At 58.1% G+C, this 115,343-nt stretch carries 93 protein-coding genes, 1 tRNA gene and 5 pseudogenes (2 of these 99 only partly in view); 23 read left to right on the top strand and 76 right to left on the bottom strand.

Going from position 1 to position 115,343, the window contains the following annotated elements; translation table 11 throughout:
- The 5 genes from dapB to IPM89_01800 form a co-directional block, all read left to right on the top strand.
- Positions 1-411, top strand: the 3' portion of a protein-coding gene (gene dapB, locus IPM89_01820) for a 4-hydroxy-tetrahydrodipicolinate reductase (GenBank protein QQS54622.1). 393 nt of this gene lie to the left of the window's left edge; the window shows 411 of its 804 coding nt (coding positions 394-804); the start codon falls outside the window, past its left edge; it ends in the stop codon at positions 409-411.
- A 147-nt stretch (positions 412-558) separates the two neighbouring features.
- Positions 559-1,698: a glutamine-hydrolyzing carbamoyl-phosphate synthase small subunit gene (gene carA / locus IPM89_01815; GenBank protein QQS54621.1), complete on the top strand. Its 1,140-nt coding sequence runs from the start codon at positions 559-561 to the stop codon at positions 1,696-1,698.
- 100 nt (positions 1,699-1,798) lie between these two features.
- A complete protein-coding gene (gene carB, locus IPM89_01810; protein ID QQS54620.1) occupies positions 1,799-5,023 on the top strand; it encodes a carbamoyl-phosphate synthase large subunit in 3,225 nt (1,074 codons plus the stop codon).
- On the top strand, positions 5,020-5,499 hold the full coding sequence (gene greA / locus IPM89_01805) for a transcription elongation factor GreA (GenBank protein ID QQS54619.1): 480 nt from the start codon (positions 5,020-5,022) through the stop codon (positions 5,497-5,499). Before carB ends, greA begins: the two co-directional genes overlap by 4 nt.
- A 163-nt stretch (positions 5,500-5,662) precedes the next feature.
- Positions 5,663-5,737 (top strand) — tRNA-Val (locus IPM89_01800).
- Between the two features lie 64 nt (positions 5,738-5,801).
- On the opposite strand, the gene IPM89_01795 is transcribed toward IPM89_01800, so the two are convergent.
- The 9 genes from IPM89_01795 to IPM89_01755 form a co-directional block, all read right to left on the bottom strand.
- The gene (locus IPM89_01795) at positions 5,802-6,632 is read right to left on the bottom strand and encodes a GTP cyclohydrolase I FolE2 (protein ID QQS55739.1); all 831 of its coding nucleotides are present in this window, start codon (positions 6,630-6,632) and stop codon (positions 5,802-5,804) included.
- Between the two features lie 157 nt (positions 6,633-6,789).
- Positions 6,790-8,676 (bottom strand): 1-deoxy-D-xylulose-5-phosphate synthase, encoded by a 1,887-nt coding sequence (dxs, locus tag IPM89_01790; GenBank protein ID QQS54618.1) that lies wholly within the window; start codon positions 8,674-8,676, stop codon positions 6,790-6,792.
- A gap of 80 nt (positions 8,677-8,756) precedes the next feature.
- Positions 8,757-9,653 carry a (2E,6E)-farnesyl diphosphate synthase gene (gene ispA, locus IPM89_01785; protein ID QQS55738.1) on the bottom strand — a complete coding sequence of 299 codons (897 nt, stop codon included), beginning with the start codon at positions 9,651-9,653 and terminating at the stop codon, positions 8,757-8,759.
- A complete protein-coding gene (locus IPM89_01780; protein ID QQS54617.1) occupies positions 9,653-9,895 on the bottom strand; it encodes an exodeoxyribonuclease VII small subunit in 243 nt (80 codons plus the stop codon). Before IPM89_01780 ends, ispA begins: the two co-directional genes overlap by 1 nt.
- A 355-nt stretch (positions 9,896-10,250) precedes the next feature.
- Positions 10,251-10,664, bottom strand: a complete 414-nt coding sequence (locus tag IPM89_01775; protein ID QQS54616.1) for an RNA-binding protein — start codon at positions 10,662-10,664, stop codon at positions 10,251-10,253.
- A gap of 28 nt (positions 10,665-10,692) precedes the next feature.
- Positions 10,693-10,968 (bottom strand): cell division topological specificity factor MinE, encoded by a 276-nt coding sequence (gene minE, locus IPM89_01770; protein ID QQS54615.1) that lies wholly within the window; start codon positions 10,966-10,968, stop codon positions 10,693-10,695.
- Positions 10,969-10,971: 3 nt separating this feature from the next.
- Entirely contained in the window at positions 10,972-11,784 is an 813-nt protein-coding gene (minD, locus tag IPM89_01765; GenBank protein QQS54614.1) for a septum site-determining protein MinD, read from the bottom strand.
- Positions 11,785-11,841: 57 nt separating this feature from the next.
- Entirely contained in the window at positions 11,842-12,564 is a 723-nt protein-coding gene (minC, locus tag IPM89_01760; protein QQS54613.1) for a septum site-determining protein MinC, read from the bottom strand.
- 104 nt (positions 12,565-12,668) lie between these two features.
- A complete protein-coding gene (locus IPM89_01755) occupies positions 12,669-13,148 on the bottom strand; it encodes a peptidylprolyl isomerase (protein QQS54612.1) in 480 nt (159 codons plus the stop codon).
- A gap of 179 nt (positions 13,149-13,327) precedes the next feature.
- Between IPM89_01755 and IPM89_01750 the strand changes: the two genes are divergently transcribed.
- Positions 13,328-13,864 (top strand): C40 family peptidase, encoded by a 537-nt coding sequence (locus tag IPM89_01750; protein ID QQS55737.1) that lies wholly within the window; start codon positions 13,328-13,330, stop codon positions 13,862-13,864.
- Here the strand turns inward: IPM89_01750 and IPM89_01745 are convergent.
- The 13 genes from IPM89_01745 to ffh form a co-directional block, all read right to left on the bottom strand.
- On the bottom strand, positions 13,861-14,640 hold the full coding sequence (locus IPM89_01745) for a class II glutamine amidotransferase (GenBank protein QQS54611.1): 780 nt from the start codon (positions 14,638-14,640) through the stop codon (positions 13,861-13,863). The two genes, IPM89_01750 and IPM89_01745, sit on opposite strands and share 4 nt — an antisense overlap.
- 15 nt (positions 14,641-14,655) lie before the next feature.
- The gene (locus IPM89_01740; GenBank protein ID QQS54610.1) at positions 14,656-15,360 is read right to left on the bottom strand and encodes an MBL fold metallo-hydrolase; all 705 of its coding nucleotides are present in this window, start codon (positions 15,358-15,360) and stop codon (positions 14,656-14,658) included.
- Positions 15,357-15,797, bottom strand: a complete 441-nt coding sequence (locus IPM89_01735) for a YcgN family cysteine cluster protein (protein QQS54609.1) — start codon at positions 15,795-15,797, stop codon at positions 15,357-15,359. The genes IPM89_01740 and IPM89_01735 overlap by 4 nt, the downstream gene beginning before the upstream one ends.
- A gap of 55 nt (positions 15,798-15,852) precedes the next feature.
- Positions 15,853-16,284 (bottom strand): CBS domain-containing protein, encoded by a 432-nt coding sequence (locus IPM89_01730; GenBank protein ID QQS54608.1) that lies wholly within the window; start codon positions 16,282-16,284, stop codon positions 15,853-15,855.
- 168 nt (positions 16,285-16,452) lie between these two features.
- Complete coding sequence (gene htpG, locus IPM89_01725) at positions 16,453-18,357, bottom strand: molecular chaperone HtpG (protein ID QQS54607.1); 1,905 nt, start codon at positions 18,355-18,357, stop codon at positions 16,453-16,455.
- A 130-nt stretch (positions 18,358-18,487) separates the two neighbouring features.
- Positions 18,488-21,472: a hypothetical protein gene (locus tag IPM89_01720; GenBank protein QQS54606.1), complete on the bottom strand. Its 2,985-nt coding sequence runs from the start codon at positions 21,470-21,472 to the stop codon at positions 18,488-18,490.
- Positions 21,473-21,537: 65 nt separating this feature from the next.
- Positions 21,538-22,059: a methylated-DNA--[protein]-cysteine S-methyltransferase gene (locus IPM89_01715; GenBank protein QQS54605.1), complete on the bottom strand. Its 522-nt coding sequence runs from the start codon at positions 22,057-22,059 to the stop codon at positions 21,538-21,540.
- Positions 22,060-22,061: 2 nt separating this feature from the next.
- A complete protein-coding gene (gene cysQ, locus IPM89_01710; GenBank protein QQS54604.1) occupies positions 22,062-22,877 on the bottom strand; it encodes a 3'(2'),5'-bisphosphate nucleotidase CysQ in 816 nt (271 codons plus the stop codon).
- Positions 22,878-22,983: 106 nt separating this feature from the next.
- Complete coding sequence (gene rplS / locus IPM89_01705; GenBank protein QQS54603.1) at positions 22,984-23,331, bottom strand: 50S ribosomal protein L19; 348 nt, start codon at positions 23,329-23,331, stop codon at positions 22,984-22,986.
- A gap of 4 nt (positions 23,332-23,335) precedes the next feature.
- Positions 23,336-24,127: a tRNA (guanosine(37)-N1)-methyltransferase TrmD gene (gene trmD, locus IPM89_01700; GenBank protein ID QQS54602.1), complete on the bottom strand. Its 792-nt coding sequence runs from the start codon at positions 24,125-24,127 to the stop codon at positions 23,336-23,338.
- 58 nt (positions 24,128-24,185) lie between these two features.
- Positions 24,186-24,686, bottom strand: a complete 501-nt coding sequence (gene rimM, locus IPM89_01695) for a ribosome maturation factor RimM (protein ID QQS54601.1) — start codon at positions 24,684-24,686, stop codon at positions 24,186-24,188.
- A gap of 35 nt (positions 24,687-24,721) precedes the next feature.
- Entirely contained in the window at positions 24,722-24,979 is a 258-nt protein-coding gene (gene rpsP / locus IPM89_01690; GenBank protein QQS54600.1) for a 30S ribosomal protein S16, read from the bottom strand.
- 163 nt (positions 24,980-25,142) lie between these two features.
- Positions 25,143-26,513, bottom strand: coding sequence for a signal recognition particle protein (ffh, locus tag IPM89_01685; GenBank protein ID QQS54599.1), 1,371 nt, complete (start codon positions 26,511-26,513; stop codon positions 25,143-25,145).
- A gap of 136 nt (positions 26,514-26,649) precedes the next feature.
- On the opposite strand from ffh, the gene ccsA reads away from it, so the two are divergent.
- A complete protein-coding gene (gene ccsA, locus IPM89_01680; protein ID QQS54598.1) occupies positions 26,650-27,459 on the top strand; it encodes a cytochrome c biogenesis protein CcsA in 810 nt (269 codons plus the stop codon).
- Between the two features lie 116 nt (positions 27,460-27,575).
- On the top strand, positions 27,576-28,865 hold the full coding sequence (locus IPM89_01675) for an HlyC/CorC family transporter (protein QQS54597.1): 1,290 nt from the start codon (positions 27,576-27,578) through the stop codon (positions 28,863-28,865).
- Here the strand turns inward: IPM89_01675 and IPM89_01670 are convergent.
- Both IPM89_01670 and IPM89_01665 read right to left on the bottom strand, forming a co-directional pair.
- Positions 28,819-30,864, bottom strand: coding sequence for a polysaccharide biosynthesis protein (locus IPM89_01670; protein QQS55736.1), 2,046 nt, complete (start codon positions 30,862-30,864; stop codon positions 28,819-28,821). The genes IPM89_01675 and IPM89_01670 overlap by 47 nt on opposite strands.
- Complete coding sequence (locus tag IPM89_01665) at positions 30,864-31,913, bottom strand: glycosyltransferase family 4 protein (protein QQS54596.1); 1,050 nt, start codon at positions 31,911-31,913, stop codon at positions 30,864-30,866. The genes IPM89_01670 and IPM89_01665 overlap by 1 nt, the downstream gene beginning before the upstream one ends.
- 151 nt (positions 31,914-32,064) lie before the next feature.
- On the opposite strand from IPM89_01665, the gene IPM89_01660 reads away from it, so the two are divergent.
- From IPM89_01660 to IPM89_01635, 6 genes are read left to right on the top strand one after another with little or no spacing between them, the layout of a single operon-like run.
- Positions 32,065-32,835 (top strand): ABC transporter permease, encoded by a 771-nt coding sequence (locus tag IPM89_01660; protein QQS54595.1) that lies wholly within the window; start codon positions 32,065-32,067, stop codon positions 32,833-32,835.
- 6 nt (positions 32,836-32,841) lie between these two features.
- Positions 32,842-33,546 carry an ABC transporter ATP-binding protein gene (locus IPM89_01655; protein QQS54594.1) on the top strand — a complete coding sequence of 235 codons (705 nt, stop codon included), beginning with the start codon at positions 32,842-32,844 and terminating at the stop codon, positions 33,544-33,546.
- Between the two features lie 11 nt (positions 33,547-33,557).
- Positions 33,558-40,715: a glycosyltransferase gene (locus tag IPM89_01650; protein QQS54593.1), complete on the top strand. Its 7,158-nt coding sequence runs from the start codon at positions 33,558-33,560 to the stop codon at positions 40,713-40,715.
- Positions 40,716-40,764: 49 nt separating this feature from the next.
- Entirely contained in the window at positions 40,765-42,762 is a 1,998-nt protein-coding gene (locus IPM89_01645) for a glycosyltransferase (protein ID QQS54592.1), read from the top strand.
- Positions 42,759-43,826 carry a glycosyltransferase family 2 protein gene (locus IPM89_01640; protein QQS54591.1) on the top strand — a complete coding sequence of 356 codons (1,068 nt, stop codon included), beginning with the start codon at positions 42,759-42,761 and terminating at the stop codon, positions 43,824-43,826. Before IPM89_01645 ends, IPM89_01640 begins: the two co-directional genes overlap by 4 nt.
- Before the next feature lie 44 nt (positions 43,827-43,870).
- A complete protein-coding gene (locus tag IPM89_01635) occupies positions 43,871-44,617 on the top strand; it encodes a sulfotransferase domain-containing protein (protein QQS54590.1) in 747 nt (248 codons plus the stop codon).
- A 74-nt stretch (positions 44,618-44,691) separates the two neighbouring features.
- Here IPM89_01635 and IPM89_01630 read toward each other — a convergent pair whose 3' ends face one another.
- From IPM89_01630 to IPM89_01605, 6 genes and pseudogenes are all read right to left on the bottom strand, one after another.
- The gene (locus tag IPM89_01630; protein ID QQS54589.1) at positions 44,692-45,777 is read right to left on the bottom strand and encodes a peptidylprolyl isomerase; all 1,086 of its coding nucleotides are present in this window, start codon (positions 45,775-45,777) and stop codon (positions 44,692-44,694) included.
- A gap of 38 nt (positions 45,778-45,815) precedes the next feature.
- Positions 45,816-47,621 carry a hypothetical protein gene (locus IPM89_01625; protein QQS54588.1) on the bottom strand — a complete coding sequence of 602 codons (1,806 nt, stop codon included), beginning with the start codon at positions 47,619-47,621 and terminating at the stop codon, positions 45,816-45,818.
- 235 nt (positions 47,622-47,856) lie between these two features.
- The gene (locus IPM89_01620) at positions 47,857-49,695 is read right to left on the bottom strand and encodes a hypothetical protein (protein ID QQS54587.1); all 1,839 of its coding nucleotides are present in this window, start codon (positions 49,693-49,695) and stop codon (positions 47,857-47,859) included.
- Between the two features lie 109 nt (positions 49,696-49,804).
- Positions 49,805-50,386 carry a hypothetical protein gene (locus IPM89_01615; protein ID QQS54586.1) on the bottom strand — a complete coding sequence of 194 codons (582 nt, stop codon included), beginning with the start codon at positions 50,384-50,386 and terminating at the stop codon, positions 49,805-49,807.
- 105 nt (positions 50,387-50,491) lie between these two features.
- Positions 50,492-52,059, bottom strand: a pseudogene (locus tag IPM89_01610) (transposase).
- Between the two features lie 329 nt (positions 52,060-52,388).
- Positions 52,389-53,201, bottom strand: coding sequence for an IS630 family transposase (locus tag IPM89_01605; protein ID QQS54585.1), 813 nt, complete (start codon positions 53,199-53,201; stop codon positions 52,389-52,391).
- A 152-nt stretch (positions 53,202-53,353) separates the two neighbouring features.
- On the opposite strand from IPM89_01605, the gene IPM89_01600 reads away from it, so the two are divergent.
- Positions 53,354-53,848 carry an IS5 family transposase gene (locus IPM89_01600; protein ID QQS54584.1) on the top strand — a complete coding sequence of 165 codons (495 nt, stop codon included), beginning with the start codon at positions 53,354-53,356 and terminating at the stop codon, positions 53,846-53,848.
- Positions 53,849-53,875: 27 nt separating this feature from the next.
- On the opposite strand, the pseudogene IPM89_01595 reads toward IPM89_01600, so the two are convergent.
- Positions 53,876-54,376, bottom strand: a pseudogene (locus IPM89_01595) (IS1595 family transposase).
- Positions 54,377-54,548: 172 nt separating this feature from the next.
- Here IPM89_01595 and IPM89_01590 point away from each other — a divergent pair.
- The 4 genes and pseudogenes from IPM89_01590 to IPM89_01575 all read left to right on the top strand — a co-directional run bounded on the left by IPM89_01590 (position 54,549) and on the right by IPM89_01575 (position 57,709).
- Positions 54,549-55,277 (top strand): annotated as a pseudogene (locus tag IPM89_01590) (DUF3782 domain-containing protein).
- 42 nt (positions 55,278-55,319) lie between these two features.
- Positions 55,320-56,027: a glycosyltransferase family 2 protein gene (locus tag IPM89_01585; protein QQS54583.1), complete on the top strand. Its 708-nt coding sequence runs from the start codon at positions 55,320-55,322 to the stop codon at positions 56,025-56,027.
- An 8-nt stretch (positions 56,028-56,035) separates the two neighbouring features.
- The gene (locus IPM89_01580) at positions 56,036-56,488 is read left to right on the top strand and encodes a DUF2304 domain-containing protein (GenBank protein QQS54582.1); all 453 of its coding nucleotides are present in this window, start codon (positions 56,036-56,038) and stop codon (positions 56,486-56,488) included.
- 6 nt (positions 56,489-56,494) lie between these two features.
- Entirely contained in the window at positions 56,495-57,709 is a 1,215-nt protein-coding gene (locus tag IPM89_01575) for a glycosyltransferase (GenBank protein QQS54581.1), read from the top strand.
- Here the strand turns inward: IPM89_01575 and IPM89_01570 are convergent.
- The 7 genes and pseudogenes from IPM89_01570 to IPM89_01540 form a co-directional block, all read right to left on the bottom strand.
- A complete protein-coding gene (locus IPM89_01570; protein ID QQS54580.1) occupies positions 57,656-59,140 on the bottom strand; it encodes a hypothetical protein in 1,485 nt (494 codons plus the stop codon). The genes IPM89_01575 and IPM89_01570 overlap by 54 nt on opposite strands.
- 6 nt (positions 59,141-59,146) lie before the next feature.
- Positions 59,147-60,343 (bottom strand): hypothetical protein, encoded by a 1,197-nt coding sequence (locus tag IPM89_01565; GenBank protein QQS54579.1) that lies wholly within the window; start codon positions 60,341-60,343, stop codon positions 59,147-59,149.
- Positions 60,340-61,317: an NAD-dependent epimerase/dehydratase family protein gene (locus IPM89_01560; GenBank protein ID QQS54578.1), complete on the bottom strand. Its 978-nt coding sequence runs from the start codon at positions 61,315-61,317 to the stop codon at positions 60,340-60,342. Before IPM89_01560 ends, IPM89_01565 begins: the two co-directional genes overlap by 4 nt.
- A 32-nt stretch (positions 61,318-61,349) precedes the next feature.
- The gene (locus IPM89_01555) at positions 61,350-62,975 is read right to left on the bottom strand and encodes a methyltransferase domain-containing protein (GenBank protein QQS54577.1); all 1,626 of its coding nucleotides are present in this window, start codon (positions 62,973-62,975) and stop codon (positions 61,350-61,352) included.
- 16 nt (positions 62,976-62,991) lie between these two features.
- Positions 62,992-63,972, bottom strand: a complete 981-nt coding sequence (locus IPM89_01550; protein ID QQS54576.1) for a glycosyltransferase family 2 protein — start codon at positions 63,970-63,972, stop codon at positions 62,992-62,994.
- A 139-nt stretch (positions 63,973-64,111) separates the two neighbouring features.
- On the bottom strand, positions 64,112-64,999 hold the full coding sequence (locus tag IPM89_01545; protein ID QQS54575.1) for an IS982 family transposase: 888 nt from the start codon (positions 64,997-64,999) through the stop codon (positions 64,112-64,114).
- 111 nt (positions 65,000-65,110) lie between these two features.
- Positions 65,111-66,171, bottom strand: a pseudogene (locus IPM89_01540) (helix-turn-helix domain-containing protein).
- A gap of 181 nt (positions 66,172-66,352) precedes the next feature.
- Here IPM89_01540 and IPM89_01535 point away from each other — a divergent pair.
- Positions 66,353-66,679: pseudogene (locus IPM89_01535) on the top strand (transposase).
- A 392-nt stretch (positions 66,680-67,071) separates the two neighbouring features.
- On the top strand, positions 67,072-68,403 hold the full coding sequence (locus tag IPM89_01530) for a glycoside hydrolase family 99-like domain-containing protein (GenBank protein QQS54574.1): 1,332 nt from the start codon (positions 67,072-67,074) through the stop codon (positions 68,401-68,403).
- Here the strand turns inward: IPM89_01530 and IPM89_01525 are convergent, their stop codons facing one another.
- Positions 68,404-70,587, bottom strand: a complete 2,184-nt coding sequence (locus tag IPM89_01525; GenBank protein ID QQS54573.1) for a glycosyltransferase — start codon at positions 70,585-70,587, stop codon at positions 68,404-68,406.
- Positions 70,588-70,695: 108 nt separating this feature from the next.
- On the bottom strand, positions 70,696-72,969 hold the full coding sequence (locus IPM89_01520; protein ID QQS54572.1) for a glycosyltransferase: 2,274 nt from the start codon (positions 72,967-72,969) through the stop codon (positions 70,696-70,698).
- Positions 72,970-73,348: 379 nt separating this feature from the next.
- Between IPM89_01520 and IPM89_01515 the strand changes: the two genes are divergently transcribed.
- On the top strand, positions 73,349-74,245 hold the full coding sequence (locus tag IPM89_01515) for a glycosyltransferase family 2 protein (protein QQS54571.1): 897 nt from the start codon (positions 73,349-73,351) through the stop codon (positions 74,243-74,245).
- A 42-nt stretch (positions 74,246-74,287) separates the two neighbouring features.
- Here IPM89_01515 and IPM89_01510 read toward each other — a convergent pair whose 3' ends face one another.
- The 35 genes from IPM89_01510 to ttcA all read right to left on the bottom strand — a co-directional run bounded on the left by IPM89_01510 (position 74,288) and on the right by ttcA (position 114,792).
- Complete coding sequence (locus tag IPM89_01510) at positions 74,288-76,747, bottom strand: glycosyltransferase (protein ID QQS54570.1); 2,460 nt, start codon at positions 76,745-76,747, stop codon at positions 74,288-74,290.
- The gene (locus tag IPM89_01505) at positions 76,744-78,153 is read right to left on the bottom strand and encodes an ABC transporter ATP-binding protein (GenBank protein ID QQS54569.1); all 1,410 of its coding nucleotides are present in this window, start codon (positions 78,151-78,153) and stop codon (positions 76,744-76,746) included. The genes IPM89_01510 and IPM89_01505 overlap by 4 nt, the downstream gene beginning before the upstream one ends.
- Entirely contained in the window at positions 78,143-78,892 is a 750-nt protein-coding gene (locus tag IPM89_01500; GenBank protein QQS55735.1) for an ABC transporter permease, read from the bottom strand. The genes IPM89_01505 and IPM89_01500 overlap by 11 nt, the downstream gene beginning before the upstream one ends.
- A gap of 154 nt (positions 78,893-79,046) precedes the next feature.
- The gene (locus IPM89_01495) at positions 79,047-81,986 is read right to left on the bottom strand and encodes a tetratricopeptide repeat protein (GenBank protein QQS54568.1); all 2,940 of its coding nucleotides are present in this window, start codon (positions 81,984-81,986) and stop codon (positions 79,047-79,049) included.
- Positions 81,987-82,007: 21 nt separating this feature from the next.
- Entirely contained in the window at positions 82,008-84,404 is a 2,397-nt protein-coding gene (locus IPM89_01490) for a VCBS repeat-containing protein (GenBank protein ID QQS54567.1), read from the bottom strand.
- Positions 84,405-84,457: 53 nt separating this feature from the next.
- On the bottom strand, positions 84,458-85,171 hold the full coding sequence (locus IPM89_01485; GenBank protein ID QQS54566.1) for an IS630 family transposase: 714 nt from the start codon (positions 85,169-85,171) through the stop codon (positions 84,458-84,460).
- A gap of 80 nt (positions 85,172-85,251) precedes the next feature.
- Positions 85,252-85,584: a helix-turn-helix domain containing protein gene (locus tag IPM89_01480; protein QQS54565.1), complete on the bottom strand. Its 333-nt coding sequence runs from the start codon at positions 85,582-85,584 to the stop codon at positions 85,252-85,254.
- A 339-nt stretch (positions 85,585-85,923) separates the two neighbouring features.
- The gene (locus IPM89_01475) at positions 85,924-87,120 is read right to left on the bottom strand and encodes a hypothetical protein (GenBank protein ID QQS54564.1); all 1,197 of its coding nucleotides are present in this window, start codon (positions 87,118-87,120) and stop codon (positions 85,924-85,926) included.
- A gap of 413 nt (positions 87,121-87,533) precedes the next feature.
- A complete protein-coding gene (gene gspD, locus IPM89_01470; protein QQS54563.1) occupies positions 87,534-89,846 on the bottom strand; it encodes a type II secretion system secretin GspD in 2,313 nt (770 codons plus the stop codon).
- Between the two features lie 13 nt (positions 89,847-89,859).
- Complete coding sequence (locus IPM89_01465) at positions 89,860-90,492, bottom strand: hypothetical protein (GenBank protein QQS54562.1); 633 nt, start codon at positions 90,490-90,492, stop codon at positions 89,860-89,862.
- Positions 90,493-91,092 (bottom strand): type II secretion system protein M, encoded by a 600-nt coding sequence (locus tag IPM89_01460; protein ID QQS54561.1) that lies wholly within the window; start codon positions 91,090-91,092, stop codon positions 90,493-90,495.
- Positions 91,089-92,147, bottom strand: coding sequence for a PilN domain-containing protein (locus IPM89_01455; GenBank protein ID QQS54560.1), 1,059 nt, complete (start codon positions 92,145-92,147; stop codon positions 91,089-91,091). The genes IPM89_01460 and IPM89_01455 overlap by 4 nt, the downstream gene beginning before the upstream one ends.
- Before the next feature lie 151 nt (positions 92,148-92,298).
- Positions 92,299-93,210, bottom strand: coding sequence for a general secretion pathway protein GspK (locus IPM89_01450; GenBank protein QQS54559.1), 912 nt, complete (start codon positions 93,208-93,210; stop codon positions 92,299-92,301).
- Positions 93,210-93,821: a prepilin-type N-terminal cleavage/methylation domain-containing protein gene (locus IPM89_01445; GenBank protein QQS54558.1), complete on the bottom strand. Its 612-nt coding sequence runs from the start codon at positions 93,819-93,821 to the stop codon at positions 93,210-93,212. The genes IPM89_01450 and IPM89_01445 overlap by 1 nt, the downstream gene beginning before the upstream one ends.
- 8 nt (positions 93,822-93,829) lie before the next feature.
- Positions 93,830-94,261: a type II secretion system protein gene (locus IPM89_01440; GenBank protein QQS54557.1), complete on the bottom strand. Its 432-nt coding sequence runs from the start codon at positions 94,259-94,261 to the stop codon at positions 93,830-93,832.
- On the bottom strand, positions 94,258-94,722 hold the full coding sequence (locus IPM89_01435) for a GspH/FimT family pseudopilin (GenBank protein ID QQS54556.1): 465 nt from the start codon (positions 94,720-94,722) through the stop codon (positions 94,258-94,260). The genes IPM89_01440 and IPM89_01435 overlap by 4 nt, the downstream gene beginning before the upstream one ends.
- Positions 94,723-94,744: 22 nt before the next feature.
- Positions 94,745-95,176 carry a type II secretion system major pseudopilin GspG gene (gene gspG, locus IPM89_01430; GenBank protein ID QQS54555.1) on the bottom strand — a complete coding sequence of 144 codons (432 nt, stop codon included), beginning with the start codon at positions 95,174-95,176 and terminating at the stop codon, positions 94,745-94,747.
- A 97-nt stretch (positions 95,177-95,273) separates the two neighbouring features.
- A complete protein-coding gene (locus IPM89_01425; protein QQS54554.1) occupies positions 95,274-96,494 on the bottom strand; it encodes a type II secretion system F family protein in 1,221 nt (406 codons plus the stop codon).
- Between the two features lie 2 nt (positions 96,495-96,496).
- Positions 96,497-98,194, bottom strand: a complete 1,698-nt coding sequence (gene gspE, locus IPM89_01420; GenBank protein QQS54553.1) for a type II secretion system ATPase GspE — start codon at positions 98,192-98,194, stop codon at positions 96,497-96,499.
- Positions 98,184-99,086, bottom strand: coding sequence for a dTDP-4-dehydrorhamnose reductase (gene rfbD / locus IPM89_01415; protein ID QQS54552.1), 903 nt, complete (start codon positions 99,084-99,086; stop codon positions 98,184-98,186). The genes gspE and rfbD overlap by 11 nt, the downstream gene beginning before the upstream one ends.
- 3 nt (positions 99,087-99,089) lie before the next feature.
- The gene (gene rfbC, locus IPM89_01410) at positions 99,090-99,650 is read right to left on the bottom strand and encodes a dTDP-4-dehydrorhamnose 3,5-epimerase (protein ID QQS54551.1); all 561 of its coding nucleotides are present in this window, start codon (positions 99,648-99,650) and stop codon (positions 99,090-99,092) included.
- Entirely contained in the window at positions 99,647-100,531 is an 885-nt protein-coding gene (gene rfbA / locus IPM89_01405) for a glucose-1-phosphate thymidylyltransferase RfbA (GenBank protein ID QQS54550.1), read from the bottom strand. Before rfbA ends, rfbC begins: the two co-directional genes overlap by 4 nt.
- A gap of 46 nt (positions 100,532-100,577) precedes the next feature.
- Entirely contained in the window at positions 100,578-102,413 is a 1,836-nt protein-coding gene (gene glmS / locus IPM89_01400; GenBank protein QQS54549.1) for a glutamine--fructose-6-phosphate transaminase (isomerizing), read from the bottom strand.
- An 82-nt stretch (positions 102,414-102,495) separates the two neighbouring features.
- Positions 102,496-103,764 carry an acetate/propionate family kinase gene (locus IPM89_01395; GenBank protein QQS54548.1) on the bottom strand — a complete coding sequence of 423 codons (1,269 nt, stop codon included), beginning with the start codon at positions 103,762-103,764 and terminating at the stop codon, positions 102,496-102,498.
- 35 nt (positions 103,765-103,799) lie between these two features.
- Positions 103,800-104,711 carry a UTP--glucose-1-phosphate uridylyltransferase GalU gene (galU, locus tag IPM89_01390; protein ID QQS54547.1) on the bottom strand — a complete coding sequence of 304 codons (912 nt, stop codon included), beginning with the start codon at positions 104,709-104,711 and terminating at the stop codon, positions 103,800-103,802.
- 148 nt (positions 104,712-104,859) lie between these two features.
- Positions 104,860-106,038 (bottom strand): cupin domain-containing protein, encoded by a 1,179-nt coding sequence (locus tag IPM89_01385; protein ID QQS54546.1) that lies wholly within the window; start codon positions 106,036-106,038, stop codon positions 104,860-104,862.
- A gap of 7 nt (positions 106,039-106,045) precedes the next feature.
- On the bottom strand, positions 106,046-107,416 hold the full coding sequence (gene purB / locus IPM89_01380; protein QQS54545.1) for an adenylosuccinate lyase: 1,371 nt from the start codon (positions 107,414-107,416) through the stop codon (positions 106,046-106,048).
- Positions 107,417-107,482: 66 nt separating this feature from the next.
- Positions 107,483-108,271, bottom strand: a complete 789-nt coding sequence (locus tag IPM89_01375) for a DMT family transporter (protein ID QQS55734.1) — start codon at positions 108,269-108,271, stop codon at positions 107,483-107,485.
- A gap of 163 nt (positions 108,272-108,434) precedes the next feature.
- On the bottom strand, positions 108,435-109,157 hold the full coding sequence (locus IPM89_01370; protein ID QQS54544.1) for an ABC transporter ATP-binding protein: 723 nt from the start codon (positions 109,155-109,157) through the stop codon (positions 108,435-108,437).
- Positions 109,158-109,184: 27 nt separating this feature from the next.
- Positions 109,185-109,745 carry a Uma2 family endonuclease gene (locus IPM89_01365; protein QQS54543.1) on the bottom strand — a complete coding sequence of 187 codons (561 nt, stop codon included), beginning with the start codon at positions 109,743-109,745 and terminating at the stop codon, positions 109,185-109,187.
- Positions 109,746-109,772: 27 nt separating this feature from the next.
- The gene (locus tag IPM89_01360) at positions 109,773-110,585 is read right to left on the bottom strand and encodes an ABC transporter ATP-binding protein (GenBank protein QQS55733.1); all 813 of its coding nucleotides are present in this window, start codon (positions 110,583-110,585) and stop codon (positions 109,773-109,775) included.
- Positions 110,585-111,538 (bottom strand): branched-chain amino acid ABC transporter permease, encoded by a 954-nt coding sequence (locus tag IPM89_01355; GenBank protein QQS54542.1) that lies wholly within the window; start codon positions 111,536-111,538, stop codon positions 110,585-110,587. The genes IPM89_01360 and IPM89_01355 overlap by 1 nt, the downstream gene beginning before the upstream one ends.
- Positions 111,539-111,584: 46 nt before the next feature.
- Entirely contained in the window at positions 111,585-112,490 is a 906-nt protein-coding gene (locus tag IPM89_01350) for a branched-chain amino acid ABC transporter permease (GenBank protein QQS54541.1), read from the bottom strand.
- Between the two features lie 107 nt (positions 112,491-112,597).
- Positions 112,598-113,731, bottom strand: coding sequence for a branched-chain amino acid ABC transporter substrate-binding protein (locus IPM89_01345; protein ID QQS54540.1), 1,134 nt, complete (start codon positions 113,729-113,731; stop codon positions 112,598-112,600).
- 113 nt (positions 113,732-113,844) lie between these two features.
- Positions 113,845-114,792: a tRNA 2-thiocytidine(32) synthetase TtcA gene (gene ttcA, locus IPM89_01340; protein ID QQS54539.1), complete on the bottom strand. Its 948-nt coding sequence runs from the start codon at positions 114,790-114,792 to the stop codon at positions 113,845-113,847.
- A gap of 207 nt (positions 114,793-114,999) precedes the next feature.
- Between ttcA and IPM89_01335 the strand changes: the two genes are divergently transcribed.
- Positions 115,000-115,206 carry a YdcH family protein gene (locus tag IPM89_01335; GenBank protein QQS54538.1) on the top strand — a complete coding sequence of 69 codons (207 nt, stop codon included), beginning with the start codon at positions 115,000-115,002 and terminating at the stop codon, positions 115,204-115,206.
- 124 nt (positions 115,207-115,330) lie between these two features.
- Here IPM89_01335 and IPM89_01330 read toward each other — a convergent pair whose 3' ends face one another.
- A protein-coding gene (locus IPM89_01330) for a hypothetical protein (GenBank protein ID QQS54537.1) crosses the window boundary here: on the bottom strand, positions 115,331-115,343 show its final stretch. It continues 194 nt past the right edge of the window; 13 of the gene's 207 nt are visible here — the last part of the coding sequence; the start codon falls outside the window, past its right edge — the gene reads right to left on this strand; it ends in the stop codon at positions 115,331-115,333.

Genomic DNA, 115,343 nt, shown 5'->3' with positions numbered 1-115,343 from the left:
TGTTTTAAGCTGCTGGAGCTGGCGGCGCGGACCTTGGGCGACAGCGTCGACATCGAGATTCTCGAAGCCCACCACCGCCATAAGGCGGACGCCCCCTCCGGCACGGCGCTGGCGATGGGACAGACGATTGCTGGAGTGCTCGGCCGAGACTTGGCGCAATGTGCGGTGTACGGCCGGGAAGGCGTCACCGGCGAGCGCGACCGCAATACCATCGGCTTCGCCACCCTCCGCGCTGGCGACATCGTCGGCGACCATACCGTCCTGTTCGCCGACGATGGCGAACGCATCGAAATCACCCACCGCGCCTCCAGTCGGATGACCTTCGCCAAGGGCGCCGCGCGCGCGGCCGCCTGGCTGGCAAACCGTCCCCCCGGCCTGTATGACATGCGAGACGTGCTCGACCTGCACTGAGAGCACTACCCACTGGCAATTCCGCTCTCTAGAGCCACACGGCATGATTTGCTAAACTCCTCGCCAGTTCAGCCATGTCTTTTGCATCGCATCCTGGGAGCAGCCCGTGCGCTGCTCCCTTTCCGTGTGCCCATTCTGGAGGCTCCCTTGAGGAAACCCGCGCTTCTGGCCCTGGAAGACGGTAGCCTGTTCCAGGGCGAATCCATCGGCGCCGATGGATTCGCCCAAGGCGAAGTTGTTTTCAATACCTCGATCACCGGCTATCAAGAAATTTTGACCGATCCTTCCTACTGCCAGCAGATCGTGACCCTGACTTATCCTCATATCGGCAATGTCGGCACCAACGACGGCGATGAGGAAGCGGGCACAATCCACGCCAGCGGCCTGGTAGTGCGGGATTGTCCGCGCCGTGCCAGCAACTGGCGCAACCGGCAATCGCTGGACAGCTACTTGCGCGAACGCGGCGTGGTCGCCATCGCCGGCATCGATACCCGGCGACTGACCCGCCTGCTGCGGGAAAAGGGCGCACAGGGCGGCTGCCTGATCGCGGGCGACGCTCCCGACGTGGATCGGGCGCTACACCTGGCTCGTGGATTTCCTGGCTTGAAGGGCATGGATTTGGCCCAAGTCGTCAGCGTCACCGAACCCTACGAGTGGCAAGAGGGCAACTGGTGCTTGGCCGACAATGGCTTTCCAAGCGTGCGCGCCACCCGCCACCACGTTGTCGCCTACGACTATGGCGTCAAGCGCAACATCCTGCGGATGCTGGTTGCCCGCGACTGTCGAGTCACGGTCGTGCCGGCGCGGACGCCGGCCAGCGCGGTCATCGGCCTGAATCCCTCCGGTGTATTCCTGTCCAACGGACCCGGTGACCCTGAGCCGTGCGACTATGCCATCGTCGCCATCCGCGAGTTGCTGGACACCGGGATTCCGCTGTTCGGAATCTGCCTCGGCCACCAGTTGCTGGGGTTGGCCAGCGGCGCGCGTACCGTCAAGATGAAATTCGGCCACCACGGCGGCAACCATCCGGTGCTGGATCTCGACAGCGGCCGAGTAATGATCAGCAGCCAAAATCACGGCTTTGCGGTGGACGAAGCCACATTGCCGACCAACTTGCGCGCGACTCACCGCTCGCTGTTCGACGGCTCGCTGCAAGGTCTCGCCCGCACCGACCGACCGGCTTTCAGTTTCCAGGGTCACCCGGAAGCCAGCCCCGGCCCGCACGACGTGGCACCGCTGTTCGACCGGTTCATCGATCTGATGGCGGCAAACCGACCTGGCACATGAGCCGAGCAAACATGCCCCCTCTGCCGCCCGTATCTCGTTGTCCTTGTCCGATACCCGACCCCGATACCCGACCCCGACACCCGACCCCGACCCCTGAGCCATGCCCAAGCGCACCGATTTGCACAGCATCCTGATCATCGGCGCCGGTCCCATCGTGATCGGTCAAGCCTGCGAGTTCGACTACTCGGGCGCCCAAGCCTGCAAGGCGCTGCGGGAGGAAGGTTACCGGGTGATCCTGGTCAACTCCAACCCCGCCACCATCATGACTGACCCCAACATGGCCGACGCCGTGTACATCGAGCCGATTCATTGGCGAACGGTCAGCCACATTATCGCCCGCGAACGCCCGGACGCCCTGCTGCCGACCATGGGCGGCCAAACCGCGCTGAACTGTGCGTTGGACCTGGCCCGCCACGGCGTATTGGCACAATATGGCGTGGAAATGATTGGCGCCTCTCCCGATGCCATCGACATGGCTGAGGACCGCGAGCGCTTCCGCCAGGCGATGCACGAGATCGGGCTGGCCACCCCGCGCTCGGTGGTCGCTCACACGCTGGAGGAGGCACTGGCCCAGCATCACGAGATTGGCTTTCCGACCATCCTCCGTCCCTCTTTCACCCTGGGCGGCAGTGGCGGCGGTATCGCTTATAACCGTGAAGAACTGGTCGAGATTCTCGAACGCGGCCTGGATCTGTCGCCGACCAGCGAAGTGTTGCTGGAAGAATCGGTGCTGGGCTGGAAGGAATATGAGATGGAAGTGGTCCGCGATCGGGCCGACAACTGCATCATCGTTTGCTCGATTGAGAATCTCGACCCGATGGGGGTACATACCGGCGACTCCATCACCGTCGCCCCAGCCCAGACCCTGACCGACAAGGAATACCAGATCATGCGTAACGCCTCGCTGGCGGTGCTGCGCAAGATCGGCGTCGATACCGGTGGCTCCAATGTCCAGTTCGCTATCAATCCCGATGATGGACGCATGGTGATCATCGAGATGAACCCCAGGGTCTCGCGTTCCTCGGCGCTGGCCTCCAAGGCCACCGGTTTTCCCATCGCCAAGGTCGCGGCCAAGCTGGCGGTCGGCTATACCCTGGACGAACTCAAGAACGAGATCACCGGCGGCCGCACCCCGGCGTCGTTCGAACCGAGCATTGATTACGTCGTTACCAAGGTGCCGCGCTTCAACTTCGAAAAATTTCCGCAAGCCAACCAGCGCTTGACCACCCAGATGAAATCGGTCGGCGAGGTGATGGCCATCGGCCGGACCTTCCAGGAATCGCTCCATAAGGCCTTGCGCGGACTGGAGATCGGCGTCGACGGTTTCAACGAAATCCTCGACCACCAGCATCCTGACCCGCACATCGAGCTTAAGCACGAATTGGGTATGCCTGGCCCGCAGCGGCTGTGGTTTGTCGCCGAAGCCTTCCGGCTGGGATATTCGGTGGAAGCGCTGTACGAACTCACCTGGATCGATCCCTGGTTCCTGACCCAGATTGAAGAACTGGTCCAGATCGCCGGCGAGGTGCGCGCCCTGGGCGCGGCGGCCTTGCAGGATCGGGAACGCCTGTATTTTCTCAAACGCAAGGGCTTCTCCGACAGCCGGCTGGCGACCTTGGCCGGCGTCACCGAAACCCTGGTCCGCCAGCGGCGCAATGAATTCGATATCCACCCGGTCTACAAGCGGGTCGATTCCTGCGCCGCCGAATTCGCCACCAGCACCGCCTATCTGTATTCCACTTATGAGGAAGAGTGCGAGGCCGAACCGACCGACCGCGCCAAAATCATGGTGTTGGGCGGCGGCCCCAACCGTATCGGTCAGGGTATCGAGTTCGACTACTGCTGTGTCCACGCCGCCCTCGCCCTGCGCGAGGATGGCTACGAAACCATCATGGTCAACTGCAATCCGGAGACGGTATCCACCGACTTCGATACATCCGATCGGCTGTATTTCGAACCGCTGACCCTGGAAGACGTGCTCGAAATCGTCCGCAAGGAGCGGCCCAAGGGGGTGATCGTCCAGTACGGTGGCCAGACGCCGCTCAAGCTGGCCCGGCCGCTGGAAGCCAACGGCGTGCCGATCATCGGCACCACGCCGGACGCTATCGACCGTGCCGAGGATCGCCAGCGCTTCCAACAGATGATCGCCCAGCTCGGTTTGCTGCAACCGCCCAACCGCACCGCCCGCGAACCCGAGGAAGCGGTGCGGTTGGCCCAGGAAATCGGCTACCCGTTGGTGGTACGCCCTTCCTACGTGCTGGGCGGCCGGGCCATGGAAATCGTCCATCAGGAAGAGGACCTGCGCCGCTACATGACCAATGCCGTACAAGTCTCCAACGATTCGCCGGTGCTGTTGGACTGCTTTCTCAACAATGCCGTCGAGGTGGATGTGGACGCGCTCAGCGACGGGCGCGAAGTCATCATCGGCGGCATCATGGAGCATATCGAGGAAGCCGGCGTGCATTCCGGCGATTCCGCCTGCTCGCTGCCGCCCTTTTCCCTCAGTCCGGCGATGCAGGATCGGCTGCGCGAACAGGTGCGGGCGATGGCGCTGGCGCTGGGCGTGGTCGGGCTGATGAACACCCAGTTCGCCATTCAGGGCGACGATATCTACGTGCTGGAAGTCAACCCGCGCGCTTCCCGCACCGTGCCTTACGTTTCCAAAGCCACCGGCCGACCGCTGGCCAAAATCGCCGCTCGTTGCATGGTCGGACGCGGACTGGCTGAGCAGGGGGTATCCGGCGAAGTGATTCCCGCCTATTATTGCGTGAAGGAAGCCGTGTTCCCCTTCGTCAAATTCCCCGGCGTCGATCCCCTGCTAGGGCCGGAAATGAAATCCACCGGCGAAGTCATGGGCGTTGGGCGCACCTTCGGCGAAGCCTTCGCCAAGGCCCAACTCGGCGCGGGCGACCAGTTGCCGCGCGGCGGGCAAGCCTTCATCAGTGTACGCGATGCCGACAAGCCCAAGGCGGTTGAAGTCGCCCGCGAACTGCAAAGGCTCGGCTTCGGGCTGGTCGCCACCAAGGGAACCGCAGCGGCCTTGCGCGCCCTCGGCCTCGCCTGCGATACCGTCCATAAGGTAGGGGAAGGCCGGCCACACGTCGTGGACATGATCAAGAACGATCAGATCAATCTCATCATCAACACGACGGAAGGCAAACAGGCGATCGCCGATTCTTACTCCATCCGTCGCGAGGCTCTGATGCACAAAATCAGCTACACCACCACCATCGCCGCCGCGCGAGCCACCTGCCAGGCCTTGCGCGAACTCGACAACGGAAGCGTGAACTGCCTCCAGGATTTGCACCGGGAACTGCTCGCATGACTCAGAAGGTACCGATGACCACCACCGGCGCTGAAAAACTGCGCGAGGAGCTGCTCCAACTGAAAACGGTGGCGCGGCCGCAGATTATCGCCGCCATCGCCGAGGCCCGCGCTCACGGCGATCTGAAGGAAAATGCCGAATACCATGCCGCCCGCGAGCAGCAAAGCTTCACCGAGGGCCGCATCGCCGAAATCGAAGCGAAGCTGGCCTATGCCCAGATTATCGACGTCACCATGCTACCGCCCTCCGACAAGGTGGTGTTTGCCTCCACCGTGCTACTGACCGAGGAGGACAGCGAGGAAGAAAAACGCTACCAGATCGTTGGCGAGGACGAAGCGGATATCAAAGCAGGCAAGATTTCATTCAGCTCACCCATCGCCCGAGCATTGATCGGCAAGTTCGTTGGCGACATCGTCGATGTCCAAACACCCGGCGGTCTGAGAACCTACGAAATCGTCGACGTCCAATACATCTAAGTGAAAACCGCGAGGCATGCGTCATCCTGGCCGTATTCCCGTTACCGGAAATCGGGGGTTCGTCGGTCTATGTTTGGGTTGTCCGCCGGAAACCCGAGGCACGAATGAAACAAACGCTTGTCAGAAAGGAGGTCGGCTGCTTATAATCTCGACCCCGTTTGACGGGCGATTAGCTCAGTGGTAGAGCACTACCTTCACACGGTAGGGGTCGCTGGTTCGAACCCAGCATCGCCCACCACTTCAAGATAAAAAAGCCGTTCACTGGAGCGGCTTTTTTCATCCCGCCGGACAGCGCACTCGACTTAAACCGGCTCCAGATCGGCCACTCCTTCCTTGTCATGCTCGATCATGGCATAAGCCGAGTGGTTGTGGATGGATTCGAAATTCTCCGACTCCACCGCATATGCCGCAACGCGATCATCCTGATTCAACTTGGCGGCAATATCGCGCACCATATCCTCGACAAACTTGGGATTGTCGTAGGCTCGCTCGGTGACATACTTCTCGTCCGGACGCTTGAGCAATCCGTACAATTCGCAGGACGCTTCCTTTTCCACCAAGTCGATGATGTCCTCGATCCAGATAAAATCCTGGGCGCGCACATTGACTGTCACATGTGAGCGCTGATTATGCGCGCCGTATTTGGAAATTTTCTTCGAACAGGGGCATAGGCTGGTCACCGGCACCACGACTTTGACGTTCATGGTCGGCCGGTTGTCACGAATCTCGCCAATGAAGGTCACCTCGTAATCCATCAGGCTCTGGACTGCGGATACCGGCGCCACCTTGGTGACGAAATACATGAAGGTCATCTCGATATGACCGGCTTCCGCTTCCAGTCGCCCGGTCATCTCGGTCAGCATGTCCTTGAAGGAATCCACCGAAATCTCGCGGCCCGGCACGTTCAGAATCTCCACGAAACGCGACATGTGCGTGCCCTTGAAATTATGAGGCAGATTCACATACATATTGAATGTGGCAATGGTGTGCTGTTCGCCCCCGCTGCGATCACGGACTTTGACCGGATGGCGGATATCCTTGATTCCCACCTTGTTGATCGCCAATCGGCGGGTATCGGCGCTGTTCTGCACGTCGGGAATATGGATTACCGCCGGCATGGCCGCGGGACTCATCATTGATGGCTTCATGCAATCCTCTCAACCGCGCGCCTTCGCGCGCTTCATTCAAGATCCAACGCCTCGCACCGTTCCAACCGGTCGCGGAAGTGTTTCGACGCCACTGGTTGGATGATCAAATCGACGGTTAATTCCCGAGCATATCGCTCAGTCATCACACCGAGGGCGGGACGGAGCGCTTTATCCCCCAATCCGTCAGTTGCCGGAGCACGCCTTCCACATCCAAACCGCATTCGGCCAACAGTTCATCGCGCTCGCCCTGGCTCACGAAGCGATCCGGTAATCCGATATTGTAAACCGGGACTTGAATACTCCGTGCCGCCAGACACTCGTTCACCGCGCTGCCCGCGCCACCGGCCACCGTATTCTCTTCCAAGGTCACCAGCCAGCGGTGTTCGGCGGCCAACCGTACCACAACCGCTTCATCCAGTGGTTTGATAAAGCGCATGTTCACCACGGTGGCATCCATCTGTCGAGCCACAATCTCGGCCACCTCCACCATGCTGCCGAAGGCCAGCAATGCCAGATCCCGGCCGCGACGGCGGACGACGGCTTCCCCGAGTGGCAACGCCCGCATCTCCCCTCGCCGCACTTCCACTCCAGCACCCTTGCCGCGCGGATAGCGCACCGCCGCCGGCTGGTTCAACTGGAACCCGGTGTAGAGCATCCGCCGGCATTCGTCCTCATCGGCCGGGGCCATCACCACCAGATTGGGAATGCAGCGCAGGTAGCTGTAGTCGAAGTTGCCGGCGTGGGTCGGCCCGTCGGGTCCCACCAACCCGGCACGATCAATGGCGAACAGCACCGGCAAATTTTGCAGGGCGACATCATGAATCAATTGATCGTAAGCGCGTTGCAGGAACGTGGAATAAATCGCCACCACCGGCTTGAACCCCTCGCAGGCCAGACCGGCGGCCAGCGTGACCGCATGCTGTTCGGCGATCGCCACATCGAAATAGCGATCCGGAAAGCGCTCCGCAAACTCCACCAGACCGGATCCTTCCCGCATGGCCGGGGTAATGCCGATCAAACGCTCGTCCCGCTCGGCCATATCGCACAGCCATTCCCCGAACACCTGGGTATAGCTCGGTCCCCCGCCCGGCCTGGCTGGCTTGAGCCCGCACGCCGGGTCGAAAATACCGACTCCGTGATAGCCAACCGGTTCATCCTCCGCCGGCGGATAACCCTTGCCCTTGCGGGTGACCACATGCAACAGTCGTGGTCCCTCAAGCGCCCGCAGGTTGTGCAGGGTCTGAACCAGCGTCGGTAGGTCATGCCCGTCCACTGGTCCGAAATAATTGAAACCCAGCTCCTCGAAGAGGGTGCCGGGAGCAAACATGCCTTTGACGTGTTCCTCGGCGCGTCGTGCCACTTCCAGCATGGGCGGCACCCGACTGAGCATGCGTTTACCGCCTTCCCGGACACTGGAGAAGAATCGACCCGACAGCAGCTTGGTTAGATGGGCCGATAAGGCGCCGACGTTTGGCGAAATCGACATTTCGTTATCGTTCAGCACCACCAACAGGTCGGGCTTTAGATGGCCGGCATGATTGAGTGCTTCGAATGCCATGCCGGCGGTCATGGCGCCATCGCCGATCACCGCCACCACCTTGCGGTCGCTGCTTGCCTGCTCGGCGGCGATGGCCATGCCCAGCGCCGCGCTGAGCGAGGTGCTGGAATGACCGACACCAAAGGTATCGTAGGGGCTTTCGTCCCGCTTGGGGAACCCGGCGATACCGCCTTTGCGCCGCAGGGTTTCCATCTGGGTTCGACGGCCAGTCAGAATCTTGTGCGGATAGGTTTGATGGCCCACATCCCAGACCAAGCGATCCTCGGGCGTGTCAAACACATAATGCAGGGCGATGGTCAATTCCACGGTGCCCAGATTGGCAGCGAAATGCCCCCCGGTCCTGGCGACGGTTTGGATGAGAAACTCACGCAGTTCGCAGGCCAATTCCGGCAAGCGCGCTTCGGGCAACTGCCGCAGGTCGAGCGGCGTATCGATCTGTTCCAGCAACGGAAAAGCGGATCCGGTGGTCATCGTGACAAAGTCCATGCCCATTCGTGGTTTTACGTGAGGGATGCGTCGAGTGGCTATGGCCACCCAACACTTCAAGCTGGCTAGTAGGCGCGCTCGACGATGTAAGTGGCAAGCCAACGCAGCGGATCGGCTTCGGCCCCCAAGGGCTCAAGGCTGGCCAGCGCTTCCTGGTGCAGCGCGCGCGCGTGCTCGCGGGCACCGTCCAAACCCAGCAGCGCGGGGTAAGTAGGCTTGTTGAGCACCCGGTCGGCCCCCTGGGTCTTACCGAGAGTGGCGGTATCGCCGACCACATCGAGAATGTCATCGCGAATTTGGAAGGCCAGACCGATGCATTTGGCATAGCGATCCAAGCGCTCCAACACCGCGGGCTCGACTTCCGGCCGACTGAGCGCTCCAAGCAGCACACTGGCACGAATCAATGCGCCAGTTTTGTGGATATGCATATTTTCCAATTCCGCCAGAGTCAGATCATCCCGACCGACCGCCGCCAGATCAATGGCCTGACCACCCACCAACCCACGTGAACCGGCGGCTTGCGCCAATAGGCCGAGCATCCGCATGCGAATGGCGGAATCGGGGATCATGGCGGGATCCTGAGCCAACACCTGGAATGCCAGCGCCTGCAAGGCGTCGCCGGCCAGGATCGCCAGCGCCTCGCCGAACACCCTGTGGCAGGTTGGCCGACCGTGGCGCAATTCGTCGTTATCCATCGCCGGCAAGTCGTCGTGGATCAGGGAATAGGCATGGATGAATTCCACCGCGCAAGCCGGACCGTCCAAGGATTCAAGCACCGCGCCGACCGCCGCGCCAGCCGAGTAAACCAGCACTGGCCGGATGCGTTTGCCACCTCCCAGTACCGCGTAGCGCATGGCCTGATGCAGATCGCCGGGGTGGAGATCCGCGGCTGGTAACCGTTGGTCGAGTGCTTGGTTGGCGTGGCTTTGATAGTGACTACTCCATTCCAAAACCATGGTCATCACACCGCTGTCTCGTCGAACGGCAGAATTTCCAGGCCACCTTTTTGCTCAAGCAATTGTTCCACTTTTTGCTCGGCCAGTTGCAGGGCGATTTGGCAGGTTCGTGTCAAGGCAACCCCCTGCTCGAACCGTTGCAAGGTTTCTTCGAGACTCAGTTCGCCCTGTTCGAGCTGCGCGACCACGCTTTCCAGTTCGGTCAGAGCCGCCTCGAAAGAAAGAGGGGAGTGTTTCTTAGCCGTCATACCTGCCCATCCGTTTTCGGTAGGCGCTTACGTTACCTTGCGGTTGGCGAACGGTCAATTTCGTGCGCAAATCCGCAGTGAGGTCCGAAAATGTGGAAAGGGTCGCGCCCTGACCCCGCTTTTCTCCCTGACGCCCGCCCGTGATTCCTTCGGTTGCCCACGGCTGGGCGGCGGTGCTCACACCGGGTCGGCAATCTTGGAGAACACCACCGGATCGGCGTCCTTGCCGGCATGCATTTTCCTGGTCTTGGCCTCCGGTCGCGAGCCATCTCGATCATCTTGTATTGGGGAAGTTGGCAAACTAACCGGGTACTCGCGAGGGGGATCATCGAACGAGGTCGGCGATGGCCCCGCTCTACTCGCCCCGCTGGGTAAAGCGGACGATGCGGCGGCGGTCCTGCTTGGTGGGGCGACCATTGGGAGGGGGAGAACCGAACTGTAGCAGGCGTCGCTGCTCGCCGAGCGCTTCGCGAGACTGGCGACTCTCGACACTCTCTTCGTACAGCAGAGCCGCTTCCTTGGCGGGGCCACGCCGCTCGCTGAGCGCCTTGACCGTAACGATGTACCGATCGGGACCGCGCTGGATAGACAGGACTTCCCCCACGCGCACGGCGTGGGCGGGTTTGACGCGCTGGCCACCGGCATGAACCTTACCGCCGGCAACCGCTTCGACCGCCAAGGCGCGTGTCTTGAAGAACCGCGCGGCCCACAACCACTTGTCGAGCCGAATCCGGTTTTCGTTATCGCCCGCGACCACCGCCGACCCCATCTTGATCCAATAGCAATTAGACCCCGCGCTAGCGCTGGCTGAGGCGCTGTTCTTCATCGGGCAAGGTGATATTCAATTCCAGAATTTCGCAGTCTCCTTCACGATCCAGATGCACCTTGATCTGACTCTGATCGATCGGCACATATTTACGCACCACCTCCAACAGCTCTTTTTTGAGCACAGGCAGGTAGTCGGGGCTGCCACGGCGATTACCCCGCTCATGCGCGACGATGATCTGCAATCTTTCCTTGGCCAGCGCCGCCGATTTGCTAGGCGGCGCGCGAAAGTAATCAAAAATGCCCATGGCTTAGTTCCCGCCAAATAGACGCTTCAGAAACCCCTTTTTCTGGGTCATGAGAAACCGATGCGGCAGATTCTTACCCAGGAAGCGGTCAACCAGATCGCTATAGGCGGCGCCCGCATCGCTACCCTCCTCCAAAATCACGGGAACACCGGCATTTGAGGATTGCAAAACAGTCGGCGATTCCGGAATCACGCCCAACAACGAAATGCCCAGTATCTCCAACACATCATCCACGCCCAGCATATCGCCCCGATCCGCGCGCTCCGGCGCGTAGCGCGCCAGCACCAAATGCTCCTTGACTGGCTCGTCGCCTTGTTCGGCTCGACGCGAACGACTGGCCAGAATGCCGAGGATGCGATCGGAATCGCGCACCGATGAAACTTCCGGGTTGGTAACCACCAATGCTTCATCAGCAAAATACAGCGACATCAGCGCCCCCCGCTCGATGCCGGCGGGCGAGTCGCAGACGATGTAATCAAAACTCTGCTTAAGTTCGTGCAGGATTCTCTCCACGCCTTCCTTGGTGAGCGCGTCCTTGTCGCGGGTCTGCGAGGCCGGTAGGATGTAGAGGTTTTCCACACGCTTGTCGCGAATCAGGGCCTGATTGAGATTGGCCTCGTTGTTGATGACGTTGATGAAGTCATACACAACCCGGCGTTCGCAACCCATGATCAGGTCCAAATTGCGCAATCCAACATCGAAATCGATGACGGCGGTCCGGTAGCCACGCTGGGCCAGACCGGTAGCGAAACTGGCGCTGGTCGTGGTCTTGCCCACACCCCCCTTGCCGGAAGTCACAACGATCACGGTTGCCAAGCTGCTGTTCCTACAAGTTGTGTTTTAAAAATTCATGAACTGCGCCGGACCCATCGGTCAACGGGTCAGATGCTCGATAATCAATCGATCATCCGCCAAATGGATCTGAGCGGCCTTACCCCAATCGCCCGAGCCGATCTGCTCGCTGACCCGGTAGCGACCGGCGATCGAGACCAATTCCGCTTCCAGTCCCTGACAGAAGATTCGCGCTTCCAGGTCACCCTTCATTCCCGCCTGAGCGCGCCCCCGCAGCAATCCATAGACATGGACATGGCCGTCCGCCATGATTTCGGCGCCGGCGCTGACTGTACCCAGAATGATCAAATCGCCATTCGGAGCATAGATTTGCTGGCCCGAACGCACCGGATGGCTAACGATCAGGCCGCGCGCCGACACCGGCTCGGCCCGTTGCTCGGGTTTCCTGGCGGGGCTGGCGGAGCGGCTTTCGGGCAACAACGGCAACCCCGCCAATCGGGCAACCGCCTGTAGTTTGGGATTGCCGTTACGAATCCCCACCGGCACCATGCCGCATCCTCTCAGCAGCTCGTACAGTGCGATGAAATCCACGCCTTCCCTGGATTCATGCAGTCCTTCCAGATCGATCACCACCGGCGTGTTATTGAAAAAACTGGGAGCCTGTTTGATTTTCTCCGTCAGATGCCGCTCGATGGCGACCCGATCCAACTTAAACAGATACAGGACAGTCAGCGTAAACAGGCTAGCCTTGAGTTCGAAGGGCGGTGGCTCTTCGCTGGTGAGAGGAGAGGATTTCAGCAGCATGGCGATTGAGGCACCTTGAGCTAAACGCAAGTGTAGAACATCATTCTACACATCAACCGTTACCGATGAACACGCATCCGGCCCGGCCGGCCGCCGTTGGTGGCTCAATGATCATGACCGTGTGGATGAACATGTCCGTGGGATAACTCTTGTGCGCTCGCGTCTCGCACGTCCAGTACCTCCACCTCGAAATTCAGGTTCTTGCCGGCCATCGGGTGGTTGGCGTCCAAGACCACACCTTTCTCGTTCACCGCCACCACCGTGAAATTCATTACGCCATCGGGGCTTTCGCCTTGGACCTGCATGCCGGCTTGAATAGTCTCGTTCGGAGGAAACTGTTCGCGCGGCACTTCGAACACGGCTTGCGGGTTGTATTCGCCATAGCCATCGGCGGGCGCCACCAGGACGGAGGAACTGAAACCGGCTTCATTGCCCTCCAGCGCCGCCTCCAAACCCCGGATGATATTGCCGTGACCATGCAAGTAAGTCAGTGGCTCGCGCCCGCGGCTGGAGTCGAGAGTCATGCCACCATCATCAGTCAAAGTGTAATGCAGGGATACGATTTTATCTTTTTCCGCCTTCATGAGCCCATCCGTCAGGTTGAAACAAAATTGTACTATAGATCATGGACGATGTTTTCGCCGCACTAAACCCGACCATCCGCTTATCTGATTAGCCGGCATGCCGCCGCCTCCCACTCTCCCGCCAAACACAGTCTAGCCTATATACTTTAACCATCCTTAGCTTAAAGGGAACTGTCGTGATGCTCATTCCGTCGTGCATCTACCGAGCTTTTCTTGCGCTGCTGCTATCCGGATTATTTTGGCTGGGAGGTTGCGCGGCACCGTCGGCGCCGGCCCGCGGTGACTCGTACACCGCCGCGCGCCAGCGCATTCTCGGCACCGCCGAACAACTGATCGGCACACCATACGTGCTGGGCGGCGAATCGCCCGGCGGAGTGGATTGCAGCGGTCTGGTGCAGTACGCTTATTTGCAGGCCGGTATCCGGCTGCCGCGCACGGCGATGGAGCAGTTCCGGTCGGCACGACCGCAGCGCAAGGTCCTGCCCGGCGATCTGCTGTTCTTCCGTACCGGCAACAACGGCAGGGTTTCACATGTCGGCATCTACGCCGGCAAGGGACAAATGATCCACGCCTCCTCCGGCAGTGGCCGAGTCCGCAAAGTCAGCTTGAATCGGCGCTACTGGCGACAGCGCCTAGTCGGAGGCGCAACGTTTCTCGGTGGCACGACATCGCTGGTCCAATATGCGGCACCGACCAACGGTGGCCCTTCCAGCTAACGATCGAGCATGGCCACTGGCTCGCCAGCGTCAAAGATCGCCAGGGTTCCGGCATTCATGATCGTCCACGGCTCGTTGTCGGTTAGCGGCCGGGTCGCCACCACGGTCACGACATCGTCAGGCGTGGTTTCCGCCTGGAAATCCACCATCATGTCAGCGTCCATCAAGCAGGCCTTGCCGAATGGCGCTCGCCGGGTCAGCCATGACAGTTGCGTGCTGCAATGCGCGTACAGATAATCGGCGTCGCTCAGCAGGAAATTGCACACCCCTCGCAGGTTCAATTCCCCAGCCAAGGCGCGGACATAGTGCCATAGCGCCGCTGGTCGCCGCGGCGGTTGGGGAAATCGGGTGCGGATGCGATCCAGTAGCCAGCAGAAAGCGTGTTCGCTGTCGGTGCTGCCGATGGGGCGGTAAAAATGCAGCGGTAATCGCTTGACTCCCCGCAATTGACCATTATGGGCAAACACCCAATGCCGACCCCACAGCTCACGGCCGAACGGATGGGTGTTTTCCAGGCAGACCCGGCCACGATTGGCGCGGCGGATGTGGCTGACCACGATCCGGCTCTTGATGGCGTAGCGCTGTACCAAACGGGCGATTTCCGACTCGGCGCTGGGATGGGGATCGTGAAAGGCGCGACAACCACGTCCCTCGTAAAAGGCGATGCCCCATCCGTCTCGATGGGGTCCGGTCCTGCCACCGCGCTGCATCAGGCCGGTAAAGCTAAAACAGATATCGGTGGGCACATTGGCGCTCATCCCGAGCAATTCGCACATCTCCCACCCCTCTCGCTAACCCCAGTTGGCCCCCAGCGGCGACCGCCAGCCGGATGGTTCCGCCAGACCCCGCTCGCGACGCAGATAATCCAGGAACGGGTTGCTCTTCAGCTCCTGCTCCAAGGTCGTTACCGGCCCGTGACCACTGCATACGATCAGATGCCCCGGCAGTTCCAGCAACCGACGCAAGCTGGCTTGCACTAGATCGGGATCGCTCATGGGAAAATCGGTCCGGCCGACACTGCCGGCGAACAGCGTATCGCCGACGAAGATATGGGTATCGTCGTAATAGCAGCCCTGTCCCGGCGTATGCCCCGGGGTGGACAGAAAGCGAAAGCGCAACTCGCCGCCCAGTTCAAGCGTATCGTCGTCCCGCACTTCCCGGTCGACCCGGCCGCTCGGCCGGTCAAAATCGGCCATGCCGAACAGCAGGGAACCCTGCTGGGGCAATAGCTCGAACATCGGTCGCTCCAAAGCCGGCAGGTAGGTGACCGCCTCGGGGAATTCCCGCTGCAGGTCGGTCAAACCGCCGGCATGGTCGAAATGCGCGTGGGTCAGCAGAATAGCTCGCAGGTCCGGGCGCGGCCGCAGGTCGGCCAAGGCATTCGCCAGTTGCGAGTCGTCGCCGGTATCGACCACGGCACAGGCCCCTGAGACTGGATCTTCCAGTAAATAGGCATTGACTTGGAACGCGCCTAGGGTAAAACAGCAGACTTTCATGATGGCCACTCAACAATATGGTCTTCCAGTCGCCGGTTTCGTCGTTCCGACACGACCCAACCGCATACGCTCATGCCCGCCTGGCGGGTCGAATCGGAATCGTGGGTCCGTAATGGATGCCAGCTCGGCAACGGCTTGCGCTCCGCTTGCAGCCGGTACGCACAGGTGGGCGGCAGCCAGTTGACCCGCTCCACCTCGGCCGGCGTCAACTGCACGCAATCGGGCACCCAGCGAAACCGGTCGGCGTAGCGGGTGCAGCGTCCGGTCTTGAGATTCAGCAACCGGCAAGCGACGTTGGTGTGGAATAGTTCACCCGTGTCTTCATCTTCCAGCTTGTGCAGGCAGCATTTGCCGCAACCGTCGCAGAGCGCCTCCCATTCCGCCAAGGTCAGATCAGCAAGGGATTTTTCTTCCCAGAAGCGAGAGATGGTATTCATGGCGACCGACCAGTCAGTGGAAAAACAGGGACGCCGCCCCGGCGTCCCCATTGAGTCAGGAATTGATGTACTCGCGCAGGGCCCGCGCTTCGACGGCGGTTTCCTCGAGTTTGGCTTTCACCAAGTCGCCGATGGAAACCACTCCCACCATTCTACCGTCCTCCACCACCGGAATATGGCGGAATCGTTTGGTGGTCATCACGGCCAGCGCCTCGCCGACGGTGTCACCCGGTTTGCAGACATAAATGCTGGTGGTCATCCAGTCCTTAACCAGCATGGTTTCGAAATCGCTTTCGCCCTCGGCATACAGCCGCAACACATCGCGCTCCGTCAGGATACCCATCGGCTCGCCGCCAGGACCTTGCACCATCACCGACCCAACGCGTTTGGCATTCATGGTGCGAATGGCGGACGCCACCGTGCTGGCTTCCGGCACGATCACCGGTTCGCCACCTTTGTTCTTCAGCACTTCCTTCAGTTGCATCATGGATAGATACCTCCCTCATCATTAACTTCAACTTCATTGAGTCGAGCAACATGGCTCGTCAATAATAATTTATCAGAATCGTCGGTTTTAGCGACAGAAACCACAGGGCGGGGGCTAACCCTGCCGCAACAGGTCACGCAACCCCTCGCCGTGTAGTGTAGGCGCTTTTTAGCGACCCAGCGTCAGCAACAGACCGTTCAACCGTTTCACAAAGCTGGCTGGATCTTCCAGTTGCCCCCCCTCGGCCAGCATCGCCTGCTCGAACAATAAATGGGTCCAGTCGCCGAAGCGGTCGGCGTCCGCTTCGTCCTTCAACCGGGCGACCAGCGGGTGCTGGGGATTCAACTCCAGATGCGGCTTACTCGACGGCACGTTCTGACCCGCCTCGCGCAGCAGGCGCTCCAGGTGAGAACTAAGCGCGTAATCGTCCACCACCAGACAGGCCGGAGAATCGGTCAGCCGTGAGGAAACCCGCACTTCGTTGACCTTGTCGCCCAACACCTCCTTGACTCGGGTTAGCAAATCCTTGAACTGATCCTCGGCCTGCTTCTGCTCCTGCTTTTCCTCCTCCGAAGCGATCTTGTCCAGATCCAGCGCTCCCTTGGCAACCGACTGGAGATGCTTGCCTTCGAACTCGGTCAGGTGCGACATCAACCACTCGTCCACCCGATCGGTCAGTAACAAAACCTCCAAGCCTTTCTTGCGGAACACTTCCAGGTGCGGGCTGTTTTTAGCGGCGGCGAAGCTGTCGGCGCTAATGTAGTAAATCTTGTCCTGTCCTTCCTTCATCCGGCCGACGTAGTCCGCCAACGCGACGGTCTGCTCGGCGCTGTCGTTGTGAGTCGAGGCAAAACGCAGCAGTTTGGCGATTTGCTCGCGATTACCATGATCCTCCGCCGGCCCTTCCTTAAGGACCCGCCCAAAATCCTTCCAGAATTTGCCGTATTTCTCGGCATTGTTGGCCGCCATGTCCTCCAGCAACCCCAGCACTTTCTTGACCGATCCGCCACGAATGCTGTCCACGATCTTGCTGCCTTGCAGGATTTCGCGGGAGATGTTGAGCGGCAGGTCGTTGGAATCGATCACGCCGCGCACGAAGCGCAGGTAACGCGGCATCAGATGCTCGGCATCGTCCATGATGAACACCCGCTGTACGTACAGCTTCACCCCGTGACGCTGTTCACGATCCCAGAGATCGAACGGCGCGCGAGCCGGGATAAACAGCAGCGAGGTGTATTCCAGCTTGCCCTCGACCCGGTTGTGGGTCCAGGTCAGCGGGTCTTCGAAATCGTGACCGACATGCTTGTAAAACTCCTTGTATTCCTCTTCCTTGATTTCCTGTTTGGGCCGTGCCCACAGCGCCGCCGCCTGATTGATACGTTCCTCTTCGACGGTCGGCGGTGCATCCTTGTCTTCGCTGAATTTTTCTACCTGCATCATCACCGGCAGCGTGATGTGGTCGGAATACTTGGTGATGATGGAGCGCAACTGCCACTCGTTCAGCAGATCGCTCTCTTCCTCGCGCAGATGGAGAATCACCTCGGTACCACGCGTCGGTTTTTCAATGGTTTCCAGTGCGTACTCGCCCTCGCCGGTGGATTCCCAAAGCACGCCATGCTCCGGCCCCATGCCAGCGCGGCGGGTGTGCAGCGTAACCTTGTCGGCGACGACGAAGCTGGAGTAGAAACCAACACCAAACTGGCCGATCAGGTTGGCATCGCGGGCCTGATCGCCACTCAGCTTCTGCATGAACTGGCGGGTGCCGGAACGGGCGATCGTGCCGATATTGTCGATGACTTCCTGCCGATCCATGCCGATGCCGTTATCGGACACGGTGATAGTGCGGGCATCCTTGTCGAAACTTACCCGGATTCTCAATTCGGGATCGCTCTCGTACAAAGCGCCGTCGGTAAGTGCCTCGAAGCGCAATTTGTCGCAGGCGTCGGAGGCGTTGGAGATCAACTCGCGGAGGAAGACCTCCTTGTTGGAATACAGCGAATGCGCGACCAGGCGCAGTAACTGCTGCACCTCGGCCTGAAAACCAAGGGTTTCCTTATGGGCTTCAACGGTCATGGGGAACGGGTCTCCTGGGTGGTGTGCGTATGCCAGGAGCGAATATGCGGGCGGCTGGCGGGATTTCAAGGTAATGCTTCCGTACAAGCCCGGATGCATGTAGCAGGTTACATCCGGGCTACGGAAAACCCTATGGATTAGGTCCGTTCCAATACCCCACCAGCGGAATCCAACCGGCGTTGGCCGGACCGAAGCGAAACACGACATCGGCCGCGCCGCCCGCGTGGCTGTTCTTCAGATAGAAGGTGCTGGTGCCGGGGTTGAACAGGCCGACGGTGGTGTCGCCGTCGCCGTCCCAGTCGCCCGCGAGGGGAATCCAACCGGCATTGGCCGGACCGAAGCGAAACACGACATCGGCCACGCCGCCCGCGTGGCTGTTCTTGAGGTAGAAGGCGCTGGTGGCGGGGTTGAACAGGCCGACGGTGGTGTCACCGTCGCTGTCCCAGTCGCCCGCAATCGGCGTCCAGCCGGCGTTGGCTGGGCCGTAGCGGTAGCTGAGATCGGCCGCGCCGCCCGCGTGGCTGTTCTTGAGGTAGAAGGCGCTGGTGGCGGGGTTGAACAGGCCGACGGTGGTGTCGCCGTCGCCGTCCCAGTCGCCCGCAATCGGCGTCCAGCCGGCGTTGGCTGGGCCGTAGCGGTAGCTGAGATCGGCCGCGCCGCCCGCGTGGCTGTTCTTGAGGTAGAAGGCGCTGGTGGCGGGGTTGAACAGGCCGACGGTGGTGTCGCCGTCGCCGTCCCAGTCGCCCGCAATCGGCGTCCAGCCGGCGTTGGCTGGGCCGTAGCGGTAGCTGAGATCGGCCGCGCCGCCCGCGTGGCTGTTCTTGAGGTAGAAGGCACTGGTGGCGGGGTTGAACAGGCCGACGGTGTACTGTGCTGCGGTTTGATTGCTGGGGTTGAAGGTGGCGGTGCAACTGAGGTTGCTGGCCGGCATGGCGAAGCTGGCCGCGCAGGGGCTGGGATTCCAGCCGGCAAAGACGCTACCGGTGGCCGGCGTGGCCGTTAGGGCAACCGTGGCGCCCGCCGCATACGATCCGCCGCCGCCCACCGTGCCCGATCCCGTGCCCGCCTTGGCGACCGTCAGGGTGTAGGTGCTCGGCGGTGCCAGGTTGAAGGTGGCGGTGCAACTGAGGTTGCTGGCCGGCATGGCGAAGCTGGCCGCGCAGGGGCTGGGATTCCAGCCGGCAAAGACGCTACCGGTGGCCGGCGTGGCCGTTAGGGCAACCGTGGCGCCCGCCGCATACGATCCGCCGCCGCCCACCGTGCCCGATCCCGTGCCCGCCTTGGCGACCGTCAGGGTGTAGGTGCTCGGCGGTGCCAGGTTGAAGGTGGCGGTGCAACTGAAGTTGCTGGCCGGCATGGCGAAGCTGGCCGCGCAGGGGCTGGGATTCCAGCCGGCAAAGACGCTACCGGTGGCCGGCGTGGCCGTTAGGGCAACCGTGGCGCCCGCCGCATACGATCCGCCGCCGCCCACCGTGCCCGATCCCGTGCCCGCCTTGGCGACCGTCAGGGTGTAGGTGCTCGGCGGTGCCAGGTTGAAGGTGGCGGTGCAACTGAGGTTGCTGGCCGGCATGGCGAAGCTGGCCGCGCAGGGGCTGGGATTCCAGCCAGCAAAGACGCTGCCGGTGGCCGGCGTGGCCGTTAGAGCAACCGTGGCGCCCGCCGCATACGATCCGCCGCCGCCCACCGTGCCGTTACCGATGCCGATCTTGGCAACGGTCAGAGTGTATACCGTCGAGGTTGTACAACTTGCCGGCGAACCCGCTACAAAAGCCGACATCAGATTTGGAACCCGGTAAGCCGCAATACCGTAGGAATGATTCTGTCCAAAGGTCAGGCTGAGGCTACTCATACCACCCAGCAGATGGCAGTAACTCATGATGGTGCCCCCACCATCACCGGCCACGCCGCCGGTCAGACTGTTAATAGCGGGCAGGGTTTCCACACCCGAATAACAGCCGCTTTCTTGTCCGTAACAGTGATCCACATCATTATTGTTTCCGCCAATTCCCGCATAGCAGTGCGTATGCTCGGAACCAAAATTATGTCCTATTTCATGACTAACAGCGACAATATCCCACACGATGCTTGGATTATTAATATTAAAGTCCCCGAAACGGCGAATACTTGTTGTAACGCCATATCCATATTGCGTGTTGCAAAGCACTCCTACATAAGCAATCCCACTATTATAGGGTCTACCGCTCAGCATATGCACGGTTGCGCGATTAACGCTGGAATTGTTTGTATTCCAATAATTCATTAATTGCCCCAAGAGCGCGCTCGTACTGGCTGCAGTCCAAGGGTCGCTATTTGGACCATCCACCCACAACTTGGTATAACTGATTTGTAAGCGCGTCCCGACCTCCCGTTCATACATTACAGAGGCGTAAGCAATCAAATCACTCAAGTAGTTCAACGCCGCTGTTTGATTATTAAAAAGAGCGTAATATTCATAATCAGTCTCCACGGCGACATTGATGGTGTATCCCGCCGGGCTGACTTTCTCGAACTGATCAGGGGACTCCTGGTTCAATCTAGGATCTCCCAATATCTTTTTTAATATTGGGTTTTCTGGACTATGAGCCTTTCCCACATCACACTTGAATTCCTGCGACAATGGCTCCAGTTCCGTCTGAATATCCACCTCCCGGGTATCGAAACCAGCAACTGCTCCAGACACGCGGCCTTCCAACATTATGATACGATTGCTGATAAAAATCAGCCCACGCGGCTGACCCTGTTCTGGAACTGTCATTAGCACCATAGAGTCTGGAAGCCCATCAACTTGTCCTCGATAATAAGCATTGTTGGGCACTGCCAAACGCTCACCTCTACTGTTAACGAGTATCGCATTCGGGGCAAAAGTGGAGAATCGCTCCAATAGCAGGCGCTGCTGACCACGCATTCCAGAGATGGGCAGCTCTTCCAATACCATTTGCCCACCCACCGATAGATTTCTCGCTAATAAGGAAAAATCAGCTCGCGTGGAGGCTACCGATACTATCTCCAGTTTTTGTTCTATGGCTTGCGCCCAAACAGAACTAATGAGCAGGAGATTAAGTATCCAGACCAATAAAAAACCGCCATTTAAAATTTTAAATTTTAGGCTCTTCATGACATATCCTCCATCTAAAATAATGCAACAAACAGATAAATCACTCAATCGTGCCAAAACGTGGATCAATCGATTCCATCCCTCACATCTGGCTTCATGACTCCATGCGCGATCTCCACCCCCTCATACCGCAGCAGCCAGCGCTTGATCTCCAGGGGATCACCGGAAACTTCGCCCGCGTAACCACCAAGCCCCTGTCGGGACACCACGCGATGGCAGGGAATAAGAATCGGGATCGGATTGTTTCGGCAGGCGCCACCAATGGCGCGGGCAGCGGTACCGAGCCGAACCGCCAGTTCGCCGTAGGTCAGCACCGCCCCCGCTGGAATGGCCCGAAGCGCTTTCCACACTCGTTGCTGAAACGCGGTGCCTTCAGGAACCAACGCAACCGTGACCGGGGTGCGAGGATCGTGGAAATACGCTTGCAACTGGGCCACGACGGCTTGGGTGGCGATATCCGCCGACGGCAGCTCCGGCACATCAGCCGGCAGGTAATCGAGTTCACTCACCGCCGCGCCAGCCATGCGGACACCGATCATGCCGATTGGCGCGGCAATAACCGCCTGATACGCATCAGGCGCGATCATATTCAATCCTCGCGCGGAACGTAGCGCAGCCAATCGTGGCTAGTGTCGCCGTAAACGATGAAGTACGGGTTCAGCAGCGAGTCGCGCGTGTTGTAGCGCAACGGCTCGCCCGTTTCCGCCGATACCACCCGGCCACCGGCCGCTTCGACGATGACTTGCGCGGCGGCGGTGTCCCACTCCGAGGTCAGGCCAAGCCGGGGATAGACATCCGCCACACCCTCCGCGACTCGGCAGAACTTGAGCGAACTGCCGATGCTCACCAGATGGTGCGCGCCCAAAGCGGCAACGAAGGCCCGCAATCCCGCCCCTCCATGAGTTTTGCTGCCGGCGACTCGCACCGGTTCGCCCGCCCGCAACGGTCTGACCGAGATCGGTTGCGGCGACTGGCCCGGCTCCATGCGGAACGCGCCGTAGTGGCGCGCGGCGAAATAGCACACGCCGGTCACCGGCACCCGCACCACCCCGAGCACCGGTTCGTGGTCTTCGATCAGGGCGATGTTAACGGTAAACTCGCCGTTGCGCTTCACAAATTCCTTGGTGCCGTCCAGCGGGTCCACCAGCCAATAGCGCCGCCATTGTGACCGTTCGGCGAACGGTACAGCGGCCGACTCCTCGGACAGGATGGGAAGGTCGGGCGTTAAGCGCCGCAGGCCGGCGGTAATAGCATCATGGGCGGCCAAATCGGCGGCGGTCAGCGGGCTATCGTCGTCCTTGGCGGTCACCCCAAACGCCGTGGCGTAGACCTCCAGGATGCGCTCGCTGGCTTCCGCCGCCAGCATTTTGACCGGCTCCAGCCAATTCAACCATGGGTCGTGCATGTCACCCCCTTGTTTCCGGCCTCTCTCCCTTTGAGAAAAGGGCAATACAAATAAAAAGGGCGACCCTGGAATGATCGCCCCACCACCGGTTGTGCTGCTTATGAGTTTAACGCAACTTCTCCTTGATGCGAGCCGCCTTACCTTCCAAACCGCGCAGGTAGTACAGCTTGGCTCGACGCACGTCGCCACGGCGCTTGACGGTGATGTCGGCGATCACCGGGCTGTAGGCTTGGAATACCCGTTCCACGCCCTCGCCATGGGAAATCTTGCGCACGGTAAACGCCGAGTTCAGGCCGCGGTTGCGTTTGGCGATGACAACCCCCTCGAAGGCCTGCAAGCGTTCGCGGTTGCCCTCCTTCACCTTGACCCGCACCACCACGGTATCGCCAGGATTGAAAGCCGTGATCTCGCGGTTCATCTGTTCGCGTTCGAATTCTTCCACCAGTTTACTCATGACACTACGCTCCACGTTGCTCCAGGAGGTTGTCCGGCGGCGCCGGCGCTCCCCGTTTCTCTTGGTATTCGCGAATAAATTCATCCAGTAGCGCCTGGTCTTCAGTCACCAACCGCCGTCGGGCCAGCAAGTCAGGCCGTCGCAGCCAAGTCCGCCCCAAGGCCTCGCGCCGTCGCCAGCGGGCGATAGCGGCATGATCGCCGCTCAGCAGCACCGCCGGTACCCGCCGCCTCTCGATCTCTTCGGGCCGGGTGTAGTGCGGGCAATCCAGCAACCCGTCCATGAACGAATCCTGCTCGGCCGATTCGCTGTCGTTCAGCGCTCCCGGCAACAACCGGGCCATGGCGTCGATCAATACCAACGCCGCCAGTTCGCCGCCACTAAGCACGTAATCGCCGATAGACCATTCCTCGTCCACCTCGGTCGCGATCAGCCGCTCGTCGATGCCCTCATAGCGGCCAGCCAGCAGGATCAGTCTCGTTTCCAGCGCCAGTTCCCGCACGCCATCCTGGGTCAACGGCCGACCCTGCGGGCTGAGATAAATCGTTTTTCCTGGCGGTTGCGCCGCCGCCCTGGCCCGTTGCAGGGTATCGCGCAGCGGTTGTACCTTCATCACCATGCCCGGACCGCCGCCGTAGGGCCGGTCATCGACGGTGCGATGGCGATCATGGGCATCGTCGCGTGGATCCCAGGCATCCACCCGCAACAACCCGCGCTCGACTGCCCGCCCGGTCACCCCAAAGCGGAGCAAAGTCTTGACCATCTCGGGAAACAGGGTGACCACATCCACGCGCATGGCCGTGTTCCCTAGCGCCCCTCTCCCACGCGGGGAGAGCGCTTGCGAGTCAGGAGACTCAAAAATCCGGCTCCCAATCCACCCGCAACAGGCGCTGTTCAAGGTCGATTTCGACCACGACCTGGCCTCGCACGAATGGCAGCAACCGTTCCCGTTCCCCTTTGACTATCAGCACATCGTTGGCGCCCGTGGCGAACACGGAGGCGACCGTGCCCAAATCGACCCCGCCCAGCGTCACCACCCGCAGCCCTTCCAAGTCCGCCCAGTAATACTCGCCCGGTTCGGGTGGCGGCAATTGCGAACGACGCACCGCAATTTCGCTTTGCAACAGCGTCGCGGCCTGATCACGGTCGTCGTAACCGACGAACTTCAGCACCACACCCGCTCCATGGGCACGGCCGGCTTCGATTTCAAAAGGCCGCCACTCGCCGCCGCGATGCAAAAACACCGGCGCATAGCGAGCGATTCCCGCGCGCGGCTCGGTGTGGGAGAACACTCTCACCCAGCCCTGCACGCCAAACAGGCCGGACACCCGGCCCAGCACCACCCAATCCGACATCGCGGCAGCGCCGGTTTCGCGGCGGGTTTCGGCCGTTACTGAACCGGCTGCTGGCGGGATTGTTCCCTGATCAGACTGACCACTCGCTCGGACGGTTGCGCGCCGTTACCCAACCAGTACTGCAAGCGCTCCTGATTCAGGTTCAAACGCGCTTCGCCACCACTGGCGATCGGGTTGAAAAAACCGATGCGTTCGATACAGCGGCCGTCACGCCGGTTACGGCTGTCGGTCACGACCACGGTGTAGAAGGGGCGCTTCTTGGCGCCGCCGCGGGACAGGCGGATAGTAACCATGCGCTGCGAATACCTCTTGCGAATTCCGATTTTCCGGTAGATGAAGGAGCTGCCCATGCGGGGCGGCCGGATGAAGCGGGGAATAGTATCCGAAATTTCCAGTGTTTGAAACCGTTAGGAACATAGTTGGCCATTGGCTTCGTTTCCGAAGGGCTCCCCCGTTCTACCGCTTCAGCGGCGGCAACCCACCCATCGGCAGCTTACCCTGTAAGCCGCGCATCATCTTCATCAAGCCGCCACCCTTCATTTTCTTCATCATTTTTTGTGCCTGATCGAACTGCTTGAGCAGCCGGTTCACGTCCTGGATCAGGGTACCGGAACCGGCGGCGATGCGGCGCTTACGCGAACCCTTGATCATGTCCGGGAAGCGGCGTTCCCCCGGGGTCATCGAATTAATGATGGCCACCAAGCGCCTGACCTCCTTGTCCGCCGCCTGCTCCTTGAGCGCCGCCGGCGCGGCGTTGAAACCCGGCATCTTTTCCAACAGGCTGGCGATACCGCCCATCTTCGTCATCTGCTCCATCTGCTCGCGGAAGTCTTCCAGGTCGAAACCGCGCCCCTTCTGGACCTTCTGGGCCAGCTTGAGCGCCTTGTCCTTGTCGACCTTCTGCTCCATCTCCTCGACCAAACTCAGCACGTCGCCCTTACCCAGAATGCGCGAGGCTACCCGGTCGGGAAAGAACGGTTCCAGGGCGGCGGTCTTCTCGCCGACACCGAGAAACTTGATCGGTCGGCCGGTGATTTGGCGGATCGACAGCGCCGCGCCGCCACGAGCATCGCCATCGGTCTTGGTCAGCACCACGCCGGTCAGCGGCAGGGCGGCATTGAATGCCTGCGCGGTGTTGGCGGCGTCCTGCCCGGTCATGCTGTCCACCACGAACAGGGTTTCGATAGGGTTCAACGCCGCGTGCAGCCGCTGAATCTCGGTCATCATCTCGGCATCGACATGCAAGCGGCCGGCGGTATCGACAATCAGCACCTCGACGCCGTGCAGGCGGGCATGCTCCAGTGCCTGGCGGGCGATGGCTTCCGGAACCTGCCCGGGGTCGCTGGGGAAAAACGCCGCGCCGACCTCATCGGCCAGCTTGCGCAACTGCTCGATGGCGGCTGGCCGGTACACGTCGCAACTCACCACCATCACTTTCTTGCGCTGGCGCTCCTTCAGCCAACGGGCCAGCTTGGCAACGCTGGTGGTTTTACCGGAGCCCTGCAAACCCGCCATCAGCACCACCGCCGGTGGCTGGACCCTCAGGTTCAGTTCGGCATTGGCCTCGCCCATGGTTCGGATCAGTTCTTCGTGGACGATCTTGATCAGCACTTGGCCGGGGGTCAGGCTGAGTAGCACTTCCTCGCCGATCGCCCGCTCGCGCACCCGGTTGATGAACTCGCGCACCACCGGCAGCGCTACGTCCGCTTCCAGCAGGGCCATGCGCACCTCGCGCAGGGCATCCTTGATATTGTCCTCGGTGAGGCGGCCTTGGCCACGCAGATTCTTGACGGTGAGCAACAAGCGTTCGCTGAGATTTTCGAACATGCGGGAAACCTTGATTCAAAATCGGAAAAGAGTGGAGGATTATAGGGAGAATCGCCCGATTTGGCGCGGCGCGCTTCAAGTCGCCACCGTTCCATGCCATCATGGTTGCGGATAATTGGACTTGCACGGAATCTCAATGAACGCGGTCACCGGCGGCTTGGCCGCCCTGCTCTACCTGCTTGCCGGCGGGCTGCTGGCCGGGCGGCTGGCGCGCGCCGGCGGCGCGGCGATAGGTTCATCGAAGGGCGGTCCGCTGGCCCTGGGCTGGGGGGCGGTCATCCTGCACGCCATGATCCTGGCCCAAACCGTGTTCCAACCCGCTGGCCTCAATCTCGGCTTCTTCAACGCGCTATCGTTCACCGGCTGGCTGATCAACGTGGTTCTGCTGGCGGCGGCGATGGTGCGGCCGGTCGAAAACCTCGGCATCATTGCATTACCGTTCGGCGCGCTCACGCTGGTCCTCGGCCTGTCGTTCGCCACCGAGCGCATCGTCGCCGACCCCGGACAATGGCCGCTGGAACTGCACATTCTCATCGCCATCCTGGCCTATTCGCTGCTGACCTTGGCGGCGGCGCAGGCAACGCTGCTGGCCATCCAGGACCGGCGCTTGCGGCGGCGCCAGCCCGGTGGCTTCCTGCGCGGCATCCCGCCGCTCACCGCAATGGAATCCCTGCTGTTCCAAATGATCGGCGCCGGCTTCATCTTGCTGAGCATCACCCTATTTAGTGGCCTACTCTTTCTCAAGGATATCTTCGCTCAGCACTTGGTTCACAAGACCGTGCTGTCCTTTATTGCCTGGGGAGTGTTCGGGGTGCTGTTGTGGGGTCGCTGGCGCTTCGGCTGGCGCGGCCGCACCGCCATTCGCTGGACGCTGAGCGGTTTTACTTTCCTGGTACTCGCCTATTTCGGCAGCAAGCTGGTGTTGGAATTAATCCTGAGACGTTGATCGAACCCGCGCCGCCCGCCCTTGGCCGAAGCTCTTCTTGGCCGATTGAGGCTTGACAGCGCGCGCCAGCAATTCGTAAATACGGCTCATTCACTCAAAATCAGGGTTTTCACGAGTTGGACAATATTCATATTGGCGTATTGTGCGCCGTCCTGGTCCTGTTAATCGGCTGCTCCGCCTTTTTCTCCAGTTCCGAAACCGGACTGATGACCCTCAATCGCTACCGCCTGCGCCACCGCGTTCGGGAAGGCAACAAGGCCGCGATACGCACCAGCCGGCTGCTGGAACGGCCAGATCGCTTGATCGGCATCATTCTACTCGGCAACAACTTCGTCAACATTCTAGCGTCCTCGCTGGCCACCATTATCGCTATCCACTTCTTGGGCGATGCCGGTATTTTGGTCTCCACGGTTCTCTTGACGCTGGTTCTGCTGGTGTTCAGCGAAGTCGCGCCCAAGACGCTGGCGGCCCTGCATCCCGAGCGCATTGCCTTCCCCGCTTCCGCGGTGCTGGCACCGTTGCTCAAGATCTTCTACCCCCTGGTGTGGTTGACCAATGCGATGGCGAACGGCCTATTACGACTGTTCCGGGTGGCGATTCAGACCTCCAGCCAATATTCGCTCAGCGCCGAGGAACTGCGCACGGTGGTCCTCGAAGCCGGGGTGATGATTCCCAAACGGCATCAAACCATGTTGCTGGGCATCCTGGAGCTGGAGGAAATCACCGTCAATGACATCATGGTGCCACGCAACGAGGTGGAGGGCATCGACCTGGAAGGCGACTGGGCGGAGATCGTCGCCAAACTGACCCGCAGCCCCTACACCCGCATGCTGGTCTACCGCGACACCTTCGACCAGGTCGTGGGCTTCCTGCACCTGCGCAAGGTGCTCAACACGATGATGCAGAAGCCGGATTTCAATCGGGCTGATCTGGAGAGCCTGATCCGGGAGCCCTATTTCATCCCCGAAGGCACCTCGCTAACCCGGCAGTTGCTCAACTTTCAGCAGCTGCGCCGACGCGTCGGGCTGGTGGTGGACGAGTACGGCGAAGTGCTGGGGCTGGTAACGCTGGAGGACATCCTGGAAGAGATCGTGGGTGAATTCACCACCGATCCCGCCGCCATCGGCAAACGCAATCTGGTCCCGCGCGCCGACGGTGGCTACGTGGTGGACGGTCGCACTTCGATTCGCAGCCTGAACCGGGCATTGGACTGGAAATTGCCCACCGACGGCCCCCGCACCCTCAATGGCCTGATCATGGAGCACCTCGAAACCATCCCCGAACCGGGTACCCGACTGTCGCTGATGGGTCACCTGACCGAGATCGTGGAAATCTCCGGCAACCGGGTTAAGACGGTGGTCATCTGGCCGACCGAGCCGGCGGAACTAGCGGAACCGACGGACTGACCGCCGCGCCCACCGGTTCCGCCGGCTCGTCCCGTCGATCCGCCAACCAGATCCAGTCCTCGATGTCGTTTTCCGGCTGGTACTCGGCCACCGCTTCCCGCAGGATCGCCCGCACGGTCGGATAGTCGAAACTGCGTGAAGCGGCGGCGAGCCGCTCCAGGCAGTCTCGCACCACCAGCCACGGCAAACTGAGTTCGCAGGCCCGGCGGATCATCGGGTGCTCGGTGGCCAGATCGCCGCTGCCGATCAGTAACTCCTCGCGTAATTTCTCGCCGCTGCGCAGGCCGGTAAAACGGATTTCGATATCGCCATCAGGCTGGTCCGCGTCCCGCACTTCCAGACCGAACAACCGGATCATGCGCCGCGCCAGGTCGAGAATCCGTACCGGCTCGCCCATATCGAGCAGGAACACATCGCCGCCCTGAGCCATGGCGCTGGCCTGAATCACCAATTGCGCCGCCTCGGGGATGGTCATGAAATAGCGCTCCACCTCGGGATGGGTCACCGTCACCGGCCCGCCCTTGCGGACCTGCTCGCGAAACAGCGGCGCCACCGAACCGGAAGAATCCAGTACATTGCCGAAGCGGACCATGCACAGTCGGGTGGGGCCGTCCTCCCCCGCCAGCCCTTGCAGGATCAGTTCCGCCAGCCGTTTGGTGGCACCCATCACATTGGTCGGACGCACCGCCTTGTCGCTGGAGATCAGCACGAAGGTCCCAACCCCGGCGGCGATGGCGGCCTCGGCGGCGCGCCAAGTGCCGAATACATTATTTTGCACCCCCTCGATGGGGTTGCGTTCGACGATCGGCACATGCTTGTAGGCCGCCGCGTGATAAACGGTCTCGACCTGAAAACGCTCCATGGCCACTTGCAACCGGCGCTGGTGAATGACCGACCCCAACAACGGGATCAGTTCGATGGAAGAAGTACCAGCTTGTACGTCCGCGCTCCCTTCCAGACTTGAAGTCACGGGGTTCAGGGCGAGTGGACGGGGATGCGCCATATTGGCCAACATGGTGCGCAGTTCCTGCTCGATGGCGTAGAGGGCGTACTCGGAACGCTCGAACAGGACCAAGCGGCGTGGCCGCAATAGCAGGATTTGCCGGCACAGCTCGGCTCCGATCGAGCCGCCCGCGCCGGTCACCATCACGCTCCTGCCGCTCACCCGCCCCTGCAATAACACCTCGTTGGGTTGGACCGAATCGCGGCCAAGGATGTCCTCGACATCGACCTCGCGAAATTCGTCGATGCGCCGGGCACCGCTGGTCAACTCCGCCAGCGTGGGCAAAGCCAGCACCCGCACTGGCAACCCGGCCAGCGCTTCCAGAACTTCCCGGCGGCGGCGGTGCGACGCCGACGGCAGCGCCAGCAGGATCAGGCTACCTTCGTGCTGGGCCACCAATCGCGACAGTTTGAACGGCGCCCGTACCTTGAGACCCAGCACCACACTGCCCCACAGTTGCGGGTTGTCGTCGACGAACGCGACGGGCGCGAATTCGGCGCTGTAGCGCAGGGCGTTGGCCAATTGCGCACCGGCCTCGCCCGCCCCATAGATGATGACGGGCGCGCGCGCCGCGCTGGTCCGAAACCGCCGGCGTAGGACGCGGCGAATCGCCAGCCGGCCACCACCGATCAGGGCGACCAGCACCAGCCAGCCGATCAGCCAGGACGACCGCGGCACCAGCCCCTGGCGCAGGAATACCCAGACCGCCATCATCAGCAGAATTCCGGCGCTGACGCCGAGCACGATGGTGTACAGCAGGCTTTCGTCGGCGTAGCGCAGGATCGGACGATACAGACCGACCGCCGCGAAGGTTAGGATGAGGATAAGCACCGCCAGCGGAAACAGCCAGACCACATCCTGCAGCATCGATGGCCACCAGTCGCCGAGGCGGATGGCGAACGCCGCCCAGACCGCGACCAGCACGGCAAGCGCGTCGCCGGTGACCAGTAGCGCGCGGCGGGCAGCGGGGGGGAGATTGAGGAAGCGTTCGAGCATCACGGGGCCGATACTGTAGCATGCCGCCGTTCCAGTCGCCCCACTCCCCACATCAGGACGCTGTAAATCAGAATCCAGATCGCCGCCAAGGTTATCTGTCCGACGGGCGGCAACCGAACCGCCAGCAAGGCGGAACCGGCACAGGCCAGCATCAGCGCGTATTCGGCCAGCACGGTGCGACGGTGCCCCCAGCCGAGCAACACCAATCGCTGGTAATAATGGCTTCGGTGCGCCTCCCAGACCTTCTCGCCTCGCAGCAGGCGACGCAACAGGGTCACGGTGGCATCAGCAATGAAGGGGGAAAACACCAACAGCGCCACCCAAAATGGGAACAGGCCGGCTTTGGCGCCCCACAGGCTGCACGACGCTGCCAGAAAACCCAGTGCCGTGGAGCCGGTATCGCCGAGGAAGATCTTGGCGGGCGGAAAATTGTGCACCAGAAAACCGGCGCTGGCCGCCGCCACGATCAGACAGAAAGTCGCAAACCCGGCGTCGGCCCAACCCAGCCCAGCCAGCGCCGAAAAACCGATTACCGCCATCCCGCTGGCGAAACCGTCCATGCCATCCATGAAGTTATAAAGGTTGATCATCCAAACGACGAATAGCAGGACAAGAGGGATGGCAAGCCAAGCGGGAAGAACCAAGGCGAGACCGGGTAGCACCAATGAGCCGGGCACTAGATCCGCCACTAACAAGCTGACAGCCGCAAGCAAATGAACTAAGATGCGCCACCGGGCAGGGATACCCACGCGATCATCCTGGAACGACACCAGCGCCAGCGGAATCAGGCCGATGAAAATGAACCCAAGAGTATGGACCGGCAAACCAGCGGTTTTGAACATTATGAGCAACATGCCGATCATAATCCCCGCCAGCACTGCCAATCCTCCTGTTCTCGGAGTGGGCTGCTCGTGCAGGGAGCGGGCATTGGGATGATCGATGGGACCACGGGATAAAGCAGTGCGCCCGAGCCAAACGAAGCTTGAACCCCATGCGCCTATGAAAGCCAGCAAGCTGCCTGTAATCAATGATTGAAGTAAAACAGGCATTATCTAATTTCCGTTGGACAAGGCACAACCTCCATGAGTTTAGGCTAAGTCTGGCTTTCATTCTTTGTTTTGGCTTAGATGATTTTACCTCAATGGGTACTGACGCGCCAAACAAGCAGCCGGTTTTGGCTGGTAGTAGTTTGAGTAAATTATGATGTTAAGCGCGCGTTATCGCGATCTCATTTTATACAAAGCTCTTGCGGACTTAAGAGCCGAGGCGGCGAGAACCTATATCGGTTTTTTATGGTGGGTACTCGATCCACTGATTTTTATGATGATATTTTATGTAGTTTTTGGGCTTCTACTGAAGCGTGGTACCCCAGACTTTGTATCCTTCCTGCTGGTTGGACTGGTATCTTGGCGTTGGCTTCAGAATACGATCATTCACAGCGCGACCTCTATTCTCGGCGGACGAGGGTTGATGCAGCAGGTATACGTGCCTAAAATTGTATTCCCGTTGGTGGTCATTTTGACGGACTTGGTCAAATTTGGGGTGGTGCTGGGGTTATTATTGATTTACCTATGGCTGGCAGGTTTCAATATCGGGTGGACTTATTTGGCGTTGCCGGTTTTGTTACTAACCCAATTTCTGTTGATTGTAGGATTAACTCTTTTCGTGGCGGCGCTCGTTCCATTCGCGCCTGATTTAAAGTATTTGGTCGAGCATTCTCTGCAAATCCTATTTTATTTTTCAGGTATTTTCTTTTCCAGTTCCACGATTTCTGAGAACTATAAAACTTATTTTTATCTTAACCCAATGGCTAGTATTATCGAGGCTTATCGCGATATTTTGATGCATCAAAAGTGGCCAAACTGGTTGGCATTAGCCTTAGTTGCGGCATCGGGTTTAATAATTAGCTTGTTGATGTATCGATGGATCATGCGTAACGACCATTTGTACCCGAAACTGGTGCAGAGATAGCTGCTCATGTCGAAGCAACTTGCCTTATCTCTGAATAATGTGGGAACTTTTTACTGGCGGCAGGCGGGATATTTGCGTAAGGAACGGTTTTGGGCGCTTAAAGACGTCTCTTTCGATCTGCATTATGGCGAATCATTGGGTGTCATCGGCCGTAATGGTGCCGGTAAAAGCACTCTTTTACAGGTTCTTGCAGGAATTCTGCGCCCTGATCGGGGAAAAATGATCAACCATGGCGTGCAAGCAGCTCTGCTGTCACTACAAATCGGTTTTGTACCGTATTTAACCGGACGGCAGAATGCCTTGCTGAGTGGGATGCTGATCGGTCTACATCGAAAGAATGTTATCGAAAAAATGGAGGACATACAGGATTTTTCTGAATTAGGAGATTTTTTTGACCAGCCGATAAGTACCTACTCCAGTGGTATGAAAGCACGACTGGGGTTTTCAGTGGCATTTCAGTTGGATCCCGATGTATTGTTAATTGATGAAGTGCTGGGAGTTGGGGATTCGGATTTTCAGCGCAAATCGTCAGCAGTAATGCATGAAAAAATCCGCTCGGATAAAACTATCGTGCTCGTATCCCACAGCGTGGAAACTATCCGGCAATTATGTGACCGGGCAGTCTGGATTGAAGAAGGAGTGAGCTGTGCTTATGGTGATACTACTGACGTATTAAGCCTCTACGAACAGCAAATAAAGACCAAATCATAGAGTGTGGAAAAATGCAAATTTTTGTAATCGGAATGCATCGCTCTGGAACATCAATAACTACTCGTCTGCTCAATTTGATGGGTGCTTATTTTGGACCAGAGGGTATCAGTACAGGCGCGAATGAAGAAAATCCAAAAGGTTTCTGGGAGCGTAGAGATGTCCGTACCTTAAACGACATGATTCTACACTCCACCCAAGCAGAATGGTATCGGATCAACAATTTTTCATTGGATAAAATTCCTGAAAATACAGGTGCTGAGTTCCACAAAAAAGCAAGCCGTCTCATTTTGGAGCTGGATGCTCATCGTCCATGGGTTCTTAAGGAGCCACGGTTTTGTTTGACTTTCCCTTTGTGGCGCGAACACTTGGAGTTTCCGGTTTGTATTTATGTACACCGCTCGCCTATTCAAATTGCACAATCATTAAAAACTCGCAACGGATTCCCTTTGCAATTTGGCGTATCTTTGTGGGAAAAATATACTATAGAAGCACTAAAGATTACAAAAAATTGCCCTAAAATATTCATTTTGCATTCGACTTTTTTAGCGCAACCCATTCAGGCGGTAGCTAATTTGTATGAGCAATTGACCGCTCTGGGTTGTCAAGGCCTAAGAATTCCCCATGATAAAGAAATTCTTGCTTTCGTTGAGCCGGATTTGCATCGACAGAAAGGATCGAGTGATTTCGAAGCGGGTTTTATCAATAAACAGCAAGCCACTTTGATTGATGCTTTTGAGTCAGGTCAAATTCTGGATATAGCGGATACGACTGATTTTGAGCTTTCTCCAGGGGCACAGGAGATCCTGGGGTTTTACGAAGAGGATTTTGCACTTAAAAACGAGCACCAATGTCTTGAAGGTGCTATGGAAAATTTGCAGGCTAGCGAGGCCGCTCTCCAGCAGGAACGCGCGCAGCTCAAAACCTCCGTTCAATCCCTCGAAGGTTCTCTGCGCGCCAAGGAAGCTAGCGAGGCCGCTCTCCAGCAGGAACGCGCGCAGCTCAAAACCTCCGTTCAATCCCTCGAAGGTTCTCTGCGCGCCAAGGAAGTTAGCGAGGCCGCTCTCCAGCAGGAACGCGCGCAGCTCAAAACCTCCGTTCAATCCCTCGAAGGTTCTCTGCGCGCCAAGGAAGTTAGCGAGGCCGCTCTCCAGCAGGAACGCGCGCAGCTCAAAACCTCCGTTCAATCCCTTGAAGAAATCCTGCGCGCCAAGGAGACCAGCGAGGCCGCACTACGCCGTGAAAACGAGCAAAACAAGATACTATTACAAAATCGTGAAAAATCTCTTACACAAGAGCTTGATCAATTAAAGGGTACTGCTGAAGCTCAACAAAAAGCGTTGCGCCAAGAATTGAAGCAATCAGCGGAGCAAAAAGACGCGCTATTAAGAAACACTGAACAACGATATGAGGCTTGGCTCCGGCAATTAGAGCAGGACGCCGAAGCATTGTTCGCATCGTGGCGTTGGCGGGTTGGATGCTTTATTGTCCGAATTGCCGAGCTTGCCTTGCTGCGCTGGAATGTCTGCCTAACTGCGGATCATATGCGCAAGGTATTCAATGATATTCGCCTGTACGAGGCAAAAAAAAAACAAAATAGAAATGAAAATTTAGCATTTAAGTACAATCCTGGCGATTTCAACACGCTGATTGAATGGATACAGCTATTAAAAAAAGACTTTGAGGCGCTACTATGTTCCAAAAGATGGCAGGTGGGAAATGCACTTATATGCTTTCCGAAAATTATTTTTTCGCGGGAGATAAGAGCTTCTTATACGGATAACCTGAATACAATCTTTACAGAATTCGAAAGTTGGCTTCCGAGACAAAAAAATGACGAAAAAAATATTCATATCTTGATAAATTGGCTCAACCAAATAGATAGCAATTTTAACAAACTATTTGCTTCAAAACCCTGGCGACTGGGTCATTTTGTTATATCCATAATCGAGCAAGTTATCGGGCGTGGCCATCCCTATTTGGCTGCTGATGACATTAAAAAAATAATCCTGAATTATCATGGTCTAAAACAAAATCTCTCTTTCACTAAAACGCCTCTGCTAATAAGCGAGCAGTCATCAAAAAGCTCAAAGGAATTCACTCAAAGAAAAAACAAGGATTATAGAAAATCCTCTTCGGTTAATATTATTGTTTACACTAAAGGAAAGCGCTCTTATCTACGAAAGAATTTATTAAGTATCAGTAAAAACTCGGATAGAAATCACAACAGTTTTTATCTTATCGATGACTCTCAACATCCCATTCCGATTGAAAATATAGCCGAGTGGTCCAATCACTTACCTATCAAAATCATTCGACCTCAAACACGCGACTGCTTTCTGCTCTCATTATGTGAGGTCATTCAAGAAATTGGTCTTGGTGATTTTTGCATTATTCAAGACCATGTAATTCTAACGCCAGATTGGTTGCCCGGACTGAATGAGGCTGCTTACTCATCCAAGAGTGTTGGCATTGTCAGTCCCATCACGCCGACGCATCCTACATACTCATTTAAAATGAAATCCGGCGATAATGCCATGACTTGCGCTAAAAAATTGCGTTTGGTTACCCAGTCGGAATTTCCGCAAATACTCATGGCAGACCCTGCCATTTTTTACATTAAATACTCGGCAACCAGAGATTTTATTTCTATCGCCAAGTCGATGAAAAATCACCCGCTAATCGTTTTGCTAACATCCATCAGTCTTGCACTTCTGAAGAAAAATCTCATAACCGTCTTGGCTGATAATACTTATATACATGTAGGCAAAAGTCTAGAAGAAGATGATTCCATAATCCTAGAGCAGCTTTCCAATTATTTTCATGGGAAAGACTTGGACTTAATGAGGGATATACTACATTTCACTAATATGCAAGGCATGGTCAGTCAAAATGATTATTATACGTCGGACATTAAATTAGTGAACCAAAAAACCTTGGTAATATTTTTTTCAACCATACAAATCGCGGGTGGAATTATAATATTGGTTGAATTGGCAAACGATCTGATCCTATCTGGCGTCGATGTAATCAGTATCTTGATGCATCCCCATTGGAAATACACACCAGAAATGTTCGAACTGCTCCTCTTTGAACCAATAAAAAACCTGGATATCAATCAACTCGCGTATACCTTGCCTGAATACAGTATGCTATTGGCGACCATGTGGATCACTGCTCGACCAGTTGCCGATCTAGCAAAACTTAATCAAACTTTTAAGCCCTATTATTTTATACAAGATTATGAACCGCTCTTTTACAATCCCGAGCATCCAGCTCAAAAAGCCTATTATCAGGAAGCTCTAGAAAGCTATCATCTCAACCTTTCACTTTTATCCACATCGGATTGGATAATAAAACGGGTCCGTAATCAATTACAATCCCTTGAGTACGATATAAAAAAAGTAGCCATTGGAATAGACCAGGAAGTATTTTACGATCACTCAAAATCACAATCCAAAAAAGAACCATTACGCTTGATTGCCATGACTCGCTTCCACACACCAAGGCGCGGGTTTGAAAACCTGATTAAAACCTTGTCCATCGTTCACGAGGCCAATCCAAGTATACAATTTGTTTTCTTCGGCGACGATGACTTGAGCATTCACAAAATCCCTTTCCCATATAAAAACTTGGGCATCATTAAACAGAGTCGATTAAGGGAAGAATACTTGGTTTCCCATATTTTCGTTGATCTCTCTCTTTTTCAGGGATTTGGGTTACCGGCATTGGAAGCCATGATCTGTGGGTGCGCTTGTGTGCTGACCGATAGCGGCGGGATCTCTGAATATGCTCGCCATGACGTCAATTCCGTTTTGGTGCCGGTCGGCGATAACGATGCAGCCGCCCGCGCTATCCTGATGTTGGCGTCCAATAACGAACTCCGACAATGGATTGCAGATCAAGGTCAACAAACCGCAAACCAATTTTCGCTGCATAACACTGCTCGCGATATTGGCGGCATACTTGAGGAGATACATGCCCAACGTTCCCAAGAAGTGGAAATTCGCTGTTCCGATTCAACACGCAACATTATCGTACCTATTTATAATGAAATACATGTTGTAAAACTATGCTTGGAAAGTATTGTTAAATACACGGAATTACCTTACCGCGTTTTTTTGGTGGATGACTGTTCCGATCAATACACCGCGCAATATTTAAAAAATTTCGCTCATGAATATGAGCATTTTAATTATCTTCGCAACGAACAAAACCTTGGATTCGTCGGAAGCGTTAATGTCGGTATGCGCGCCACACCGAGCGGCGATATTATCTTGCTTAATAGTGATACTATCGTTACGCCCGGCTGGCTGAATAAGCTTACACGCTGCGCCCAAAGCGATGATAAAATCGGGATTATTTCTCCTCTCAGCACTCGTTCCTCGCACTTATGGGTGAAAATAAATCCTGGTGATTCCATCTTTGATACGGCCTCCGCCATCGAAAAAATCTCTAACCGTGATTATCCAGATATCGTCACACCAGAAGGCTGGTGTTTTTATATCAAGCGCAATGTTTATGAGCATCTTGGAGGTTTTGATCCTGTTTTTGGTAGAGGATATTGCGAAGAATCTGATTACTGTATGCGCGCTTTCGCTAACGGATATAGAACAGTTTGTTGCGATGATACCTTCATTTTTCACGAAGGAATGGTGACCTTCAAGGAAGAGCGTGGTCCTCGATATGAGAAAAATAGAGCGATCTTTGACCAAAGATGGAAACCTTTATATCAAAAGATCTATCCAGAATTTTTAGCTGATAATCCCCTAGGATATCTCAGAAATAAGTATGGATTGTTAAAGCGAAGCTCTTACAGAAATGTTCATGAAGTCAAACAAGCTAAAAACTTTAATGCCATGAAGATTCTCGATGATCCTACCACACTTGATATAGTTGATCATTATATTAGCAACTTGGAAACCTTCAAGAGTGATGCCAAGTTAAAGTCAGTCGTATTTTTAATCCATGAACTTTGTGGATTTGGTGGGGTTATTTCAATTATACAGCTTGCCAATGACATGATCTTTTCGGGTATCAATGTTAAAATCGTTGTGATGAGCACTAAAGGATATAAGGATGATATGGGTTCCTTGACGAAACCTATTTTTTACTCCGACCTTGACACATTGATTAAACACTTCCCAAAAGCTGATGTTTTGGTGGGAACATTATGGATCACCATGTACTATCTGGTAAAGATTATAGACGAAAACCCAAATTCAAAGCTAGCTTACTTTGTCCAAGACTATGAGCCTGACTTTTACAAAGAAACGGAAATTCGAATTAGAGACATGATTAAAAAGACTTATAAAATAACCCCATATAATTTCGCTAAAACCCATTGGATTTGTGAAAAAGTTAAGCAGGATGGAGGAAAAATTGCTCTGGTTTCTCCGGCTTTGGAACTGGATTTATTTTATCCACGAGATATTGATCAAAAAAGTCTTAACCAGACCAAATCAAAAAAGCTTATTGTCACCATTCTCCGCCCATCAACTCCACAACGCGGCTTTGATACGGCGCTAAAGACCTTAAATTTGCTTTCTAAAAAACGGAATGACTTTGAAGTACACAGTTTTGGGTGTACGAACGAGGAATTGAAAAAACATTCAATTGCTTTCTCCTTGGTTAATCATGGAATTCTTCCTAATAATAAACTTCCTTCTTTATATTCAAAAGCTTATATTTTTGCTGAGTTTTCCGACTTTCATGGCTTTGGACGAACCATTGCTGAAGCCATGGCCTGCAAGACTGCCTGTGTCATAACGGATAGCGGTGGTATTTCGCTCTTTGCTCGTCATGGCATTAATGCGTTAGTGGCGCCTCCTAAAAATGCTGAGGAACTAGCCCATCACATTTCCGTGCTGTTGGATGACGAAGAATTCCGGAACACACTTGCTAATAATGCCCGCAACTCGGTTGTTTGCTTCGACCGTATGGAATCGTGCAAGCAAACCATTAAATTCCTTAATAAGACTAGCGCAACCGTTTACGCCCCTCATCCGCTTGCAGAAGAGGGGTTGGAGGTGAGGGTCATGGCTTCAAAGACTGACCCTCTCAACCTCACCTCCTTGGCAGAGGGAAAGGGGACTGAGCGATTACAGACTAACGAGGTCGTCCAAATAAATAACCCTATCAACTTGGGCAGAAGAAATTTAACGAAGCCAGAAATTTATATTGACGATGATATGCGATATAAGCGTTTATTATCATATGGGCTGGTGAGTCGCAGTCTGATGCTTACAATGCGGCGAATAGGATACAACGTTACCCGACAGAAGTATATTGGGCTTGAATGGGCGAATATCGCGGAACAGGAAGAGATCGAGGCAACGATTCCATACCGCCATAATCCGGAATACGTGATCCGAATAGGGACACCATCATCATCATGTTTCACGAATACCTTCGCAGAAGGTATAGTAGATATCGGTATAACAGGTTTGGGGCGTCCATGGGCAGAATTTGAAGTGGATTGGGCGACCAACCTGCGAAATGTAGGGTGGGCGATATGCGTACAGAATAAGTATGATGCAGACATGTTGCGCGAGCATAGCTATCCGAGGGTCGAAATTGTAGCGCATGGTATTGACCACAAGATATTTAACACTCGATCTAGAAAACCGCACCTACCATTCACGCTCTGCTATGTGGGAAGCTTACATAAGGGCGGCGAGGTGCTGATGCAAGCATTCGACAAATTCTCAGAGTTGCACGCAGCACACGAAACAGCATTGATAATCGCAGGATATGTGAGCGGTGCGAATCAAGAGGATATTAAGAAGCAGTATAAAACAAATAATCAGCGGGTTGAGTTGCATTATGAGCTTTTATCATTGGCACAAATTGCTGCTATTTACGAACGAAGCGATGTATTTGTAACAGCTAGCCAAGCGGAGACATGGTGTCTGCCCATAGTAGAGGCAGCAGCATGCGGACTTCCGTCCATCACACTGGTCAATGTGGGGCGGAGCGAATATCTCACGCCGGGACAAGATTGTTTTGAACTTGAACACATAACAGTGGAAGCAATTGCAGAGATGATGGAGTATTGTTATCAGCACCGAGAAATCGTGGCGGAGTGCGGAAAAGCAGCAATTCAGATGGCACAGCGGTTCACATGGGATCGAGCAGCGAGAGAATACCTCAGGATATTGGGGATCGATTGATGGAATTAAGCAAACTACAAGAATATTGTGACTCTCCCTGGAAAATTCATTGAATTCTCTCTTTTTATATGACCTCATCGTCCCCGTCTACAATGGTCTCAGCTATGTCCAGGAATGCCTGTACTCCATTCTAGACTACACCGAATCCGGCGCGTACCGACTCATTATCGTGGACGACGCCAGTGATTCCCGCACCCAAGAGTATTTACGCCGCATCGCCGCCGACCATCCCCAGCAGATCACGCTCCACCGCAATCCGGAAAATCTCGGCTTTGTAAAATCCTGTAATCTCGGCATCGCGCTCGGCAACGCGCCCTTCGTCGTGCTAGTCAACAGTGATGTCATCGTGACGCCAGGCTGGCTGGAGCGCTTGGTCGCCTGTGCCGAACGCGATCCATCCATTGCCGCCGTCAACCCCTTCACCAACCATGCCTCCCAAATCAACTTGCCACTGGCTCCCGGCGCCAACTTTTTCGGCATGGATGAGTACCTCCAGCGTCACGGACCCACCGCCGCCGCTGATGTGGTGACCGGCGTCGGGTTCTGCCTGTTGTTGCGGCGTTCGGCGCTGGAGCAGGTCGGCGTTTTCGACGAGATTTACGGGCGCGGCTACTGCGAGGAATCCGATCTGTGCATGCGGTTGACCACCTGCGGTTACCGTACCGTGGTCGCGGGTGACGTGTACGTCTATCACAAAGGTCGAGGCACCTTCACCGACCGGGGCGAGCGATACCGGCACAATCGCGCTCTATTCGATAGCCGCTGGCTCGGGGAATATCAGCGGCAGTTTCGCGCCTTTCGTCGCGCCGATCCCCTGGGTCCGACACGCGCCCTGTTCGCCAGCCGCCAGCGCTGGAATCCGATGCCGGTCATCTGGGAAACAGCGCGGGCGATGCTAGCCGCCTGGCGACGGCGCGCTGGGCTGGATGTGCTTCGTTGCGCCTTGCGCGGCGTCCTGCGTTTGCCGGGCGCCCGCCGACCGCTGGCCACTCCGGAATACGTGCGGCAGTTCACCCGCCCCGGACGGCTGCGGGTGACGTATCTACTGCATAATCTGGTCGTCGCCGGCGGGGTGTTGTCGGTGATTCAACTGGTCAACGAGTTGATCCTGCTCGGCGTGGAAGCGCGCATCGTGGCCTTGTTCGAAGATCCGGCCATTTACGACTGGACCCCGCTTTATAGCCAACCGCTCGTGTTTCGCAACGAACGCGAGTTACTGCGAAACTTCCCCGACAGCGATATCACGGTGGCCACCCTGTGGAGCACCGCTCCTTGGGTCGCCGAACTGGTCCGGCGCGGTCGCACCCGCACCGCCGCCTATTTCCTGCAAGATTACGAACCCTGGTTTTTTCCCGAAGCAAAAACAACAGCCCGCCAGCGGGTTCGGGCCACCTACGCCCTGATCCCTCATCGGATCGTCAAATCCGACTGGCTGCAAGAGATGCTGGCCAGCGATGGCTACCCTACCCAAAAAATTCTGCTGGGCATGAATCTGGCGCGGTTCTATCCCCGCGATGCCGTCCGCAACCGTCCCATCGTCCTGGCCATGGCCCGCCCGCACACGCCCCGACGCGGCTTCGAACCGACAGTCGCTGCCCTGGCTCAGGTCAAAGCCGCCCGCCCCGAAGTCGAAATCGTGCTGTTTGGCGACCGGTTTTTGCGTAAGCAACCCATTCCCTTTCCCTTCCGCGACGAAGGTGTGGTGGCCGACCAGAACCGGCTGGCGGAACTGTATTCGGAAGCCACGGTGTTTATCGACGGCTCCGATTTTCAGGGTTTCGGGCGCTGCGGGCTGGAAGCGATGGCCTGTGGCGCGGCCTGCGTGCTCACCCATGTCGGCGGGGTCGGCGAGTACGCCCAAGATCAGAGCAATGCTCTGCTCGTCGCCCCGCAGCGGCCAGATCAGTTCGCCGAGGCGATGCTGCGACTGCTCGACGACGTTGAATTGCGGGAACGGTTGATCGAGGCCGGACTGGAGACCGCGCAACGGTTTTGCCACAAGCGCGAGGGCCGGGAAACGCTGGAGTATTTCAGGAGCCTGCTTTGAGCCTGGAACACTCGGAAAACCCTGGAAGGAATCGCGGCCCGACTCCACCCGCCCCTCAACCGGAAGCAGCGACGGCGATCCTGATCGTCAACTATCGCCGCGCCGCCGATACCCTGGAATGTCTGAACTCTCTGACGCAGGTAAACGATCCTCCTTTTCAGGTCTTCCTGGCCGACAACGGCTCTGGATCGGAGGAAGTGGCGACACTGGCCGAATATGCGGCCCAATATCCTGATTGGCTCCATTTCATCGCTTATTCGAACAATACCGGCTTTACCGGCGCCCACAACCGACTGTTGGCGGACATCATCCAAGACGACCAGTATCCCTATATCTTGTTACTCAACAACGATACCGTGGTCGAGCCGGACTTTCTGGCTCGAATGTTGGTTCGGCTAGACCCTGAGCGACGGATCGGGATGGTGGCGGCGCGGGTGATGCGATATGCCGACCGCACACAGGTGGACAATCTGGGAATTACTTTTTACCGATGCGGACTGGCCTCCAACCGCAAATCGGCGGACGATCCCCTGCTCGGTCCCAGTGGCAATTGCGCGCTGTACGCCGCCGAGATGTTACGGCAGGTTCATCAAGCGACCGGCGAATACTTCGACGAGCGCTTTTTCTGCTATGCCGAGGACACGGACCTCGCCTGGCGAGCCGTGCTGCTGGGCTACCGGGCGGCCTATGCCGAAGACGCCCGCGTGTACCACAAGGGATCGGTGGCCAGCGGCGGTCCCAACAGCGATTTCGTGCTATACCACGGCATCCGCAACTCGCTGTTCGTCTTGGTCAAGAATGTGCCCGCCCGCCTGTTGGGGCGCAATCTGTTCTGGATGCTGGTCCTGCACGCGGCCATTCTGTTGCGCTATACGGTGAAAGGTAAATTGAGAATCGTCTACCGTTTGTACCGCGATTTTCTGCGCGGTCTGCCGGCGATGCGCCACAAGCGCCGCTTGATCCAGCGGCAACGGCGGATTTTACCCGGCGAGATCGCGGCCATGGTCAGCCGGCAATTTTACGAGCGGGGTTATGTGCTGGGCGCGTTACGGGATTTGTTCTAAATCCCCCATGGCTACAACCAAACAGCTTCCCTAAAGTGAGTTAAATGCGCCAAGTGGATTTTCTGATCGCGGGCACCCAGAAAGGCGGCACGACGGCGCTAGATCTGTATTTGAGAACCCATCCCGAGCTGTGCATGGCAACATGCAAGGAAGTGCATTTTTTTGACCAGGATAAATATTTTCAAGGAGATGCAGTGGATTATTCAACTTACCACTCATTCTTCAGCCCCAGCACATCCCAACGTTTGCTGGGAGAAGCCACGCCGATTTACCTGTACTGGCATAGTGCATTACGACGGATCTGGGAATACAACCCCCGAATGAAGATCATCGTGATTTTACGCAATCCCATCGAGCGCGCCTATTCTCACTGGAATATGGAGCGGGACCGAGATGCGGATTCCCTATCCTTTTGGGAAGCCATCCAGCAGGAGCGGGAACGTTGCCGAGAGGCGTTACCTTGGCAGCACCGGGTCTACTCCTATATTGATCGTGGTTTTTACACCGAGCAGTTGAGAAGGCTATGGTGTTATTTTCCACCGGAACAAACGCTGATTCTCCGGCATGAAGCCTTGAGGGAAACGCCACAACTGGTTCTGGACCAGATTTGCGATTTTCTCGGCGTGGCTTGCGTGTCGGTCATAACGACCATCAATGCCCATTCGCGCTCCTATGTGACAACCATGGCCGAACGAGAAACAGCTTATCTACAGTGGATATTTGAATACGATATCAGAGCACTTGAACGGATGTTGGGATGGGATTGCAGCGCGTGGCTGACGGGCTGTTGAGTTTAAGTGCCTGCAAAAAACTCCCCTCCCCCGCTTATGGAAGAGGGAATTGAACGCCGATAGAAAATATCTATCTATCGAGCGGGTGGAGGGGGCGGGGGTGCATTGTCGAGCACACTAGGTGCACCGGCAGCTCCTCCAGTTAGGGCATTGATCATCCCCAGATTGAAAGCTTCCGGCTTTGGGTAGAAGCGCGCGACATACTCTTTATGGTTGGTATCTTGGAAATCCTTAGCTAGTTTCTCGATGATCCGGACCTTAACTTGTTCGAAAGGAGGTACGGTTTCAGGCTGGCGAGAAATCAGCTTAATGATGTGATAGCCGTATTGGGTTTCGACCACACCGCTTAGTTCACCGGGTTGCAAGGCGAATGCGGCATCTTCAAACGGTTTGACCAGTGAGCCTCGCGTTAGCAGTTTCGGAAGTATGCCGCCTTGTCGGGCTGATGTTTTGTCATCCGAATTCTTCCGCGCCAATTCGCCAAAGTCGGCGCCGCCACGCAGCTCTGTTAATAGCGCCTCAGCCCGTTTGCGCTTTTCACCGTTGGGATCCTCGCAGTCGCATAGGGGCGCATTAATGAGGATATGCGCCACCTCAAGTTGTTCAGGCCGAGTAAATTCCTTGTGGTGGGTCTGGTAGTACTCTTGGGCTAGCTCGGTGAAGTCGGGCTGTTTGAGACCAGCCTTGAACTGATCGACGACGGCGTTCACCAATACCTTACGCTGAACCATCTGCAATCGAGCTTGGATATCGGGTTGGTCGGGCATTTTCAGACGTTCCGCCTCCCGAACCAACCGCTTCTCGATGTACAGCTCCAGTAGAAACTCCTGCAGGGTGGTAAGGTCATGTTCGATGCCAGCACGCTGCTTGGGCGGTAACCCCAACAGCGCCTTTTGGTAATCCACAACGGTAATGGTTAGTTCAGAATCCTTGATCAAGGGAGTTTCGGGCGGAAGCAACCCGCCAAGCATCGTTTGCTCGGCCCGGACGGTCATTGCGACAATAACCAGAATAGCAGCGCTGATAAACCGAATCAGTACATTCATCATAAAAAATGACACCGGTAACGATTTTACGGATATAGCGAAATCGCTTGCGCGCTTCGCGGCTTTTACTAAGAAGAACGCCGATGCTGAGTCAAGATTGGCATCGGCGTCCAATGGAGAAACGCTCCCTCACGGGAGCGTTTGGGCGGCAATTAAGGCAACTGGCAGGTGCTGTCCCCGGCTGCCTTGCTGCAGGGAATACCACGCCCTAAGTAGGCATGATCAACCAAGTAAGCGTAGTTCTTGAGCGTGCTGAAGCCGATATCCAAGGCACGCTGTTTAATCATGAATCCGATCGCCGGCAAGCCATTACCCGGTAACACATTGAGATTCGGATCCTTCACAGTGCCTGCGTTGTAGCCGGACTTCGCTTGTATCGGCTTGGCCAAATCCATATCCAGCCAACCAAATTGCTGGGGTAAGGTCATAATCTGAGCACTCAGATCCAGCCCCAACCGAGACTCGAAGATGTGATCATTGCTGGAAAACCGAATAATGTTGGTCTCAAAGCACAGTGACAACGCATCGGTGCGCGGCACGGGCGATTCGACCACGCCGACATCATTGAGGACCAGTTCAGTTTCGCTACGATCATAGGCGGTGGCACCCACTTGATTGCAGGATTGGCCATCGGTCACACCCGAGAACGCTTCTTGGAACGGCGGAATCGGAACCTGCGACATGCGCTGTTGCCAATCGGGGTCGAAACCGGAAGGGAATCGCCGCGAATTGTTCGCTGCCAGCGGGCTTGGCCCCTTGTCCACGAAGAAGTTCTTGGTGGGATGGGTGATCACCCACTCGGTGGTGACGCCCAGAGCGGTGTTATAGCTCCACTCGTTAACCACCCGCGCTGCCCGCAGGACTTCGCTCACCGCCAGATAGCCATATCCATACGGCCCAAGCTCCGTAGTCGTCCCCAAGCCCAAGTCGTCGTTGACGGTATATGAAGCATTGGGATACGCATCGGCCAAGGTCGGCTCAAGGCTGTCAAATCCAGGCTGGTTGGATTGCGCCGTAATCAAGTTGGGACAGTCTGAATTATTTCCTGGATCCCAAGCTGGATTCCGGGCTCCCGAGATCGGGTTAAAGAACATATTGGTGGTGGACGGCAGGCCCACACCAGCCGGCGGAGTGGCATAGCAAGCCCTTGGCCCAACGACTTTGCCGAGTTCTGGATGATAATGGCCGATCCGAACGAAGTTAGCCAGATGGGTCGCCTGGCCACCCGCCGCAATACCCCGCTCAACATTAAGGTAGTTGTAATTAGCTTTCAGCGCATTGATCGGTTCGCCGTATTTGCTGGCGGTTGCAGCAATGTTGGCTTGCTGGAATTCGCTGACGCAATCACCCGGCTCACCATCCTTATAGCCCATGACGATGGCAACAATGTAGCCTTCATAACCGCGGTCGTTCGTGGAGAGGCCACCGGCCAGATAGGGACTGGCTCCGACATAGGGTACCGGATAAAAGCCATCGTTCTGCGCGGAATGATCGCTGTTGGTCGCCGAATAACCGAAATTACTGAACGAAAACTCGGTCTTATTCGGCACGGTGCAGGTGGTTTCACCGGACGACTTAACGAATTTGGCCGGAACGTCACCGGCGGGCGGAGCACCGTAGATCGGCGGGACATAGCCATCGCCCTGCGTGACATACCCTGCAAACACGTCTTTCGGCGACAGCACGACCGTGAGGTCCAGGACTTCGCGGGAGTTGTAGCCTTCGAAGAAGCGGAGCTTGACGGCCAAGCTCTTGTCGCTGGTGTTGGTCAGATTGAGCAACGTCTGCCAACAATCGTCGGTGCTACAACGGGCGGTGTAGTACGGAATGATGACCGCATCACCCACCCCCTGAGCCGAGATATTGACGGCGCCCGCAGACGGCGCAAACGCGCCTCCGACCAGACCGCCCATTGCGGTCGCCAGCGTTAGCGCCATGGAGAGCTTGCTGCGTTTCATGCCTTTCTCCTTACATTTCAAATCGTTAACCCTGAACAGGGCTGAAGTCTATAGCTAGGAACCCTTAAACTGCGAGAGGGATCACTCTGCGGAAGCAATTAGGTCAATTTCTCGCCGCCACCAGCGCCATCCTTGGCGCGAACTGACTCCTTGATGCGACAGTGAACCTCTCGTTCAGATTTTCGCTGCCATCCCTGCCCTGTGTTTTCGCTCGATCTCACAGGCCAGGCGCTGTCTAGTCTTCTTGAGACTCGTAGGGAATCTTGCGGGAATGATCGATCAAGTAGGCGAAGTTCTTGAAGTAATCCCCCGTCAAGGCGCGCTGTTTGATCATGAAGCCAATCGCTGGCAAACCTGAGCCTAGCAGCGGACCTTCGGCAAAAAACCCGCCGAATACACCTGGTTTTATCACACCCCACTGCGCGGCTTGCGATGTAGTCAAGTCCAGATCCAACCAACCAGCGGGGATGGACTCACCACCAAAGGCCTGGGCCATTCCGTCGGTCAGATTCAGCGTCAACTTCGAATCCAGGACGGGACGTCCGGCGGAGAACTGGATCACATTGGTCTCGAAGCACAGCGACATGTCATCGCTACGCGGCAGTGGTGACTGAATGACACCCCCTTCGGTAAGAACGGCACGTACTTCGCTACGATTGTAAACTACAGGCGTAACCTGATTGCAGGATTGACCATCGGTCACGCCCGAAAACGCCTCGGCAAATGGCGGCAGCGGAATAGGATAGATGAAAAACGGGAAACGCCGATCGTTGTACGCCGACATCGGTCCCCAGTACTTCCAGCTATCCACAAAGAAGTTCTTGGTCGGATGCGTGACCACCCATTCGGTACTCACACCCAGCCCAGGATTGAAACTCCATTCGTTGATCAGCTCAGCCGCCCGCAATACTTCGCTCACCGCCGCGAAGCCCGCACCGTTGGGCCACGTACCCTCCACAACGGTGGAAGTGGGATCGACGAGGGCGATCGAACTAGGCGAAGTGACAGCGGAATCGTAGGCATCCGCCAAGCTCGGTTCGAGGTGGTCATAACCGGGCTGGTTCGATTGCGCCGTAATCAGGTTGGGGCACCACGCGTTATTGGCTATAGTGTTATCCAAATTGGCTATAGTGTTATCCAACGCCGGTGCCCAAGCCAGGTTCCGCAAGCTAGTAGCCGAATCGAAGCGCATATTGCCCGCAACGCAGCCACCGCTCAAACCGGGTTGTGGAACATCGTCATCCGGGCTAATCCGAATGAAATTCGCCAAAGTCGTGGCTGAACCACCCGCCGCGACGCCGCGCTTGACATTCAGAAGGTTGTAGTTGCCCTTCAGCGCATTGATCGGCTCGCCGAACTCGTTGGCGGTCGTGACGATATTCGCCTTGGTGAAGGAGGTTCGGACAGCGTCGCAATTCACCCCCCCCGCTGTCTCGCCATCATCAGCAACATTCGTGACATGAGCGCTGACCCAACTATCAGGATATGAGCCAGGCGTGCCGGGCAGCGGAACAGCGGGAGCGTGCCCCTCGACAATGGCGACGACATACCCCTCGTAGGTGCGGTCGTTCGAAGACATCTTCTCGTCAACCGCAGCGTCGTGATCCCGGTTACCTGCCGAATAGGCAAACTTGCTGAACGACAAGCCCGTTGTCTGCGAGATGAAAGGCACGGTACAGGTGGTTTCACCGTGCGCCTTGACGAAGCGTGCCGGGGTGTCCTGAGCGGGATAGTTAGCGCCCTTGTCAACGTAACCGGCAAACACGTCGTGCGCTGACAGCACCACCGTGAAGTCCAGGGCGTCGCGGGAGTTGTAACCCTCCAGGAACTTGAGCTTGACAACCAAGGTCTGATCGCTGGTGTTGGTGATATTGAACAGCGTCTGCCAGCAATCCTCAACAATGCCCAGTTCGTTCTTGTGGCACCGGGCCGTGTAATACGGGAAAATCAACACATCACCCAGATTCTGGGCCGCGATGCTTATAGCACCCGCGGATGGTGCATACGCAGCCCCGGCCAGACCGCCCATCGCGGTCGCCAGCGCCAGCGCCGTGGAAAGCTTGTTACGTTTCATGCCTATCTCCTTAAGTGAGTAACCCCTGCAATGGGTTAGGTAGTAGTCAAGGACGCAAACCTAGAGATGTAAAGTGGCGATTGCCACACCGAAAAGTATAGAGAACGCATCAACTTTGCTGATGCCACCATTGGCCGTCTTTACGCAACCAAATTTCCCTAACCGTCTGTTTCATATCGAAAGATTGGCCTCCAGCCCCCGGGTCGGCATAACGATATACAACCTCTAGCTGGATTCTCGCCACATCAGGGTCATCATAGTCAATTTTCTTTACAGTTACCATACGCCACTCGAGTTGGCCACTGTTTTGAGACCGAACCTGACTTGGCGTATAGATCGCCCGATAGGCAGGAGTTTCAAACTGATAGATCGCATCAAACTTGCGGTCGATGAGCGCCTGCCAGCGTGCCAGAACCCGCTCCTTCAATAAGGCTTCGTCAGCGGTGGACCTTACGATCTTTGGCGATGGAGCTTGACTGGATGCGGCGGGCACGGGTATCTGGTTAGCCGCCCAAACACCATGTCCGGCCAAGGCCAGCACTACCCCCCAAATCACCCTGTGCGTTATAGCCATCGCCCCCCCCCTGATTTGGCTTTTCGAAACTCTATCACCCGTCAGAGCATCAGTTGTTTTGTTGTATTGTTGCACCGAAGCAACCAAAAGTTGCTTTATTGCTGTCAATCCTAACAAGCAACCAGTCGGGTGTCAACGACTTCGGGGGGTTTGTTGTAAATCAGCCCGCTTTTGTATCAGCCTGATGCTTTTTAAGTCGCCTTTCAGTAACTTCTCAATAACTCACGGCACGGCCTCTGCCGCCGCCGCCCGTTCTCGAACGATCTCTGGCAAAGGGGGGATCGCACCAACCTGCCCGATCCGGTCGTTCAGGTAGTCCCAGAACGAGATCCCGAGTTTCCGGCAGGTCTTTTTCAAGCTGGCAAAGGTGTCGCGGCAGCGTCGCCCCAAGTCACTGCGCGTTCCGCCGCTGACCTTGCGCCATTTCACAAACCCCCGGATGTCGTTCTCGCTGCCTTGGTGCGGGGACGTCGGGGCGCAAGAGCACCAGGAGCAACTCGGACTGATGGGTATACAGACGCTTGGCGTGTTATTGAGGGTCGCAAAGGAGGTCTTCTGAGTGAAGAGGGCCTCGAAGGCGCGCGCAGGGCGTCCATCGCCGCTGGATCGGGGTCGCGCTGGTACGCCTTGAGGTCGGCGTAGAGCGTCCAGAGTTCGTCGCGCACCCGTTCCTGGTCCTGGCGATGGTTCTCATCGAGCGGGATGAGTTTGTGAATCAGGCGTTCAGCATGCACCCCACACAAGGCAGCAGAATGGCGAACTGCCCGGCACCGTCGCTCACGATCACCAAGTCGTGCGAGAGTCCTTTCGCGAACAGCCCGCCCACCGGGCTTCGGTGGCGATGCGGCGATGCCGTTCGGTGACCAGGCCCCAGTCGTCGAGCTGTTGCTCCCAGGCCGGTGGTGACCCCCTCCACCGTGGGATGCGCCATCAGGTTTTGGCAGAGCGCCTGGGGTAACCCCTGCTCGCGCCAATACGCCAACGCCTCGTCATTGAGCCGATAGACCGGTGTGCCCGCTTGTAGAAGTTGCAGAAAATTGATCCGGCTCTTGCTCTCGGTGCTGGAGAACCAGGCAAAGAAATCATTGCCAATCTGCGTGACGTAGCCGTTGCGGCCTTGATGGCGAGCCCCGAATCATCGACCGAGATAAAGGAACTCACCGCTAGACCCACCGCAAGCAGCCGATCCTTTTCGGCAAAGAACGGCTCGTTGTGCCCGCTCAGCAGGGCATCGATCTGCCCCTGGGGAGGTCGATGCCCCATTCCAGCAGTTGTTCGCGCAACAGCGGCTGGGTGACATGACACTGATGGTGCTGATAGAGCACGTAGGCACGTAACCCCGGACCAAAATGCCCGTCTTGCAGCGCCGGCGGCAGCTCGCCGTATAGATACTCGCCGTCGGGGGTCCGCCAAACTTCCAGCCGATAGCGGGTATTGTGCGGCTCGATCTTCAGATCCTGCACCACAAAATCCCGATACCCTTTAAAGCGGGCGCCCGCCGCCTCGGGGGCGGAATCGGACACTCCTCGTGGATGATCAAGTCCTGGGTCTTGTGCCGCTTCGCCGAACCCGGCCGTTTGCCCTTCGATTCCCCGTCACCGTCACCGTCACCGTCACGCGTCCGTCACGTTGGGATCGGTTTGCTTCTCCATCCCGCTCGGCTTGAACGTCGGCTTCGGCTTCTCGCCCTTGAGCACCGCAATCTCATCGCGCAACTGCTGAATCGTCTCTGCTTGACGATGGATGGTCTCGGCCATCGCTTCGATCAATGCCAACAACTGCTCGACCAGCGGGGTCCGTTCCGCGTCGGGGGAGGTCGGGGAGTTGGATCGGGGGAGTCGGCATGCCGGGGGGTGATTCCAGGGTGAGGATGGGAGACTCGATGGGGTACTCTAACTGAATATCGTCAGCCAAGGCCGCCATGACTTATTGAGAAGTTACGCCTTTCATGATTAATTAATTGTTTTTAATTATAATTTATATTATCTAAAACACAACAACCAGTTCATTCCGTCTTCTAGGCACAGAAATGCAAACCAGCTACATCCCTCCTGTCAAGGCTGCTTCGACAGAACCTTCAAATTCCCGAACGGCTCGCTGGTCCTCGAACAGTTCCGCACTAGTGGGCTGCCGCACAAGTTTTGACAGGTTCGGAAACCTCATCTGGCCCGACTAGATTTTCGGCGGGCTCCAAGGACGGATAGAGACGCTTGAGTTTGACCCGGGCCACATCGGCACCAAACCGCCAGTGGATTTTGGTTTGGAGTTGGTTGCGCGGGCCTTGCCACGCGGCGATTTCCTCCCGCAAGGTGTCGATCGTCGAAATGCGCCGATCCAAACACTGGCCGGCGAGCACGGCCAACTCGCATTCGGCCATGTTGAGCCAACTGCCATGCTTGGGGGTGTAGTGAAATTCGAGCTTGCGGGTGATTCGACGAGCTTCCTCCGCGGGAAAGACCCCGTACAGGGCCGCGGGGGTATGGGTGTTGAGATTATCCATGACCAGCCGGATCCGTTCCGCCGTGGGGAAGTACTCATCCACCAGCCGCCGCATTTGCTCGGCAAAGTCGCGTTTGGTCCGCTGGCAAGTGACGTTGACCTGACGCCAGCCGCGCAGAGGCTGAACGAACAGAAACAAATTAGCGGTACCTTCTCGTTTATATTCAGAGTCATGGCGCGCCGGCTGGCCCGGACGAGCCGGCAGCGGATGACGGGTTTCGCTGGTCAACTGCACCGGGCTTTCGTCAAAACACACTTGGGGATGGCGCGGATCATCGGGCTCGGCGTACAGGTCCAGAACATCCTCCAGATGCCAGACATAGTCGGGACTCACACTGGGAATGCACCATTCCTGACGTTGCCAGGGTTTGAGATCGTTTTTTTGAGCACGCGACCGACGGTATTGGGGGCAATCGTGTCGATTTGGCGCCACTCAACCAAGCGATCGGCCAAGAGTTTCATCGTCCAGCGCTGGCGACCCGCCGGCGGGGTACTACAGGCTAGGCCGTGTTCACAAAATCCTAATTTGGGTCTGGGGGGAGATTCTGGGGTTGCTGAAGCGGCTCAAGGGCGTGGACCTGCGGATTGTGTTGGCGGATTCCACGGTGGTGCGGGCGCACCCGCACGCGGCCGGCGCCGCTAAAAAAAGGCGATCAGGTCCAGGGTCGCTCCCGGGGCGGATTCAGCACCAAAATCCATGCCGTGTGTGCCTCCGAAGCCGATGGGATCGAGATCCGCCTCACGGCGGGGCCAGCCGGAGACGCCCCGGTCGGTGAAGCGCTCGTCGACGCCCTCGATTCACGCGACGGCATCCAGCACGCCGCCATGGACAAAGCCCACGACAGCAACGCCATCCGCGCCCAGCTCGACGCCAAGGGTATCACCCCGGTCATCCCGCCCAAGGCGAACCGCTGGGATCGCATCGTCCACGATAAGGAACGCTACCAACAGCGCAACAAAGTCGAACGCCTTTTTAACAAACTCAAACAGTTCCACCGAGTCGCCACCCGCTATGAAAAACTCAAAGCCAACTTCCTGGCTTTCGTCACCCTCGCCCTCATCGTGATCATGCTTCGCTAACAATTTTGTGAACACGGCCTAATCAAGAGGGACCTTGTTCTCGGAGCCCCGGCCGGCTTTGCCGCCGACCCGTTCGCCGCCCAGATAGGCGTCGTCCACCCGCACCTCACCGCACAGGGTGTATTGGGCATCGCGCTCGGCTATCGCCTGCATGATCTTGTGCTGAATCAGCCAGGCAGTGAGGTAGCTCACGCCGAGCTGGCGCTTCAGGGCCAGGGCGGACAGCCCTGTCTTGGCCCGACTGATCAAGTCAATGGCTAAAAACCAGAGAGTCAGCGCCAAATGGGTACCCTGGAACAAGGTCCCCGTGATCAGGGACGTTTGCACCCGACAGCTCTGGCACTGGAAGGTCTGACGCCCGCCACTGCGCAAGACGTAATGAGCCGCCTGACCGCAGCGAGGACAGCGAAACCCGTCCGGCCAGCGGGCGCGTTCCAGTGCCGCTTCGCACTGAGCCTCGGTGCCGAACTGCTCCAGAAACGCCGACAGCGACAAGCCGGGTTGAAATTGGATGCGATTCATGGGCATGACCGGACTCCAACGTGAAGGGTACGCCAACTTACGCCTGATTTTCGGCACAAAATAGGGTCGGCTAAAGTACCTTGCTAATCAGGAAAAGTTATGATCACCTTAAAAGGGCTGGATACCCCGATCAAGTAGCGTAGACTATACTCTCGCTCGAGTCGAAGGGAGCCAAAGAGTGACCATGACCGATCTCAAGACCCAACTGCGAGCCGAACTCCCCGAACTGCTCAAGCAAGACCACAACTTCCGGCAATGGCTGGAACAACTGATCCGGCAAACGGCGGTCACGCCGGAAAGCTTCGACGCCTGCTTCGAGCGCATATTGCAAGAATTCGCCACCGACCGCGCCGAGCAGCGTCGCAAGTGGGATGAACATGACCGCGAGTGGCAGGAATGGTCGGCCAAATTCGACGCCCACGCCGAGGAGCAGCGCCGCAAATGAGACGAGCAAAATCGCAAGAACAATGAACTACTGGAGGAAATCAAGCTTTCCCGCTCTCGACAGGAACAGGGTATCGGCGCGCTGGGAGTGCGCTGGAGGATCGCCCCGGAACACAGTTTCCGCGCCGCGCTGAAGGGAGTTCTGGAAAAAGCTTCGGCGTCGAAGTGCTAAACGTCAACGAGTTCGACGACGAAGGCATAGTCTTCGGTGCGCCCGACCAGGTCGAGATCGACATCATTATCAAGAACGGCGAACTGATCCTTTGCGAACTCAAATCGTCGATGTCCAAGTCAGACATGTACACCTTCGACCGCAAGGTACGCTACTACGAGCAGCGCCATCGGCGGCCGGTCCAGCGCAAGATCGCGGTCTCGCCGATGGTGCCCCAAGCCGCCCGCGCCGGTCGCCGACAAGCTGGGAAGCGAAGTATTCGGCCATGCCGAGGACGTTACCAGCACATGAAAAAGGCGATCCCGCTCCCACCGGCCGCGCGCGAACCAGTCGATGGCTGAACCCGACGGCCTCATCGCCCTGATCCCCGCCCATAATGAGGAAGCCACCGTCGGGACCATCGTCGCCCAGGTCCGGAAGTTGTGGCACTGTCCGGTGGTGGTCATCGACGATTGCAGCAGCGACGCCACTGCCCAAACCGCTCGAAACGCCGGCGCCACCGTGCTGCCACTGGCCCTGCAACTCGGGGCCTGGGGCGCGATTCAGACCGGCCTGCGCTACGCGCTGCGCCAAGGCTACCGCACCGCCATCACCCTCGACGCCGACGGCCAGCACGAACCCCAAGGTATCTGCGCCCTGCTGCAACCGCTGGTCGACGGTCAGGCCGAAGTCGCCATCGGCGCCTTTCCAGAGCGCGCCAGCCGTGCCCGGCAGATCGCCTGGAGCTACTTCCGCTGGCTGACCGGTCTGGAACTGGAAGACATTACCTCCGGCTTCCGGGCCTACAACCACAGAGCGATCACCGTGCTCGCCTCCGGCGAAGCCAGCCTGCTCGACTATCAGGATGTCGGTGTATTGCTGATCCTGCGCCGCAAGGGCCTGCGTACCATCGAGGTGCCGGTGGCGATGCAACCGCGCGTGCTGGGCGCCTCTCGGGTGTTCCGCTCCTGGTGGGTTGTGGGAAAATACATGCTGCAAACCAGCCTGCTTTGCCTCGCCCGGGTCGGATACAATCATCTGCCGCCCGCAGCCGACGACTGATACCCCTGATGATCACCTACCAACTTACCTCGATGGCAATCGGGGTCGGTCTTGCCGCCATCATTCTGTTCCTGGTCCGCCGCGATCATCTGCACGGTCCCTACGCCATCTGGTGGATCGGGGCCGCCGCAACGGTCGCCCTGCTCGGCCTGTTCCCGCGCCTGTTCGACGTGCTGGCCAATAAGATGGGAGTCAGCTACCCGCCCGTCCTCGCCATCGTGCTGGGTTTCGGCCTGCTGCTGCTCAAGATGCTGACCATGGACCTGGATCGTTCCCGGCAGGAACGGTTGATCCGCCGGCTGGCACAACGGCTGGCCATGTTGGAGGCGCGGGAAAACCCTTCCTCTCTTCAATCTTCCTTTCCTTCAGGGGCAAAAGAGGAAGAGACCCGCGTGAATGCAACAGAACCGGAAACCGTGGCGCTCCCTTCCCCCGCTCGGAGCGGAAAGGAGCGAGAGTAAGCGGACATGCGCGTTCTCCACATCGGCAAATACTACCCACCGTTTGCCGGCGGCATCGAGCATTTCCTGGCCGACCTGCTGCCGGCCCTGGGAGCGCACGACGTCGCGGCGGCGGCGCTGGTACACGATGAGCAACCACGCCGCTGGGGCGGCCAATGGCCCTCTATCCTCGCCCCAACCCCCTCAGAGAGATGGAAAGAAAGACCGATCTACCGCGCGCCATGCTTCGGCCGGCTGCTGTATGCGCCGGTCAGTCCCGCGTTCCCGATCTGGCTGCACCGGACAATCCGCGATTTCCGCCCCGACCTGCTGCACTTGCACCTGCCCAACACTTCCGCGTTCTGGGCGCTGGCCGTTCCCGCCGCGCGCCGCCGGCCGTGGATCGTTCATTGGCACGCCGACGTGGTGGCTTCCGCCATCGACCGGCGGCTGGCGCTGGCCTATCGCTTGTACCGGCCGTTCGAGCAACGCCTGCTGGCCGCCAGTCAGGCGGTGGTCGCCACCTCGCCGCCGTATCTGGAGGCCAGCACCGCGCTCGCTCCCTGGCGCGAGCGGTGTCACATCGTGCCATTGGGCTTGGACCCCACCCGCATCGCCGACCCTGATCCGGCGGCGCGGGCGCGCGCGGAATTATTATGGGGAACAACGGCATTCCGGGTGCTGGCCATCGGCCGCCTGACCTACTACAAAGGCCACGATGTACTGATCCGGGCCGCCGCCAGCCTTGAAAATAGCCGGGTGCTGATCGTGGGCACCGGCGAGCACCGGGAGCGGCTGACCGCGCTGATCCAGGCCTTGGGGCTCGGCGAGCGGGTGGGCCTGCCCGGTTTTCAGCCGGAGAGCGACCTCAACGCCCTGCTGGCCAGTTGCGATGTGCTGTGCCTGCCGTCGCTGGAGCGCACCGAGGCTTTCGGGCTGGTGCTGCTGGAGGCGATGCGATTTGGCAAGCCGGTGGTGGTGAGCGACATCCCCGGCTCCGGCGCGGGCTGGGTGGTACAGCAAGCCAATCATGGCCTGCGGGCGCCACCGGGCGATGCAACAGCACTGGCAACGGCGCTGCGGGCGCTCCAGCACGACCCCGACCGGCGGCGAACTCTGGGTCAGGCAGGCACGGCGGCCCTGCGGGAACGGTTCGGCATCGAGCCGGTCGCCGCCGCCGTGGTGGCGTTATACCGGCGGGTACTCGCCGCCGCGCAACCGCCCGCCCTCTCCTCCGATTAAGGAAGGAGGATCAAGGACGAGGGATGAGGACTGAAACACCATCAACATCCAGAACAGGAACGCGGGCACGAACTCCAGAAATACCCGATTGATACTGGTGTACTGCTTGGCCCAAAGCTGGGCATCGGTCAGGAAAAACAACACAAACAGGGCCAGCAGACTGCTAACGATAAAAACCAGTCCCGCCCGTTGCCAGCGCGCCGTACCGCGCCTGACCATCGAAACCGCCGCCACCCCCATCGCCAACAGCATCAGATAAGCGAATAGATGCCAGTTCGCCAATACCAGGAAATTCATCACCACCGGGTCCCAGCTACCCCGATAACCCAAGGCGAACCGACCCAGATAGGGCACTTGAATCAGCTCCGGTGTCAGCCGAAATTCTCCCAATCCCGGAATACTGAATTCCACGCCACCAGTTAGCCACCAAACCCCTCCCAAAGCCAACACCACTCCCATCAGTGCCAGCAACCACCATCCCCGCAGGCGAGCGGCTAGCAGGGCCGGTAGAAACAACAGCAGCCAAACCATTCCTTCCAACTTGATCGAGGGACAGGCCAACGCCAGCAGCAACGCCAACCACCCTTGCCGACGGTCGCCATCCCGCGCCCATTGGAAGAAGGCGATCACCGCCAGACCGAACACCGTCGCCAGCCAGAGATCGGCGTAACCCGCCAAGGCAACATGGGTGTCCAGCAGCGGCAGCGACAAGAGCAGCCAAGTAAAAATCAGCGCCGTCAACGGCGCCACGCCCCACAACCGCGCCTGCCCGTAGAACCCCAAGCCCAAGGCCAGCACCACACCCAACCACGGCAGATTGGCGGCGGTCTCGTTCCAGGCGCCATAAGCCAAGGTTGGCCACAGCGCCAGCAACGGCACGGTATACGGATAGGTCCAGGCATGGATGGTGTACACCGACCCCGTGGTATCGGCCAGCCAACGCCGTGGGTCCACGAACGGCACCAATTGGTGCCATTCCAACCACACTCGCGGCCGCACCGTCCAGGTGGTCCAGGCATCCCAGGGATACAGGGGCCGCCACCAAATCTCTTGCGCCAAACCGGCCAACCGCCACCCCAGCCAGCACAACAACAGGATGAATAGAATGCGTGGCCACCACGCCCCCGCCCCTGGCGCCCGATCTTCACACATGGGGCGTCGGTTGGAGAATGAAACCCGCCGCCACGCCAGCCAACCGCCCGGCAGGGCCAGCAGCGCCAACACCGTGATCGGGCCGGCAAAGTTCAGCGGCAACCCCACCGCCGCCTGCACGCGCAGCAACAACGTCACCGCCAGCAGGCCCATCACGCCGCCATATCCCAGCACCATGGGCCAAATGCCCGCCGGCGCATCACGCCAGAGCGCCCGCAGCCAGAGCACGCCCACCAGCCACGGCAAACCCAATGCCAAACCAACCCGCCACCACTCCATCGCCGTTCAGCCTCCACGTACCCGGAACAGCGCGCCCGCCGAAGCGACATATAGCATCTCCGCCGGCAACCGTCCGCCTTGCCATTCCAGCGCCCGCGAGCCGCGGTTATAACCCACGCCGTTCAGAGGCGACAGGATCAACACATAGTCGCCAGCGTGTGCCTCACTGGGATTCGGCACCTGGGAGAAACCGGCATAGCCATTGTGTGGCAACAAATGATAGCGGACGCGACCGGCTTGAAACCCATGAGGATCGGCACTGACGATGAACAATCGGACCGGCTGTTCCGGCAAGTGCCGACGCACCTCCAGCAGAAATCGGTACAAGTCACCATCCAGCGCCGCCAACCGCCGCTCTTCCTCATTCTTGCCAGCGAAGCGCTCCGCGGTTTGTTCGAGCCGCTGGCGCAAGTCCCACTGCCAGCGCAGGTCCAACGCTAGCCAGCCAAGCAGAAACAGCGCGGCGTAGGGCGCTAGCTTTCGACGATGCGGCGGATCGAATAGCGCGTACAACACGCCGCCAAAACCGATCCACAGCGCCACCATCAGCACCGGCGGGAACAAGGCATCCAGCGGCGCGCCCGCCGTGTAATTGATGGAGCGCTGGCTCCAGTCCTCGAACGAGGTCCACTCCTCCAAGGCCCAGTGCAGCAAATTGCCAAAGGCGAGTGGCGCCGACCGCAACTCCAGCCGTTCCAGCAGCAATGGCTGCGGGAACGGCCCAGGCACGATCAAACCGAGGGCAGCGATCCGACCTTGCCAGTGCGGTTCCGCGCGCAAATTCAGCTCGCCGATTCCATCCGGCCCGGCTGGCGGCAACGTGAGTACCCGGTTCTTTTGCGGCTCGGCCAACGTCACCCAGACCAATCGTAACTGATGGCCCGGTTCGAGCCCATGCACCCGCCAGGACAGGCGGTTGTACAACGCCGCACGAACCATGCGTTGTACCAAGCCCTGCGCTACCGCAACCCCTTCCGGACCCGGTTGGCGGATTTCCAATCCAGAAGGAGTGGATTCGCCCTGACCGACCACCACTCGTAGCTCAGCCCCCGCCAGCACCACCGGCGGCGCCACAATCTGCAAGCCGCCCAACCGATAAAACAGCAGCAGAACCAATACGCTCGCCAGAGCGCCACCAATAACCGCCAGCAGCCATAATCCATACGGCCGCGGCCCACGCCATCCACTCCAGGTTTCCGTCATTGAACCAATCCCGGTAATTCGATCTTGCAATACCGCTCCAACGTCCATGCCGGCCGAAACTCCAACTCCCGCTCGATGCGAGCGGAGTTGTAGCAGGCCCAGCCCAATAGCTTGTCCAGCACGGTCCGTGCCCGCCGATCACGGCGACCCACCAGCCATAACAAACCATCCGATAAATCGGCTGCGCCATAAAGCATACCGGCCGGCACCGCCCAAGCGGGCACGGGTCGCCCCAGCGCCCGACGAACCAGTTCATACAGCTCCCGACCGGAATGGCTTTGTCCATCGCTCACCAGATAGGTCCGGCCGGCGGCGGCGGGCCGCGCGGCGGCCAGCAGCAGGGCTTGCGCCACATCGTCCACATGGACCAGCGAGCGGCGATTACCGGTTTCCGGCAGCGGCGGCAACCAGCCGCGCCGCGCGGCGATCAAGCGTGTTAGATTACCTTTCATCCCCGGGCCGTAGACCAGCACCGGCCGCACATTGACCGCATGAAAACCGTGCTCGCGACCCACCGCCAGCACCCGTTTCTCGGCGGCGCGCTTGGCCCGACCATAGGGCGTCTCCGCCGCCGCATCCCAGCTTTCGTCCACGCAGCGCGGACCGGGATCGCCCACCGCCTTGCAACTGCTCAGGAACACGAAATGCCCGATTCCGGCCACCGCCGCCGCGTCGAGCAACCGGAAGGTACCCTCGGCGTTCACCGCCCAGTGCCGCGCCGCGAAATCCGGCGTATCCGCCGCGTCGGCATGGGCGAAACCGGCGACATGCAGCACGGTGTCCACGCCGACGCAGGCTCGCGCCAGACTGGCGGTGTCATCCAGATCACCGAGCACCTTTTCCACGGCACCCTCATGCCACCCCTGACACCTGTTTCCCGCCTCCTGACTTCTGACCAGCACCCGCACCCGCGCACCCCGTTCGTGCAGCGCGGCGACCAAGCGGCGGCCGATGAAACCGGTTCCACCGGTCACCAGCACCGCCCTGCCCTGGAAAAAGTCCGCCGCTACCACCCGCGCCAACCGTGCCGGTTGAAGAACATCGCCGCCGCCCGTAGAAACAGGCCGACATGACGGACTCCCTTGCGGGCGGCATGGCCGCCGAGATGGACGACGCGCACCGCCGGCACGTACACCAGCCGGGCCACCGCTGCCAAGCGCAGACTCAAATCGAAATCCTCGAAATAGAGAAAATACTCCGGGCGGAAGCCTCCAAGCTGTTCCAGCGCCGCCCGCCGGCACAGCATGAAACAACCGCTGGCGATGGGCGGGTCCCACAGCACGGTATCGCCAATCCGATCGCGCAGTTCGTAACGATCCAGCCGGTTCCGAAAACCTCGCCGCAACCAGACCGGGGCAAATCCGCGCAACGCCAGATCCAGCACGGTCGGATAACGCTTGCACAGATATTGCCGCCGGCCGTCTCCGTCCCAGGCTGCCGGCGCCACCAACCCCGCCTCGGGATGGGTGGCCAAAAACGTCAAGCCCTCGCTCAGGGCATCTTCTTCCAACAGCACGTCGGGGTTGAGAACCAGGTGAAATTCGCCAATGCCCTGATGAAACGCCAGATTGTGTCCAGCGCCATAACCGACATTGCCCTGCCCGCTCAGCAATTCGACCGTTGCCGGCAAATCCGCCGCGACCAGCAACTGTCGTAAGGATTCGCGCCAGCCGGAACCGGGGCCGTTATCGACCAGGATCAATTGCGCCCGATCCAGCCGCTTCCGTTCGCTCGCATGCCGCAAGGCCCGCCCCAAGCTTTCCAGCACTGTGGTCAGCACCGGCAAATCGGGCGCATGGGTGACGATGGCCACGGTCAGCGCGGTGCTCACGGCCGGCATCCGCGTGGCTAACCGAGCCGTCAGCGCTGCCTGGGCCGCCGCCGCCGCCTCGGCGGGGACGGAAACCATCGCCTCGCCCGCGTCATTCACCGGAGCGGCAGTCACGATGAACTGATAAACCAGTGCCTCGGGCCGGTCCAGCAAAGCGCGGATCACCTCGACCGACAGCGTCTCGGCCCAGCCACCCTCGATCCATTGGTCGGCGAACTCGGACCGGTCCAGATCCATGATCGTCGTTTCCAGCGCGACCGCGCGCAGGCCATGCGCCTCCAGCAGGCGGCGCAGAGAGTTGTGGGTAAAGAAACGCAGATGGGTTTCGTCGAGCAATCCCTCGGGCCGGTAGCGGAAATCGCCGGCCAGCAGTTCGGCGATCAGACCGGCGTAGGCCGCGTTCGGTACCGACAGCAGCACCCGCCCGTTCGGGGCCAGCAGCTCGGGCAGTTGCGCGAGCACCGCGCCGGGTTGGCGTAGATGCTCCAGGATATCGGCGCAGAGGATGAAATCGTAGCGCTGGCCAGCGAAACGCTCGGTCAGCGTGATGCTTTCGAGGTCAGCGCATTCCAACTGGCGGTACCAGGACGCTGCCTCGGCCACCGCCACCGGGTTGTATTCAACCCCGTCCACCGCGCAACCGAGCGCTTCGGCCAGATAGCGGCCCAGCACGCCCGGACCGGCGCCCAGATCCAGCACCCGGCTGCCGGGGCGGATCTGGCGGGCGAGTCTGGCCAACGAGTCCTGACCGTCCGGGTTCAGGGCGCGATGATAAACATGATCGGTGGGAACACTCGCCATGGGCTTCAATCCTGTTTCAGCCGCCGCCGCGCCGGTAGAGCGCCAGCAGGCCGCGACTCATGGTCTGACGCAAGCGCCAAGCCGAGACCCGGCGGCGGGACTGGATGAGGCGCCGTTGCCGCCAGCAGCGTGAAAGTCCACCCAGGGCATCTCGCTTGGCCCGCAGCAAAGAATCTGCCTGACCGCGCAACGCGTACCAGAGCACGGCGCCCAGATTCAGCAGCAGATGCTGCGGCAGATAGAACCAGAACAGGGGGCCGGGCATGTTTTTACAATACGTCCAGACCAGGTTGCGATGACCGTGATAGAGCGAAAACGGGCTGCGCCGGCCGGTCACCGCCGAACCGACATGCCGGACCACGGCATCCGCCACGTACTGGCTGCGATAGCCGAGCAAGCGCAATCGAAACCCCAAATCGACATCCTCGAAATAACAGAAAAAATCTTCGTCGAAACCGCCTACTTCGAGAAAAGCGTCGCGGCGATATAGCGCTGCCGCCGCGCAAGGCGCGAAAATTTCTCCACTGACACTCGCGCCGGCGGCTGTGGGCCGACCGTGATCGCGCCGCCAGGCCAAGCCGCTGACATGATAAACGTCACCGGTGCCATCGAGCCGGTCGGGATCGCTGGCGTCCACCAGTCGGGCGCCAAAGCTGGCGCATTCGGGATGAACCCGTGTCGCCGCCAGCAATCGTTCCAGCCAGTCCGGCTGCGGAAAGGCGTCGGGATTGAGCAGTGCCAGCCATTCCACTTCGCCCGCCCGTCGCGCCGCCAAGTTGTTGGCGGCGGCGAAACCCAGGTTGCGATCCGCACGGATACACTCCACTTTGGGGTATTCGGACTCCAGCCGATCGGCGGAACCATCGCTGCTGGCGTTGTCCACCACGATTACCCGCTCCGGGCGCCGGGTCTGGGCGCGCAGGTGGCGCAGGCATTCATCAAGCAACGCTCCGCTGTTGAAATTGACGATAATCACCGCCACTTCTCCGGTCGTCAAAAACTGCCCCCTTGCCCTGTCATTTGCCTGGCGCACTGCCCGATAATTTTCGGTGGTGTCCCTCAGTTTACGTGATGAACCTCATCATCCAATGCCGGGAACAAATATTGGATGCCATCCAAACGCGATGTTCGACTTTTCAGGCGATCAGGCTCTCAAACTGCAGGTCTGACCGACCGATTTGCCGGTTCATGAAAATACCCAAGGTGTGCGCCAAGATTTTTCGGGCGATCCGACTCGTCAAGTGCCAAACATCCCGCGCCCGGATTTTCTCAAAATGAAACTGCTCGGTCAGTTGACCGATGACGGTTTCCACGAGGCGGCGGGTTCTCGTCAGTTGTTGGATGATCCAAGGCGCACGGGAATCGGCCATGTTCGCCCGCAAGGGGGTTTGCAAATCGATCCCCGTGGTTGCCAGTTCCGCCTGAAGACAGGCGCTCAGGTATCCCTTGTCGCCAATGACCAAGCCGTGAACGCCGTCCGTCAAATCCCAAAGCGCTTCGCGTTCATCACCGGCGGCGGGGGTCACCGTCCACGCCGTGATCACGCCATCGAATGTGATCATCAAGTGACCATGAAGTCCATAATAATACTGCTTTTTTGCCGCGCAATAGCCGAAGCCGGCCGCCTCGGGAAAACATCGGCATTGCGGGGCACGGGTCAGCATACACACCGGCATGGGGCAGCCATCGACGAGGTGAATAGGGTCCGTCACCGCCCCCAAGTCGATCAGCAGATGCCGATGCAGCCGCTGTTTGACGACCCAGAGATTGGCCGCTTGCTGGGCAAACGTGGTTCGCGATCCGAGTCTTGGAAACCACGACGGCCAATGACGACGGAAATACTTCCAGATGCCCACATCGGTATCCAAACCCAGAAACTCACCCACCACCTCCATGGTGATCACTTCGCTGTCCGCCAACTTCGGGGCAAAACCACGCTGGCGCAAGCGATGATCCCCCAGCAGGGCTTCCAGGTGTTCTTCTACCCAGCAAAACACCGTGATGATAAAGTCTTCAAGCGGCATGGCGGTCTCTCCGTGCGGTTGAGGTGGTTGGTTCCTCTCAGCTTAGCTCGCACCGTCATGCCGCATCGGTCTGCCCTCATCTCTCCTCGAAAAAGTCGAACATCGCGTATCCAAGGTATCCAGCAATGGGGCGGGTACCCGATACCCGAGAAGTTCCGCCGTAGTCCAGACGTGATCCGTCATGCCCCCGGCCATGGCCGGGGTGACGGGCCGCCATCCGCGAGGCGATCCGTCACCCCGGGTCGGTGCCGGTGTGGGCAATTCCTGACGCAAGCTGAGGTGGGGCAAGCAGAAATGGGAGTAGGCCAACGACAGCCACAGCTGCTTTTCCATCCAGGGCAGCTCCTTGGAAAAAGCGGTCGTTTTGCGGGACAGCCGCCGATTGTGTTCGCGCCAGGCCAGATTATCCCGCTCGACAAAGCTGGTGTTGATCGTCGTGCTGGTCGGGGAGCGCGCCAAGCGCGCTTGAATCTCGTCCGCATGGCCCCAGACGAGCTGGCGGCTCACTTCCACCACCCGTCCTTTTTCACGTCGCTTGACCACTTGGGCATACAACAAGTTCGGTGGGGGCCGGCGTCGCGGGGCGGGAGGCCGTCCGCGCTTGCCCTGGCGCTCGGGCTGATACCATTCCCCATAGACATGCGGCAAGGCGGCGGGATAGCCCGGCCATGGCTCGCTGCTAAAGAAGGGGACGCGGCCATCGGTCACGCACACCACGCGATCCAGGAGCAGATTCGCCTGCGCCTGCGTGCGTTTGCCCACCACAAACGCCACCACCAAGCGCCATCCCGGCGCAAAGGCGACCCACACCCAAGCATCGCCATCGGTTTCGGACCACCGCCGGGCCGCCGCCAGATTTTGGTCCCTGGTATGGACGAAACGCCACAATTCATCCAGTTGACATTCGGTCACCGGCAAGTCCCGCCAATGGGACAACACCACCCCACGACACTGGTGGGCGGCCCGGTTCAACCACGCACAAACCGTATCTTTGTCGATCTGGACGATCCGTGCCGTGCCCTGGATGGCATTGCCCTCCGCCAAGGCGCGCACCGTCAGTTCAAAAAGGGCCGGATCGGCTTCGAGATCAAAGTAGGCGGTTCCGTAGGTCAAGGACACCCTCCTCCCGCACGAACGACACAGCGCCTGTTTTTTCCCGTGACTGGAACCATTTTTGACCAACAACCCTTGACCAAAGGGCCGACCGTAGTGCGGACAGGAACGATTGGGGCAGTAAAGCGTTTCCCATTTCATGATATCCGCCGCCAGTGATCAACACCACAATCACATTGAGGATACATATTGTCGTCGTCACTGGCCTAGCTCATCACGTAAACTGAGGGACACCACCCGAATTTCCTCAAAATGGTCAAGAGCGACTGGGCCAGCGATCGCACCTCCGACCACCGCTTCCTCGCCAACCCCCTGCGCCTGTTCTGTTCCTGTGCTGCCTACATCTTGCATCAGGCGCTGCGGACCGAGGTGCGGGTCCATAGCGAACTGGCCAAGGCCCAACCGGTCACCGTCATCCTCAAGCTGTTCAAGCTGGCCGTGCGGGTGGTGGCCTATCAGGATCGGATCAAACTGCACTTGCCGACCCGTTGTCCCGTCAAAGACCTCCTGCACCGGATCACGGAAATCCTGTTCCTGACGCGACCGCCGCAGCTGCTCCGCGCCTGACCCCTGCGGTCAACACCCACTCTGAGACACCCAAGGCCCATTGGGGCAGGCAGCGTGCTGCCCGTCTGGCGCCACCGTGCCCGTCTGACCTGCCACGACACTGGTTAACACGGGCAACACCAGCCTCTGCCACCGATCCATGCGCGGGTCACCCATCCAGCAGGTCGGTCATCCCTTGAATCCGACTACGAGAGGGGCGACCTCTGGCACCGATGACAGATTTATGAAACATTCGGGCTAGAATGTCGGTTCGATGGAATCCGGCGTGTACCCTGCTGACTGGCGATGCAAACCCACGGGGCATCCACCATAGCGGTTTCATCCAACCGAAATCAATCACCGCCCACACGGCCCGCCGCCGGCCAAACCACCCTCAGGCCCCGCCACCCCACATGCTCAGCAGAATCCGAATCCTGGCAGGAAAAAGCACTCGCTTTCTCTACCGCCGGCTGCCGCTGTCGCTGCCGGTTCGGTGGCGCATGAAGTCTTTTCTCTACCGACATCTTGGCCTGCTTCTCAAAAATAGCGCCAACTACCGGCAATGGTTGATACAAACCGGTGCCCTCCGACCGAACCCGGCGAAAACCTCCGGTTCGGCAACAGCCCAGTCGCCACCAATGCTGGAAATCGGCCCGGAAAACCCGGCCCCATCCAAAAATCCGTCAGACCCGGCCGCCGACCCGGTGCGCCTGATCGCTTTCTACCTGCCGCAATATCATCCGATCCCGGAAAACGACCGCTGGTGGGGCAAGGGCTTCACCGAATGGACCAACGTCACCAAGGCCACACCCAATTTCGCCGGCCACTACCAGCCGCGCTTGCCGACCGATCTGGGATTTTATGACCTGCGCGTGCCCGAAGTTCGCGACGAACAGGCCGCCCTGGCCCAGCACTACGGTGTTTATGGCTTCTGCTACTACTACTACTGGTTCGCCGGCAAACGGCTGCTGCACCGGCCACTGAACGAGGTGGTGCAATCCGGCCATCCCGATTTTCCGTTCTGCGTTTGTTGGGCCAACGAAAACTGGAGCCGGCGCTGGGACGGCCTTCACGCCGAAATCCTGATCGCCCAGCAACACTCCGACGAGGACGATCTGAACTTCATCAAATCCCTGGAGCCCGCCTTGCGCGACCGGCGTTACATCCGGATCAACGACCGACCGCTGCTGCTGGTTTACCGCGCCAGCCTGCTGCCGAACCCAGGCAGAACCGCCTCGATCTGGCGCCGGTATTGCCACGAAGCCGGGCTCGGCGACTTCTACTTGGCGGCGGTGCAAAGCTTCGGTATCACCGACGATCCGCGCGATTTTGGTTTCGACGCCGCCGTCGAATTCCCGCCACATGCCATGGCGGTACTGGCCGAACGGCCGACGCGGATGTTTAACCCGGCCTTCCAGGGCATGTTCTACGATTACGTCGCCACCGCCGAGGTCTTCATGAACCGACCGCCGGCACCCTACCCTTTTTTTCGCACCGCCATGCCATCCTGGGATAACACCGCCCGCCGGCAGGATGCCGGCGAGATCTTCCTGAATGCCGAACCGGAATGCTACGAGCGCTGGCTGCGGCGGCTGGTGGAACTGACCCGCTGGTCTCGGCCTGGCCCTGAACGTTTGGTGTTCATCAACGCCTGGAACGAATGGGCCGAAGGCAACTATTTGGAACCCGACCGTAAATTCGGCCATCGCTATCTGGAAGCGACCCGTAATGCCCTCGGGCGGTGATCATCGTGAGGATGCGCCGCCCTCAATCGACTCCAAGGACTGCTCCGACGCGGCGAAAACCTCGTCAATCAGCTTACCAAGCCGTTCCAGCCCCCGGGCGTAGGAAAAATTCTGCTCCATGAACTCCAGGCCGTTTGTGGACAGGCTATTCCACAGCGCTTCGTCCTGGTGCGCCTCAATGACCGCGTCGGCAAAACGCTCGGCATCGGCGCCGATCATCACGTTAGTACGGTCCGTAAGCCCCATGCCCTCGGCGGCGACCGGGGTGGCCACGCAAGGAACGCCATAGCTCAGACTGGTGCCAATCTTGCCCTTGATGCCCGCGCCGTAGCGCAACGGCGCCACCGACAGGCGACAACGGGCAAAGATGGGCGCCAAATGCTCGACGAAGCCGACGACATCCACGCCCGGTTCGCGCCCCAGTCCCACGATCTCGGCCGGCATATTGCTGCCGACGATCAGGAGCCGCATTTCAGGGACCGCTTGCCGGATTCGTGGCCAGATCTCGGCCACAAAGTAGTTGACGGCGTCGATGTTCGGGTCGAACAGGAAGCCACCGATAAACACGATATCGCGACGCAACCGGAAGGACGCGGCCGAACCATGAATTTCCCGCGCGTAAGGAATCGCCGCCACCCGGATATCCGGCCACTCGCGCCGCACGAGTTCCCGCTCGGATTCGCTGATCACGATCGTCGCGTCGGACTGCCGCATCACTGCGTATTCCAGCGCCTTGGTCCGGCGGGCCTGTTTGACGAGTTCGGCCGATTGCTCGACTTGTGCCTGCCGTTCCTCGCGGACAAAATGCAGGTCGACCGTATTGAAGATTACCCGGGCGTTCCGACATAAACGCCGGACCGCCCCGATATGCTGTGCCGCATGATGCGCGCGCTCCAGCATGACCAGATCGTAGTAGGCGCCACACGTTTCCAGATAAGCGTTTAGCGAGGACGTGTAAGGCTGGTAAAGGCACTCGACCCCAATACGCTGAAGTGCCTCGGTATAGCGGCCGGCATGGCGCAAGTTGTGCGGGCAGAACACCACCTTAAAGCCGAGCGCCTGCATCATTCGAATGTATTGCAGGGTATCGATGGAGCCGGAATCCTTGTCCGGCATCGGCGTCGTCACGTCGACGATCAGGGCCCACCGACGGGCGACGCGCTCCCGCGCGAACCAGGGATCGTCCTCGCGGGTCCCGTGCCCGGCCAAAACCTCTCGCCATTTAGCCAGAAACTTGGTTTGATTCACGACTTGGTAGGCTTTGACTCCCTGGCGGACATCGGTGCCGGAGGTCACGCCCTCGAAATGGATCACCCTGGAAAAGGGTTGCAGCAATACCCGATAGCCCGCCTGCCGGACGGCGAAGGCGAGATCCGTGTCCTCGTAGTAGGCGGGGGCGAACCGGTCGTCGAACCCGCCCAAACTCTCGAACAAGGATCGCGGAATCATGAGGCTGGCTCCGGAGCAGTAGTCCACCTCCCGCAGGAAGGTGTACTCCGGCTTATTGGCGTCGTCGTCGCGCCCGTAGTTCAAACCCAACCCATCGCTCCAAATCAGTCCACCCGCCTCTTGCAGACGGCCGTCCGGATAAATCAGCTTCGATCCGACCAAGCCCACGTCGGCATGAGCGGTAAAAGTATCCAGCAATTCATCCAGCCAGCCGGGCAACACCTCGGTATCGTTGTTGAGGAACAGAAGGTAATCGCCACGGGCGTGGGTAGCCGCCTTGTTGCAGCTCCGCAGAAAACCCAGGTTTATTTCGTTGCGGATCGCGCGCACTCCATGCGCCAAGGCCAGCAACTCGGACGTGCGATCGGTGGAGCAATCGTCCAGAACGATCACTTCGAAAGAGGCGCGCGGCTGGCTGCGCTGGATCGAGCGCAGACAGTGCAAGGTATACGCAATTTGATTGTGGACCGGCACGACGATCGACACCCGAGGAGCGTCGACCTCGGGAAAGTTGATCGCGACTGCGTCCTCGGGCGTTTCCACCAGCACCGACGTAGCCAACGCGGCATGGAAAACCGGCGCCGCCAGCTCCAGGGTTTCCCGCCAGCGCCGGTAAGCTGCCGTATTCTGGAATAGCCTGGGAAACCGCTCGAAAATGCGGTGCGCCAATTCGATTTTGCCGGTGCGGGCCAGCGGCAGGCGCTGGTATAGCCAACGGATTAATTGCTGGGTCAAAAGGACTTAGATCTCCGCCGCGACAACCTGATCAAGATCGGTTGACAGATCCGACCGCGCCATTATCAGCTTATGTTTCAACAACTGATTGCCATGATCGAATGGGTATCAGGCTTTCAATCGCCCTGTCATTCCCCGCACAGCATGAGACAGCACACGCATGGGGCCCATTAACTCCCAAGAGGTCGAGTCGCGGATCATGGTGATCACTTGCAGGGCCTCTTGAGCACTAGATATTCGCGGTCGGCTCTCGGCCGGCAGACCGCGCGAACGCAGTATGGCGGATCGTAACGGCCTGAGCAGCCGCCATGAAGTTGAATCCCAATACTCATCGACCAGAGCCTGCCAAGTTTCGATGTCTCCACCGTGACCTCCTGCGGGTCGTTCCACCTGTTGATTCGGATAGGCAAAGGCACGAAAGAAAAGACCATAGGCAAAATAAATAAGATCGCGCATAACCACGGGCACGGTTTCCAGATAGGGTCGCAGCGGGCGTATATGATTCTCGTACCGGGGAGTGGTATTGACCATGCTATCCTCCGCCATCCGGTACCAGAATAAGGGCTCTGGAACCACTTGTAGGCGATAGCCTTTCAGCACGGCGCGGGCGAAAAACTCCCAGTCTTCATGCCCAACTCCATAATCCTCGGTAAACCCTCCCAGAGCTTCAAACACATTACGGCGGATCAGGGCATTAGCATCCCCAAAACAGTTCCTAAACATACCCACGGCCGATGCCCCACCGATCGGCAACGACCGGGCACCCGGAACCTGATGACTACCCGGTTCTCCCTTACCCCGGAATGCGTCAATAAAGCAAGTCAGAATATCAGCACCTGATGCCTGGGCTGCTTTAACAAACGTGCTTAGTTCATGAGGCTTAGCCACATTATCATCGTCCATAAAAACCAAAAACTCGCCACGAGCATGGTGGGCAGCAGTATTACGGGCTGCGCCCAAATAACGGTTTTGTTGGCGTATCAATCTCCAGCCACGCGTGGCGAAATCGGACTCAAGGGTTTCGAGGTAATTTAATGCCTCTTGATCAGTACTACCGTCATCGACTAAAACAACCTCAAAATTTTGATAATCCTGGGCTTTTATTGACTTTATCGCATAACTTAAATATAGGGGCCGGTTAAAGTGAGTCATGCATACACTAACGAGAGGAGGCGTTGATACATGATCATCCACCATTGCAAGGGATTTTGGAACACAAATAGTATTATACCAGTTCAACCAATCATATACGTTATCTTCCAATGAGATCGCCGGCCGTGCTGGATTTATACCTTCACGTAAGGCTTTCTGAAGTTTGTCTGCTATTTGATCCGCACGGATGGCAAATAAAGCATACGGCCTATCCTCTGGAAAAATCAGCTCCGAAGTACCGCCTACGTTACTAGCCAGAAAAGGCACTCCTGCATACAGGCAACTTTGTACCGCATGTGGTGAATTTTCCAACAGCGATGGAATAACAGCCATCCGTAAGCCACTACTTAAATATCGAATAGCACTATGCCGATCCATATCTGTGATAAATCGCACCGGCCAAGACCAATTGCTCGTTCGTTTGCGGAGATAACTCTCGCTATCTTGCCCATTGATTGTTGCTGTCTTACCAAGAAAAGCCACTTTAAAATCACATAATCCGGTTTCTTCCAATTTATCAATCGCATCACAAAAAAGTATTACACCTTTACGCCATTCCAATTGCCCAAAGAAAACCAGCTCATTTACCGCTAGTGGCTTAACTGAATCGACTTTGGAGGTGTGTTCATCCATGTCACTCAGATTTGGATGAACCCAAATATATTCTGGCAAGCACCAGCCCTCGCCCCTTATCCAATCGAGCAAGTAACAGCTTGAGCTTACAACAATATCTGCCATCGCTACACTTTCTCGCTCCAAAAAATCCAACTCAACATTTTCAAGTGACTCTGTATATGCTTTGATACTTACTCTATGCCAACTACTAGGATTATGTATACTAATACACATTATCGTATCTTTGAAATATAGCCCTTGTTGCTTAGCTAAAAAACTAAAAAAACCATAGCCTTTGCTCTCCGAAAAGTGGATTATCTCAAAACTTTCCATCCTTAACCATTGATAGATATTGTACGACTGTTGTACTATTGAAGAAGCATAATAGGAAATTGAATTATCTTGATGCGCAAGAACGAAACGAATCTTTTTCTGCCGGTAATAATGACACCAGAAACTTGCATCTATCTGATTTAATTGATCGCTAGGCGCGTATAGTATAGTAATATCGTGGCCGCTCTGCGCCAAAACCAAGGCTAGCGAATGATAGATAACTCCAATATCATTATCCTGATGGGACTCCATAAGAGCAGGGGTAACAATGCAGATACGCATCTTACATCCTCGCTCCAAGCTTTGTACCTGTATAGTCATATGGTTAATCAGCCTAAAAGTTTACCAAAACAGAGGGAGTTATTTGTTCGAAATTGCCCTTTCGTCTGAAAGCCGAGAAAGTTCTTATCTTCTTGGTTATGAAATATAGCTTTTGTTAAAATCCTAGTAACTACCTCAGGCAGGTGACTTCTGGAGAAACGATTTAGATACAAGAGGTTAGCTTTTTATTGCTGCCATCGCAGTCCCAAAACATCTTCAAGATAACGATTTTTCAGCAGCTTTAGCTGGTTTGGCCCACTGCATATAGTGTGTTAGTGGATATGTGAATCAACCTGTAGTGCCTGAGTAGTTACAAATCCTATATCTAAAAATGCGGAGCATGAAAACTATGTGTTCTACAGTTAATCCAGCTATATCGATTATTCTTTTGACGAAAAATGGAGGAGATCTATTTAAAAAATGTCTACAGTCTATTTTTTCACAAGACATCAACTTACCCTATGAAGTTATTATGGTTGACTCTGGTTCCACAGACGACACATTGGCATCCGTTAATCAATACCCGATTCAGTTATACAAAATAGCCCCGGAAAGTTTCAGTTTCGGCCCTACACGGGATTATGCTTTTTCTCAAGCTAAAGGCCAATATCTTGTAACGTTATCGCAAGATGTAGTTCCTGCAAATCGTGACTGGTTGGCAAAGATAGTAGCCCCATTAGTTACTGATACAGCTGACGTTGTTCAAGGCTTAACGGTTATCCCCGATCAAGGCGATGACTATGGAAGAGATATCTTTTTTTGGGAAAAAAAAGGCTTGTTTTACTTTACCAGTGAGGGACAGAACTTTATTAAAAAGTATGGAAATATTCCTCTTTCCTGTTGTAGCTTAGCGATTAAACAGCAAGTTTGGGCGGAAACCGGCTTTGGTGATGTACTAATGAACGAAGACAAAGCAATTCAGAAAAAACTGATTGAAAAAAATCGCAGAATAGTCTTTGCATATGATTCAATTGCTTTTCATGGACATGATTATACTGTAAAGTCTCTAATAAGTAGATGCGAAAATGAGGGGCTCGGTTGGAAGTGCATAGGAGTATCATATCCATTTTCTCACATGCTCAGCGACCTTATTCAGGAGAAGAAAATTTATAACCTTTTCCTTGAAAACCTAAGAAATAAAGAGATAAAAAGCTTGGCTGAATTTCTATTTTTAATCATCAGGCCTATATATATTTATAAAGGAAATCGATTCGGAAGATATTATAACAAACATTAATAAAGATCGATTTTATATATTTGAGTGAAGCCTTTTATGGTTCTAAAATCGTTGGCGCCATTGACCTAACCAGCGTACTGGCCGGGTCAGCCGCCAAGAAGTCGATGAGTAGATCTCCTTAATAATTTTCTCAAACTCCCCCGCTTTTTGCCGTAGCATTTCGATGTATTGTCGCCCATGCTCGATCTCCTGTTGCTGCTTCACGAGGCGCTGATTTAACTGAACCAGCGCCTGCTCCTTATCGGCCAGCGCCTGCTCCTTATCGGCCAGCGCCTGCTCCTTATCGGCCAGTATCCGCTTTTTGTCAGCTAATTGAGCAAGCAGTGTTTCCTGTCTAGCCAAGTGGACATTCCACCATGTCTCTATCTCTAATTTAGTTAAAATACCCCCAACAGGTAAACCAACCAAGTTTTTAATAATATCAATCAGCTGGCTGCGTCCCAAATTATCAACAACTGACCCAGTCCATTCTTGATAGACATACTCAGCTTTCAATTCATTAGGGGTTAACTGACTGAGCATATTAACTGATATAGATCTGCTCATGAAATCTGTGTACCGTTCCAAGTATGCATCGCAGTTCACAGCTCCAAAACCCAGCTTGGATCTCTCTGCTACAGACTGCCTTCCTGCCATAATATCAAGCAGCAAATCATTCACAATTTGAGGAGAAACATCCCATTCGACCAAGTACGCATCTGGGTAATCTTTTAAACGTTCGATAAAGGCACCTAGCTTGGGTGCTACTATTGGCAGCTTAGAACGCAATGCAGCGCTTAGAGTATAAGAATAGGTCTCAGGCCACTGTGCTGGGAAGTAGATTATATCCGCATGCTCGGAAACAACAAGCGCTGAGAGATCACTATCCGTATAAGGCCCACTAAATGAGATTGGCATATTCTTATTGCTACTATTTACTGCATCAATAGGCAACTTTTCATAATAAGGAAAACCCAATACCCTGAAAAACAGTGGCAAACTTCGCTTTTTAGCATCTCGCACACATGATTCTAGCTGAAATATACCTTTCGCAGGTGACATCATCCCCAAAACCAATATTTTGGCCGTACGAATCTCTGGATGAGGCAAATACTTATAGTTTGCTTCAGGTATATACTTTTTAATACGATTGATCACATCCCAAGAAGGACCGATAATCCGTTCCGCATCCATTAGGAATTTATAAAAATAGTCGCGCCAAGCAATAATATCAAGTCGCCAATGAGGAGGACGTTCCTTCAAACACGCGTTACAACCATCTACATTCGGTTCACCGCAATAACGCCCATCAGGCAATGTCAGATTGAATTGAGGACAAATTGGAAAATAATCATGTAATGTATAGTCGTAGGGTATTCCCAGTTTATGGGGTAACGTGGCGATCAAGGGATGATGGCCAATTAAATGATGGAAATGAATACGTATTATGGCCGCTTTTTGAAGCAGTCCAACCAAACCTTCAAATGCCATCGGCATTGCAAAATATAATCTAAACTCTTCTCCTCTCTTGGCCCACTCTAAAGTTATTTTATCTCCAGCATTCGGGTTTAAAATCAACACTTCAAATTGAGATTCAAGCATGTATGCCAAATCTCGGACATGCTTTTCCGTGCCACCACCAAGTTGGTGAGTAACAAACAATAAACGAGGTCTACTAACTCTTGTGATCCGTGCCCAATCAATACGCCTGCGCAGTAGCCTCGCTGGATCCATTGCAACATGGGATGCAATTAACTGATCGTAGGAAGGATAGAGAACATTAAGCTGTTCCACAGCGTGGCGGGCTAAAAACGGATGCTCTGGCCCAAAGGATACCGCGCCGCAGTGATAGACAAAAACATCACCACAGAGCAGATGTTTGAATCCAATCTCATTACCACGTAGACAAAAATCGTTTTCCTCGCCATAACCGCGACCGAAGCGTTGTGCGTCAAAGTAGCCAACTCGCTCAATACAACGCCGCGTGATATACATGCAGAAACCGACTGCTGTAGGAATCTCTACATGAAGCCCGGCATTGATTTCCGCAAATAAAATATCTAGTTCCGCTAGTCTATTTTCAGTAGGAAAAAATAAATTATCTTCGCAAAAATGTGGGTAGCTGCAAATAGTAGCATTATTGGAAAAGGGTGTCGCCGTACCAATTTGTGGATCGCTATAGGCACAACGGCGCAATCGATCCAACCAATCACCATGGACTTGGGTATCGCTATTGAGCAGCACTACATCACGGTCAGAATGCAGCATCATGCCACGGTTGACGGTGTTGACGAAACCGGTATTGGTAGGGTTTTCCAGCAAGGTCAAGGCACCAGTTTCAGCCTGTTGCCGCAAAAAATCTGTTAGATCAGGCTCCGGGCTATAATCATTAATTATCACAACTTCGCAAGTGGTTTGCTGCTGAAATGCCAGCACACTTTCCAGGCAGCGCCGGGTTTCATCGAGTCCACGATAAACCGGGATAATGATATCTACCACGGAAGACTCAAGGCTGGTGGTCATGTGGACCGTCCCTGAACCAGTCCCGAAATCTCATGTTGGGTAATTTTCATCTCGATATTCAGCATCGGAATACCCACTAATCCTTGATGAACACTACTGGCATGGGACTTGAAAACCAACACATCATTACACCAACAATGAGTGATATGCTCCTGCTGGGTACCAGAAGCCGCCGCGATGTCCACAGCGTAATCACCGACCGGCAATATCGGCATATGAAAGGTAAAACATGTACTGAGGTACTGGCCGGCTAATACCGGTAGAGGATTGGTAGCATAAGCCAGATAGGTATTATCCCCGAACAGGTTTTGACCAAGCCGGTCTTTGATAAAAAAACCGATGATGGGAGCATCCAGATTAACTAGAACTCGGACATGTACAACCAAGGCAATTCGCTCGCCACCGACGGTCCAGCACAGAACTCGACCCTGCTCGTCTTCAAAATGAACGTCTTCGATCTGGATTGCCCCAGTGCCGTAACCCTCCACTTCACGGTGGAACTCGAATAATTCTAGATCGTTACGAAATTGGGTCTGATTCAAAAACGCTAACCGCCGATCCACTCGCTCCAACGGAATCTGTAAAGCTGTTTCGGTGGCAGACTGTCGCGACGCTCGCGCCATCGAAACATCCACGCCCTGGGATTCGCGCAAAGTCGCCAGGTAGTGCTCGCAAACTTCCTTGGCTGGACCCAACTCGCGCATTTGACCGTGCTCCAGCCACAGTACATGATCGCAGAGGTTAACCACCGCCGCAGTGTCGTGGCTGACAAAAAACAGCGTGCCACGCTTCTGAAACTTGCGGAGAAAGCGCATACATTTTTGCACGAAAAACATATCGCCAACCGCTAACGCCTCGTCAATAACCAAGATATCGGTGCGGACATGAGCAGCAACGGCAAAGGCCAACCGTACCGCCATGCCGCTAGAATAGGTCTTCACTGGCTGATCGATAAATTCGCCAATGTCGGCAAAGGCCAGAATCTCGGGTAGGTAGCGTTCGATTTCCGCGTCATTGAGGCCAAGAATCGCAGCGTTTAGATAAACGTTCTCGCGACCGGTAAACTCTGGATTGAAACCGGTTCCCAACTCCAGCAGCGCCGCCACCCGACCTCGCACCTCCAATGTTCCCGTGGTCAGAGCCAAGGTGCCGCAGAGCATTTTGAGCAAAGTCGATTTGCCAGATCCGTTTCGACCAATCACTCCGAATGTTTGACCGTGCTGAACCGTGAACGACACGTTCCGCAATGCCCAAAACTCATGGTAGTAGCGGCGCTGGCCACGCCACAGCATTTGCTTCAAGCGATCCTGTGGCCGCTCATAGATCTGATAGCACTTTCCCACCTCGTACACTTCGATTACAGCCTGATCTTCAGTCAAGCGGTCGATGGCAGGCTCAGAGGACATCGGCGAATCCCTTGCGCGTCCGAGCGAACCAATAGGCACCCAGCAGCGCCACCAGCAATCCCATGCCCAGACACAATAGATAGTGCACCCAAACCGGTGGTTGGCCAAACAGAATAATTCCCCGAGTCTGCTCGATCACCAGCGCCAGCGGATTCAATTGAAACCAGTATCGAACAGATGCTGGCAGGGCGCTGATCGGATAAAATACCGGACTCATAAACATCAGCAATTGCACCAGTGGCACAATCAGCTGCTGGATATCACGGATGTACACTCCCAAAGCAGCTAAAAACCAGCTCAGACCCAGCGCAAGCAACAACAGTGGCAGCATCATGACCGGCAATAGCAATACTGTCCAAGTCAAACCACTACCCAAAACCTCTTGCAGCGATAGAATCACAAACAATGTGACGGTTAGCGTCAACAGAGCGGAGGTAACCATCACTGTTGGCAACATCTCCAGTGGAAAAATAACATTTTTGACGTAATTCTGGTGCGCTAAAATAAGGCCAGGGGCGCGGCTGAGGCATTCAGCCAAAAAGTTGTAAAGTGTCATGCCGACGAACAGAATCAACGCCAATTCGCTCAATGAACTGCTGCCACGATCACCCCAACGGAGCTTGAAGATCATGCCGAAAAAGAAGGTAAACACCAGCAGCGACAATAGTGGTAGCAGCAGCGACCAGAACAGCCCTAGATAGGAGCCCTGGTAACGCTCGGCAAAATCCCGCTTCAGCAGTTTCAAGAACAATTGACGCTGCAACCAGGATTCATGTAAAACCCGGTAAAGTAGCCAATCCTGACCAAGTCTAAGCTTTGAATTTGCCGAGGAGATCAAATTACAAATCGACACGTCTTCAGCCAACCATGAGTTAAGAACTACGCACCTGGAATCATGCGCTTCCACGATCCACAGCGGGCAACGCCGGCACATGCAGCGGAGCAGGTGACAGTCCTCGCACATGGCGGTCCCACATCAATTCATAGGCTCGCTCGAGATGCCGGACAAAGCGCTCGGTATCGAACAGCGGGGTTCGCAAGCGATTGTACGCCAGCTTGTCCCGTAGCAGCGCCAGATCCGCCGGTCGGGTCGCCAACTGCACTGCCCGTTCCTCATATTCTTCCAGCGAATGGGTGATCAGTTCCGGCATTTCCACCGCCTGCAACACGCTAGCGGCTACCCGAGCCGGGAACGTCTCGCCCATGCAGGTCAGTACCGGTAATCCGGCCCACAGGGCATCGCTAGCCGTGGTGTGAGCGCCATAAATACGCGTATCCAGGAATAAATCAGCCAGCCGGTGGCGTTCGAGATGGCGTTCCTTGGACAAACGCTTGGCAAACACTAGTCGCTCGCCAGCAACCCCGCAGGTAGTAGCGGTCACCCGCAGATTATTCTGGGCCTCCTCGTTTTCGGAGTACAGCCACAGTACCGAGTTGGGCACACGATGGAGGATACGCATCCAGATCGAGAATAGGATCGGTTCTAGCTTCTGAATTTGGTTGAAACAGCAGAAAATGAAACCTTGTTCCGGCAGATCCTGGTCCACTCGCCGGATACCGGTCTCAGCGATCTCCTGCCAGCGATCGTTAACCTGGTAGCATTCGGGCAGATAAATCGGATTTTCACTGAAACAGCGTCGTAATTCCTCTGGTAGCACAATGGGGTCGACAATGATGTAGGGCATGAAGGGTGCGCCCATAGTACCGGGATATCCCAGATAGCTGACTTGCACAGGAGCCGGCTGCAAAGCGAAGACTTCCGAACGAGCGTAGGCTGTATACCCCATCAAATCGATCAGAATATGAATACCATCAACATGGATACGCGCCGCAATATCGGCATTACTCGCGCCGGCCAAATCCATGAACCGATCCGCATCCGTCTTGATGCGCTGGTAGTAATCACTTCCGTCATCGCCACAGAGAGCATAACTGTAAGTTTCAAAACGTTTCCGGTCGTGCAACCGGAACAGACCGCGCATCAGATGAGCGGTGGGATGGTTGCGAAAATCCGCCGATACGTAGCCAATTCTAAGTCGCTCGGCAGCCACCACCGGATGAGAGAACGCCAGTTGCTGGCGCGCGGCTGCCATACCCTCGGCTAGAAATTTGCCACGACTATGGGCGATAGCCATTGTCAGTCCGGGTGAAAAAGGCAATAGCAATGACTTAAACGGTGGGATCGGGGTAGATTGTTCCGCAGCAAGCATTTGCGCGATCAGGTCCTGTGCCCGCTCGATAGTCGCTCCATATTCCCGCCAATCACCCCGCTCCAAACGCTTCAACCTAAAGGCTAGGTATTCAGCACATGGCTCTGGATCAGCTACCAATGCATCCGGCGGCATACCATAAACCTCACGGCATCCCCGAAAGGCACGGAAAGCGTCTTCGTCCAGCTCGCGGGCAGTCGCAAAAGCTTGCCGCGCCTCTTCAAACCGCTCCAATCCCGCCAAGGCCCCCGCTTGATTGGCATAGATCTGCCAATTGCGCACACCTCGCCCCAGCAATTCCCGTACGCCCGCCAGCGCTTCGGCAAAACGGTGCAAGCCGTTCAAGGCCGCGATTCGATTGATGGCGGCCTGGTTTTGATTCGGCTCCAACACCAAAGCGTTCTCGACCACAACCAATGCTTCGGCGTAATGCTCGGTTGCCAGCAGAATGGCCGATTTTGCCGTCCAAAGTAAGGCGTTTGTCGGGTGTTCGATAAGCGCCTGTTCGACCAAAGTCCGGCCAGCATCCCACTCGTTGCGACCAAACAAAATCTCAGCCTTAAGCGATACCGCCTCGGGTTGGTGAGTCGTGATCGCCAGCACAGCATCCAGGCAGGACTCCGCTTCGGCAACACGCTGCAAACCCATCAGGGCTTTTGCCATGGCCAACTTCAGCATCGAGCGATCAGGGTATCGGGACAACGCCTTGTGCCCTTCCGCCAGCGCTTCCGCAAAGCGGCTCAAACCCAGCAGCGCCTGTACCTTGACTTCTAGGGCATCTGGATTGAAGGTATCGAAGGTCAATACAGTCCACAGGGTCGTCAGACAGGACTCATAATTCCGTAGCGCCAACAAGGCAACAGCCTTATTGATCAACCCTTTGATATGACGCGGTTTCAGTTGCAGCAAGCGATCCGCAGTCGCCAGCGCTTCTTGAGGCTTGCGCAGACTCAACAACGCAGCGGTTCGGTTAAGCAAGGCAATACTTGCATCCGGCTGAATCCGCAAGGCGGCATCAGCCGCCTGGATTGCTTCCTCGGGGCACTCCAGCGCAATCAACACCGAACTGCGGTTCATCAGCGCATTGGCATGGTCAGGCGTAGATACTAATAGCCGGTCGAATACTTCCAACGCCACCCGCGACTGCCCCATGCCGTGCAGCGCCACTCCACGGTTCAATTGCGCGGTGGTATTAGCTGGATCGTTCCGCAGAACCCGCTCCGCCAGCGGCAGAACTTCGGCGTAACGCTGCTGGCTAAGCAGCGCGCCCGCTTTACTGTTGAGCGCCTGAAGGTGATCCGGCGCGAGGATCAGCGCAGCATCGGCCGCTTGGATAGCCTCCACATAGCGTCCCATCTGGCTCGCCGCCGCCGCCGCAATCAGATACGGTTGCACTTGTTGTGAATTCAAGCTTAGTGCCTTGGCAACAGCCTGTCTGCATTCTGGAAAGCGCCGCAACCGCAGACAGGTCACCGCCAAACCGGACCATGCTCTAGCATCATTAGGATTTTCTTGACAGATTCTGGCGTAGAGTCCGTGCGCCTCCCCATAGCGGTGCAGGTCTAGCAGCCCACTCGCCTGATCGAGCACAACCTGAATCTTACTCGGTTCATCCATCATCATTCTTGATCGCACCCTGGACGCTCAAGATTTATTCTGAGTTTGAGGCTTAGGGGTTTGGTGGTACCACTCGCCATCAATCAAGACCCATTCCTCGGTGAGAGTCTGCTGAGTCCAGCCGAGTGACCCAACCTCGATTTTACCCTGAAGCTTGACTGAGGCTCGCTCACCATCCACTTTTATCTCTAGAATCTGGACCTCGCGAACCGGCAGTCCGCCGATCTGTCGGTACTGATCGGGCGTCAGCCAGCCACCGGGTCGAGCCGCTGCCTCTAGGCTATACACGGTCTGGAGGTCATTAATTGAACGGGCGGCCCAGTAACGATGGACTCTATGCTCCAGCGGTTCGCCCGACTGAACCTGGGACGGATTCGCCTGTTCCAGCGTTTTCTCGTTCACGACAACCCCAAATTCCTGGGCTAATGTTTTTAGATAGCGATCTCGCGCCTGCCGTTGCTGTTCTACCTGCCATTGCGCCGTGACCTTGGCGCGCACCGTCTCAAAAGCAGCGATCAAAGGCGCCCGCCAGTCGGTCATCAACAATAGTTCATAACCCACCGGCGACTGCACGATACCGGTACGCTGACCGGGCTGCAAACCGCGCACGGCGTCCCGCAACCAAGGCTCGGCGTTGCGAGCGACAAAACCCCGTTCCGCTCCAGTATCGCGGGCACGCGGATTTTCGGTCAATTCTGCCGCAACCTTGGAAAAATCTTCTCCTGTCTCAAGCCGCCGCATGGCCTGTTCGGCCCGTTGTCGGGCTGTGGGACCTCCCGATTGATCGCGGTCGTTGCGGAATTGGATTTGTACCAGTCGGACTAGTTCGGGGATACCGAACTGCTCTCGGTTTGCATCGTAATAAGCTCGCAACACGGTCTCATCCGGCGGTGGCGGCACCGGAAAATACCGATCCCCAAGCAACTGCAGGCCCGCGATATATCCTTCCTGTGATACTAACTTTAAAGTCGGCCTCTCCCGTTCAATCGCTTTCCTGAGCAACTCTTCCTCAATTAGAAGTCGTAGAATCTGGATTTGACCCACCTGAGTTTGCAATTCCTGACCAAATCCACCTTGTAAACCGAATTCTCGCAGGTCTTTAATAGTGATCGCATGATCGCCCACATGAGCCAAAACATAAGCAGGATCAACGGCCAGCGCGATATTACGTTTGGTGGACGAAGCCGGATCCGCACGATCGTCCTCCCGTCCTACTGTCTGATTAGGCATAACCTCGGCGACGGATTTTGTATTCTCCAAATTTGTTACTTCCCGCCAGAGCGGCCCATATAGAATTTGTAGTGAATCTTTGAGCTTGCTAAGTACCACGACCAAGTCAATCTCACCGTCGCCGTCCACATCCTGTAGCTTCAGATGCTTGACGCTACCATTCAACGGTATTTCAATCGTTTTATATTGATAGGGGCTGCCGGTTTCAATCCGGTAAAACACCAGTGACTGCTCGGTATCGGTTACTAGCAGCCAGCTTTCATCCTTGACCTTGGCTATCGCCAAAAAAGCAGGCCCCCAAGCCTGACCAGGAACCAGCAGTTCCGGCCCCGGCGTGAAATGGCCATTACCCTCGTTTAAAAGCACCGCAATCCGGCGTTCTGATTCCAAGGGCAGTAAAATATCGAGCGCGCCATCACCATTCAAATCCGCCACCACCACATGGCGGGGCGCGCCAACCGGCGCCGTCCAGACCATCACTGGCTTGGGAAGTTGGCCGTCCTTGGGGTAATCGACTCGCCATAGGGTTCGTGAATTCCGGGTGGTATACAGTAGTTCCACAATACCATCGCCATCAATATCAGCGGCGGTCACCGCACCTGGGACGCTGTGCTGTGGTACTCCCAAGGTATATTCCGCATCTACACCTGCGGTGTCAGCCTGAAAATTTTTTAGCATGGTCCAGCCGGGGCCTTGATATGGCATTACGGCCAGCGATGTACCCCAATTCGGCCAGGAAAACGCCGTAGTCGCAAACGATCCGCCTTGCGGCCGGTTCGCGATTTCCCGCAATCCCTCCTTGCCGTCCGGCGCCAGCACTTTCAACTGCCCGTCACCCTCGGCATTCAGCACATAGCGATGTTCGTTCCCGGGCAGACGAGTCAACTCGTTAGCATGGAACCCCAATACTTTCGTGATCGGTCCAGCTTCGAACTGGCGTGGCGCTTTCTGGTAAAGCACCTGTACCGTTTCCGCATCGCGATTGGTCACAATCAAATCGCTGTGACCATCCATGTCCATATCGTCCACGACTACGGCGAATGCTCCTCCAGTAAAAGGTAACGGTTGGAACATTGGAGAAGAGGGTGGCGTCGGTTCTGTTGCCCGTGAGGGTGGCGCCATCAGCAAAAATGCACCTACTAGCAGAACAGGAAACAGGAAACGCATAAAACAGGAAATTTTCCGCATGGTCATGCCCTCAGACTTCATGCAAATATAGTCTCGCTAATTGATATCCAGACATTATCTTACAAGATTGACTCTGGTATTGCTGCATACTGGGTATCAGGAAGCTGAAAAAATGACCGAATCTTTTCGGCTTTTTGCCGCAAGGATTTCAGCGCGGAGTGGAGCCGTTTCTTTAAGTCTAGTTTGTTTTTGATCGGTTGCTTACCGAGTTGTCGATGCTTGATTTCGTTCCAGACCTGTTCATCTGGATTAAGTTCTGGCACGTAGGTTGGCAAAAAGAACATCCGGATTTTTTTGCGATTACCTAGTACAAACTCACGCACTTCCGGTGCCTTATGAAAAGAGGCGTTATCCGCAATCACAATGAGCGGGCGTGTTCGGTCCCGTAAGAGCTTTTCGAGAAATTCCACATACCGCTTTCCATCGATATTTTTTTCTTCCAACGCGTAATGCAGTTCACCGTTGGCCGTGATCGTCGACAACACGTTGTAGCCGCCTCGTCGACCGGTGACCGCGACCTTCGGGGCCTGTCCCACCGCGCCCCAGGTGCGGCCCGACCGAGTCATGATCCCCACCCCGGCCTCATCCTCAAACACGATATCAGCCCCGATCTTCTCGGTAAGCGGTTGGATGATCGGAAATTTAACCTCCAGAAAATACGCGACCTGTTCGGGATTCCGTTCCTGGGCTCGATAGCACGGCGTCTGACCGCTCAGCTTCATCCGGTGCAAATGCAGACGTCTCAAAACTGAAACATGTAGGGGATAAGACATGTCTGACCGCTCAGCTTCATCCGGTGCAAATGCAGACCCACCGTGCATTCCGCCACCTCAATCCCGTAGTGCTTTTTGAGTCAATCCGCCAGAAGCGCTCGCGTCCACAAGACGGTATCGTAACCATGATCCACCGGCGTCGACCGCAAGACAATTTCCCGGAGCCAGTGATCCATGCCAGGGGTGATGACCGGTGACGCACCCGGCGCCGACTGCGTATCCAGCGCCGCTGCTCCATCCTCACGATACCAGCGTAACCAGTCGTAAATGCGACTGCGACTGATGCCGATAATCTCGGCAATCAATTCCGGACTCTGATGCTTTTCTTCCACCGCCCGAACTGCAATACGCCGTATATAATTCATGGCTTCATCAGGGATTTTTCGTGCGTCGGACAACCACTTTGCGTTCATGATCGTGCCTACCCGCTGAGTCTTCTAGCCAGTGTTATGGATAACATATTAGGCAATCGCCATAATAAAATAGTTTATTTAAAGTCAGCGATTCCCGGTCTCTTAATTTATGATTGATTTATAAGAAGTTTTTTATGTATAATTAGAGTTACGTTAATAAAAATAGCATTACGATTCAATATGTTGAAAAAAGAGACCGGGAACTGCTGATTTAAAGTATATGGATTATCATTAACGAGACTGTACTATGTGCTAACAACACCTAGGAACTCTTCACGCTCAAAAGGAAACGGTGCCTTTCACAAGGCACCGCTCCGGAAAAACTAACTGACTCAAGGATCAGAATTGATATTCCGAACCTTCAGTAGCCATCTCTGTCTGGAGCTGCGCGGCATTGTCACCAGCGCCCAAGCCCAGCATATTGAACACCACACCGGAAGAACTCCATTCTATACCGCTCTGGACCTCGGGAATCCCAAAGCGAATGATTCCCGTATTCTTAACTATGAAGCCATCCTCATCTTCCTCATGAATCATGCCTGGGAATTGGGGCGCGGCAGGCGTGCTGGCGATAAGATTCAGCTCATTCGGGAAGGTCTGAGTGAACGAGCGCTGGTAAACCTGCTGACTGTCATAGGTCTCGCCAGCCGCACTGCGGGTCGCGTTAGTGTTGAACCAAAACACCATCAGGTTCGCTGTCGCCAAGGCAGGATCCAGGAAGTAACGGAGGTAAACATCCCGCACCTGCCGAACCGCGTTATTGGTATAGTCGATGCCGCTCACCAAACGCCTGGTATGTGGATAACCTGTAGTCAGATTCTTGACAACATTGATCCAGAAACCGCCAGGCTGGCCCTCAACACCTGAACATGTGTATTCCGACGGCGCGCTATTAGCAGTTACATCAAAGGTACATACCGGATTCGACACCACAGGAATAAACGCTTGCGATGCCCAGTTGCCCTGTACCTGATATGCATGACCATACAATGCAAATTTTGGCATTCCGACAACACTATTCTGGCCCGAAAGTTGCTCGGAGTCGAACGTATTGTCCACGAACAGCATATAGCCCGGGTGATTTCCATCACCTAAATACGCCGTCGCCGGATCGTCCTTGATGGTATTGCACCAGTCAAACCGAACGAAATCGTTATCGGTTACCGAAATAACACCATCCAGCAAATGCTCGCTCTTGGTGTTATAAAAATACCAATGCACCTGACCGCTCCCGGAAGGCGTACGAGACGGCACTGTAGGGACACCACTCGGCTTCACATTGGCCAGCCCTGCTGGCGCCGGCAGAAGAGCACCGTCCTTATCAACCAGCCCCAGCCGCGTTTTCCAAAACGTGATCAAACCGATCAGGGTATTTTTTTGCTCCGACAAATCGCTGTTGAGGTCGCAGGTCACATACGGCACCAGCAAGACATCGCCGGCCGCGGACAACTGAACCGTCGCGTAGCTGGCGGATGAGGCCAGCAGGGCACCGGCGACTGCCGCAGCGGCACCAATCTTTTTAAATTCACGCACCATTTTGAGGCTCCTTAACAAGTAGTAAGGGAGAAGCATCATTCAAGAGAAGTCTCAACGACAGGCTTAACTGTACGTTGAAAACGTGGATAAGTCAACCAAACAACATGTGCTGGCAAAAAAACAACAATCCTTTGTTCATGCCACCACAAAACCCTATTAGTTATAGACTATAAGTGTAGCACGCAGCCATGTCAACCATACAACAAGCTATACCAAAAAAACAACAAAGCTTTCAGCCTGTCCCCGCATCCCATCACAAGAATCCTCATGAGTAGCAGGACTCAGAGACTGTATAAAAACTAACTTATTGATTATATAAGACTAACTTCCGGTGATATTCGGCAAAAATCGCGCGTAAACGGACTTCCACGTATAACCCGTTGATTTACGGTCTGGTGTTTTTATACAGCTTCTCAGCCCGCGGGTTGCTGAATCATCGGCGCAAGTTCCTGCATCTTACGCTTGATCTCCTCGGTCACCTGATCGGCTTCCTGGCTATTCTCGACCACCCGTGGGGTGATCAGCACGATCAACTCGGTACGGTCTACCTGTTCTTCGGTGTTGCCGAATAGCGCTCCCAACACCGGAATCTTGTACAGTATCGGAAACCCGCTCTGTCCTTCGGAACGATTGTCGCGGATCAACCCCCCCAGCACCAGCGTCTGGCCGCTCTTGACCACCACCTTGCTGGTCACGCTACGCTGCAAGAACGAGCGCGACGAGATCGATTGGCTGCTACTTTGGGTAGTTTCCACCAACGGCCCCAAATCGATCACTTCCTGCTTGATTTCCATATTTACCATGCCGCCCGAGTTGACCCGAGGCAATACCTCCAACAGCACACCGGTATCCTTATATTCCACGCCACCCGAGGTGGTCACGTTATTCGTGGTGGTCGTACCGGATGGAATCGGTTGCTGGGTACCCACCCGGATCACCGCCTGCTGGTTGTCCACCACCATCACATGGGGCGATGACAACACCTTGACCTTGGAATCGCTGGCCAAGGTATTCAGCAGAGCGCGCACCAACCCGGCGCTGTCGGTAACCGCATAGGAAAAAGCGCCGGTTGCTCGACCCGCAAACACATCGTTGACCGTCAGGTCGTTCGCGTTGATCCCGAGCGAGCCCGTACCCGTGTGACTGCTGCCCACATCATTGGTAAAAAACCATTGCAGGCCGTACTGCAACTTGCCGGTCAGGGTCACCTCGGCGATGGTGGCCTCGATCAGAACCTGACGGGGCGTAACATCCAGCTTTTGCAACGTGCCGAGGATCCGCTCGTAATTCTGATTGGTGGCCCAGATCAATAGCGAGTTGTTTTCGACATCGGCGACGATACGAACCTCCTCCATGCCCACGCTGGGTCCGCCCGAACCAATGGCGCTACCCCCAGTGCCAGCACTAGCGTTGGCCGTGCCACCGGAACGCCCACCCGCGCGACCGCCAATCGATGGCGTGGAACTCCCAAGCCCGGACGTTCCCGTACCCGAACCACCAAGCCCGGAAGACGACGAGCTGGACAGTGTCGACTTACTGCTTCCTCCACTCAAACTGGAGCTCGAACCGCCCGTCAGGCCTGATCCGCTCGATAGCTGCGACGATTTCAAACCTGGCGCCAGATCCCCTCCCCGGCTTGCGCCACCGCTGCCGCCAAGGTTGAATAGACCGTTGAGCAATTCAGCCACATAGTCAGCCCGGCTGTTCTGCACCTGATAAACATACAGTCGTTCGCCGCCGATGCCATCCAGGCGTTCGATCCAGATAGCCGCCTCTCTGAGATATTCCAACTGTGGCGTAATCACCAGCACTGCGTTCAGTTTGCTGAGCGGTACGAACTTAAGCATCCCCGCGATGGGCGTTCCGGAACCCTCGCCCAAGAATTGATTCAACTCCCCGGCCAATGCCTGACTGTCCACATTGCGCAGCCGGAACATGCCGATGGACATACCCTTGAGCCAGTTCACATCGAAAGTATCGATAGTGCTTTGCGCGTTGGCCAATTCTTGCGGGGTGCCAGACAAAATCAACAGGTTACGAATGGGATCCGCTCGGAGAACGCCCCCTTCGGGCAAAAACGGCGTAATGATCGTTTGCATCTCGGTGGCGCTCACATAGCGTAAGGGCACGATCCGCACGCCATACCCCAAGTCATCCCGACCCAACCGTGGCGTCAAAATTCCTCTCTGCGCGGCACCCGCGGCCGGAATGATTCGGTATACCTCGCCTTCGCGAATCAGAACCGCGTTACTGGCGCGCAGCAACGTCTCCAAGGTCGGCAACAATTGATCCCGCGCGAGCGGCCGGCCGGTTTGCACGGTCACTTCACCCTGCACCTGCGGGTCGACCGTATAGTTTGCCTTGAGGGTGTCGAAAACGACTTTGACGACGTCACGAATATCGGCCTCCTCGAAATTGAGAGTGACTTCGCCGGCCTTGGTGCGGGTTACCGGTGTCGGCTTGGAGGCTGTCTTCCTGTCGATGAAGTTACCCGTCCCTGGCAGAATCATCGTGGTGCCGGCAGTCATCGCGGCGCTGTCCTGGTCGGCGAGTGGCGGCCGAGCGGCGGACGGCAACGGCGCTGAAGTCAGGCGAAGCGCTTCGCCAGCGGTGGGCGCGGCCGGCTCCGCCGAGTCTTGAGCATTCTGGTCAGCGGGCGCCGTCGCGCACGCGCCGAGTAGCAACGCCAACAACGCGCAAGCCAGCGTTAAACATAATTTTTTCATGAAAATAGAGCCTTTATCCATTATTTCGCGGCGGCGGAGAAACCACTGGCGGTGGGGGCACACCGGGGTTTGGCGCCATCACTGGTTGGCCGACCGGCCGCGCATTCCGGCCGCGCCGCGCGCCAGACTGGCGGGCGCGCGGATTCTTCGGTTTTTGCGGGCGTATCAACGGCAATTCCTGGGTGGATTGGCCCTTGCGCAACACGACCCGGTCGGAGAAAACCGCCTCCAGCCGCCACTCGCCTACTTTTTCCCCTAGGCCAATCCGTGCTGTTTTTGCATTGGGCTCTTCGGGTCGCAATAAGGCCTTCTTTGCACTGGATGTGATCATCACCCCCAGCAACGTCAGTTTCTGTTCCGGCCCCGGGGGAGCGGACGGTTCTTCCAGCGGCGCTTCCTCGGGAGGCGGAGGAGGTTCCGGCTCGCGAGCCGCAATAAATAGCGGATGCAGGACAATCTCGCCATACTGATCCAGCGGTGGTAGTTGAAAGAGCCGCATGGGCTCCACTGACGGCAGTTCCGGGGACCGACTTGCGGCAGGCGCTGCGGGAGGGCGCGGCGGGTGTGCAAGTTGCCAGTACACGGCGGCGGCGGCGGCCCCACCAACCAGCAACCACAGCAACAGGCCGGCGTTTCTGGCTGTCATTCAGCCATCCTCCTTGCGCAGATACCCCGAGATTTCAAATTGAATATTCAGTTGCACCCGGGTATAGCCGGCCAACCGACCGTTGGGCAGACGTTGACGGACTGCCCGCGCCGACACATCCAGATTATCGACAAACAATAGTGGCGTCTGCGATTCAAGGTCGTACAGAATTTTCTGCAAGCTGTCGGTATCCCCACTCACGGTCGCGTTGACAGCCACCTTCACGGCGCTTCCTTCCTCGACCGGCGGCAGCGCCTGCGTACTGCGCAGGGTCCCACCGGCCGCCTCGACGACGGCCTTGACGCGCTGCTGCAGCTCGGCGGCGGCCAGCGGTGGCGCGGATTGCGGCAGGTACTGAGCGGTAATATTGCGGTCCTGCTGGATTCTGGCGATCAACTGCTGGATCGGCTCGCGGTTGGCGGCCATTCGTTCGAGCTGCTCCAATCGACCCTGCTGCTGCTCCAGACGTTCTTCATAAAAACGGTAGCTGACGGCCAGCCCCCGCTCCCCCACCAAGTAGAGGGTACCAACCACCACCAGCAACAGCAGCGCCAACGCCCCCAGACGTTGCCCCCAACCCGGCGCCGTCGTGGCGGTCATCGCAACTCCCTGCCGATGTGCGCGCCCAGCAGGAAACGCTCTTTGTTGGTTCTCGGATCCGTGGTGACCGGCGACAAAAATCTAGCGCCGTCCAGCAAATCGGAGGCTTCGATGATACCAACCAGCGCCGATGCCTTGGCGGACTGGCCGTTGATCTGCAAGCTATCCCCCTTGACCTGCAATCGTTCCACCCAAGTGTCCACCGGCAGGATCAGGGTCAATTCCCGCAGCAGATCCACCCGAGTTGGAATCGCCTGTTTTTTCTCCGCCAGCATCCGGGAGGTTTGCAGGGTCCGATCCAACTGATCACGTAGGGTCATGGCTTGATTCGCCGCCGCCTGGAGCCGACCGCTCTTGGCGTTCGCCTGGAGCAACAGCGCGCGTTGCTGCCAAATCGGCAACACCGCGGCCACCGCAACCAGCAGCAGACTGGCGACGATCACCATCGCCCGCATCCGCTGTTCCCAAAGACCCCGACGCACTCGCTGCTCCGGCGGCAACAGATTAAGATCGGAATCGGCACCCACCACGTCCAGCACGTCTGGCAACAGTCCTTGTTGTCGCAACTGAAGCAGCATCGGATCCACCGCAACCCGCGGCAGCGCGGTCAGCTCGACCCGTAAACGGCGCTGTTCGGGCTGACGTTGCAACACGCGGGCATGGTAGTACACCTGATCGGCGGCAAACGGCGTCAGGCGGTCCATCTCGAACCCCGCCACTTGGCGCAACTTCTTCTCGGCGGCCAAAGGCAGCGACAGGGTCCGCGCTAACGCCTGGTCGGCTGGAAAACGCAACACCAGTTGTCTGGCTTTCTCTGCCTTAAACCACTTCACCACCAGCCGATCATCGGGCAACGCCCGATCCAGCCGCTCCAGGACCTGGTTTTGTCCGGATTCTTCGCGCGACAACACATACCCATTTTCATCCACCGCGATGACCAAGCGCCGCGACGAACCGATCAACCAGCGGCGAACGCTGGCGGGAAACCAGGCTAGCAGGCCATCCCGCCACCAGCGCCAGAATGTCTTCCAGATCCAGCGGGGATTGATTGTCAAAACCTGCAAACGTGATGAATCCAGCGACAAAACCATGCGCGAATGCCTATTCTCCGGCCTAACAGGCTGTATTAAAACCAAGTTCATGATGCATGACGATCACCCAAGAGGTAAGAAGAGTCTTGGCTTAACTGCTAAAAGACCACCTTTTTCAGCGCCCCGCGCGCCACGCCAGTACCCGCGGGTTCTGCTCGGTAGCTACGCTCCGCCCATCGATAACGGCCTTTATGGTCACGGACGTTCCACTCTCCGTCTCGGCCGTCACGGTCATATGATAAACGTTCGCACGGCTCGGGGAGAAAAAGGATTGACCGTCACCAGCTTGCAGCGGTGGCGGAGGCGATCCGTCAGCGACGGCGCTGGCGCGCGTCGCCAGGTAATCGGCCACGGTCCGCTCGTCCAAACCCAGGGCTTGCAGCAAGCGGGCGGGCGCCAATTCCGGATTCACGCCGGAGTGGTAGGAAAACACCGTGTCCACATCCGCGATCCGCTCATAGAGCGCTTGGGTCATTCCCAACACCTCACCCAATTCCTCGACGCTCTCGAAGGGCGCATTCTTGGGTCCAGGCCGACCGGCGGCGCGATAGTCACCGCTTTCGGCGCCGTGCGGCAGTGGCTGATCGTCCGGATCGCGCCAGTCCTGGATGGCATCCGCCAAACGGTCCTGATCCTGGGAATCAACACCGGCCGCCGATAACAAAGCCTTGAGTAATTCAGAGTTGGCGGTGTTGAGATTCACCAAGCCGCCGGCGTCCACTACCTGGATTCTCAGCCGACCACCCCCAAAAGACCATTCGCGCCAGTCACCGTTTGGCGACCACTGTTTCTGTGCCTCCGGATCCAGTTGCCAGACCAGCGCATAGGCGATGCCGGCTTCGGCCAGAGCCCGTGCTTGCGCTCGCTCGACCGTGCCAGTCGCCAAGCGGGTTTCGATCCGCATGGAATAGGCGAAACTACCGGCCATCACCGCCAACAGGGTTGTGATCCACAACACGATGACCAGCACCATGCCGTTTTCGCGAGCGTCGGACCACTCGACGCACTCTCTATGATCGGTAATCATCAGCGCGGTCCCTCGACCAGCGCAACGACCAGGTCGGGCCAGACCTCGCCTCGTAAGGTCAGGTTCAGTCGCACCAGCAGTGGCCGCCGCTCGGTGCTGGTCCAATCGGCATGCCACTGCGGTGATTCCTGATCGTTGTCCCGTTCTGGACCGAAATATGCCCATTCCATGGCGGACACCCCCTCCAGTAAAACGTTTACCCGCTCTTCACCCGCGGATGGATCGCCCGGCAGGTACGGTCGCCAGCGCAATTGCAACTGACCATCCGCCATGCCGATCCGCATCCGGTATAGCCCACCCTGACCCAGGCGAGCCGGCATCGGCGCCACAAATTCGATCCCCTCCGATCGGCCGGCGAAGACCACGAACCGCTCCCGCCGGTCATTATCGGTCTCGTAAACGGTCATGGACTGCGCCAATTGGCGGCGCAGGAACTCCTGTACCGACCGCAACCGGTTGGTCGCCTCGGCGCGGCGCTCGCCGCTATCCCAACCGTTCAAACCCAATCGCAGGCCGCTGTACAGCACCACCAACACCAGCCCCATCAGGGTGATGGCAACCACTAACTCCAGCAAGGTAAATCCCTGCTGCCGATGTTCCGCGCCGTGCATCGCCGCCTTCACCGGCGTCCGCCCGGTGGTTCCAGCGGCGCCAGCCGCAAAGTCTCCAGCACAACCGAACGTGTTTGTAGCAACCCCGGCCAGAACACCTCGACTCGAACCCGGTAGGCCTGAACCCGGGTTTTCTCGGGGTCCGGCATATTCCCGGTGTAGGCGTCGACCGTGCCGCGCCAGGAGAACTGGTCGTTGATCGGTCCATCGCGCGCACCCTCGGTCAAAGGCGTTTCCCGGCCGATCGCGGCCAGGATCGATTCGGCGTACAGGGTCGCCCGAGTGTAGTCGTCGGCAACGCCGGCGTTGCGCAACCCAGTCGCGAATATCTGCAACAACACGCCCAACGAGATCGAGAGGATCGCAAAGGCAACCAGCACCTCCAGCAGCGAAAAGCCACCCTGCCGCTCGCTCCGGCTCCGGCTCCGGCTCCGGCTCACGGCCGCGCGTCCTGCTCGACGATGGCGACGGCGCCGGTCAGCCAATCCACGTTGACACGATAAGCCAGCTTCGGACCACTGACGGTGATGGAACCGCCGGTGGAGCTCCCGTCTGGAAAGAAGCGGATGCCGCCGGTGGCGCTGTCCAGCAACTCCGACTGAGCGGTATACAGCTTGAGCGCCACGCTCTCCGGCAGGGCGATTTCGCGCGGATCGCCGGTCACGCCGAAGCGGCGCCGCTCCAGATCGAGGGTCAACACCGCCTCCCGTTGGCGAGCGACCGCTTCGTTGCGGGCATTACGCAGACCGGCGGCCAGTTGCCGCGCCGCGCCGCGCAGTTCGGTGGCACCGCTCATACCCGAGAGCAGCGGTGGCACCAGCGCCACCAACAGCACGCCAATCACCAACACGATCAGAATTTCCAGCAAAGTGAAACCGTACTGCCCGGCCCGCACCGTCATATCATCGTCACGCTTGGGCTACTTACTGCCAGCTCACCACATCCTGATCCTCGCCGTCGCCGCCCTCGGCGTTGTCAGCCCCCAACGCATACAAATCGAAGGCTCCACCATGCTGGCCGGGTGAACGATATTGATAGTCGTTACCCCAGGGGTCCTTGGGGACGAGGTTCTTGCGCAGATAAGGGCCGTTCCAGCGGGTCGCGCCGGCCGGCTGCTCGACCAGCGCCTGCAAGCCTTCGGCGGTGGTGGGATAGCGCCCCATATCCAGGCGGAGTGCATCCAGCGCGGTACTGAAGTCCTCGATTTGCAGCTTGGCGGTCTTGGTGTTGGCACCGCCCAGATATTTCATGACCTGCGGTCCGACCAGCCCGGCCAGCAAGCCGAGAATCACCAGCACCACCAACAGCTCGATCAGGGTAAAACCGCGTGCGCGGCAAAAATTTGTTCGTTTCATCGACTCGATCTCACAAAAAGCAGAGCTCAGAGTGCAGGGGATCAGGGTCGGAAACGGCAAGAACACTTGTTCCCCGTACCCTGCTTCCCGCGCCCTTTTAAAAAGCCAGTTCGTTCAAACTGAGGATCGCGACCAGGATGGACATGATGATGCCGGCAATGATCACCCCCAAGCCAAGAATCAAAGCCGGCTCCAACAGGGTCAGCATGCGCTTGACGGCGGTCTGCACCTCGCCATCGTAGGTATCGGCCACCTGCAGCAACATCTCCTGCAACTGGCCGGTTTCCTCGCCGACTCGGATCATCTGCACCGCCAGTTTGGGGAAACGACCCGCTTCCATCAGCGGATCGGCCAACCCTCGACCGGTCTTGACGTGCTCGGCCACTTCGCCCAACGCGCCTGCCAGCACTTGGTTGCTCAAGGTCTCGCGGGCGATGGCCAAGGCGTTCAACATCGACACGCCGTTGCCAAGCAGGGTTCCCAGGGTCCGCGACAGTCGCGCGGTCTCCACCTTGGCGATCAGATCACCAAATAGCGGCAGCCGCAGAAACCAGTCGTCCCAACGGGCGCGGCTCTCCGGCTGGCTCAATTGCCGGCGCGCGATCGCCGACAGCAGCACGAACAAAATCGCCCCCACCCACCAGTAGTAGCGAAACCCATCGCCGACGGCGATCACGATCTGAGTCGCCAGCGGCAGCGCCTTGCCGGCATCGGCGAACAAACGCTGAAACTGCGGCACCACGAACGTGAGCAGGATAATGACCGACAGCGCCGATACCGACAGCAGGATGATCGGGTAGATCAGCGCCGAAGTCACCGTTTCCCGCAGCGCCTGCGACCGCTCCAGGAACTCGGTCAAGCGCTTCAGCACCACGTCCAGCGCCCCACCCGCTTCACCGGCACGGACCATGTTCAGGTAGAAACGCGAAAACACGCCCTGCACCTCCAGGGCATCGGCCAGGGACGAGCCGCCGCGCACTTTTTCCTGCACTCGCTCCAGCACGGGCTTGGCCTGCTCATCCTCGGTTACGCCGATCAAAATGGTCAGCGCCCGATCCAGCGGCATGCCGGCGTGCAGCAGGTTGGCCAGTTGCTGCGTGAGCAAGGCGATGGTCTTGCGCGATAATGTCCGCCTTTTGCTGAACAACGGCTGACCGAAACCGCCGCGTAGAAACCCGCTCTTGGCTTCGCTCACCGTCAGCGGCAGCAGTCCCTGATCGCGCAATCGGGCAATCGCCGCGTCCAGGGTCGCCGCGTCCAACTCATCGCGCACCACCTCACCCGCGCCATCCACTGCCTCGTAGCGATAACGGGGCATGGCTACCCCTCCTGCTCTTGCTGGCTGGTCACTCGCAGCACTTCCTCAATGGTGGTCAAACCAGCCACCGCCTTGCGCAACCCGTCTTCGTACATGGTGTCCATGCCTTCCTTCTGCGCCGCCGCCTGCAACTCGCCGGCATCGGCGTGCTTGAGCACCATCCGGCGTAGCGGGTCGCTCATCATCAGGAATTCCATGATCGCCGCCCGCCCACGATAGCCGGTGCCGCCGCATTGCTCGCAACCAATCGGTTTATACAAAGTGATGTCGCGAGTATCGGAAAAGCGGTGCAACCGCAATTCATCCGCCAGTTCCGGCAAGGCGGGATACGGCTGGCGGCATTGGGTGCAGAGTAGCCGCACCAACCGCTGCGCCAGAATGCCATTGATGGTCGAGGTCAGCAGATAATCATCCACCCCCATGTCGAGCAGCCGGGTGATGCTGCCGGCCGCGTCGTTGGTGTGCAGGGTGGACAACACCAAGTGGCCGGTCAGCGCCGACTGCACGGCGATTCCGGCGGTTTCCACATCGCGCATTTCACCGATCATGATTACGTCGGGGTCCTGGCGAACGATGGCGCGCAAGGCGTTGGCAAACGTCAGGTTGATCTGTGCCTTGACCTGAATCTGGTTGACGCCTTCCAGTTGGTACTCCACCGGATCTTCGACCGTCAGGATCTTGCGTTCCGGAGTATTGATGGTCTGCAAGGCGGTATAGAGGGTGGTGGTCTTGCCGCTACCGGTGGGACCGGTGACCAGGATGATGCCGTGCGGCTGGTGCAGCACGCCCAGGAAACGCTTGAGCGTGCGCGAGCTAAAGCCCAGCTTGGCAAAATCCAGCACCACGCTGGCCTTGTCGAGGATACGCATCACCACGCTTTCGCCGTACAGGGTCGGCACGGTGGACACGCGCAGGTCGATTTCCTTGCCCTGCGCCCGCAGTTGAATCCGCCCATCCTGCGGCAGACGCCGCTCGGCGATGTTCAGCTTGGCCATGATCTTGATGCGCGAAATCACCGCCGCCGACAGCCGCGACGGCGGGGATTCCACCTCCCGCAGCACTCCATCCACTCGATAGCGAATCTTGAGCCGGTTCTCGAAGGGCTCAATGTGAATGTCGGAGGCGCGCGACTCCACCGCGCGAGCGGTCATCAGGTTGACCAAGCGGATGACCGGCGCTTCGCTGGCCAGATCCTTGAGATGCTGGATTTGCTCCTCATCGGTCAGGTTGTCGGCCAGACCGATGGAATCGACGATCTGACCCATGGCCGAGCGGCCACTACCATACAACCGCTCGAAAGCCACTTCCCACTCCGACGGAATCGCCACCCTCGGCCAGACGGCCTTACCGGTCGCCAGTCGCAACGCCGCCAGCACATAATCGTCGGTGGGGTTGGCCATCGCTACCGTCAACCCCTGCTCGTCCTCGAACAAGGGGATGGCCCGCGACTCCTTGAGAAAGCGCGCGGAAACCCCACCGTTGGTCACCGGCGTGTCGGGATAGTCGGCGGGCTGCACCAGCGGCAGCTTCAATTGCGTGGACAGCGCCTCGGCCAGGTCCCGCTCCGACACCAAACCCAGCTTGACCAACAACGAGTCCAGATTCTCACCGGTGCCGTCCTGCACGCGCCGGGCGCGCTGCAGGTCGGCACCGGCCAGTTTCTGGTGCGCGACCAGCAATTCGCCCAGATCAACTGGCATACAGAGCAAACAGCATGGTGGCCAGTCCCTCCTGCCACGAGCACGGCTGGATACCGAATGCCGCAGCCAGTCGGGCGCAGTCCAGCACCGAATTGGTGGGTCGGGCGGCGGGGGTCGGATAATCGGCGGTGGCGATGGCGGTCACGGTCCGCACCGAAAGCGGCTCATAGGCCCGCGCCTTGTCGATGATCGCGCTGGCAAAACCGTGCCAGGTGGTGGCCGGTTCGCCGCAGTAATGGTAGGTCCCCCAACCGGCTCCGGTATCCCACATCGCCTTGGCATTCATCTCGGCGCCACGCCCGGCCAGAGCCAGCAGAGTATCGGCGATGTCGCCGGCGTAGGTCGGACAGCCGAGCTGGTCGGCCACCACCCGCAGTTCCTCGCGCTCCCGCGCCAGTCGCAGGATCGTCTTGACGAAGTTGTGACCCTGAATCCCGAACACCCAGCTCACCCGCAGGATCAGGTGCCGGGGCAGCAACCGACGCACCGCTTCGTCGCCTTCCCATTTGCTGCGGCCGTACACACCCAGGGGCGAAGCAGGGTCATCTTCGATGTAGGGACCGGTCTTGCGACCGTCGAACACGTAATCGGTGGAGATATGCAGCAGCGGGATATCCAAGCTGGCGCAAGCAGCGGCCAGATGCGCTGGACCATCGCGGTTGACGGCGAACGCCAGCTCCGGTTCCTGCTCGGCCCGGTCCACGGCGGTATACGCCGCCGCGTTGATGACCACGGCCGCGCCGCTGGCGGTCAGGGCCTGATCCACGGCGGTGGCATCAGTGATATCCAACTCACTCTGATCCCAGGCCAGTACCTCATGACCGAACATGGGCGCGCGGCGGGTCAGCTCCCAGCCCACCTGCCCTTTGGAACCGATGATCGCGATGCGCACGGCTCAACCCTCGTAAACCGGCAGATCTTCGGGACGCTGCGCGGCCAGCGGCCGGTTACGCTGGTCCTTGGCCGACAGCGCAATCCCCTCCCGCAGCGGCCAGGCGATGCCGATTTCGGGATCGTCCCAGGCGATGCCGCACTCCGAAGATGGATGGTAGTAATCGGTGCATTTGTAGAAGAAATCCGCTTCCTCCGACAGTACGCAGAAACCGTGGGCGAACCCTGGTGGAATGTAGAGCTGGCGATGGTCCACATCATCCAGCACGCAGCCGTACCACTGGCCGAAGCCCGGCGAGCCGCGACGGATGTCCACCGCCACATCGAACACCGCCCCGCGCGTCACCCACACCAGCTTGCCCTGTGGCTGCGTCAGTTGATAGTGCAAACCGCGCAGCACGCCGCGGCGCGAGCGCGAATGGTTATCCTGGACGAAACGCTCCGGCATACCGGCTTCGCGATAGCGCGCCGCCTGCCAGGTTTCCATGAAGAAGCCGCGCGCGTCGCCGAAAGCCTTCGGCTCCAGCAGCAACACGCCAGGCAGTTCCGTCGCAATCACGTTCATCGCACGCTCCTCCGTTCCAGCAAATCCAGCAGGTACTGGCCATAGCCATTCTTAGCCAGCGGCGCCGCCAGCCGGGCCAATTGTCCGTCGTCGATGAACCCCATCCGCCAAGCAATTTCCTCCAGGCAGGCAATTTTTAGGCCCTGGCGCTGCTCGACCACTTGCATGAAATTGGCCGCCGCCAACAGAGATTCGTGGGTACCGGTATCCAACCAGGCGTAACCGCGCCCCAGCAGTTCGACGTTCAGTGCGCCCCGTTCCAGATAGACCTTGTTGAGGTCGGTGATTTCCAACTCGCCACGCGCCGAGGGACGAATATTCCTGGCAATCTCCACCACCTCGTTATCGTAGAAATACAAGCCGGTGACCGCATAATTGGACTTGGGCTTTTGAGGTTTTTCCTGGATATCCACCGCCCGGCCCTGGGCATCGAAGCTCACCACGCCGTAACGCTCCGGATCGCGCACGTAGTAGCCGAACACCGTGGCTCCCTGCTCGCGGGCGGCGGCCCGGCGCAGCACCGCCGACAGACCCTGACCGTAATAGATGTTGTCGCCGAGGATCAGACAGGCCGGATCACCGCCGATAAAGTCCTCGCCGATCAAAAAGGCCTGCGCCAACCCGTCCGGACTGGGCTGCGCGGCGTAATGGAACGCGACGCCCCACTGGCGACCGTCGCCGAGCAACGCCTGGTAGGCTTCCTGATCGCGCGGGGTGGTGATCACCAGGATGTCGCGGATTTCCGCCAGCATCAGCGTGGCAATCGGATAGTAGATCATCGGCTTGTCGTAAACCGGCATGAGCTGCTTGCTAACCGAAACCGTCAGCGGGTGCAGCCGGGTACCGGAACCGCCGGCGAGAATGATGCCTTTGTATGCCATTCGTTTGTTCTTGATCGGTAGCTGTTAGTGAAAACCTGAGGCAGTCCTACTCGACTGTGACCGACTTGGCCAGATTACGCGGCTGGTCCACGTCGGTGCCCTTGAGCACCGCCGCGTGATAGGCCAGCAGTTGCAACGGCACGGTGAACACGATGGGGGCGATGGACTCGGGTACCGCGCCCAGCGACAGCACATGCGTGCTGACCCCGCTAAGATGGGTATCCACCTCACGGTCGGCGAACAGGAACAATTCGCCGCCGCGCGCCCGCACCTCTTGCAGGTTGGAGAGCACTTTCTCCAGCAGGTCGTCCTTGGGTAGCACGCAGACCACCGGCATGTCGGCATCCACCAGCGCCAGCGGCCCGTGTTTGAGTTCGCCGGCCGGATAGGCCTCGGCATGGATGTAGGAAATTTCCTTGAGCTTGAGCGCGCCTTCCATGGCGATCGGATACTGCGGGCCACGCCCCAGAAACAGGGCATGATGCTTTTCGGCGAAGTGTTCGGCCAGCCGTTCGATGGCGCCATCCAGCAGCAGGGCTTCCTCCAGCGCTCGCGGCAGCAGCTCCAGATCGCGGACCAGCGCCGCCTCGGCCTGCTCGCTTAGACCGTGCCGCCGGCCCAGCATCAAGGTCAGCAGACGCAATGCCACCAGTTGCGTCGTGAACGCCTTGGTGGAGGCCACGCCGACTTCCCGCCCGGCTCGGGTCAGCAGGGTCAGCGCCGACTCCCGCACCAGCGAGCTTTCGGCAACGTTGCAGATGGCGAGGGTGGATAGATAGCCGCGCTCCTGGGCCGCGCGCAGCGCCGCCAGGGTATCGGCGGTTTCGCCGGATTGGGAGATGCTGACAAACAGAGTGCCCGGCGGCGTCACCCCCCGGCGGTAACGGTACTCGCTGGCCACTTCGACCGCGCAGGGCACGCCCAGATTTTCCAGCCAGTAGCGAGCCACCAGCCCGGCGTGATAACTGGTGCCGCAAGCGATGATATGCACCCCCTGTACCTGATCGAACAAGGCCGCCGCCGCCGGTCCGAAACCGTCTTCCAGCAACCGGCCCTGATGCACGCGCCCTTCCAGGGTCTCGGCGACCACCGCCGGCTGCTCGAAGATTTCCTTGAGCATGAAATGGCGGTAACCGCCTTTCCCGGCCGCGCCGGTCATCTGCCCCGAATAGGACAGCGGCCGCTCCACGATCTGCCCTTCCCGGTCGTAGAGAGTGAAGGATTCTCGCCGCACGTCGGCGACGTCGCCCTCCTCCAGAAACACGAAAGTCTGGGTCACCGGCGCCAGCGCGAACACGTCGGAGGCGATGAAATGTTCCTCAATACCGATGCCCAGCACCAGCGGGCTGCCGACCCGTGCCGCGATCAGCCGTTCCGGATCGTCGCGACAGAGCACCCCCAGACTGTAGGCGCCGGTCAGCCGGGTCACGGTCTGTTGCACCGCCGCCAGCAGATCACCGGTTTCCCGCATCTGTTGGTCGATCAGATGGGCGACGACTTCGGTATCCGTATCGGACTCAAAGCGGTAGCCGGCGGCGATCAGTTCCTCCTTGAGTTCCCGATAGTTCTCGACGATGCCGTTATGCACCACCGCCACCGAGTCGTTGCTGACATGCGGGTGCGCGTTGCGCTCACTGGGCTCGCCGTGGGTGGCCCAGCGGGTGTGGGCGATGCCCAGCGGGCCGCGCACCGGCTCTTGCCGCAGCCGCTCCGCCAGCGCCTGCACCTTGCCGACCGTGCGGGTCCGGTGCAGGCGCTGGTCGCGAGGGTCCAGGGTAACGATTCCCGCCGAATCGTAGCCGCGGTATTCCAGCCGCCGCAGACCTTCGAGCAGGATGGGAGTCACGTTGCGTTCGGCGATGGCGCCCACGATTCCGCACATAGAGGTTCAACCGATAAATTCATGGAATGAGCAGGATGGACAGACTAGCCGCTTGTCTACCGGGTGACAAGCGGCGCGGGGATTAGCGCTCCAACACCAGCCGCCGGGTATGGCGGGCGATGACCAGTTCCTCGTTGGTGGGCAGCACCCACACCGCCACCCGACTGCCGGGTCGGTCGATCCGCCGCGGGTCGCGACCGGCGTTGGCCGCCGCATCCAGGTCGATGTCCAGCCACGCCGAACGGACGCAGACCTGCTCGCGCACCGCCGCCGCGTGCTCGCCGATGCCGCCGGTGAACACCAGCGCGTCCAGCCCGCCCAGCGCCGCCGCCAGCGAGCCAAGTTCGCGGGCGATACGGTAGCTAAAGTAATCCACCGCCAGTCTGGCGTTGGGATCGGCGCTGGCCAGCAGTTCGCGCATGTCGTTGCTGACGCCCGACAATCCCAGCAACCCGGACTGCTTGTAGAGCAGGTTGCTCAAATCCCGGACGCCCATGCCATGCCGTTCGATCAGGTAGAGCAACACGCCGGGGTCCAGCGAACCGCTGCGAGTGCCCATCGGCAGCCCCTCCACGGCGGTAAAGCCCATGGTACTGGCCACGCTCTGGCCGTCGCGCATGGCGCACATGCTGGCGCCGTTGCCGAGGTGCGCGACCACCACCCGGCCCGTGGCCGACGTACCCAGGGTTTCCGCCAGGGCGCCCGCGATGTATTCGTAGGACAGGCCATGAAAACCGTAGCGTTGCACCCCTTCCCGACGATAAACCTCCGGCAAGGCGAACAGGCGCGCCAATTCCGGTTGGCCGTGATGAAAGGCAGTGTCGAAACAACCGATTTGCGGCAGATCCGGTCGCACGGCGCTCAGGGCACGGATGCCGGCCAGATTGTGGGGCTGGTGCAACGGCGCCAGCGGCACGAAGGTTTCCAGCCGCGCCATGATTTCCGGGGTCAACCGCTGCGGGTCGCTGAACTCCTTGCCGCCGTGCACCACCCGATGGCCCACCGCGATCACATCGGGCAGGCCGGACATTGTGCCGAACCAGTCCAGCAGATCGCGCAACGCCGCCTGGTGGTCGTAAACCTCGCCATCCGACGACGAGGGCGTATCGTTCGCCCGCCGGCGATGATCCGGCCCCTGCTTGCGGTATTTGCCGGACGGTGGCGTCGGCCGAACATCGATCAACGCCTGCCCATCGCGACCAAACGCCGTGAAACGCGGGTCGTCCTCGCCGATGTTCTCCTGCAAGCCCCGACAGACCAGCACCAGATCGCCGCCGTCGTCCGGCAGGGCAAACACCGAAAACTTGATGCTGGACGATCCGGCATTCAAAACGAGCAGGCCCTGTGGCATCGCGGTTTCCTCCTCAGGAAATTGACAAGCCGAACTCAATCGTTGGCTGGCACCGAGCCATCGAATCGGCAACCGAACGCTTGCAGGTAATCGCGGAACCCGCTGCCCAATTCCGGATGGCGCAGGCCGTACTCGACCGTCGCGATCAGATAGCCGAGCTTGCTGCCGCAGTCGTGACGCCGGCCAGAGAACTCGTAGGCCAGCACCTGCTCCTCGGCCAACAAGGCGGCGATGCCGTCGGTCAACTGAATTTCGTTGCCGGCCCCACGCGGGACGTGGGTCAGCAGGTCGAAGATGCGTGGCGTCAGAATGTAGCGGCCCACCACCGCCAGATCGGATGGGGCATCCTCGGGCTGCGGCTTCTCGACGATGCCATCCACATTGCTGATCCGATTGGCGAACGGCAAGGGATGGACAATGCCGTACTTGTTGGTCTCCGCCTTGGGCACCCGTTCCACCCCCAGGATCGAGCACTGATATTTATTGAAATGGCGGGCCATCTGGCTCATCGTCCCGCCTTCGCGGGCGTCTTCCTCGATCAGGTCGTCGGCGAGAATCACCGCGAAGGGTTCGTCGCCGACCACCGGCCGGGCGCACAGCACGGCGTGGCCCAGGCCCAGTGCTTCGGCTTGACGGACATAGACGCATTCCACTCCGTTCGGCACGATGCCGCGCACCACTTGCAGCAGGTCGGTCTTGTTGCGGGCTTCCAGTTCCGCTTCCAGTTCGTAGGCCTTGTCGAAATGATCGGCGATGGCGTTCTTGGTGCGGCCGATGATGAAGATCAAGGTCTCCACCCCCGCCGCCACCGCTTCTTCCACCCCATACTGAATCAGTGGCTTATCGACGATGGGGAGCATTTCCTTGGGGCTGGCCTTGGTCGCCGGCAGGAATCGGGTTCCAAGACCGGCCACGGGGAATACCGCCTTGCGCACTTGCCGTTTCACCTTAGTTCACCTCGCGGGTTATGAGCGTGTTGTTATAGTCACGATTGGTTTGCATTGTCCGGCATCGAGTCCGACCGGACAAGTAAAAACCCTGCAATAGCAGGGTGTTTTGGATTAGTTATTGATTTACCATTTAGTAACAGGCTGCTCAATCCGCCGCCTCCTCATAGATCACCAGCAATCCCTCGTTCAGCAGATCCAGCAGCAGTTGCCGGGCATCGGGCTGCTTCAGCGCCTCGCGCAGCCGCGCCGGAGTCAGTGTGCGATACCGACACAGCAACGGCCCCATGAACGCCACCGCCGGCCCCAGCGCGAACTCCTGCCCATCCACGAACAGCACCGTCTCCCCTTCCGGCTCGGCGATGTAGTGAAAGCGCGAACCGGGGTTGCGCTCCAGCAAACCGCCGCCGCGCACCTGTTCCCGCAAATCGTCCTCGGTGTAGGACTTCGTCTCCGGCTCGGCGCGAAAACCCGGCTTGGGCTCGCTCAGGTAGCGGCCGAACCAGATCGCAATGGTTTCGTCGTCCAGGGTGATGGTCCGACGCAGCAGATTCCGCACCCTGGCCAGCGCGGCGGGACCGATCTCGCCGGGATGATCCTGCACGGTCAGATCGGAATCGGTGTAGCGCGCCTCGGGATCGAGGCCGTCCAGCAGAAACTCCAGAAATCCGCCGACCAGTTCCCGATGGCTGGGCGCGCGGAACCCGACCGAGTAGGTCAGACACGGCTCCAGCGCCACCCCGTAATGGGCGACGCGCGGTGGCAGGTACAGCAGATCGCCCGGCTCCAGCACCCACTCCTGTTCCGGGACAAACTCGCGCAGAATGCGCAATTCGGTATCAGGCAGCCCATTGTCCGGTTCCACCGGCCGATAGCTGATCTGCCAGCGCCGCCGCCCCTGCCCTTGCAGCAGGAATACGTCATAGTCATCGACGTGCGGCCCGACCGTGCCGGCCGGCGGCGCATAGCTGATCATCAGGTCGTCGATGCGCCAGTCGGGGATAAAACGGAACGGCTCCAGCAGCGTCGTCAAATCCGACACATGTTTTTCGACATCCTGCACCAACAGGGTCCAATGGCTGTCCGGCAGTTTGAGAAAATCGTCATCCACGAATGGCCCGTGACGCAGCTCCCACGGCTTTTCTCCGCCCCGCTCCAGCACCAGCCGCGACTCCACGCCCTCCTCGCAGGCCAACCCCGCCAGTTCTTCCGGCGTCAGTGGGTCCTGAAAACCCGGCCACGCACCGCGCACGATCAGTGGTTGCTTCTGCCAGTACTCAGCCAGAAATTGCGCCGGAGTGAGTTCGCCCAACACTTTCGGCATCATGACGGCTTCAGACCTTACGTGCCTGATCGGCGGCGTTGCCGGTATAACTCGCCGGCGTCAGCGCCAGCAGCCGTTGTTTGGCCGCCTCGGGAATCGCCAGATCGGCGATGAACGCGCGCAGCGTCTCCCGATCCACCCGCTGGCCACGGGTCAGTGCCTTGAGCTGCTCGTAGGGCTGTTCGATGCCATGGCGGCGCATCACGGTCTGGATCGGTTCGGCCAGCACTTCCCAGTTGGCATCGAGATCGGCATCCAGCGCCACCGTATTCACCTCCAGCTTGCCGATGCCCTTCAGGCAGGACTGATAGGCCACCAGCGAATGCGCCAGCCCGACGCCCAAGGTCCGTAGCACGGTCGAATCGCTCAGATCCCGCTGCCAGCGCGACACCGGCAGTTTGGCGGCCAGATGATCCAGCAGGGCATTGGCCACCCCCAGGTTGCCCTCGGCGTTCTCGAAGTCGATGGGGTTGACCTTGTGCGGCATGGTCGAGGAGCCGATCTCGCCGGCCACGGTCCGCTGGCGGAAATAGCCGATGGCGATGTAGCTCCAAAGATCGCGGCAGAAATCCAGCAGCACGGTGTTGACCCGCATCACCGTGTGGAAAAATTCCGCCATGTAGTCGTGCGGCTCGATCTGGATGGTGTAGGGATTCCAGTCCAGCCCCAGATCCTCGCTGACGAAGCGGTGGGCAAACTCTTCCCAGTCCACTTCCGGATAGGCGACCAGATGGGCGTTGTAGTTGCCGACCGCGCCGTTGATCTTGCCCAGCAGCGGCGCGGCCGCCAGTTGCGCCCGCTGGCGTTTGAGCCGATAGGCGACGTTGGCCATTTCCTTGCCCAGCGTGGTCGGCGAGGCCGGCTGGCCGTGGGTGTGGGCCAGCATCGGCTGATCGGCGTGTTGGTGCGCCAGCCGGGTGATGGCGTCGATGATCTCGTCCAACGCCGGCAGCAGTGTCTGGGTCCGCGCCTCGCGCAGCATCAGCGCATAGGCCAGATTGTTGATGTCCTCGGAGGTGCAGGCGAAGTGAATGAACTCGCCGACCGCTTCCAGTTCAGCGTTGCCGGCGATTTTCTCCTTGAGCAGATACTCGACCGCCTTTACGTCGTGGTTGGTGGTGCGCTCGATGTTCTTGACCCGCTGGGCATCCGCCAGGGTGAAGTTTTCGACCAGCCCGTCGAGGATATGGAGGGCGTGCTCGCTCAGCGGCGGCACCTCCGGGATGCCGGGATGCCGGGCCAGCGCTTGCAGCCAGCGTACCTCCACCCACACCCGGTGGCGGATCAGGCCGTATTCGCTGAAGATCGGCCGCAGCTCGGCGGTCTTGTCGGCATAGCGGCCGTCGATGGGAGAAATCGCGGTCAGAGCGGAGAGTTCCATGGGTGAAGTCCTTCACAAAGCGATTGGGGTGACCATATTAAGCGGGCGGCATCCGCCACGCACCCGTCAACGCCACGCCCGAAACATGACCGCGCCGAGAATGATCGTTCCCCCCACCAATGCCCAGACCCCTGGCGTCTCCCCCAACAGCAGGAACACCCAGACCGGATTGAGCACCGGCTCGATCATCGGAATCAGAATGCCCTCGACCGCTCGGACATGGCGCAACGCCAGCGCGAACAGAATGTAGGGCAAGCCCAGTTGCAGCACGCCCAGCAGCGACAAACCGATCCAAGCCGACAGATCGGGCATGGACTGAAACATGAACGGCAGACCGATCGCCCCCGCCAGCAGGTTGCCGAGTAACAAGGAGGACAGCGCGGAACCATCTTTTTGCCGGCGCATGAACAAGGTCATCCAGCCGAAGCAGAAGCCATCGACCAGGGCGATGATGTTGCCCCAGTAGCCGGTCAGGGTCAGCTTATCCAAAAAGAACAGCACCATGCCGCCCATCATCACCAGCAGGATCAGCCAGTCGCGGCGGCTGGCCCGTTCGCCCAGAAACCACGGGCTGAACAGGATGACGTAAACCGGCGCGGTGTATTGCAGCAAAACGGTGTTCGCCGCCGTGGTCATCTTGTTGGCGATCACGAACAGCACCACGGTACCCGCGTAGGCCACTGCCCCACCGATCAGCTCGAACGACGGGGCAAACCGCAGTTCGCGGCGGAACACCACGCCGATCAGCGCCGCGCCGATCAAGCTGCGCATCCCGGCGATGGCCACCGGGTTCCACTCGATCCACTTGATCAGCAGCCCGCCCGAACTCCACAGGATCGCCGCCGCCAGCAGCATCAGCACGGCGCGGTGGTGGACGGCGGCGGGTTCGGGCGCGGCCGTCGCCGGCAGCACCACCTCGGCCAGTTCCGGTTCAGGGATCAGCGGCGGCGCGGCAATCGGTGGTGGCTCGATGGCGACAACCGGCGATGCCGGCACCGGCGGCGATTCGTTCAAACCGTCACTCTCCGGCCGTCTGACCACCCAGGTAGGCGTTGCGAACCTCGGGATTGGCCAACAGCGCCTCGGCGCGATCTTCCAGCACGATTCGGCCGACTTCCATCACATAGCCACGATGCGCCAGCTTCAACGCGGCGCGGGCGTTCTGCTCGACCAGCACGATGGTGACTCCGGCCTCGTTGATCTCCCACAGGGTCTGGAAAATGACCTTAACCAGCAGCGGCGCCAGCCCGAGACTCGGCTCGTCCAGCAATAAAATCCGGGGGTTGGCCATCAATGCCCGGCCGATGGCCAGCATCTGCTGCTCACCGCCACTCAGGGTGCCGGCCAGTTGCTCGCGGCGCTGGGCCAGCACCGGAAACAGTTCGTGAATCCATTGCAGGGTCTTGGCCGTCCGGGTCCGGTCGGCTTGGGTAAAGGCGCCCAGATTCAGGTTCTCCTGAACGGTCAACGTACCGAAGATGCGGCGACCTTCCGGCGCATGGGCGATCCCCATGCCCACCAATCGATGCGCGGGCAATTTGTGGATCGGTCTGGATTCGAAGCGGATTTCGCCCCGCGAGGGACGCAGCAGGCCGCTGATGGCGTGCAGGGTGGTGGTTTTCCCAGCACCGTTCGCGCCGAGAATGGCGACGATTTCGCCTTGGCGGACGTGCAGGTTGAGGCCGTGCAACGCCTCGACGTTGCCGTAGTGAACGTGCAGGTTTTCGACTTCAAGCAGCATGGCGCGAGTATCCGGCACGGATGCGTTTCATGACCATAAGCCCGCCAGCGAAAAAGCCACTGCATCAAAGGGGACGGCGCGCACCTCGTCGTTTTCCTGATAAACGTGCTCCAGCGACCAATGCCCGTCGCGCAGCACGAACGCTTCCAAGGTATGCAACGCCGGATCGATCAGCCATAGAAACGACACCCCATATTCGGCATAAATGGGCATTTTATCCGCCCGGTCGATTCGGGCCGTGCCGGGTGAAAGCACTTCGCACACCCAATCGGGCGGTAGCGTAAAAAAGGCCGTATCCGGCATGGCGGGCAAACGTTCCCGCCGCCAACCGGCCAGATCGGGCACCAGGATATGCGGACCAAGATGCAGTTCCGGTTCGTCCAGAATCCACCAGCCGCCTGGACCGCCTCCCCGTCCTTTTTGGAATGGACCGACCAATTCCTCGCCGAGGACTGAACTCGCCACGATATGTTTCGGCGCGGGGCGCGGTTGCGCGATCAATTGACCGCGAATGATCTCGCCCACCAGATTTTCGGGCAGGTCGAACAGGTCTTCGTAAGTCGCGAATTTAGCGGCGGTTGCGGTCATGGGTCAGAATTTCTCCACGGGTTCGCGTTACGCCTCGTCCTCGGTGCCCAGATAAGCCTCGATCACCTTGGGATCGAGGCGCACCTGTTCCGGCGCGCCCTCGGCGATTTTGCCGCCGTTTTCCAGCACCACCAGTGTTTCGCAGGCGCGCATCACTAGGCGCATGTCGTGTTCAATCAGCAAAATGGTGATCCCGCGTTCTCGAATGCGGGCGATCAAACCAATCAACGCCTCGGTTTCCTGTTCGTTCATGCCGCCGGCCGGTTCGTCCAGCACCAGCAATCGCGGCTGGGTCGCCAGCGCCCGGGCGATTTCCAGTCGCCGCTGGTCGCCATAGGCCAGATTCTTGGCCAACGCCAGCGCTTGTTGGCGCAAACCGACAAATTCCAACTCCTTCAAGGCCCGGCCCATGGCGTCGTTTTCCTCGCGTCGCTGGGACGGCAACCGCAACATGGCGGCGAGAATTCCGCCCTGCATCCGATAATGGCAGCCGGCCAGCACGTTTTCCAGCACCGTCAGGCGCTGGAACAGTCGGATGTTCTGGAAGGTACGGGCGATGCCGAGAGCGATGATGCAGTGGGTGCGCAAACCGGCCAGCGACGTACCGGCGAATTCGATTCGCCCCCGGTCGGGTCGATAGTTGCCGGTGATCAGGTTGAATACCGTGGTCTTGCCGGCACCGTTGGGGCCGATCAGACCGACCACCGAACCTTCCTCGACGACGAAGGACACTGCGTTGACCGCGGTCAGACCGCCAAAGGTTTTGGTCAGTCCCTGGAGCGTCAGCAACGGTGTCGCAGTGGCGGCCAGCCGACCGGATACAACGGATGGCGCCTCCATCATCCGCGCCCCCTGGTCAGGGTTACCGGCGAAAATCGTCCTCCGCCCGCCGGCAACAAACCCTGCGGCCGGAACACCATCATCACGACCATCACCAGGCCGAACACCAGCATCCGGGCGCTGGCGAACTCGCGGAACAGTTCCGGCAAGCCGATGACCAGGAACGCCGCCAGCAGGACTCCGGCGATATTGCCCGCCCCGCCGAGAATCACGATCATAAACAGCACCACCGATTCCCAGAAATTGAAGGATTCCGGAGAGATGATGGTCATTTTGGCCGCGAACAGGGTGCCAGCCATGCCCGCCCAGGCCGCGCCCAGGCCAAATGCGGCCAGCTTGTAGTACGCGGTATTGATGCCACTACCTTCCGCCGCCACCTCGTCCTCACGCAAGTAGTTGAGCGCTCGTCCGAACCGTGACTGTTTCAGCCGCAAAAACAGAAAAATGGTCAGCGCCACGCAGCCCCAAATCAGGTAGAAAAACTCCTGCGGCCGGCGAATGACGACGCCGAACAGATGGGGACGGCTGATGCCAAAAATACCATTGGCGCCACCGGTCATGCCGAAGAGGTCGTTCACCAGGGCGATACGCACGATTTCGCCGACACCGATGGTGACGATCAGCAGGTAATCGCCGCGCAGATGCACCACCGGCCGCGCCACCACCAGCGCAAACAGGCCGGCGGCCAAACCGCTGAGCGGCAAGGTCCACAGGATCGGAATCTGATAGCGGGTGTTCAGAATGGCGGCAGTGTAGGCGCCCACCGCGTAAAAGGCGGCATGACCCATATTGAACAGGCCGGCCTCGCCCAAAATCAGGTTGAGACCCAGCGCCAGCAACCCGTATAGACCGATGCTGTTGAGTACGTCCACCTGATAGGCGTTGAGAAACAGCGGCGCGGCGGCCAATAGCGCGGCGACCAGTACGATGGCGAACGGCTTACCGTGCTTCATGAGCTCCATCCGCCATCATGATCTGTACCCCTATCTCTTATCCTCTTCATATCTTGTCCGCTACCCGCTCGCCTAGCAAACCGGTGGGCCGGACAATCAGGATCAGAATCAGCACCAGGAAAGCGATGGCATCCTTCCAGGCGATGGAAATATAGGCCGCGCCCAGCGCCTCAATCACGCCCAGCAACAACCCGCCCACCATCGCGCCGGGGATGTTGCCGATGCCGCCCAGGATCGCGGCGGTGAAGGCTTTCATACCGTAGACCCAGCCCATGGTGAAATTGATCTGGCCGTAGTACAGCCCCACCATCAGCCCAGCAGTCCCGCCCAGCGCCGGCCCCATCAGAAACACCAGCAGGATCACCCGGTTCACGTCGATGCCCATCAGTCGCGCCGCGCCCTGATCGATCGCCGCCGCGCGGATGGCGGCCCCGATCCGGGTCTTCTGGATGAACAGGTACAGAGCGGCCATCATCAGCACCGAGGCCAACACGATCAGCACCCGCATCAGCGGCAGGTACAGGCCGAACACATTCAGCGTGGCGGTGGGCAGGATGTTATCGGGATAAACCTGGAAGCGCGCGCCGTAAATCAGCATCAACGCATTTTGCAGGAAGATCGACGCGCCCAGCGCCGACACCACCGCCGACAAGCGGGGTGATTCCCGCAAGGGACGATACGCGGCCCGCTCCAGAATCGCGCCCAGCACCGCCACCAGCCCCATCACCATCAGCACCAGCACCAGCACGCCCAGGGCGAAACCCAAGCGGTCGGTTAGCGCCAGCGAGGTCAGCAGGGTCAAACCCAGATAGGCCCCGTAGGTAAACAGGTCGCCGTGGGCAAAGTTGATCAGCTTGAGTACACCGTAAACCATGGTGTAGCCCAAGGCGATCAGGGCATAGATGCCGCCCACGGCGAGGCCATTAGTGAGTTGCTGGAAAAATTCTTCCACGAGATCACTGGGATCCAGGTTGGAGGGGAAAGAAGCGTCGAGTGAGCTGCCGGTACTTGCGCGGTCGTGGCGGTTCCCCCCAAGCCGGGAGGAACCGCGCCAGAGACTTACAGCTTCTGCAACACGAAATTGCCTTCGGCATCCACCTGGTAGACCCGGTACACCTCGCCCTCGCGATCGCCCTTGGCATCGAAGGAGATCGGTCCGCTCAAGCCCGGATAATCCTTGAGATCCTGGTGCAGGTATTCGGCGATCTTGTCGCCATCGGTGGACTTGGCCCCCGCGATGCCGGCCACCATCACCCGGAAACCGTCCCCTGCCAGCATCGCCCAGATCGAGGGCGGCAACTCATTATATTTTTTCTGGTAATCGGCCAGAAATGCCGCCGCGTCCGGCGTATCCAGATCCCGCGGCTGCGGCGGGCTGAGGAAGTAGAAACCCTCGGCGGCCTCCTTGCCGGCGATCTTGACCAGATCAACATTGTTGGTGGCGTCGCCGCCCAGAAATGGCACCTTCCAGTTCATGTCCTTCTTTTGCCGCATAAGCAGACCAGCTTCGGGATAGTAGCCGGTAAACAGCACCACATCGGGATTGGTACCCTTCAGCTTGGTCAGAATAGCGGTGTAATCACGTTCGCCGGGAGTCAGCGCATCGAAAAACACCACCTCCGTACCTTTGCTGCTCTTCAGCAGGGCATTGGCTTCGTCCGCCAGGCCCTTGGCGTAGGAGGTATTGTCGTGCAGGATGGCAACCTTCTTGAAGCCCAGCTTGCCGATGGTCCGCGCCGCCATGCGGCCCTGCTCGTCGTCGCGCGGCGCGGTGCGGAAGAAATGCTTGAAGCCTTTTTCGGTCAAACGAATGGCGGTGGAGCCGTTGGCGATCTGAGGCAACTTGACTTCATCGTAAATCGCCTGGCTGGCTTCGGTCACCGAAGAACCGTAGGTACCGACCACCGCCACCACGCCCTGAGTGGTTAGACGTTGCGCGGCCAGCGAAGCGGTGCGCGGGTCGCCACCATCGTCCTCGGTCACCACAACAATCTTTTTCCCCAGCACGCCGCCTTTGGCGTTTTGCTGCTCGGCCAGCAGTTCGACGATCTTCTTCATGCCCTGGCCTTCGCTAGCCCAGGACCCGGTCAACGGCGCCATCAGGCCGATTTTGACGGTATCGGCTGCCTGCGCGGTTGCGCCGCCCACGACCAGACCAAGCGCCGCAACCAACGCCAACAATTGCTGCTTCATATTGTGTGATCTCCTCGTGTGAGGCCGGCTGGCGCGGAGGGAAAAATGCGATCCAGCAAAGCCGGCGTATTACAAACCGATGGATGAAACATAGCAGCGAATTTCAAATAGCGTCAAACCCGCCGCGTGGTCGGCAAGGGCAGGCATACTTCCTTGAGGTGCGGTTTCGTATTCATCTTGACCGACAACTCCTCATTTTCCTCCACATCCCATTCCGCAACGCCATCACCTCCGCCGGGCAACCACTCCGGCGTCCGGCCGCCGCCGCGCGCGCCCAACCCGGCGAAATCGAACAACCCGGTATCGGCCAGATGCGAAGGCGCCACGTTCCGCAGCGCGGCAAAGAGGTTCTCGATCCGCCCCGGAAACTGCTTTTCCCACTGCCGCAGCATGGCCTTGATCGCCTGACGTTGCAGCTTGGGCTGTGAACCGCACAGGTTGCAGGGAATAAGTGGAAATTGCCGGACCTCGGCATAGGTGGCCAAATCGTGCTCCCGGCAATAGGCCAGCGGCCGGATCACCACATGCCAGCCATCATCACTCAGCAGCTTGGGCGGCATGGCCTTGAGCTTGCCACCATGGAACAGGTTCAAGAACAGGGTTTCCAAAATATCGTCGCGGTGATGGCCCAGCGCGATCCGGGTCATGCCGTGCTCTTTAGCAAATGTATATAGGGCTCCGCGCCGCAATCGTGAACATAGCCCGCAGGTGGTTTTTCCCTCTGGGACCACCCGCTTGACCACGCTGTAGGTATCCTGCTCGATGATATGGAACGGCACACCGATGCCTTGGAGATATTCCGGCAGCACCTGCTCGGGAAAGCCGGGCTGTTTCTGATCGAGATTGACCGCGACCAGTTCGAAGCGCACCGGCGCCCGCGCCTGTAGCTTGCGCAGAATGTCGAGCATGACAAAGGAGTCCTTGCCGCCGGACAGGCAGACCATCACTCGGTCGCCGTCCTCGATCATGTTGAAATCCTGAATCGCCTGACCGACGTTCCGCCGCAACCGCTTCTGAAGTTTATTGAAATTGACCTGCTGTTTCTTGACCGCAACCGTCATCACTCCGTCACCTCGGAAACCGTGTTTAGCGAGCTGACTTTACCTGAAATCAACACGGTTGCGCCAAGTCGGACATCTTGCCGGTCGTTCGGCGTAGGACTAGACTCCCCGCTTGTAACCACGATCAGCGCCGCGCGTCGGGAACCTGTCCGGTTCCCGGTTTGTCGTGCCTGACAGAAAACCCGCCCTGCTTCGGAGAATTCCACAATGGAGAGCAGTGACATCGAACACTACAAACACCGGCTCGTCGAACTGCGGACAGAGCATCGCGATCTGGACGATGTGATCACCCGCCTAGCCAAGGACCCGCTGGTCGACGAGCTTGAACTGAAGCGCTTAAAGAAGCGCAAGCTTATGCTCAAGGATATGATCACACATCTGGAAAGCAGGCTCATTCCCGACCTCAACGCCTGAGACTGTCCCATCAAATGCGACCGCCTCGGCCTGATGGCGTGGCGGTCCTGGTTCCCGCCGCTCGTGCCGATTTACACGTCGCGGGTCGTTCCGTCCAAGATCGGCGCCCCGGTCGAACCAAGCCCTAGAGTGCTTCG

Source organism: Candidatus Competibacteraceae bacterium (genome assembly GCA_016699715.1).
Lineage (GTDB): Bacteria > Pseudomonadota > Gammaproteobacteria > Competibacterales > Competibacteraceae > Competibacter.
This window is presented reverse-complemented; position numbering and strand designations above follow the sequence as displayed.

Excerpts from the sequence above, each read along its gene's own strand:
- IPM89_01575 (QQS54581.1), top strand. The coding sequence starts at position 56,495 with ATGCGCGTTCTCCACATCGGCAAATACTACCCACCGTTTGCCGGCGGC.
- IPM89_01435 (QQS54556.1), bottom strand. The coding sequence starts at position 94,722 with ATGACGGTGCGGGCCGGGCAGTACGGTTTCACTTTGCTGGAAATTCTG.
- IPM89_01780 (QQS54617.1), bottom strand. The coding sequence starts at position 9,895 with ATGACGGCTAAGAAACACTCCCCTCTTTCTTTCGAGGCGGCTCTGACC.
- IPM89_01370 (QQS54544.1), bottom strand. The coding sequence starts at position 109,157 with ATGCTGCTTGAAGTCGAAAACCTGCACGTTCACTACGGCAACGTCGAG.
- IPM89_01750 (QQS55737.1), top strand. The coding sequence starts at position 13,328 with ATGCTCATTCCGTCGTGCATCTACCGAGCTTTTCTTGCGCTGCTGCTA.
- ispA (QQS55738.1), bottom strand. The coding sequence starts at position 9,653 with ATGACCATGGTTTTGGAATGGAGTAGTCACTATCAAAGCCACGCCAAC.
- glmS (QQS54549.1), bottom strand. The coding sequence starts at position 102,413 with ATGTGCGGAATCGTGGGCGCCATCGCCGAACGCAACGTGACTCCCATC.
- ffh (QQS54599.1), bottom strand. The coding sequence starts at position 26,513 with ATGTTCGAAAATCTCAGCGAACGCTTGTTGCTCACCGTCAAGAATCTG.
- IPM89_01655 (QQS54594.1), top strand. The coding sequence starts at position 32,842 with ATGTCGAAGCAACTTGCCTTATCTCTGAATAATGTGGGAACTTTTTAC.
- IPM89_01395 (QQS54548.1), bottom strand. The coding sequence starts at position 103,764 with ATGCCACAGGGCCTGCTCGTTTTGAATGCCGGATCGTCCAGCATCAAG.
- IPM89_01465 (QQS54562.1), bottom strand. The coding sequence starts at position 90,492 with ATGACAGCCAGAAACGCCGGCCTGTTGCTGTGGTTGCTGGTTGGTGGG.
- IPM89_01445 (QQS54558.1), bottom strand. The coding sequence starts at position 93,821 with ATGCACGGCGCGGAACATCGGCAGCAGGGATTTACCTTGCTGGAGTTA.
- IPM89_01355 (QQS54542.1), bottom strand. The coding sequence starts at position 111,538 with ATGAAGCACGGTAAGCCGTTCGCCATCGTACTGGTCGCCGCGCTATTG.
- rplS (QQS54603.1), bottom strand. The coding sequence starts at position 23,331 with ATGAGTAAACTGGTGGAAGAATTCGAACGCGAACAGATGAACCGCGAG.
- IPM89_01545 (QQS54575.1), bottom strand. The coding sequence starts at position 64,999 with ATGCCGCTTGAAGACTTTATCATCACGGTGTTTTGCTGGGTAGAAGAA.
- IPM89_01375 (QQS55734.1), bottom strand. The coding sequence starts at position 108,271 with ATGCTGCTGGCGGCGGCGATCCTGTGGAGTTCGGGCGGGCTGCTGATC.
- rfbC (QQS54551.1), bottom strand. The coding sequence starts at position 99,650 with ATGAACGTGATTGCGACGGAACTGCCTGGCGTGTTGCTGCTGGAGCCG.
- IPM89_01650 (QQS54593.1), top strand. The coding sequence starts at position 33,558 with ATGCAAATTTTTGTAATCGGAATGCATCGCTCTGGAACATCAATAACT.
- gspG (QQS54555.1), bottom strand. The coding sequence starts at position 95,176 with ATGAAACGAACAAATTTTTGCCGCGCACGCGGTTTTACCCTGATCGAG.
- IPM89_01795 (QQS55739.1), bottom strand. The coding sequence starts at position 6,632 with ATGAGTCCCGCGGCCATGCCGGCGGTAATCCATATTCCCGACGTGCAG.
- IPM89_01480 (QQS54565.1), bottom strand. The coding sequence starts at position 85,584 with ATGAACGCAAAGTGGTTGTCCGACGCACGAAAAATCCCTGATGAAGCC.
- IPM89_01715 (QQS54605.1), bottom strand. The coding sequence starts at position 22,059 with ATGATCGCGCCTGATGCGTATCAGGCGGTTATTGCCGCGCCAATCGGC.
- cysQ (QQS54604.1), bottom strand. The coding sequence starts at position 22,877 with ATGCACGACCCATGGTTGAATTGGCTGGAGCCGGTCAAAATGCTGGCG.
- IPM89_01580 (QQS54582.1), top strand. The coding sequence starts at position 56,036 with ATGATCACCTACCAACTTACCTCGATGGCAATCGGGGTCGGTCTTGCC.
- IPM89_01385 (QQS54546.1), bottom strand. The coding sequence starts at position 106,038 with ATGATGCCGAAAGTGTTGGGCGAACTCACTCCGGCGCAATTTCTGGCT.
- IPM89_01530 (QQS54574.1), top strand. The coding sequence starts at position 67,072 with ATGCTCAGCAGAATCCGAATCCTGGCAGGAAAAAGCACTCGCTTTCTC.
- gspE (QQS54553.1), bottom strand. The coding sequence starts at position 98,194 with ATGCCAGTTGATCTGGGCGAATTGCTGGTCGCGCACCAGAAACTGGCC.
- ttcA (QQS54539.1), bottom strand. The coding sequence starts at position 114,792 with ATGACGGTTGCGGTCAAGAAACAGCAGGTCAATTTCAATAAACTTCAG.
- IPM89_01755 (QQS54612.1), bottom strand. The coding sequence starts at position 13,148 with ATGAAGGCGGAAAAAGATAAAATCGTATCCCTGCATTACACTTTGACT.
- carB (QQS54620.1), top strand. The coding sequence starts at position 1,799 with ATGCCCAAGCGCACCGATTTGCACAGCATCCTGATCATCGGCGCCGGT.
- gspD (QQS54563.1), bottom strand. The coding sequence starts at position 89,846 with ATGAAAAAATTATGTTTAACGCTGGCTTGCGCGTTGTTGGCGTTGCTA.
- minE (QQS54615.1), bottom strand. The coding sequence starts at position 10,968 with ATGGGCATTTTTGATTACTTTCGCGCGCCGCCTAGCAAATCGGCGGCG.
- IPM89_01495 (QQS54568.1), bottom strand. The coding sequence starts at position 81,986 with ATGATGATGGATGAACCGAGTAAGATTCAGGTTGTGCTCGATCAGGCG.
- IPM89_01510 (QQS54570.1), bottom strand. The coding sequence starts at position 76,747 with ATGACCACCAGCCTTGAGTCTTCCGTGGTAGATATCATTATCCCGGTT.
- trmD (QQS54602.1), bottom strand. The coding sequence starts at position 24,127 with ATGCGCGTGGATGTGGTCACCCTGTTTCCCGAGATGGTCAAGACTTTG.
- IPM89_01360 (QQS55733.1), bottom strand. The coding sequence starts at position 110,585 with ATGGAGGCGCCATCCGTTGTATCCGGTCGGCTGGCCGCCACTGCGACA.
- greA (QQS54619.1), top strand. The coding sequence starts at position 5,020 with ATGACTCAGAAGGTACCGATGACCACCACCGGCGCTGAAAAACTGCGC.
- IPM89_01485 (QQS54566.1), bottom strand. The coding sequence starts at position 85,171 with ATGTCTTATCCCCTACATGTTTCAGTTTTGAGACGTCTGCATTTGCAC.
- htpG (QQS54607.1), bottom strand. The coding sequence starts at position 18,357 with ATGACCGTTGAAGCCCATAAGGAAACCCTTGGTTTTCAGGCCGAGGTG.
- IPM89_01665 (QQS54596.1), bottom strand. The coding sequence starts at position 31,913 with ATGCCTGTTTTACTTCAATCATTGATTACAGGCAGCTTGCTGGCTTTC.
- rfbA (QQS54550.1), bottom strand. The coding sequence starts at position 100,531 with ATGGCATACAAAGGCATCATTCTCGCCGGCGGTTCCGGTACCCGGCTG.
- IPM89_01620 (QQS54587.1), bottom strand. The coding sequence starts at position 49,695 with ATGAAACGTAACAAGCTTTCCACGGCGCTGGCGCTGGCGACCGCGATG.
- IPM89_01670 (QQS55736.1), bottom strand. The coding sequence starts at position 30,864 with ATGCTCGAACGCTTCCTCAATCTCCCCCCCGCTGCCCGCCGCGCGCTA.
- IPM89_01745 (QQS54611.1), bottom strand. The coding sequence starts at position 14,640 with ATGTGCGAATTGCTCGGGATGAGCGCCAATGTGCCCACCGATATCTGT.
- IPM89_01740 (QQS54610.1), bottom strand. The coding sequence starts at position 15,360 with ATGAAAGTCTGCTGTTTTACCCTAGGCGCGTTCCAAGTCAATGCCTAT.
- dxs (QQS54618.1), bottom strand. The coding sequence starts at position 8,676 with ATGACCACCGGATCCGCTTTTCCGTTGCTGGAACAGATCGATACGCCG.
- minC (QQS54613.1), bottom strand. The coding sequence starts at position 12,564 with ATGCTGCTGAAATCCTCTCCTCTCACCAGCGAAGAGCCACCGCCCTTC.
- IPM89_01585 (QQS54583.1), top strand. The coding sequence starts at position 55,320 with ATGGCTGAACCCGACGGCCTCATCGCCCTGATCCCCGCCCATAATGAG.
- ccsA (QQS54598.1), top strand. The coding sequence starts at position 26,650 with ATGAACGCGGTCACCGGCGGCTTGGCCGCCCTGCTCTACCTGCTTGCC.
- IPM89_01775 (QQS54616.1), bottom strand. The coding sequence starts at position 10,664 with ATGGGGTCGGCGGTGGTCGCGGGCGATAACGAAAACCGGATTCGGCTC.
- IPM89_01475 (QQS54564.1), bottom strand. The coding sequence starts at position 87,120 with ATGGTGCGTGAATTTAAAAAGATTGGTGCCGCTGCGGCAGTCGCCGGT.
- IPM89_01555 (QQS54577.1), bottom strand. The coding sequence starts at position 62,975 with ATGGCGAGTGTTCCCACCGATCATGTTTATCATCGCGCCCTGAACCCG.
- IPM89_01625 (QQS54588.1), bottom strand. The coding sequence starts at position 47,621 with ATGAAACGCAGCAAGCTCTCCATGGCGCTAACGCTGGCGACCGCAATG.
- IPM89_01460 (QQS54561.1), bottom strand. The coding sequence starts at position 91,092 with ATGACCGCCACGACGGCGCCGGGTTGGGGGCAACGTCTGGGGGCGTTG.
- IPM89_01635 (QQS54590.1), top strand. The coding sequence starts at position 43,871 with ATGCGCCAAGTGGATTTTCTGATCGCGGGCACCCAGAAAGGCGGCACG.
- IPM89_01520 (QQS54572.1), bottom strand. The coding sequence starts at position 72,969 with ATGCGTATCTGCATTGTTACCCCTGCTCTTATGGAGTCCCATCAGGAT.
- IPM89_01730 (QQS54608.1), bottom strand. The coding sequence starts at position 16,284 with ATGATGCAACTGAAGGAAGTGCTGAAGAACAAAGGTGGCGAACCGGTG.
- rimM (QQS54601.1), bottom strand. The coding sequence starts at position 24,686 with ATGTCGGATTGGGTGGTGCTGGGCCGGGTGTCCGGCCTGTTTGGCGTG.
- IPM89_01450 (QQS54559.1), bottom strand. The coding sequence starts at position 93,210 with ATGATTACCGATCATAGAGAGTGCGTCGAGTGGTCCGACGCTCGCGAA.
- IPM89_01660 (QQS54595.1), top strand. The coding sequence starts at position 32,065 with ATGATGTTAAGCGCGCGTTATCGCGATCTCATTTTATACAAAGCTCTT.
- IPM89_01425 (QQS54554.1), bottom strand. The coding sequence starts at position 96,494 with ATGCCCCGTTATCGCTACGAGGCAGTGGATGGCGCGGGTGAGGTGGTG.
- IPM89_01365 (QQS54543.1), bottom strand. The coding sequence starts at position 109,745 with ATGACCGCAACCGCCGCTAAATTCGCGACTTACGAAGACCTGTTCGAC.
- IPM89_01505 (QQS54569.1), bottom strand. The coding sequence starts at position 78,153 with ATGTCCTCTGAGCCTGCCATCGACCGCTTGACTGAAGATCAGGCTGTA.
- IPM89_01345 (QQS54540.1), bottom strand. The coding sequence starts at position 113,731 with ATGAAGCAGCAATTGTTGGCGTTGGTTGCGGCGCTTGGTCTGGTCGTG.
- IPM89_01515 (QQS54571.1), top strand. The coding sequence starts at position 73,349 with ATGAAAACTATGTGTTCTACAGTTAATCCAGCTATATCGATTATTCTT.
- rpsP (QQS54600.1), bottom strand. The coding sequence starts at position 24,979 with ATGGTTACTATCCGCCTGTCCCGCGGCGGCGCCAAGAAGCGCCCCTTC.
- IPM89_01565 (QQS54579.1), bottom strand. The coding sequence starts at position 60,343 with ATGACGGAAACCTGGAGTGGATGGCGTGGGCCGCGGCCGTATGGATTA.
- IPM89_01335 (QQS54538.1), top strand. The coding sequence starts at position 115,000 with ATGGAGAGCAGTGACATCGAACACTACAAACACCGGCTCGTCGAACTG.
- IPM89_01490 (QQS54567.1), bottom strand. The coding sequence starts at position 84,404 with ATGACCATGCGGAAAATTTCCTGTTTTATGCGTTTCCTGTTTCCTGTT.
- purB (QQS54545.1), bottom strand. The coding sequence starts at position 107,416 with ATGGAACTCTCCGCTCTGACCGCGATTTCTCCCATCGACGGCCGCTAT.
- IPM89_01720 (QQS54606.1), bottom strand. The coding sequence starts at position 21,472 with ATGAAGAGCCTAAAATTTAAAATTTTAAATGGCGGTTTTTTATTGGTC.
- IPM89_01570 (QQS54580.1), bottom strand. The coding sequence starts at position 59,140 with ATGGAGTGGTGGCGGGTTGGTTTGGCATTGGGTTTGCCGTGGCTGGTG.
- IPM89_01735 (QQS54609.1), bottom strand. The coding sequence starts at position 15,797 with ATGAATACCATCTCTCGCTTCTGGGAAGAAAAATCCCTTGCTGATCTG.